The 115,343-nt window shown below is 38.7% G+C and carries 99 protein-coding genes, 4 tRNA genes and 1 pseudogene (2 of these 104 only partly in view); 38 read left to right on the plus strand and 66 right to left on the minus strand.

Annotated features, from left to right (window positions below; genetic code table 11):
* The 3 genes in view from sdhA to sdhC are tightly spaced (each overlapping or abutting the next) and all read right to left on the minus strand, a layout consistent with a single transcriptional unit that may run on beyond the window.
* On the minus strand, positions 1-483 hold the 5' portion of the coding sequence (gene sdhA / locus MTP24_RS08635) for a succinate dehydrogenase flavoprotein subunit (protein WP_243530591.1). Its footprint begins 1,290 nt before the window's first position; the window shows 483 of its 1,773 coding nt (coding positions 1-483); the start codon lies at positions 481-483; its stop codon lies off the left edge, out of view.
* A complete protein-coding gene (gene sdhD / locus MTP24_RS08640) occupies positions 484-831 on the minus strand; it encodes a succinate dehydrogenase, hydrophobic membrane anchor protein (RefSeq protein ID WP_006794724.1) in 348 nt (115 codons plus the stop codon).
* A complete protein-coding gene (gene sdhC / locus MTP24_RS08645) occupies positions 822-1,199 on the minus strand; it encodes a succinate dehydrogenase, cytochrome b556 subunit (RefSeq protein WP_074210168.1) in 378 nt (125 codons plus the stop codon). The genes sdhD and sdhC overlap by 10 nt, the downstream gene beginning before the upstream one ends.
* A 421-nt stretch (positions 1,200-1,620) precedes the next feature.
* Between sdhC and MTP24_RS08650 the strand changes: the two genes are divergently transcribed.
* From MTP24_RS08650 to MTP24_RS08660, 3 genes are all read left to right on the plus strand, one after another.
* Positions 1,621-2,907: a citrate synthase gene (locus MTP24_RS08650; protein WP_243530594.1), complete on the plus strand. Its 1,287-nt coding sequence runs from the start codon at positions 1,621-1,623 to the stop codon at positions 2,905-2,907.
* A 110-nt stretch (positions 2,908-3,017) separates the two neighbouring features.
* Positions 3,018-4,244, plus strand: a complete 1,227-nt coding sequence (locus tag MTP24_RS08655; RefSeq protein WP_243530596.1) for a SufS family cysteine desulfurase — start codon at positions 3,018-3,020, stop codon at positions 4,242-4,244.
* 33 nt (positions 4,245-4,277) lie between these two features.
* Positions 4,278-4,694: a SufE family protein gene (locus tag MTP24_RS08660; protein ID WP_010556431.1), complete on the plus strand. Its 417-nt coding sequence runs from the start codon at positions 4,278-4,280 to the stop codon at positions 4,692-4,694.
* A gap of 6 nt (positions 4,695-4,700) precedes the next feature.
* Here MTP24_RS08660 and tcdA read toward each other — a convergent pair whose 3' ends face one another.
* Genes tcdA through MTP24_RS08695 form a run of 7 tightly spaced genes read right to left on the minus strand, consistent with a single transcriptional unit; the run spans position 4,701 to position 12,161 of the window.
* A complete protein-coding gene (tcdA, locus tag MTP24_RS08665; RefSeq protein ID WP_006794729.1) occupies positions 4,701-5,498 on the minus strand; it encodes a tRNA cyclic N6-threonylcarbamoyladenosine(37) synthase TcdA in 798 nt (265 codons plus the stop codon).
* Positions 5,499-6,167 (minus strand): TIGR01621 family pseudouridine synthase, encoded by a 669-nt coding sequence (locus tag MTP24_RS08670; RefSeq protein ID WP_243530599.1) that lies wholly within the window; start codon positions 6,165-6,167, stop codon positions 5,499-5,501.
* Positions 6,168-6,174: 7 nt separating this feature from the next.
* Positions 6,175-6,936, minus strand: coding sequence for a 3-deoxy-manno-octulosonate cytidylyltransferase (kdsB, locus tag MTP24_RS08675; protein ID WP_008127352.1), 762 nt, complete (start codon positions 6,934-6,936; stop codon positions 6,175-6,177).
* Entirely contained in the window at positions 6,924-7,121 is a 198-nt protein-coding gene (locus MTP24_RS08680) for a Trm112 family protein (RefSeq protein ID WP_243530602.1), read from the minus strand. The genes kdsB and MTP24_RS08680 overlap by 13 nt, the downstream gene beginning before the upstream one ends.
* Entirely contained in the window at positions 7,111-8,091 is a 981-nt protein-coding gene (gene lpxK / locus MTP24_RS08685; protein ID WP_243530605.1) for a tetraacyldisaccharide 4'-kinase, read from the minus strand. The genes MTP24_RS08680 and lpxK overlap by 11 nt, the downstream gene beginning before the upstream one ends.
* 2 nt (positions 8,092-8,093) lie before the next feature.
* On the minus strand, positions 8,094-9,833 hold the full coding sequence (gene msbA / locus MTP24_RS08690; protein WP_243530607.1) for a lipid A export permease/ATP-binding protein MsbA: 1,740 nt from the start codon (positions 9,831-9,833) through the stop codon (positions 8,094-8,096).
* Positions 9,834-9,893: 60 nt separating this feature from the next.
* On the minus strand, positions 9,894-12,161 hold the full coding sequence (locus MTP24_RS08695; protein WP_243530611.1) for a DNA internalization-related competence protein ComEC/Rec2: 2,268 nt from the start codon (positions 12,159-12,161) through the stop codon (positions 9,894-9,896).
* Between MTP24_RS08695 and MTP24_RS08700 the strand changes: the two genes are divergently transcribed.
* Positions 12,141-12,644, plus strand: coding sequence for a DUF2062 domain-containing protein (locus tag MTP24_RS08700; RefSeq protein ID WP_006792805.1), 504 nt, complete (start codon positions 12,141-12,143; stop codon positions 12,642-12,644). The two genes, MTP24_RS08695 and MTP24_RS08700, sit on opposite strands and share 21 nt — an antisense overlap.
* A gap of 70 nt (positions 12,645-12,714) precedes the next feature.
* On the opposite strand, the gene MTP24_RS08705 is transcribed toward MTP24_RS08700, so the two are convergent.
* The 24 genes from MTP24_RS08705 to MTP24_RS08820 all read right to left on the minus strand — a co-directional run bounded on the left by MTP24_RS08705 (position 12,715) and on the right by MTP24_RS08820 (position 44,010).
* Positions 12,715-14,457: a DUF3466 family protein gene (locus tag MTP24_RS08705; protein ID WP_243530614.1), complete on the minus strand. Its 1,743-nt coding sequence runs from the start codon at positions 14,455-14,457 to the stop codon at positions 12,715-12,717.
* Between the two features lie 11 nt (positions 14,458-14,468).
* Positions 14,469-16,382 carry an ABC transporter ATP-binding protein gene (locus tag MTP24_RS08710; RefSeq protein WP_039037086.1) on the minus strand — a complete coding sequence of 638 codons (1,914 nt, stop codon included), beginning with the start codon at positions 16,380-16,382 and terminating at the stop codon, positions 14,469-14,471.
* 15 nt (positions 16,383-16,397) lie between these two features.
* Positions 16,398-16,637: a glutaredoxin family protein gene (locus MTP24_RS08715; protein WP_243530617.1), complete on the minus strand. Its 240-nt coding sequence runs from the start codon at positions 16,635-16,637 to the stop codon at positions 16,398-16,400.
* The gene (gene rlmKL, locus MTP24_RS08720; RefSeq protein ID WP_243530620.1) at positions 16,630-18,747 is read right to left on the minus strand and encodes a bifunctional 23S rRNA (guanine(2069)-N(7))-methyltransferase RlmK/23S rRNA (guanine(2445)-N(2))-methyltransferase RlmL; all 2,118 of its coding nucleotides are present in this window, start codon (positions 18,745-18,747) and stop codon (positions 16,630-16,632) included. Before rlmKL ends, MTP24_RS08715 begins: the two co-directional genes overlap by 8 nt.
* 90 nt (positions 18,748-18,837) lie before the next feature.
* Complete coding sequence (locus MTP24_RS08725) at positions 18,838-19,368, minus strand: cell division protein ZapC (protein ID WP_243530624.1); 531 nt, start codon at positions 19,366-19,368, stop codon at positions 18,838-18,840.
* 122 nt (positions 19,369-19,490) lie between these two features.
* Positions 19,491-20,501 carry a quinone-dependent dihydroorotate dehydrogenase gene (gene pyrD, locus MTP24_RS08730; RefSeq protein WP_243530626.1) on the minus strand — a complete coding sequence of 337 codons (1,011 nt, stop codon included), beginning with the start codon at positions 20,499-20,501 and terminating at the stop codon, positions 19,491-19,493.
* A 117-nt stretch (positions 20,502-20,618) separates the two neighbouring features.
* A complete protein-coding gene (locus MTP24_RS08735) occupies positions 20,619-25,460 on the minus strand; it encodes an NAD-glutamate dehydrogenase (protein ID WP_243530628.1) in 4,842 nt (1,613 codons plus the stop codon).
* A gap of 208 nt (positions 25,461-25,668) precedes the next feature.
* Complete coding sequence (locus MTP24_RS08740) at positions 25,669-27,990, minus strand: MMPL family transporter (RefSeq protein WP_039037092.1); 2,322 nt, start codon at positions 27,988-27,990, stop codon at positions 25,669-25,671.
* Positions 27,990-28,985 (minus strand): YCF48-related protein, encoded by a 996-nt coding sequence (locus tag MTP24_RS08745; RefSeq protein ID WP_058428827.1) that lies wholly within the window; start codon positions 28,983-28,985, stop codon positions 27,990-27,992. Before MTP24_RS08745 ends, MTP24_RS08740 begins: the two co-directional genes overlap by 1 nt.
* A 128-nt stretch (positions 28,986-29,113) precedes the next feature.
* Positions 29,114-30,478: a DUF1329 domain-containing protein gene (locus MTP24_RS08750; protein WP_243530631.1), complete on the minus strand. Its 1,365-nt coding sequence runs from the start codon at positions 30,476-30,478 to the stop codon at positions 29,114-29,116.
* A 13-nt stretch (positions 30,479-30,491) separates the two neighbouring features.
* Positions 30,492-32,588 (minus strand): DUF1302 domain-containing protein, encoded by a 2,097-nt coding sequence (locus tag MTP24_RS08755; protein WP_243530635.1) that lies wholly within the window; start codon positions 32,586-32,588, stop codon positions 30,492-30,494.
* Positions 32,589-32,841: 253 nt separating this feature from the next.
* Complete coding sequence (locus MTP24_RS08760; protein WP_008127316.1) at positions 32,842-33,063, minus strand: DUF2835 domain-containing protein; 222 nt, start codon at positions 33,061-33,063, stop codon at positions 32,842-32,844.
* Complete coding sequence (pepN, locus tag MTP24_RS08765; protein ID WP_243530638.1) at positions 33,064-35,658, minus strand: aminopeptidase N; 2,595 nt, start codon at positions 35,656-35,658, stop codon at positions 33,064-33,066.
* Between the two features lie 46 nt (positions 35,659-35,704).
* Positions 35,705-37,168 (minus strand): Na+/H+ antiporter NhaC, encoded by a 1,464-nt coding sequence (gene nhaC, locus MTP24_RS08770; protein ID WP_006792819.1) that lies wholly within the window; start codon positions 37,166-37,168, stop codon positions 35,705-35,707.
* A 179-nt stretch (positions 37,169-37,347) separates the two neighbouring features.
* Complete coding sequence (prc, locus tag MTP24_RS08775) at positions 37,348-39,372, minus strand: carboxy terminal-processing peptidase (RefSeq protein ID WP_243530642.1); 2,025 nt, start codon at positions 39,370-39,372, stop codon at positions 37,348-37,350.
* Positions 39,373-39,397: 25 nt separating this feature from the next.
* Complete coding sequence (gene proQ / locus MTP24_RS08780; protein ID WP_243530644.1) at positions 39,398-40,045, minus strand: RNA chaperone ProQ; 648 nt, start codon at positions 40,043-40,045, stop codon at positions 39,398-39,400.
* Positions 40,046-40,060: 15 nt separating this feature from the next.
* Positions 40,061-40,339: a hypothetical protein gene (locus MTP24_RS08785; protein WP_006792822.1), complete on the minus strand. Its 279-nt coding sequence runs from the start codon at positions 40,337-40,339 to the stop codon at positions 40,061-40,063.
* Positions 40,339-40,797, minus strand: coding sequence for a GAF domain-containing protein (locus tag MTP24_RS08790; protein ID WP_006792823.1), 459 nt, complete (start codon positions 40,795-40,797; stop codon positions 40,339-40,341). The genes MTP24_RS08785 and MTP24_RS08790 overlap by 1 nt, the downstream gene beginning before the upstream one ends.
* A 128-nt stretch (positions 40,798-40,925) precedes the next feature.
* Positions 40,926-41,306, minus strand: a complete 381-nt coding sequence (locus tag MTP24_RS08795) for a hypothetical protein (protein WP_008127308.1) — start codon at positions 41,304-41,306, stop codon at positions 40,926-40,928.
* 170 nt (positions 41,307-41,476) lie between these two features.
* Positions 41,477-41,725 (minus strand): hypothetical protein, encoded by a 249-nt coding sequence (locus MTP24_RS08800; protein ID WP_243530647.1) that lies wholly within the window; start codon positions 41,723-41,725, stop codon positions 41,477-41,479.
* A 20-nt stretch (positions 41,726-41,745) separates the two neighbouring features.
* The gene (locus MTP24_RS08805; RefSeq protein WP_243530650.1) at positions 41,746-42,549 is read right to left on the minus strand and encodes a CPBP family intramembrane glutamic endopeptidase; all 804 of its coding nucleotides are present in this window, start codon (positions 42,547-42,549) and stop codon (positions 41,746-41,748) included.
* Between the two features lie 118 nt (positions 42,550-42,667).
* The gene (locus tag MTP24_RS08810; protein ID WP_243530653.1) at positions 42,668-43,507 is read right to left on the minus strand and encodes a LytTR family DNA-binding domain-containing protein; all 840 of its coding nucleotides are present in this window, start codon (positions 43,505-43,507) and stop codon (positions 42,668-42,670) included.
* 270 nt (positions 43,508-43,777) lie between these two features.
* Positions 43,778-43,868 (minus strand) — tRNA-Ser (locus tag MTP24_RS08815).
* Between the two features lie 51 nt (positions 43,869-43,919).
* Positions 43,920-44,010, minus strand: a tRNA-Ser gene (locus MTP24_RS08820).
* Between the two features lie 249 nt (positions 44,011-44,259).
* Here MTP24_RS08820 and MTP24_RS08825 point away from each other — a divergent pair.
* Genes MTP24_RS08825 through MTP24_RS08855 form a run of 7 tightly spaced genes read left to right on the plus strand, consistent with a single transcriptional unit; the run spans position 44,260 to position 47,396 of the window.
* Positions 44,260-44,925: a Bax inhibitor-1/YccA family protein gene (locus tag MTP24_RS08825; protein ID WP_006792828.1), complete on the plus strand. Its 666-nt coding sequence runs from the start codon at positions 44,260-44,262 to the stop codon at positions 44,923-44,925.
* A gap of 55 nt (positions 44,926-44,980) precedes the next feature.
* Positions 44,981-45,334, plus strand: coding sequence for a sulfurtransferase complex subunit TusD (gene tusD, locus MTP24_RS08830; protein WP_243530656.1), 354 nt, complete (start codon positions 44,981-44,983; stop codon positions 45,332-45,334).
* Positions 45,331-45,687: a DsrE family protein gene (locus MTP24_RS08835; RefSeq protein ID WP_008127297.1), complete on the plus strand. Its 357-nt coding sequence runs from the start codon at positions 45,331-45,333 to the stop codon at positions 45,685-45,687. Before tusD ends, MTP24_RS08835 begins: the two co-directional genes overlap by 4 nt.
* On the plus strand, positions 45,684-45,950 hold the full coding sequence (locus MTP24_RS08840; protein WP_006792831.1) for a DsrH/TusB family sulfur metabolism protein: 267 nt from the start codon (positions 45,684-45,686) through the stop codon (positions 45,948-45,950). The genes MTP24_RS08835 and MTP24_RS08840 overlap by 4 nt, the downstream gene beginning before the upstream one ends.
* Positions 45,951-45,953: 3 nt before the next feature.
* Positions 45,954-46,283 carry a TusE/DsrC/DsvC family sulfur relay protein gene (locus tag MTP24_RS08845; protein WP_006792832.1) on the plus strand — a complete coding sequence of 110 codons (330 nt, stop codon included), beginning with the start codon at positions 45,954-45,956 and terminating at the stop codon, positions 46,281-46,283.
* The gene (locus MTP24_RS08850; RefSeq protein ID WP_008127295.1) at positions 46,283-46,966 is read left to right on the plus strand and encodes a pseudouridine synthase; all 684 of its coding nucleotides are present in this window, start codon (positions 46,283-46,285) and stop codon (positions 46,964-46,966) included. Before MTP24_RS08845 ends, MTP24_RS08850 begins: the two co-directional genes overlap by 1 nt.
* Complete coding sequence (locus MTP24_RS08855; RefSeq protein ID WP_243530659.1) at positions 46,959-47,396, plus strand: NUDIX domain-containing protein; 438 nt, start codon at positions 46,959-46,961, stop codon at positions 47,394-47,396. The genes MTP24_RS08850 and MTP24_RS08855 overlap by 8 nt, the downstream gene beginning before the upstream one ends.
* Positions 47,397-47,588: 192 nt before the next feature.
* Here MTP24_RS08855 and MTP24_RS08860 read toward each other — a convergent pair whose 3' ends face one another.
* Positions 47,589-48,860 carry a sensor domain-containing diguanylate cyclase gene (locus MTP24_RS08860; protein WP_243530662.1) on the minus strand — a complete coding sequence of 424 codons (1,272 nt, stop codon included), beginning with the start codon at positions 48,858-48,860 and terminating at the stop codon, positions 47,589-47,591.
* Positions 48,861-49,203: 343 nt separating this feature from the next.
* On the opposite strand from MTP24_RS08860, the gene mnmA reads away from it, so the two are divergent.
* The 5 genes from mnmA to MTP24_RS08885 all read left to right on the plus strand — a co-directional run bounded on the left by mnmA (position 49,204) and on the right by MTP24_RS08885 (position 54,028).
* Entirely contained in the window at positions 49,204-50,304 is a 1,101-nt protein-coding gene (mnmA, locus tag MTP24_RS08865) for a tRNA 2-thiouridine(34) synthase MnmA (protein WP_006792837.1), read from the plus strand.
* Positions 50,304-50,906: a high frequency lysogenization protein HflD gene (gene hflD / locus MTP24_RS08870; RefSeq protein WP_006792838.1), complete on the plus strand. Its 603-nt coding sequence runs from the start codon at positions 50,304-50,306 to the stop codon at positions 50,904-50,906. The genes mnmA and hflD overlap by 1 nt, the downstream gene beginning before the upstream one ends.
* A gap of 31 nt (positions 50,907-50,937) precedes the next feature.
* The gene (gene purB / locus MTP24_RS08875) at positions 50,938-52,308 is read left to right on the plus strand and encodes an adenylosuccinate lyase (RefSeq protein ID WP_243530664.1); all 1,371 of its coding nucleotides are present in this window, start codon (positions 50,938-50,940) and stop codon (positions 52,306-52,308) included.
* A gap of 87 nt (positions 52,309-52,395) precedes the next feature.
* The gene (locus MTP24_RS08880; protein WP_243530667.1) at positions 52,396-53,553 is read left to right on the plus strand and encodes a cupin domain-containing protein; all 1,158 of its coding nucleotides are present in this window, start codon (positions 52,396-52,398) and stop codon (positions 53,551-53,553) included.
* 16 nt (positions 53,554-53,569) lie between these two features.
* Complete coding sequence (locus tag MTP24_RS08885; RefSeq protein ID WP_243530670.1) at positions 53,570-54,028, plus strand: GNAT family N-acetyltransferase; 459 nt, start codon at positions 53,570-53,572, stop codon at positions 54,026-54,028.
* Positions 54,029-54,070: 42 nt separating this feature from the next.
* Here the strand turns inward: MTP24_RS08885 and MTP24_RS08890 are convergent, their stop codons facing one another.
* The 3 genes from MTP24_RS08890 to MTP24_RS08900 form a co-directional block, all read right to left on the minus strand.
* Positions 54,071-54,514, minus strand: a complete 444-nt coding sequence (locus MTP24_RS08890) for a DUF4826 family protein (protein ID WP_006792842.1) — start codon at positions 54,512-54,514, stop codon at positions 54,071-54,073.
* 117 nt (positions 54,515-54,631) lie between these two features.
* On the minus strand, positions 54,632-56,020 hold the full coding sequence (locus MTP24_RS08895; RefSeq protein ID WP_243530673.1) for a M28 family metallopeptidase: 1,389 nt from the start codon (positions 56,018-56,020) through the stop codon (positions 54,632-54,634).
* A 527-nt stretch (positions 56,021-56,547) separates the two neighbouring features.
* Entirely contained in the window at positions 56,548-56,961 is a 414-nt protein-coding gene (locus MTP24_RS08900; protein ID WP_138741000.1) for a hypothetical protein, read from the minus strand.
* 292 nt (positions 56,962-57,253) lie between these two features.
* On the opposite strand from MTP24_RS08900, the gene MTP24_RS08905 reads away from it, so the two are divergent.
* Complete coding sequence (locus MTP24_RS08905; RefSeq protein WP_243530675.1) at positions 57,254-58,057, plus strand: hypothetical protein; 804 nt, start codon at positions 57,254-57,256, stop codon at positions 58,055-58,057.
* On the opposite strand, the gene MTP24_RS08910 is transcribed toward MTP24_RS08905, so the two are convergent.
* Complete coding sequence (locus MTP24_RS08910; RefSeq protein ID WP_010556403.1) at positions 58,058-58,462, minus strand: GFA family protein; 405 nt, start codon at positions 58,460-58,462, stop codon at positions 58,058-58,060.
* A 285-nt stretch (positions 58,463-58,747) separates the two neighbouring features.
* Here MTP24_RS08910 and MTP24_RS08915 point away from each other — a divergent pair, with 285 nt between their 5' ends.
* Both MTP24_RS08915 and MTP24_RS08920 read left to right on the plus strand, forming a co-directional pair.
* On the plus strand, positions 58,748-59,581 hold the full coding sequence (locus tag MTP24_RS08915) for a hypothetical protein (RefSeq protein ID WP_243530678.1): 834 nt from the start codon (positions 58,748-58,750) through the stop codon (positions 59,579-59,581).
* A gap of 141 nt (positions 59,582-59,722) precedes the next feature.
* Complete coding sequence (locus MTP24_RS08920; protein WP_243530682.1) at positions 59,723-61,570, plus strand: ABC transporter ATP-binding protein; 1,848 nt, start codon at positions 59,723-59,725, stop codon at positions 61,568-61,570.
* 59 nt (positions 61,571-61,629) lie between these two features.
* Here MTP24_RS08920 and MTP24_RS08925 read toward each other — a convergent pair whose 3' ends face one another.
* Positions 61,630-62,049: an MAPEG family protein gene (locus tag MTP24_RS08925; RefSeq protein ID WP_243530687.1), complete on the minus strand. Its 420-nt coding sequence runs from the start codon at positions 62,047-62,049 to the stop codon at positions 61,630-61,632.
* A 158-nt stretch (positions 62,050-62,207) separates the two neighbouring features.
* A complete protein-coding gene (locus tag MTP24_RS08930) occupies positions 62,208-63,248 on the minus strand; it encodes an endonuclease/exonuclease/phosphatase family protein (RefSeq protein WP_243533696.1) in 1,041 nt (346 codons plus the stop codon).
* A 235-nt stretch (positions 63,249-63,483) separates the two neighbouring features.
* Here MTP24_RS08930 and MTP24_RS08935 point away from each other — a divergent pair, with 235 nt between their 5' ends.
* On the plus strand, positions 63,484-64,746 hold the full coding sequence (locus tag MTP24_RS08935) for a valine--pyruvate transaminase (RefSeq protein WP_243530690.1): 1,263 nt from the start codon (positions 63,484-63,486) through the stop codon (positions 64,744-64,746).
* Between the two features lie 282 nt (positions 64,747-65,028).
* Positions 65,029-66,228, plus strand: a complete 1,200-nt coding sequence (locus MTP24_RS08940) for an Nramp family divalent metal transporter (protein WP_243530693.1) — start codon at positions 65,029-65,031, stop codon at positions 66,226-66,228.
* 80 nt (positions 66,229-66,308) lie between these two features.
* Here the strand turns inward: MTP24_RS08940 and MTP24_RS08945 are convergent, their stop codons facing one another.
* Complete coding sequence (locus MTP24_RS08945) at positions 66,309-66,761, minus strand: hypothetical protein (protein WP_243530695.1); 453 nt, start codon at positions 66,759-66,761, stop codon at positions 66,309-66,311.
* Here MTP24_RS08945 and MTP24_RS08950 point away from each other — a divergent pair.
* Entirely contained in the window at positions 66,746-67,927 is a 1,182-nt protein-coding gene (locus MTP24_RS08950; protein WP_243530698.1) for a PQQ-dependent sugar dehydrogenase, read from the plus strand. The two genes, MTP24_RS08945 and MTP24_RS08950, sit on opposite strands and share 16 nt — an antisense overlap.
* Positions 67,928-67,994: 67 nt before the next feature.
* On the opposite strand, the gene MTP24_RS08955 is transcribed toward MTP24_RS08950, so the two are convergent.
* The 12 genes and pseudogenes from MTP24_RS08955 to lrp all read right to left on the minus strand — a co-directional run bounded on the left by MTP24_RS08955 (position 67,995) and on the right by lrp (position 82,067).
* On the minus strand, positions 67,995-68,423 hold the full coding sequence (locus tag MTP24_RS08955) for a retropepsin-like aspartic protease (RefSeq protein WP_243530701.1): 429 nt from the start codon (positions 68,421-68,423) through the stop codon (positions 67,995-67,997).
* A gap of 815 nt (positions 68,424-69,238) precedes the next feature.
* Positions 69,239-70,447 (minus strand): hypothetical protein, encoded by a 1,209-nt coding sequence (locus tag MTP24_RS08960; RefSeq protein WP_243530704.1) that lies wholly within the window; start codon positions 70,445-70,447, stop codon positions 69,239-69,241.
* Positions 70,431-71,837 carry a DUF6844 domain-containing protein gene (locus MTP24_RS08965; protein WP_243530706.1) on the minus strand — a complete coding sequence of 469 codons (1,407 nt, stop codon included), beginning with the start codon at positions 71,835-71,837 and terminating at the stop codon, positions 70,431-70,433. The genes MTP24_RS08960 and MTP24_RS08965 overlap by 17 nt, the downstream gene beginning before the upstream one ends.
* Positions 71,838-72,058: 221 nt before the next feature.
* Positions 72,059-72,679 (minus strand): penicillin-binding protein activator LpoB, encoded by a 621-nt coding sequence (gene lpoB, locus MTP24_RS08970; RefSeq protein WP_243530709.1) that lies wholly within the window; start codon positions 72,677-72,679, stop codon positions 72,059-72,061.
* 21 nt (positions 72,680-72,700) lie between these two features.
* The gene (locus MTP24_RS08975) at positions 72,701-74,143 is read right to left on the minus strand and encodes a hypothetical protein (protein WP_243530712.1); all 1,443 of its coding nucleotides are present in this window, start codon (positions 74,141-74,143) and stop codon (positions 72,701-72,703) included.
* Positions 74,144-74,448: 305 nt separating this feature from the next.
* Positions 74,449-74,721: pseudogene (locus MTP24_RS08980) on the minus strand (integrase core domain-containing protein); the annotation flags it as partial.
* A 564-nt stretch (positions 74,722-75,285) separates the two neighbouring features.
* Positions 75,286-76,590: a serine--tRNA ligase gene (serS, locus tag MTP24_RS08985; protein WP_089347797.1), complete on the minus strand. Its 1,305-nt coding sequence runs from the start codon at positions 76,588-76,590 to the stop codon at positions 75,286-75,288.
* A gap of 9 nt (positions 76,591-76,599) precedes the next feature.
* The gene (gene crcB, locus MTP24_RS08990; RefSeq protein WP_010556384.1) at positions 76,600-76,980 is read right to left on the minus strand and encodes a fluoride efflux transporter CrcB; all 381 of its coding nucleotides are present in this window, start codon (positions 76,978-76,980) and stop codon (positions 76,600-76,602) included.
* The gene (locus tag MTP24_RS08995; RefSeq protein WP_243530715.1) at positions 76,973-78,316 is read right to left on the minus strand and encodes a replication-associated recombination protein A; all 1,344 of its coding nucleotides are present in this window, start codon (positions 78,314-78,316) and stop codon (positions 76,973-76,975) included. Before MTP24_RS08995 ends, crcB begins: the two co-directional genes overlap by 8 nt.
* Entirely contained in the window at positions 78,309-78,935 is a 627-nt protein-coding gene (gene lolA / locus MTP24_RS09000; RefSeq protein WP_243530718.1) for an outer membrane lipoprotein chaperone LolA, read from the minus strand. Before lolA ends, MTP24_RS08995 begins: the two co-directional genes overlap by 8 nt.
* Entirely contained in the window at positions 78,932-81,430 is a 2,499-nt protein-coding gene (locus MTP24_RS09005; RefSeq protein WP_008127237.1) for a DNA translocase FtsK 4TM domain-containing protein, read from the minus strand. Before MTP24_RS09005 ends, lolA begins: the two co-directional genes overlap by 4 nt.
* Positions 81,431-81,587: 157 nt before the next feature.
* The gene (lrp, locus tag MTP24_RS09010) at positions 81,588-82,067 is read right to left on the minus strand and encodes a leucine-responsive transcriptional regulator Lrp (RefSeq protein ID WP_006792871.1); all 480 of its coding nucleotides are present in this window, start codon (positions 82,065-82,067) and stop codon (positions 81,588-81,590) included.
* Positions 82,068-82,209: 142 nt separating this feature from the next.
* Here lrp and ald point away from each other — a divergent pair, with 142 nt between their 5' ends.
* Positions 82,210-83,331 (plus strand): alanine dehydrogenase, encoded by a 1,122-nt coding sequence (ald, locus tag MTP24_RS09015; RefSeq protein WP_243530721.1) that lies wholly within the window; start codon positions 82,210-82,212, stop codon positions 83,329-83,331.
* Positions 83,332-83,400: 69 nt separating this feature from the next.
* On the opposite strand, the gene pssA is transcribed toward ald, so the two are convergent.
* Complete coding sequence (gene pssA, locus MTP24_RS09020) at positions 83,401-84,726, minus strand: CDP-diacylglycerol--serine O-phosphatidyltransferase (protein WP_058428805.1); 1,326 nt, start codon at positions 84,724-84,726, stop codon at positions 83,401-83,403.
* Positions 84,727-85,015: 289 nt separating this feature from the next.
* Here pssA and trxB point away from each other — a divergent pair, with 289 nt between their 5' ends.
* From trxB to infA, 4 genes are all read left to right on the plus strand, one after another.
* Positions 85,016-85,966, plus strand: a complete 951-nt coding sequence (gene trxB / locus MTP24_RS09025) for a thioredoxin-disulfide reductase (protein WP_006792874.1) — start codon at positions 85,016-85,018, stop codon at positions 85,964-85,966.
* Positions 85,967-86,064: 98 nt separating this feature from the next.
* On the plus strand, positions 86,065-86,781 hold the full coding sequence (gene aat, locus MTP24_RS09030) for a leucyl/phenylalanyl-tRNA--protein transferase (protein WP_243530725.1): 717 nt from the start codon (positions 86,065-86,067) through the stop codon (positions 86,779-86,781).
* Complete coding sequence (locus MTP24_RS09035) at positions 86,774-87,478, plus strand: arginyltransferase (protein ID WP_243533698.1); 705 nt, start codon at positions 86,774-86,776, stop codon at positions 87,476-87,478. Before aat ends, MTP24_RS09035 begins: the two co-directional genes overlap by 8 nt.
* 90 nt (positions 87,479-87,568) lie before the next feature.
* On the plus strand, positions 87,569-87,787 hold the full coding sequence (gene infA, locus MTP24_RS09040; protein ID WP_002962494.1) for a translation initiation factor IF-1: 219 nt from the start codon (positions 87,569-87,571) through the stop codon (positions 87,785-87,787).
* A 192-nt stretch (positions 87,788-87,979) separates the two neighbouring features.
* On the opposite strand, the gene clpA is transcribed toward infA, so the two are convergent.
* Complete coding sequence (clpA, locus tag MTP24_RS09045) at positions 87,980-90,241, minus strand: ATP-dependent Clp protease ATP-binding subunit ClpA (RefSeq protein WP_010556376.1); 2,262 nt, start codon at positions 90,239-90,241, stop codon at positions 87,980-87,982.
* Positions 90,242-90,309: 68 nt separating this feature from the next.
* Positions 90,310-90,618 carry an ATP-dependent Clp protease adapter ClpS gene (gene clpS / locus MTP24_RS09050; protein WP_021032429.1) on the minus strand — a complete coding sequence of 103 codons (309 nt, stop codon included), beginning with the start codon at positions 90,616-90,618 and terminating at the stop codon, positions 90,310-90,312.
* Positions 90,619-90,826: 208 nt separating this feature from the next.
* On the opposite strand from clpS, the gene cspD reads away from it, so the two are divergent.
* Both cspD and MTP24_RS09060 read left to right on the plus strand, forming a co-directional pair.
* Positions 90,827-91,045, plus strand: coding sequence for a cold shock domain-containing protein CspD (cspD, locus tag MTP24_RS09055; protein WP_006792879.1), 219 nt, complete (start codon positions 90,827-90,829; stop codon positions 91,043-91,045).
* Between the two features lie 513 nt (positions 91,046-91,558).
* Positions 91,559-93,781, plus strand: coding sequence for an NADP-dependent isocitrate dehydrogenase (locus MTP24_RS09060; RefSeq protein ID WP_006792880.1), 2,223 nt, complete (start codon positions 91,559-91,561; stop codon positions 93,779-93,781).
* A gap of 145 nt (positions 93,782-93,926) precedes the next feature.
* On the opposite strand, the gene MTP24_RS09065 is transcribed toward MTP24_RS09060, so the two are convergent.
* The 3 genes from MTP24_RS09065 to MTP24_RS09075 form a co-directional block, all read right to left on the minus strand.
* Complete coding sequence (locus tag MTP24_RS09065; RefSeq protein WP_243530728.1) at positions 93,927-95,168, minus strand: amidohydrolase family protein; 1,242 nt, start codon at positions 95,166-95,168, stop codon at positions 93,927-93,929.
* Positions 95,169-95,180: 12 nt separating this feature from the next.
* A complete protein-coding gene (locus tag MTP24_RS09070) occupies positions 95,181-96,563 on the minus strand; it encodes an amidohydrolase (RefSeq protein ID WP_010556373.1) in 1,383 nt (460 codons plus the stop codon).
* Between the two features lie 100 nt (positions 96,564-96,663).
* Positions 96,664-97,449, minus strand: coding sequence for a hypothetical protein (locus MTP24_RS09075; RefSeq protein WP_008128423.1), 786 nt, complete (start codon positions 97,447-97,449; stop codon positions 96,664-96,666).
* Positions 97,450-97,701: 252 nt separating this feature from the next.
* Between MTP24_RS09075 and MTP24_RS09080 the strand changes: the two genes are divergently transcribed.
* Positions 97,702-98,064, plus strand: a complete 363-nt coding sequence (locus MTP24_RS09080; RefSeq protein WP_243530732.1) for a DUF3718 domain-containing protein — start codon at positions 97,702-97,704, stop codon at positions 98,062-98,064.
* 68 nt (positions 98,065-98,132) lie between these two features.
* Here MTP24_RS09080 and MTP24_RS09085 read toward each other — a convergent pair whose 3' ends face one another.
* A complete protein-coding gene (locus MTP24_RS09085; protein ID WP_243530733.1) occupies positions 98,133-98,825 on the minus strand; it encodes a DUF445 domain-containing protein in 693 nt (230 codons plus the stop codon).
* A gap of 124 nt (positions 98,826-98,949) precedes the next feature.
* On the opposite strand from MTP24_RS09085, the gene MTP24_RS09090 reads away from it, so the two are divergent.
* On the plus strand, positions 98,950-99,810 hold the full coding sequence (locus MTP24_RS09090) for a fructosamine kinase family protein (protein ID WP_243530735.1): 861 nt from the start codon (positions 98,950-98,952) through the stop codon (positions 99,808-99,810).
* A 136-nt stretch (positions 99,811-99,946) separates the two neighbouring features.
* Positions 99,947-100,150 (plus strand): CPXCG motif-containing cysteine-rich protein, encoded by a 204-nt coding sequence (locus tag MTP24_RS09095; RefSeq protein WP_008128431.1) that lies wholly within the window; start codon positions 99,947-99,949, stop codon positions 100,148-100,150.
* Here the strand turns inward: MTP24_RS09095 and MTP24_RS09100 are convergent.
* Positions 100,147-100,773 carry a riboflavin synthase gene (locus MTP24_RS09100; RefSeq protein WP_039037132.1) on the minus strand — a complete coding sequence of 209 codons (627 nt, stop codon included), beginning with the start codon at positions 100,771-100,773 and terminating at the stop codon, positions 100,147-100,149. The two genes, MTP24_RS09095 and MTP24_RS09100, sit on opposite strands and share 4 nt — an antisense overlap.
* Positions 100,774-100,901: 128 nt before the next feature.
* Here MTP24_RS09100 and MTP24_RS09105 point away from each other — a divergent pair, with 128 nt between their 5' ends.
* The 4 genes from MTP24_RS09105 to MTP24_RS09120 all read left to right on the plus strand — a co-directional run bounded on the left by MTP24_RS09105 (position 100,902) and on the right by MTP24_RS09120 (position 103,872).
* Complete coding sequence (locus MTP24_RS09105; RefSeq protein ID WP_243530739.1) at positions 100,902-102,263, plus strand: MATE family efflux transporter; 1,362 nt, start codon at positions 100,902-100,904, stop codon at positions 102,261-102,263.
* On the plus strand, positions 102,235-103,296 hold the full coding sequence (locus tag MTP24_RS09110; protein WP_243530742.1) for a DUF3080 family protein: 1,062 nt from the start codon (positions 102,235-102,237) through the stop codon (positions 103,294-103,296). The genes MTP24_RS09105 and MTP24_RS09110 overlap by 29 nt, the downstream gene beginning before the upstream one ends.
* Before the next feature lie 113 nt (positions 103,297-103,409).
* Positions 103,410-103,486 (plus strand) — tRNA-Val (locus MTP24_RS09115).
* 309 nt (positions 103,487-103,795) lie between these two features.
* Positions 103,796-103,872: transfer RNA gene (locus tag MTP24_RS09120), tRNA-Val, on the plus strand.
* 377 nt (positions 103,873-104,249) lie between these two features.
* Here MTP24_RS09120 and MTP24_RS09125 read toward each other — a convergent pair.
* Positions 104,250-105,965: a glycoside hydrolase family 9 protein gene (locus MTP24_RS09125; RefSeq protein WP_243530746.1), complete on the minus strand. Its 1,716-nt coding sequence runs from the start codon at positions 105,963-105,965 to the stop codon at positions 104,250-104,252.
* Between the two features lie 77 nt (positions 105,966-106,042).
* Entirely contained in the window at positions 106,043-108,556 is a 2,514-nt protein-coding gene (locus MTP24_RS09130) for a glycoside hydrolase family 3 N-terminal domain-containing protein (RefSeq protein ID WP_243530748.1), read from the minus strand.
* 217 nt (positions 108,557-108,773) lie between these two features.
* Between MTP24_RS09130 and MTP24_RS09135 the strand changes: the two genes are divergently transcribed.
* The gene (locus tag MTP24_RS09135) at positions 108,774-109,955 is read left to right on the plus strand and encodes a helix-turn-helix domain-containing protein (RefSeq protein ID WP_243530752.1); all 1,182 of its coding nucleotides are present in this window, start codon (positions 108,774-108,776) and stop codon (positions 109,953-109,955) included.
* A 10-nt stretch (positions 109,956-109,965) separates the two neighbouring features.
* Here the strand turns inward: MTP24_RS09135 and MTP24_RS09140 are convergent, their stop codons facing one another.
* Both MTP24_RS09140 and MTP24_RS09145 read right to left on the minus strand, forming a co-directional pair.
* Entirely contained in the window at positions 109,966-111,471 is a 1,506-nt protein-coding gene (locus tag MTP24_RS09140) for a tryptophan halogenase family protein (protein ID WP_243530754.1), read from the minus strand.
* 65 nt (positions 111,472-111,536) lie between these two features.
* The gene (locus MTP24_RS09145) at positions 111,537-114,542 is read right to left on the minus strand and encodes a TonB-dependent receptor (RefSeq protein ID WP_243530758.1); all 3,006 of its coding nucleotides are present in this window, start codon (positions 114,540-114,542) and stop codon (positions 111,537-111,539) included.
* 416 nt (positions 114,543-114,958) lie between these two features.
* On the opposite strand from MTP24_RS09145, the gene MTP24_RS09150 reads away from it, so the two are divergent.
* Positions 114,959-115,343, plus strand: partial view of a glycoside hydrolase family 3 C-terminal domain-containing protein gene (locus MTP24_RS09150; RefSeq protein WP_243530762.1) — the 5' portion only. 2,228 nt of this gene lie beyond the right edge of the window; only the first 385 of its 2,613 coding nucleotides appear in the window; it begins with the start codon at positions 114,959-114,961; the stop codon falls past the right edge of the window.

Here is a 115,343-nt window from a genome sequence, read left to right on the forward strand (position 1 = left end):
GAATACATTTGTTTTATTTTTAACGTTTTGTTGATAAAGAAGATGTAATAAAGCATGGCCAGTACGGTCAGCTGCTGCTGCAGTACGTGCTGCTTGTTCGCCACCAAAGTTCTTTGATTGGCCACCAAAAGGACGCTGGTATACACGGCCATTTTCAAAACGTGAAAATGGTAAACCCATGTTTTCTAATTCAGTAATTGCTTCTGGCCCAGTTTGACACATATACTCGATAGCGTCTTGGTCACCGATAAAATCGGAACCTTTAACTGTATCGTACATATGCCATTCCCAGTTATCTTCGTGTGAATTACCAAGCGCTACTGTAATACCACCTTGAGCGGATACGGTATGTGAACGCGTTGGGAATACTTTCGATATTAGTGCACACGTTTTGCCAGATTCAGTAATAGCCAAGGCAGCGCGCATACCTGCACCACCTGCACCGATTACTACGGCGTCAAATTCACGAACAGAATATTTCACTTAAACACCCCATAATACAATTAGACCAATAGCTACGTAAGCAACGGCCATTAGGTTTAGAACAAACCCTAAAAATGCGCGTAACTTTGAGTTTTTAACATAGTCTGTTAAAACCTGCCAAAGGCCAATGCGGGTATGAACCATAATGCATACTAGGGTTACTAGCGTAAACCCTTTCATAGCTAGGTTAGAGAAGAGGCCTGTCCAGGCTTCGAAAGTGACTTCCGGCGTCGCTAAAAAATAGCCGATAATAAAAATAGCATATGCGCTAATTATTAATGCCGTGGTACGTAAAGATACGTAATCTTGTACACCATCACGTTTAAGAGTTGCTTGATTTAAGACCATATCCACACTCCCGCTAATACAGCGAATACAACGCCAAGAGCCATTGCAATTTTAGCGCTTAGGTTACCTGATTCAAGTTCTTCCCAGTGTCCCATATCCATTACCATGTGACGGATACCACCAATAAGGTGATAGCCTAGTACTGAAATAGTGCCCCAAGCTATAAATTTGGCAATGAATCCGTTAAACAGACCCTTGACGAATTCAAAACTTTCAGCTGACGAGAGAGACTCAGACCAAGCCCAAATGACAAACGTTAAAGCAAAAAATAATGCAACACCGGTGACGCGGTGAAAAATTGATGCTTTAGCCGTTGCCGGCATAGATATAGTTGTTAGATCTAGATTTACAGGTCTTTGCTTTTTCACAGTTACTTGCCCATCTTGCTCACATTGGAGCTCATCTACTTGCTTTTCTAAAAACCCACCAAATGTTTCTGGTGGAACTATCAAGATAAACGAATTTAAACATTAAAAGTTCACATTAATGTAAATTTTTTGAATGTAAAAATATCTTTACCCAAATACAATACGGTTTTAAAACCTCCGTTAGTATATATACCCATAAGGCTTTTTACAATTCTTGTTTATTTAGAGATGTTTGCGAATTAGCCAATAGTATAATACATATATGATACAGAATATTTATTATACAAATGTGCATAATGTTTATAAAAATTGACTTTAACCCCCTCTTTCACGTTAAAATGCGTAGATGTGCTTAAAACAGATTTCAGAACTTTAAAAATCTAAAAATCAGAATAGATATCTTAATAGGAGATACATAGCGATGGCAGATAAAAAAGCCACAGTTCATATTGATGGACTTGATCCAATCGAACTTCCAATTTATCAAGGCACTGCTGGCCAAGATGTAATCGACGTACGTACGTTAGGTTCACATGGCCACTTTACCTATGACCCAGGTTTCATGTCGACTGGTTCTTGTGAATCTGCAATCACCTACATTGATGGTGGTAAAGGTGTTTTACTTCACCGCGGTTACCCAATTGAGCAACTTGCTGAAGAATCAGACTATATTGAACTTTGCTACTTACTTCTTAACGGTGAGTTACCATCTAAAGATCAATACGATGCATTTGCAGAGAAAATTACTCGCAGCACAATGCTAGATCAAAAAATTGCAAATTTCTTCCAAGGTTTCCGCTTTGATGCACATCCAATGGCAATGCTTTGTGGTGTTGTGGGTGCTCTATCTTCTTTTTATCATGAAGATTTAGATATTACTGATGCTGAACAACGCAAAACAAGTGCTATTAGATTAGTTGCTAAATTACCTACAATTGCTGCAATGGCTTATAAAACAAACATTGGCCAGCCTTTTGTTTACCCACGAAATGACCTAAGCTATGCAGAAAACTTCTTACACATGATGTTCTCTGTTCCAGCCGAAGAATACAAAGTAAACCCAATTACTGCTAAAGCAATGGACAAAATATTCATGCTTCACGCAGACCACGAACAAAATGCTTCTACATCTACAGTTCGCCTTGCTGGTTCTTCAGGTGCGAACCCATATGCATGTATTTCAGCTGGTATCGCTTCTTTATGGGGCCCTGCTCACGGCGGTGCTAACGAAGCATGTTTAAACATGTTAGAAGAAATTGGCTCAGTTGATCGTATCGATGAATACGTAGCCAAAGCAAAAGATAAGTCAGACCCGTTCCGTCTAATGGGCTTTGGACACCGTGTTTACAAAAACTTCGACCCACGAGCAACAGTAATGCGTCAAACGTGTCACGAAGTATTAGAAGAGCTAAATATTCAAGATCCTCTTCTTGATATTGCAATGAAGCTTGAGCAAATTGCCCTTGAAGACCCATACTTTGTTGAGAAGAAACTATACCCTAACGTAGATTTCTACTCAGGTATTATCTTAAAAGCAATTGGTATTCCAACAAGCATGTTCACTGTAATTTTTGCAATGGCACGTACTGTTGGTTGGATCACTCACTGGGATGAAATGCTTTCTCAGCCTGGTCATAAGATCAGCCGTCCTCGTCAAATGTATACTGGTTACACTGCCCGTGACTATGTATCTGTCGACAAGCGCTAATATTATTTAGCTATAAAGGGCCGCTTTTGCGGCCTTTTTTGTGTTCAATACTTGAGAATTATTATAAACCCATTACAATTTGCGCCTCAAAATGACCATGTTGAAGAGCTATGCCTGCTTTAGAATTTAATATTAATAAAATTAGAAGTGACTTTCCTACTTTAAAGCAGCAGATAAATGCTAACCCACTTGTTTATTTAGACTCTGCAGCAACCACTCAAAAACCCCAATCAGTCATAGACGCTATAAACGAATTTTATACCAGCCAAAATGCAAATGTACATCGCGGCCGTCACACATTGAGCGAGCGTGCCACAAGCTTATACGAGCAAGCTCGTGACAAAACAGCCAAGTATTTTAATGTATCAAGTAAAGAAATTGTTTGGACTAAGGGTGCTACAGAGGCGATAAATTTAGTAAGTAATGGTTTACGAAGCCGATTTAACCAAAACGATACTATTATTATCTCAGTATTAGAACATCATGCTAACATTGTGCCTTGGCAAGTGCTTAGTGAGCAAACAGGCGCAAAATTATTAGCACTACCAGTTAATGATGATGGAACATTAAATATTAAACAATGCTGTGATTTTATTAAGCAGTCTAAACCTAGTTTGTTTGCAATTACACAAGCATCTAACATGCTTGGTAATATCACAAATTTAAAGCCCCTTATTACTGTTGCAAAAGAAGTAAATTCACTCGTTTTAATAGATGGCGCTCAAGGCGCAATGCATTTAAAGCCTGATTTACATAACTTAAACTGTGATTTTTACGTGTGCTCAAGCCACAAGATGCTTGGCCCCACAGGTTTAGGTGTACTTTATGGCAAATATCAAGAACTTAATTCTTTAGATGTGTATCAAACTGGCGGGGAAATGATAGATAAGGTGTACCTTACGCATAGTACTTATCGTCCTGCACCTGCAAAATTTGAAACAGGTACTCCTAATATTTCTGGCGTATTAGGTTTTTCTGCGGCTTTGGATTATTTAAACACCTTACAAAACGAACAATTACAAAAGTATGAGCAAAAACTATTTAATTATGCGGCTGAAAAACTGGTAACCATTAAAGGTATTACAATTTACAGCAACCTATCTGATAATATTGGCACTCTAAGTTTTAATTTTAAAGATGAGCATCCTTACGATTTGGCAACATTACTTGACGGTTATGGCGTTGCAGTCAGAGCAGGCCACCATTGTACGCAACCGCTTATGACTCATTTAGGAATAAATGGCACCTTAAGAGCCAGCTTTTGTTTTTACAATACCTATGAAGATGTTGACATATTCATCAACTCACTCAAAGAATGTATCGCCTTATTAGATTAAACGTCGCTTTTATATATTTTATTAGGATAACTCATGACAAATACGTTTAAAAAAACCACTGAGTCAATTGAAAAAGCGTCTTCTTGGCAGCAAAAGTATCGTGAAATAATGCTTTTAGGCAAAACTTTACCCGCTTTACCTGATGCTTTAAAAACAGAAGGTTCACTAGTTCCCGGCTGTGAAAGCAAGGTATGGATGTTTGTTGAATTTGATTTAAAAGAAAATACGTTAGTAGTCATTGGTGATTCAGATACACGTATCGTAAAAGGTTTGCTAGCAATTATTTTATCTTTATATAACGGACTGACACCAGAGCAAGTAGTGAAAATAGATGCGTATGAGGAGTTTGATAAGCTAGGTCTTATTAGCCACTTAAGTACATCACGTGGTAACGGAATTAAAGCCATGGTTGATAGAATCCAAACCATGGCACAGCAAAAAATAAGCTAAGTAGTGCTAAACCTGCAAACGCTGCTTTTTATCTAGGTATTTGCGAATAGCTTTGGCTGCTACAAAAAAGCCGAAACTTCCTGTAATCATCGTTACAGAGCCAAAACCGTTATTGCAATCCATATTCATGCTGCCATCTGCACTTTGCTTTGCATGGCAAACACTACCATCACTCCCTGGATAAACTAATTGCTCTGTTGAGTAAACGCAATCAACATTAAATTTTCGTTTAGGGTTATTACTAAAGTTATACTGTTTACGTAATATGTAGCGCACCTTTGCAAGTAAAGGATCTTGCGTTGTTTTAGCTACATCACCGAATGTAATTTGACTGGGGTCGGTTTGACCACCAGCACCACCAGTGGTAATAATAGGCATTTTATTTCGCTTGCAATGGGCAATGAGTGCTGCTTTTTCTTTGACCGCATCAATGCAATCGATTACATAGTCAAAGCCGTGAATGTGCTCTTTAATGTTTTCGAGTGTTATAAAGTCATCAATGACATCAATGTTGCATTCTGGATTTATAAGTTCACAACGCGCTTTCATTGCGTCGACTTTAGCATGACCAATCGTTCCAGATAAAGCATGGATTTGACGGTTTACATTGGTCGCACAAATATCATCAAGATCTATGAGCGTTATTCTACCTAAACCGGTGCGCGCTAGCGCCTCAGCTGCCCAACTCCCCACTCCCCCAATGCCAACAACACAAAAGTGAGCCTCTTGAAGCCAATCGAATTGCTGATGACCATATAAACGTTTAATGCCACCAAAGCGGATGTCAGTTATTTTTTCACTCATTTACCAGTCCAGTTCCCATGGCGAACGCCATGCTTGAAAATTATCATGTTGTAGCAAGGTTAAAAACGCATCACCGTTACTAGGTAATAGCGTAAATTGTAAGTTCTCACCCTTCCAAGTAAAGCTCAATGCATAAGCATGCAAATATGTTCTATCTGAAGCCGTACCTGAGTAAGCAATATCACCCAATATTGGGGATCCTATGCTTTTTAAGGCAACTCTTAGCTGGTGTGTTTTACCCGAGAAAGGTTTTAAAATAAACGCTCTAAAACCCGCTTTAAAACTAATTGAATAAAAACGGGTAATTGCAGGATTTAAATTAGATGCCAAAAGCTTATAGGTACCACGGCGCGACTTGGCCATGTCTCCTTTAACCCAACCTTGCTTTTTTTTAGGTTTAGAGTCTGTAATAGCAAGATAAAACTTATCAATAGAATGTTGTGCAAAAAGCTGCGTAAACGTTGCTGCAGCACTTTTATTTCTTGCTAAAATAATTAGACCCGAAGTTACTTTATCTAGTCTATGAACTGCGTAAAGTTTCTCATTAAATTGTCGCTCAGCTAGCACAACAAAGCCAGGTCCATCTTCTGAATGAAAGCTGAGTTCTGCTGGTTTTTCGACAACATAAAAATCAGCATGCTCACATACCACGTTTAATATTAAGTTCATTCAAAGGTCACGCGTTTTTATTTTGTAAAAACGCAATTACTTTTGCTAAATCTTCAGCGGTATCAACACCTGCATGCGGAGCTACTTTTGCCTGCTCTATTTTAATACTATAACCGTGATATAAAACACGCAGCTGCTCTAATGACTCTAATAACTCCAAAGGTGAAACACTAAGTGCAATATATTGATTAATAAACCCTGCTCTGTAAGCGTAAATACCCACGTGGCGTTGAAATGATGAAAGCTCTAAATCTCTTTTTTCTTCTAACATCGCATGTCGATCAAACGGAATACTTGCACGCGAAAAATACAGCGCGTTTTTATTTATATCGCTAACAACCTTGACTGCATTAGGATTAAATATGTCGTCTTTATGTTCAATGGCAACGCTTAATGTAGCCATGGGTGCTGATGATTCATTTAACAACTTAGCTACTTGTAAAACGTTATCCGGAGCTAGTAATGGTTCATCACCTTGAACATTTACAACTATGGTATTGCTATCTAAATTTAATAAAGCAACTACCTCCGCTAAGCGCTCGGTGCCTGACTGGTGATCTTCACGCGTCATCACAACATCATTAGTAAACTTACTAACCTCATCAAATACTTTTTGATGATCGGTTGCAATTATCACTTGGCTTGCACCTGATAAACATGCTTTCTCATAAACATGTTGAATCATAGGTTTACCACAAATATCTGCTAGCGGTTTTCCTGGTAATCTTGTTGAAGCATAGCGCGCAGGTATAACGACTACGAATTCCACTTTTCAACCTCTTCTAACGATAACTCTCTTGCTTCATTTTCAAGTAATACCGGAATATCATCTTTAACAGGGTATGCGAGTTTTGCAGCAGTACTAATTAGTTCACTGTTGTCTTTATCAAAACGTAATTTTCCTTTACATACAGGGCATGCAATTATGTCGAGTAATTTACTATCAAAGGCCATTTAGGATCCCTTTTTCTTTTAATATTAAAGTTAATTTATTTATTACAGCCTGTGTTGGCTTTGCATTTACTGGTAAATAATACCAATTATCTTTGGCAAACTCGCTGCATTTTACGGCGTCTTTTTCGGTCATTAGAATATTGTCGTTACCAAATCGGGTAAAATCTTCGGCTGTGTATGGATGATGATCCCTAAAGTGATTTGAAGATAATAAAGTTATCCCCTGTTTTTTTAGCGTGTTTTCAAAACGCTTAGGATTACCTATTGCGCTAACTGCATGGCCATTTGTAATCAATTCACTAACAGGAAAGGAACTTTTTACTGACCTGAGCGCTGCGGGCTCTAATGTGTAGTTATTACTATTCTGCCCACCGTTTTCAACAATCAAATCTACCGACTTCAAACGTGCAGGAGTTTCTCTTAATGGTCCTGCAGGCATTAGTAACCCATTTCCAAATTGGCGTTCACTATCGACAATACAGCATTCAATAGTCCGTGCCATTTTGTAATGCTGCATACCATCGTCAGAGATAATAATATCTAAATTATAATCACGCGCTAGTAACTCAATATTGCGTTGTCGATTTGGCCCTATAGCAATTGGGCATTTTAGACGATGAAACAGAAGTTTAGGCTCATCACCCGCCTCAGCAGCTAGCGTATTGTCTTTAACAATTAAAGGATAATTACTCGCCTTACCACCATAACCTCGGCTAATGATTCCAACTGACAACCCTTGTTTTGTTAAAAAGTTATAAAGCCATAATACAAATGGTGTTTTACCATTTCCACCCACACTAATGTTACCAACAACAATAATAGGTATGTCGCTTTTAAATTGCTTAAATATTCCAAAACGATACATCTGCTTTCTGGTAATCGAAATTAGCCAAAATAAAGCTGACAATGGCAAAAAAAGTAATGTAATAAGTCCAACTGGTTCATACCAGCTTTTTTCGATTTTATTCACGGTTACTCGCCAAACTGCATTTTACATAACGCTGAATAAGTTCCATCGTTTGAAAGTAAGCTGGTGTGATCGCCACTTTCAATAACACGGCCATTATCGATAACGTAAATTTTATCGCTATTTTCAATTGTAGATAATCGATGTGCAATGACAATTGATGTTTTATCTTTCATTAAGTCATCAAGCGCATGTTGAATCAGTTTTTCAGACTCTGTATCTAATGCAGATGTTGCCTCATCTAATATTAAAATAGGGGCATCTTTTAAAATAGCTCTGGCTATAGCAATGCGTTGACGTTGACCACCAGAGAGCATAACGCCGTTTTCACCTACCATGGTATTTAGCTTTTCAGGTAAGTCTTTTACAAACTCCCACACGTGGGCCTGCTTAGCTACCTGCAATAACTCAGCATCTGTAATATCTCGCTGAATTCCATAACATATATTGTTAGCTATAGTGTCGTTAAACAGCACAACCTGTTGCGATACTAGCGCAAATTGGCGTCGCAGATCTGTAAGCTTATAATCATTTAAAGGAATACCATCTAACAGTATTTGACTTGGTAAGTCTAAATCATAGTAACGTGGTAATAAATTAGAAATTGTTGATTTACCTGAACCCGAACGCCCAACTAACGCAATACTTTCGCCGGCTTGAATTGTAAGCGTTAAGTTATTTAATACAGGTTCATCTTTTGTGGGATATTTGAAAGTCACATTTTTGACCTCAATTAAACCTTTGGCTTTTGTTACAGATACTGTGCCTGTATCTTTTTCTATATTTTCGTCAAGTATTAAAAATATACTTTGCGCTGCAGAAATACCGCGCTGCATATCACTATTAACGTTAGCTAACTGTTTTAGCGGACGAAGTAACATCATCATCGATGAAATAAGCACAACAAAGTCGCCTGAGCTAATGCTGTCTATCATTGAGGGCATTGATACCACCCACAAAATAACGGCCATAGCACTCGCTGCAAGTATTTGAATAACTGAAACACTTAATGCCTTTGTAGCATCCATTTTTATACGTTGTTGTCGGTTATGATTGTTAATTTTAGAAAATTGATTAATTTCTCTCTCTTGACCGCCAAAACCATGAATCACTTTATGGCCACTGAGCATTTGCTCTGAGCTTCTTGTTACTTGCCCCATAGCTGATTGTATATTTTTAGAAATATGACGAAAACGCTTAGATACTATTGCAACGATCAGCGCAACTAAAGGAATAATAACTAAAAATATCAGAGATAATTGCCAGCTTGTATAGAACATTACACCAAGCAGAAACACAACAAATGCCCCTTCTCGCACTACAATCAGTAATGCTTTGGTTATTGCTTGTTGAACTTGTTCTGTATCAAACGTGATTTTAGAAATTAGGTCACCTGTTGAGTTTTTATCGTGAAATGAAACAGGTAGATGCAATATATGTTCAAATAATTCCTGTCGGAGTGAACGAACAACTTGCGAGCCTACATAGCTTAGGCAATAAGATGACATAAAATTAAAAATACCACGACCAATAACCAAAGCTATTACTACAAAAGGAGCGTATTTTAATACTTCGTTATTTCGTTGATTTAAACCTTCATCAATAAAAGGCTTCATTAATTGAATAAATAAAGCATCCATACCGGAATAGCCAATCATGCCAACAATTGCAACTATTGCCACGCTTTTGTAAGCACCTACGTAAGAAATTAAACGCTTGTAAATTTGTGTAGTACTTTGATCCATAATACTCTCTTTATTCAATTACAGACCCTATTGTATCCTTGCTAGAACTAAAACAAAACGTCAATCTTTTATAAACCAGTAGCTTTGGTAATCTCGTGCTGTAATAACAGTCACAGTCTCTTCGTAAAACTCCACCGTAATTTGCCCGTGTTGCCCAGTAACATACTGCAAGGCATTAATGTTTCTATAACGCTCAACAACCTCAGTTTTAGGAAATTGCCACTGCCCTTTGTAAGCACTTGAATGAATAACAACCTGTGGCATAACTGCATTAATAAATTTATTACTTGATGACGTACTACTACCGTGATGAGGGCTAAGTAACACTGTACTTTTTAAAGTATCGCTAGAGTTTATCAGTTGCGACTCTCTATTTTTTGAAATATCGCCTGTAAATAGAACGCTGTACTCTTTATATGAAACTTTTATTACGCACGACTCATCATTTTCATTACCATACAAGGGAGTTGGGAAACTTTTAATTATTAGCCCAGCCATGTTTACTTCGTTTGGAATACACCCCTTTGAGGGTCCATTAGGGTGAAATTCATTAAATGAAAACTTTAAACCTGCGCTGATAAAATGAGATAAACCACCGGAATGGTCATTATCAAGGTGACTAACTACAGAATGAGTCACTGCAATATTATTTATATCAATAAAAGGTAACAAAATACTTTTAGCACGGCTAAAACGATTAAAGTAACTAGGTCCAAAATCATAAATAAACCCTTTATCATCTTTTTCAATAAGCGCCATAAGACCGTGCCCAACATCGAATACATGTAATTTCCATGTAGGCTTATCAGCAAGTAAATAATCAATATAGAGTATGACTAAAGGTAAAAAAGCGAGCCGCCTATATGGCGAAAAATAAAAAATTAAAAGAGTAATATAAGCATAAATAATGACACTTAGACCAATAATTCCTATGTTTAGCCAACCAAAACCTGCCGGTAATTTATTTAAACAGGTAAAAATAAAAGCTAAACCGCTATCGATAAATATAATCACCATACTAATATCAAATACGGTACTTATAGCCGTTAATAAAAATAAACAAGGCATTAAAATCAATGAAAGAAATGGAATTGCGACTAAGTTTATGACTAAGCCAGTAATACTCACGCCATAAAAAAAGTAAAAAGACAGAGGCAGTAAACCAATAAATAGTGCAGCCTGAATAGTAATTAATGCAAAAAGTACCTTTAGAAATGAATTGGTAAAGTGAGGTACATTTTTAATAACTAAAAAAATAACCACGACTGCAAAAAATGAAAAATATAATCCAGGATTAAGGGTATTGAACGGATTAACAACGAGTACAATAACAAACGCAAACAAAATACTGCGCCATCTCATTGGCTGCCTTTGAAAGTAATATAGAAGTAAATAACAGCCAAGCATTATTAGTGCACGAGTCGCTGAAACCAAAAAGTTACTTAAATAGACATAAACAAACGCTGATACAAAACCAATCGCACTGTAAGCAATTGAAAAATTGATCGTTTGATTATTAAACAACTTAACGTGGATAAATACCCACTTTGTAATGAAGAAACCAAAACCGAAAACCAACCCAATGTGTAAGCCTGAAATAGCAAGTAAATGGCTTAAACCCAGTGATTGCATCAGCTGCTTATCACTCGGTGTCATTAACGTCTTATCCCCTGTTAATAAAGCATAGTAAAGCCAATTTAGTGTTGTATTTTCGTATGTATTTTTAATGAAGCTTTTATAACTTTGAACACTATTTTGTTCTGAAGTGCTTTTGATTTTTAATTCTTTATTAAGAACTTTTCCTTTAAAGAAAATTCGCTGCTTAAATGCATACAGTTCGTTATCAAATACATTAAAGTTCTTATTACTTCTAAATTTTTTTAAATTAACACTTGCCACAAAACGATCATTATCACGCAATGGGTGATCTAAATTAACGCTTAACATCGCGCTAGGTGCACTCAAATTAGAATAATATTTTCCATTAATACGCACTAATTTTGCTTTGACATATTGGGGAGCTTTGTTTGAGATGACTTCTTGTATTACAACTTCGACTGGATATGCGTACTTTTCATCATTAATTATGTGCTCAAAGTTATAAAAAATATGATAATGCGCTATAACGATACAAATTCCACAAATAAAGCCTAACAATAAAGACAAAAACGGCTTAAAATAAGCGCCTATTATTACAATGGACACTGTAATAATAATAAATTCGAGAGTTTCGTAATAAAACACGGTTGAAATACAGCCAATTACAAAACCAAGACTGATCCACACTGATGTAAATGGTTGCTTTAAATGGCTAAGAAAACTATCCAAAGATTTTTACCCGATCCGAATAAAATTAGACATCACAAATCGTTAAAAATTTTTGGTAAGCTTTTGCAAGATGCAAATCTTTGGCACTTAAACAGACGTTCTGCTCGAGGAGCCTTTGCAGTTGGTTTATTTTTTGCTTTCATCCCTGTTCCCTTTCAAATGGTTTTAGCCGCAGCGACTGCTATTTTATTTAGAGTTAACTTACCTATCTCAGCAACACTTGTTTGGCTTACTAATCCTTTAACCATGCCACCTATTTTTTATGGGTCTTACCTCGTTGGCACTCTTGTTTTAAATCAACCAGAACAACACTTTGCTTTTGAGCTTAACTGGGCTTGGTTTGAGCAGAGTATCGAAACCATTGGCCCTGCATTCTTAGTTGGCTCACTTGTATGTGCCTCTATAGCATCAATCATAGGCTATTTTGGCATTGATATTTTATGGCGCCGCTCTGTTGTAAAGGCAAGGGCTGCACGCAAATAATATCGATCCTTTGAATAGTATAGACGAAAAAAAACCCAGCTAGGAAGCTGGGTTTTTTATTTAAAAATAATTAAAAACGAAATACCCGTCGAATACCAATTAATGGTAATAGAAATAACGCTAACCAAGAGGTACTGGCTGAACTTCTTTCATAAATTTCAGCCTCTGGCGGTGCACAATTTTCAATTTCACCATTTTCTAATGGTGTTAGTTTAACTGCAACGGCGACGGTTTCAAATTCAATATTACCGTTAATATCGGTCACTACACCACCGAGTGTGTCACGCTTTTCTACTGTTTTAGTGGCAACACCAAACACTTCGTTATTCTCATTGATAACATTAGCTTCTACTACAGTATATGGATAATCAGTTTCACCGTCGGTTTCATAGCATGGTAATAAGTCATTGAGATTAGTTATTTTATCTTCACCAATTTTATAAATAAATGCGGCTTTATCTCGTGAACTATCCGATCCACCTACTTCCCCTTCGCCTACTATATAACCTTGGTTATTGATATCATTTGCTACAGAACTTGACCCAGTGAAATAGTCATTTGGAAAAACAGTATTTCCAGTCGCAACGTCGTGATAGAAGAATTTGTTCCTAAAACTGTTTTCAATCACTTTCGTAGCATAACCTACCACTACGTCGTTATCATTTAGAGCAGATGCAATACCATTTTCCCAACCATCTTCTTGATCAATAAAATCTACAACTTCACCATTTTTAAAATATACAGGCATAGATATTATAGAATTTTCATTCCTGTAATAGCGTGTGTTTGAGTAGCCAGCAATAGTACCTTTAGAATTAATAGCAAAGGCAGTACTCACAAAATTATCATCTTCCACTTCATCTTCATCGGGTGTTAAAGCTAAACCTAGGTTTTCAACTGAAACAACATTTAATGATTCATCTAATTCCCATTTAAATGCACTTTTATTAAACAAGCCTTGAGATGAAGTTGAATTATTTAAATTAATACAAGCTGAAACTGGTGAATCTTCATTGTCACAACTTTCGTCGATATCTTCTTGTATTTCAATCGGAATACTTATTGAAGCGTTTCCTACAACAGTGTAGCCACTATTTGTTTTAATAATATCATTTGCTCGACTTGTGCCGCCATAATCGTCAAACTCAGGCGCTAATGAAACTTTTACACCATCTGCACTAATAACAATTGCTCGCTCTATAAATTCATTTGTAAACCAAGTTTCTGCATCATCTTCACCCTCTGGTGTAAAAGAAACCTTGTCATATGGAGCACTACCCCAACCAACAGATACACCGTCTTCACTAACAGCATTGTATAAATTAAATGTTGAACGAGTTAAACCATCGTAGTCGATAGCTGCTTCATCAAATAAAGTTTGCTCAACGACACCTGACTCTGTGAATCGAACGCCTATAAATTTATTTTGCTTCTGATACTCATAATTACTTGATCTTTTACTAAGAAAAGAAACCATGAAGGAATGTGCGTCAGGGTTTGTTAGTACAGCATCATTATTTTGTATATCATCTAGTGTAAACGTAATTACTTTATCAATCTGTTCATAGTCAGACACAGTAGTGTCGTATGCACTTTTTATAAGGCTATCATCAAAGTCGATATAGCTAACATCTATAGGTAAGTTATAAAGTCCGTTAGCAAAACCAATTATGTGCCCGCTTTCACTTGCATCAGTAACGTAAGAAAATTTTGCATTATCGAGTGTGCCTAATTCACTTAATTGATATGTTGCACTAATAGCTGATGTACTCAATGTCGCTAGGATACTGGCAGCGAGTAATTTATATTTCATTTTAGTCCTTACTACTGATTCTGTAATTCTTCAAGTTCTTCCCATCGCTCAAAAGCGGCTTCAAGGTCAGACTCAAGTTGTGCTAAATGGTTCAATGCTTTGGTTGTTATGTCACTGTCTTGTTTAAAAAAGTCAGGATCGCCTACCACATTTTGCTGGGCTTCTACGTCAGCTTCAAGTTGCTCCATTTTATTAGGCAACTGCTCTAATTCAAGTTTTAATTTGTAAGAAAGCTTATTCGTTTTAGCGGCTGGCTTTGCAGCAGGGGTCGGTTGCTTTTCTACTTTTTTTGCAGCTGGTTGAACAGCTTGTTTTTCTTGTTCTGCTAAATAACTTACATAAGCTTCATAGTCACTATAACCGCCGACTATATCTGTCACTTTTCCGTTACCTTCAAATGCCCATACACTAGAGCATGTATTATCGATAAATTCACGGTCATGGCTTACAATAATCACTGTACCTTGATACTGATTAATAATGTCTTCTAACAGCTCAAGTGTTTCAATGTCTAAATCATTGGTTGGCTCATCCAATACCAGGATATTCGATGGTTTTAAAAATAGCTTAGCAAGTAATAATCGGTTTTTTTCGCCGCCAGATAAGGCCTTAACGGGTGTTCTAGCGCGCGCAGGTGGAAACAAAAAGTCTTGTAAATAACCTAATACATGACGAGAGCGCCCACCCATCATGACTTCTTGCTTACCTTCTGCAACATTGTCTTGTACTGTTGCTTCTTCGTCTAACTTTTCACGGTATTGATCAAAGTAAGCAAATTCTAGATTAACACCCTGCTTAGTTTCACCGCTGTCAGGTGCTAAGTCACCAAACATTAGTTTTAATAGTGTTGTTTTACCCACACCATTAGGACCGACTAAACCGATACGGTCGCCACGCATAACTAAAGTAGAAAAATCGCTTACAATCGTTTTCTCTTTAAAAGCATGAGATAAATGCTTAGCTTCAAAAACTAATTTACCTGAGCGGTCTGCAGTTTCAATATTGAAATCTGTTTTACCAACTTGATCAACTCGTTGCTTGCGCTCATTACGTAATTGTTTTAATTCACGAACACGGCCTTCATTACGAGTTCTCCGGGCTTTTACTCCCTGACGGATCCACGCTTCTTCTTCAGCTAATCGTTTATCAAAGAGTGCATTTTGACTTTCTTCTACTTTTAAGTCATGCGCTTTTTGTTCTAGATAAGTGGCGTAGTCACCTGGATATGAAATAAGTTTGCCGCGGTCTAAATCCAAAATACGTGTAGCAATTGCACGAATAAACGCACGATCGTGAGATATAAATACAATCCCACCTTTAAAGTCTTTTAAGAACTGCTCTAACCACATCACACTTGTCATATCTAAGTGGTTTGTTGGTTCGTCTAATAGCAACAAGTCTGGCTCACTAACTAATGCACGTGCCAGTGCAACCTTACGTAACCATCCACCTGAAAGCGATTCAAGTTTCGCATCAGGTGACAGCTCAAGCTTAGTTAATACTAATTGAATACGACTATCGAAGCGCCAGCCATCAGCGGCTTCTAGCTTATTAGATAAGCGCTCAAGTTTATTTAATAATTGATCGGTACATTCAGTTTGCAGTTCATTACTCACATGGTGATAATCGATAAGTAAATTAGCAATTTCTGGCATACCTTGGGCAACATAATCAAATACGGTACCGCTGGCCCCTTTAGGTGGATCTTGTTCAAGACGAGAGATCTTTAAACCACCGAGCTGGTTTATTTCACCATCATCCAATATTACTTGGCCGTCTAATACTTTTAACAGCGTTGATTTACCTGCGCCGTTACGCCCCACAATACAAACTCGCTCACCACTTTCAATAACAGCATCTGCGTTGTTAAGTAACGCATGTGTACCAAAGGCAAGCTGTGCTTTCGAAATTCTTATTAAATCCATAATTCTACAATGCTCTTAATCTGCCAGTGCTAAAAATATTTGCACTTGTTCTGCAGTAAAAGGCCAAAACAATTGTTGGCCATGTTCATTTTTTAAAACAGGAATACTTACCTGATATTGCGCAATAAGCTGTTTGTCAGCCATTATGTCTGTTAACAATAAACTGCCTTCGCTCATTAATAACGGTGTTATTAGTGCGTGGGCTTGTTCACATAAATGACACCCTTCCGTATGGTATAAAGTCCACTTAGCCATGGGTAATTAACCAGCTGTTATGAATTTTTTTATTACGCTTAAAGTCTGGTGAGAGTGTTTTCTCAGAAATATTAACGGCTTTTAAACCTAAACCAATCAATCCAACTTCATCCATAACAAAGCCACGTTTGTTGTTAGAAAAAATCAATGTTCCAGACGGGCTAAGAATTTTTTTAACCCAAGTAAGTAACTTAATGTGATCGCTCTGAACATCAAACGCATCTTTCATTCGCTTTGAATTTGAAAATGTTGGCGGGTCAAGAAAGATTAAATCATATTGCGCAGTCGCATGCTCTAGCCATTTAAGGCAATCTGCTTGCTCAAAACGGTAACGCGTGTTGCTAATATTATTTAAATCAAAATTATCTTGGCCCCATTTTAAATAGGTTTTGGATAAATCAACTGTGGTTATAGCCTTTGCCCCACCAATGGCTGCATGAACTGATGCACTTCCTGTGTAGGCAAATAAATTTAAAAAACGTTTGTCCTTGGCATTTTCTTGAATGTAGCGACGAACCAAACGATGATCTAAAAATAACCCCGTGTCTAGATAATCAAATAAATTAACCTTAAATTTAGCACCAAACTCTTCAACAACCATCGTTCTATTTTGCTTAGCCATAGGGGTGTATTGCTCTTCACCTTTTTGCTTTTTGCGAACTTTTACGGCTATGTTTTCAGGTGCTATGTTTAGTTGTTGCGCTGTTAAGCTAATGACGTCCTGAAGGCGCTTATCAGATACTTTTTCATCTATTTCTTTCGGTGCCGCGTACTCAAAAATTACAGCGCTGTCGTTATATACATCAACCGCTACATTATATTCTGGAATATCAGCATCATAAACGCGATACGCGTCGACTATGTTTTGCTTTAACCAATTTTTAAGGCCTTGTTTATTTTTTTTAAGACGGTTAGCAAACGACATTGAACCTTCATAATTAAGGGCTTTTTTGTCATCAGTCGTCAAGCTGACTTGCTTGTCATCTAGTTGATATAAGTTAAGCTCTACATCTAATGGACCATTTTTAAATTTATAACGTTTTAATTTAACAAGCTTTAAAAGTTTAAATAAACTCTCATCCATGCCCAATAACGCCAGTTTCCAATGGTTAAAATGCTTTTTAAAGCCAACACCTAAATTACGGTGTAAATCAACTAACTCAGCCATAGAGCCAATACGTTCACCATAAGGCAAATTTGAAATAACCACACCTGGTAATTTAGCTACTGCGGTTAACTTGGTTGCATCGCTTTGCTTAAATTTAATTATGTCATCAAGCTCTGCACGCTTTGCATTATCAATGGCTTTACTTAATACTTGAGCATCGTAGTCGTGGCCTATTAGCCAAAGTTTCGGATCGGTTATATTCGCAAGTAGTTCTTCTTTTAGCGCTTTAAATTTTGCCACTCTAAAACTAGGTAAACGTTCAAAAGCAAAACCTTCACGAAACAAACCTGGCGCTTCATTACGTGCCATACCTGCGGCTTCTATTAAAATAGTACCCGCACCACAACAAGGGTCAAACAGAGGTTGTTTAACGTTATCTAGCCATCCGCTGCGTTTAATAATTGCAGCCGCTAAATGCTCTTTTATTGGCGCTTTACCTTGTCCCTGTCTGTAGCCACGTTCAGATAGTCTTGGCCCTGAGTAGTCAATATATAAAGAAACACCGTGACGATTTAAACGTGCAACAACACGAACATTGGCATCCTGTTTATCAACATTAGGGCGTTGCTCATACAAATCATTAAAGTAGTCAACAATTGCATCTTTAATTACTAAACCAGAAAACTGTGTATTCTTTAACGAATCATTAGTACCGTTAAAATCTACAGCAAATGTTTGCGTTGGGCCAAACCATTCTTGCCAAGGTTGAAAACGAGCAAATTTATACAAGCTATCTTTATCATTAACGCCTTCTTTTTCTTCGATAAGCATAAGCACACGCGTTGCAAAACGGCTTGATAAACAAACCTTTTGCGCCAGTAATGAGTCAGCCTCAAAACGAACAGAACCAACAGTTTGCTTAGACACAGCAGCGCCAAGTTCTGTTAACTCATCAACCAATAAATTTTCGATTCCGATAGAAGTAAGTGCGATAAATTGCAAAGTAGTAACCCTTAATAGCTAATTGCGCAGGATTATACCATAGGTTGAGGGACAAACACGCCATAACACATGCTTAATAGCGTAAATTACTTAGGCAGTTTTAAATTTAAGTTGCTGAGTTAAGATAGGATGAACGCGATTATTTAAAATTTTGATAGCTTCAAATTGAGCAAGAGATAAATTTTCGTCTAATTGAAAATTCTCGCTTAAATTTAAGCAAACCGAGGCATCACTGCAGTGATCGACAATCAAAAAGTCGCCCGTTTGCGCCTTAGAGACTAATTTAACGACTGCTTCAACACTTGGTTGGCTGCCGGTATATTCATTAAAAAACCAGCTTTTTGCTAGCACGGGTTTTAAATGAAACTTAACCGCTGTAGCATTTAATGCTATTTGACATATTTGTGCACCAGACCAGATTTCAAACCCGTCCAGATAATTATAAACTTGTTCGTAAAATGCAGCATCTTCTAAGCTAAAGTTAGGGTTTTTGATAACTAAATCTGTTAACTGCCTTATTTTATAAGGAGTGCAAAGCTGCATTTCATCGTTCAAATCAAGTAATAAACGATTTTTATTAGGACAAGCAATCCACTGCCATTGCTTTGATGCTTGTAACATTTGCTCCTCCTTGTGGGCTATATTAAAAATAGTATCAGTTCAAAGTATAACTGCTTTTGACCATTTTATACATAAATGCTTAGAACATTTATCGAACGATCAAAAGCTTAGATAACTGATCCTTATAAGCCGTTTACGATCGATTTTACCAATTCAGGGCCTTTGTAAATAAAACCTGTATAAACCTGTACTAAACTAGCACCCGCATTAAGCTTCTCTTTAGCTGAATTAGCATCATCAATTCCGCCAACACCAATAATAGGTAACTCGCCTTTTGTTAATCGTCTTAATTCACTTACTACTTCTGTAGAGCGTGTTCTTACAGGGTGTCCTGATAAACCACCGGCCTCATCAGCATACTGCTGACCGATCACATCACTTCGTTCTAGTGTTGTATTAGTTGCAATTACCCCGTCAATTTTATTGTTTAGCAGTGATTCACTTACCTGTTCGATTTGAATAGGATCGAGATCCGGGGCAATTTTAACAAGCATCGGAACTTGCTTATTATGTTTTGAAATTAAATCTAGCTGCTCATTTTTAAGACTTTGCAATAAATCATCAAGTGCAGCACCGTATTGTAAATCTCTCAGGCCGGGTGTGTTTGGTGAAGAAATATTCACGGTAATATAAGAGGCATGCTCAAAAACTTTTCTCATACAGTGTATGTAATCGTCTTTACCTTGCTCATTAGGGGTATCTTTATTTTTACCTATATTAATACCTAATATGCCGTTGTACTTTGCTGCTTTTACATTACTAATTAAATTATCAACACCTTTATTATTAAAACCCATACGATTAATAATAGCGTTTGATTCTGGCAATCTAAATATACGGGGTTTATCGTTACCTGCTTGCGGGCGAGGTGTAACAGTACCAACCTCTATAAAACCAAAACCCATTTGGCTAAATGCATCTATGCACTCTGCATTTTTATCTAAACCTGCTGCTAACCCAACCGGATTTTTAAATTCAAGACCTAGAAAGTTAACGGGCTTATTTGCTACAGATTGCGACCATGCGGCACTCAAAGGCGTGTTAGCAAAACGGCTTAAATTATTAAGAGCAAATTCATGTGCCCACTCCGCATCACGGGTAAACATAAAACGGCGAGCTAAATCGTAAAACATGAATATATTCCTCTTTAAATTACAGACAAAAAAATACCTCAGTCAAGGCTGAGGTATTATATAACATTTTTATTAATTAGCTTATTACTTAGTTAATAAATAATGCGCGTAATTATTTTATTTTGCTGGTGTATCACAATTGTGACTCAATAGCATTAGTTCACGCAATGCCACTGAGAACTTGGCAAAATCATGACTTTGCGAAGTTTTAAATTCAGCCAGCATTTGCTTCCAACGAGTAAGTAATAATTCCTGCTTATCCATCCACTCATCAATTTGGTAATCAACGTCTTTTTCATCTGCTTCAAAGCTATTTAAAACAACCTGAGCCAATGTTCGTTGCTGCCAATCTAACTCTTCACGATAAGATGAACGGGCCAACGCTTGCCAATGGTTAGCAACAGGTTGGTTAGTTATTTGATCTAAGAACCAATGTAAGCCCATTCTTGCACCAAGCTTAAAGTAAGTATTAGACACCATAGCAATGCCTCTACGCGAATTATTAGCAATTTCTGCTAGGTCCATCACCGAGAACAAGCTAGATAATGAAACGATGCGCTTAGCTATATCTAATGGTACTCCACTATCTGTTAACTTAGTTGCAGCTTCATCTATGCGAGCACTTTCCTTTTCAACGATATAAGTGTTCAAGTTATCACTCAAATCACTAAATGTTGGTGAGAAGTACTCAATACCTTGCTCAATCGTTTGTGATTTATTGCGATGACGCAAGAACCAACGAGTTGCTCTGCGAACAGTTCTACGAAGCTGATAAAGCATTTCTGTTTGTACAGCCGCTGGAATTTTATTATCTAAAGCGCTGATTGATGACCACGTATCACGCATTTCAAAAATTTCACTGGCAATTGAGTAACACATTGCAATTTCAGATTCGATAGCACCTGTTTCTTCGTGCATACGAACCATGAAATTTAAGCCCATGTCATTAACAATATTATTAGCAAGTTTGGTCGCTATAATTTCTTTACGAAGTGGGTGATTATTCATGGCATCATTAAATTTCTCACGTAGTGGGCGTGGGAATGATTTAACAAGTAATTGGCGATAATACGGGTTTTCTGTAATTTCATCCGTTACAAGCGAATCTTTTAACACCATTTTAGCGTATGAAACCAATACTGATAACTCAGGACGCGTTAGATCTTTGCCTGATGCTGCTCGCTCTGCTAACTCTTCATCACTTGGAATAAACTCTATAGCACGGTCTAATTTGCCATCTTTCTCAAGGGCATGAATAAAGCGAATTTTTTCCTTAAGTGTCGATGTACCACGAGATTGCGTGATTGAAATTGTATGTGTTTGACGATAACAGTCTTTCAATACCAGCTCTGACACTTCATCAGTCATAGAATAAAGCAGTTCATCACGTTGTTTAAGTGTTAAATCACCTTCAGCAACTAAACCATTAAGTAAAATTTTAATGTTTACTTCATTATCTGAACAAGCAACGCCGCCAACGTTATCAATAAAGTCAGTATTTACGCGTCCGCCTTGTTCAGCAAATTCTATGCGTCCAAGTTGCGTAGCACCTAGGTTACCACCCTCACCTAGTACTTTAGCACCCAATTCTTTACCGTTTATACGTAGCGCGTCGTTTGCACGGTCGCCAACGTCAGCATCGGACTCTTTTGTGTGCTTGATGTATGTACCAATACCACCATTCCAGAGCAAATCAAATTCCATCATTAATGATGCTTTCATCAACTCGTTAGGTGTCATGCTTGCTTTTTTTGTACCCAGCATTTTTTTCATTTCTGGGCTAAGGGTAATCGATTTTGCAGCTCGAGAGAAAATACCACCGCCGGCTGAAATAAGGTCTTTGTTGTAGTCTTCCCACGAAGAACGAGGCATATTAAATAAACGTTCACGCTCTACATACGATTTTGAGGCATCAGGATTAGGGTCTACAAATATATGCATATGGTTAAATGCAACTTGTAAACGAATGTGCTTAGACAGCAACATGCCATTACCAAATACGTCTCCCGCCATATCGCCAATGGCAACGACTGTAAAATCAGTAGTTTGACAGTCAATATCCATCTCACGGAAGTGACGCTTAACAGACTCCCATGCACCTTTAGCGGTTATGCCCATTTTTTTATGGTCGTAACCTACAGAACCACCCGATGCAAAGGCATCACCAAGCCAAAAGTTGTACTCATTTGCAATACCGTTAGCTATATCAGAAAACGTTGCTGTTCCTTTATCGGCAGCCACTACTAAATAGGCATCATCTTCATCATGACGAACAACATTACTTGCTGGCACTATTTCACCACGTGCAATATTGTCAGTGATATCTAATAAACCTCTAATAAAGATTTTATAACACTCTTGGCCTTCTTTAATAAAAGCATCGCGCTCTGATGGTAGCTGCTTACATACAAATCCACCTTTAGAACCAACAGGTACAATTACAGTGTTTTTAACTTGTTGCGCTTTAACTAAGCCCAAAACTTCTGTTCGAAAATCTTCACGACGGTCTGACCAACGTAGTCCACCGCGAGCTACCTTACCAAAGCGTAAATGTACGCCTTCAACACGAGGCGAATAAACAAATATTTCAAAAGCAGGTAACGGTAACGGTACGTCAGGAATCAAACTAGGCTGTATTTTAAATGATACGTATGATTTAAATTGGTTCTGAGCATCTTTTTGGTAGTAGTTAGTGCGCAGCGTAGCCACAATCATATCTACGTATAAACGTATAATGCGGTCATCATCAAGATTGGCTACGTTTTCAAGCTCAAGGTAAATTTGTGCTATTAACTTGTCCAATGTTTTAGAACTCGCAGGGCTCTTCACAGAAAAACGTTTAGCGAATAAATTAACGATTTGAGACGCAATATGTGGGTAGTTAGCAAACGTACTTTCAATATATGTTTGAGAAAAAGTAACACCAATTTGGCGCATGTATTTAGCATAAGCACGCAAAATAGAGGCTTCACGACCCGTTAAGCCGCCCATTAGCACTAAACGGTTAAAACCGTCATTTTCTAAACGGTTATTCCATACATTGGTTAAAGCCGCACGAAAACGAGCAGACACCTTATCAAAATCATCCATCCCTTTACTGTCAATCAGCATAGAGAAATCCATAATCCAGTTAATTCGGCCATCACTAGTTTTAACCGAGTAAGGTGTTTCACCTATTACACGTAAACCAAAGTTTTCTAGCATTGGCATTACATCTGATAAATGAATTGGCTCATCTTTATGAAATAAGCTCAAACGAACAATATTTGTATTCGCCTCTTCTTGAGGGCGATAAAAAAGCATCTCAAGTTTATTTTCTTCACTTAATAGCTCAAGTTTTTCAATATCAACTACTGCGGCACTCGGTAACACTTCATCTTTGTATGAACGGGCGAACGCGTTACAATATTTACGATTTAAATCATTTCCACGCGCTTCACCTGCAGACTCTAAAAGCGCAGATTGTAGTTTGTCTTCCCAAGTACGGGCAGCTTCTATTAAATTATTTTCGATGTCTTTCACATTAAATTCGATATTGTTGTCAGTCACACGAACAGTGTAATGAGTACGTGCTAGTGTTGACTCGGAGAAGTAAGTGGTAAATTCGACTTTTTCGTCAGAATTAAATGCATTGCCTAAAATATCTTGAGTTTCCCTGCGCAGGGCTGTGTTGTAGCGCTCGCGAGGAACATAAACCATACAAGAGAAAAAACGACCATAAGCATCTTTTCGCACAAATAAGCGACACATATCACGCTCTTGCACTTGTAATACACCGGTTGCAACTTCAAGTAACTCATTTTCGCGTGCTTGTACTAATTCATCACGCGGGTAAGTTTCTAAAATATTTAATACCGCTTTGTAAGCGTGTGTGCCTTTTGCAAAATCACACATATCCATTATGCGAGTAATTTTGCTTTTTAAAACAGGAACATCAGCAGCACTATTATTATAAAAATTAGATGAAAATAAACCAATAAAACGGTCTTCACCAATAACATTCCCTTCATCATCAAAACGTTTTACACCAACGTAATCAATATAAGCGGGACGATGAACACGAGACTGTGAATTAGTTTTAGTTAATATCAATAAATTACTGCTGCGCGCTTCCTGACGAGCTACCTCAGGTAACTCAGAAAGCAAGCGAGTATGCTCTTCAGTAGAGTTTTTTAACAACCCTAAACTTGTATCCATTTTACCTTTAAGCTGATAATCCCCCTGAACAGGACTTAACTCGTATTCACGATAGCCCATAAGGGTGAAATTATCGCTAACTAGCCAATCTAAAAATTCAACGGTTTCTGCCACTTCACTTTTATTTTTGCCGTGGCGGCGCTTAGGTAGCTCTTTACTTACTTCAATTAGTTTTTTTCTTATTGGCTGCCAGTCTTCAACAGCAACAGACACATCAACAAGTACGGATTCTAATTCTTTTTTGAAAGACTCAATGGCAGACGAATCTGTTTGGCGGTCAATTTCTATGAAAAAAACTGTTTTTGTAGATGTAGATTCTTGCTCTGCTTTTAAATTAGATAAGCCTGAGATTTTAGCGTTGTCATCGCGTTGAATTTTAAGTGGGCTATGAAGTAATAAGTGAGAGGCTATATTTTCACGAGTCATGGCCATACGAACAGAATCAACTAAAAACGGCATATCTTTAGCAATAATTTCTACTATGGTATGTGATGACTGCCAGCCATCTTTTGCCACTTCGGGGTTGAAAACGCGAATAACGGCGTCGTCAGTAGTATTTTTTTCTAGCGAATTCCAAAGGCTGAGTGCAGCACCGTATAAGTCACTGTCGTTTCGATTTGCCAAATCCTCTTTAGACATATTGCTGTACAAGGCTTTGGCGAATTTCTCAACGAGTAACACATTATCAGCGTGAACTTTTTTCTGGATAAGCTTACAGACATTATCTAGGATAACCGAGGCTTGGCCTTCATTTCGTGTCATTGTATGTTCCTTAATCTATTACTGCTCAAGAGCAGGAATTTGTACAGCCATTTATTAGTGTGGAGTCAGATAAATTCTAACCCTTTTACAGCTAATAAACAGCTTTTTCGATGAAAACATTTCAAGCTTTTCAGCTATTTGGTCATCTATTCACAAATTATAGATATAAATGGCCAATAGTGGCCATTTAGGAGCAATATTATTCACATTATTTTTTCTGGTCGGTCCACAGAAGACTTCCAATTGCAGGTAATAACAGCACTGCACCTAACATATTCACTAAAAACATGAAGGTAAGAAGTATTCCCATATCAACTTGGAATTTCAAATCAGAAAAAATCCATGTGCTTACACCAATGGCGAGAGTAATACCGGTAAATAGTACCGCACTACCGCGTTCAATGAGTGCATTACGATAAGCAATCGACAATGGTACATTTTGTTTAAGCTGCCCCATCATCGACGAAAGTATATAAATACCGTAATCCACACCAATACCTACACCTAGGGCAATAACTGGTAAGGTTGATACTGTTAGGCCAATTTCTAGCTGTACCATTAACGCTTGTGCAAGCGTTGATACTATATAAAGCGGTAACACCACTGCAATAGTCGCTTTTACGCTTCTAAAACTCAGTAAGCATAATGCAATAACAGCACCGTATACATATAGCATCATTGGTATTTGAGCCTCAGACACCGACTCGTTTGTAGCGGCCATTACGCCGACAGGACCAGACGCTAATTTAAAGGCAAGCTTTTCTGTCCCTTCTTCATTTGCGAACTGTTTAACGCTTGCAATAACGCGGTCGATAGTCTGCGCTTTGTGATCATCTAAAAAGATAATAACAGGCATCACAGAACAATCACCGTTCAGTAAACCCGTGCTTGTTTCAACACGTGCAGTTGACTGCACTAATGAAGCCGAATTACGCGGCAAGCTCTGCCATTTTAAATTACCTTCGTTGTAACCCGCATTAACAGACTGAGCAACCGAACTTAAACTAACTGCAGATTGAACACCTGCAACATTTTCAACTTTGTATTGAAAACGGCTAATGCGCTCCATTACATCATATTCTGTACATGCTGCTGGGTAAGCTTCAACTATCACTTTTAAAATATCTGATGAAATAGTGTACCTGTCCGATATTAAAAAAGTATCCTGATTATAGCGAGCATCTTGATGAAGTGACGGAGCACCTGCATGCAAATCACCTATCCGCATTTTATCAGCTTGCCAGTAACCCAAAGCAAATAAAACAAGCGTAAAGCCAATAATGATTTTAGCTGCTTTAGGATCGGTTGCTTTTACCAATAAATCCCTAATTTTATCAAGCATATTTGGCTTGTTAGCGTCACCTGATTGAATATGAATGCTATTTTCAAATTGCATGTATGAAGCCCAAACAGGCAATAAAATTAAGTTAGTGAATATAATAACCGCAACACCTAAGCTAGCAGTAATTGCAAGCTCACGGATAATACCTATATCAATCGTCAACAAAGTTAAAAAGCCAACAGTGTCTGATAAAAGAGCAATACCACCTGGAATTAAAAGCGCTCTAAAACTTGATTGACAGCAAACTCGCGTACTTTTCCCTTCGCTTACTTTTTTACCTATCGCGTTTATCATTTGTACGCCATGGCTCACACCAATAGCAAATACTAAAAATGGAACTAATATCGACATTGGATCAAGTCCAAAGCCAAGGCTTGAAAGCAACCCTAACTGCCATGCAACCGCAATGATCGAGCATGCAATGGGTAAGATTGTAAGCTTTAAGCTTCCACAGAACAGCCAAACCATAATAAATGTGAAGGCTATGGCAATTGCAAAAAATAACACAACGCCTTTAGCCCCTTCTGCAATATCACCAGCCATCTTTGCAAAACCGATAATATGAATACTTACTTTATCGGTACTCAGAGGCTCTCTTAACTCTGATTCGAGCTTTTCTGCAAAGGCTAACGTGTCTAACTTTTCTTGCGTTTGTGGGTCAGTTTCTAATAATTGCGCTGTTACCATTGCACACGAATAGTCGCTTGCAATCATACGACCAACAACTTTTGCTTTTTCTATATTTTCTTTAACAACGGCTAAGCCACGTTCGTTTGCCTTAAAGTTTGCAGGAATAATTGGGCCACCGGCAAAACCATCCTCAACCACTTCGACAAATCGGGCGCTAGGAGCAAATATAGAGTTTACGAGCGGTCTGTTTACACCGGGTATAAAATAAAGCTGATCATGAACAGCTTTTAACTGAGTAAAAAATTCTGGATTGAATATGTTACCACTGTCATCACACACTGAAATTAAAATACTATTCGCACCACCAAACTGCTTTTCATGCTTGGTATACACTTTCATGTATTCGTGATTTAAAGGGATATTTTTATTAAATGAAGCATCTAGTTGAATGTGCGTGGCTTTAAAAATAAGCAAACAAGTAATAATTGCAAAACTTATAAGCACAACTAAGCGATGTCTAAAAATCGCTTTTTCTATAAAATCTAAAATAGTATGCATTAAGGGGTCAACTCCTTCACTTTAATGCCATCTTCAGTAGCCATTACCAATTTATTATTTTTAATCACACCATCAAGTATCGCTTTACCATCGGCAAGTTGCTCATGAGTTAATAAACCATCCTGTAAGTGAAAAATCACCCCGCTATTTGCTAGCATTAACCACTGTTTGTTATTGTAATTAATAATGCTGTTTACAGTAGCAGCTTTAGTACTTTCAAGGTGAAGCCACTCTTCTTCATCACGCTGCTTGCTGAATACATTACCTCTAAGCCCTGCGACTACTTCTTGAGAATTATCTGAATTAAAAGCGAAGAAAGAACCTGGGTATATTTCTTCAAGACGCAGCCAAGTTTTACCGTTATCTGTGCTTCTCGCTAGTAAGCCCATCTCACCAACAAGCATTAAGCCTTCAGAAGTTTGTTCAATTCGATTAAAATGTGGCAGGATTGATGCTGTTTCGGCCTCGTATCCTTCAGGATCATTGTTTTTTAAGTCGTTTAAATAATCTCTGTCTTCACTGAACAATAGAGAATCTAAAAATCGTTTTTCCCACTGTTTACCACCATCGGTGGTATGGTAAAACATGCCATACGCACCCACGGCAAAGCCTTCTAATTTATCTTTAAATAAAATATCTAAACACGGCTTATCTAAAGAAGGCTTAGCCTGTTGTAATTGCCAATTATTACCACCATCAACAGTGTTAATAATTGTGGCATCGTGCCCACATGCCCAACCGTTGTTTTCATCACTAAAATCAACAGCGGTTAATAACACTTGCGTAGGCACTAATTCTGCTTGTTGCCACATTTCACCATTTGTACTTTTTATAACTGTGCCATGTTTACCTACAGCAACTAATTCATTACCTGTATTGATAATGTCAGTTAATAGTGTTTTTTGTGCATTAGGCGCACTAATTGCGTTTTTTGGTGTATCTTGAGCAAAACTCGCACCGCTTATAATCAGGCTGGCACATACCAAATACTTCATAAATTTTAATCGCCTTGAACTGAAAGGAGTGTTTGTCTTTGTAAACGAGGAAAGTTTTTGCGTTGAAAGACAAACGCGATGAGAAAGGAAAAAAGCACCTAACTTAAAATTAGGTGCCTAGTTTTAATTTATCTACCTGCGCGACGTAATGCGCTAGATGTAAATTCATTATCATTAAATGATTTTGAAAAATCGTACATTTTTTCTTGGTTATCTAAACCAATTGCTAAATAACGACGTGAATTCAAATCATGATAAACTTCTAATGTACTCCACTGAGTAGGTACTTCGTAGTAGTTAAGCCCGTAAGCCATTGCTACACGATAAAGCTGATCACGGTTATCGTAAATGTCTGTTACCGTTACCTGCCAGCTATCTTCATCTATATAAAACACACGTTTTTTATAAATGTGACGCGTATCATCTTTAAGGTTAGCCTCTACTACCCACACACGGTGCTTTTCATAACGAGTATGCTCAGGATTGATGTGGCCAGGCTTTAAAATGTCATCATACTCTAGCTTGTCACTATGAAGCTTGTAACTATTGTACGGAACATAAAGCTCTTGCTTACCTTTAAGCGTCCAGTTGTAACGGTTTGGTGAGCCATTGAACATATCAAAGTCATCAGTAGTACGTAAGCTATCTGCTGCAGTACCCGGTGCGTCATAAGCAACATTTGGTGCACGGCGAACACGACGCTGACCAGAATTATATGTCCATGCTTGGCGTGGCGTTAATATTTGGTCCATAGTTTCATGCACTAGTAACGCAGTACCCGCAAGACGTGCCGGTTGAGTAACACTCTGTTTAAACTTAAATAATATGTTTGAGTCTTGCAGCTCGGCAGGTGTAGCACTTGGATCAGAATATTTAACAAGTAGCTGTTCATCAAAACCAACATAGTTGTAAGAACCTGATGCTGTAGGTGCAGCTTGTCCACCAAAACGTTCGATTGACTCACCTCTAAAACGTAATAAATGGTTCCAAATTGCTTCTAAACCTGTTTTAGGGATGGGAAATGGAATACCAATAGCCGTATTTTTAATTCCGTTTCCGCCTTCAATCAATTCGGCAGTAGGCGCAAACTCTTTAGTTGCATCATAAACAAACTGAGGATATGAGGCCGAACGGCGTGTCTCATACACTGGCATTTTGAATGTGTCTGGATACGCTTCAAACAAAGCAATTTGGCCTGGGCTCAAGTTAGCTTTATATTTATCGATGTTTGATTTATCAATAGTGAAAAGCACTTTATCACTTGAAAAAGGGTCTAGGTGATGCATGCCAACTTCGTACCCTGCAGGAGCTGCAGTAATACCATTGTTCCATGCTGGAATTGAGCCGTCAGCGTTACCTCCTTTTTCGGCGCCCATTGGCGTTAAATCTTGACCTAAACGCGCTACTTCTTCAGCTGATAGTTTTGCTAAAGTAGCATTACTTGCAAACAAGCTAGCAAAAGCTGCTGCAATGAGGGTAGGTTTTTTAAGCATAATAATGTTACCCCTAAATAGAATATTTTAAATTGAAAGAAACGTAATCGCGGTCTGAGAAGGTGTTTACACCACCACCGCCCCAAAATGAGTTGTAGCTCACGTCAAGTGACCACGCATTTTGGTAGTTAAAGTTCATAGTAGCACCTAATGACTTACGATCTTCAATGAACAAGAACATCGGATCAGGTGTGTTACCATTTACGTCATGTGAAAATACAAAGCGAGGTGAAAAGTTGATACCGTTGTAAAGGTTAAAATAGTCACCCTTAGCAATTAGTCGGTAACCCCACGATGAACCCGTTGCAAACGACTTTTCTTCAGGACCATTTGAAAGACCTAAATGCAACGTTGAGTAATCTGTTGTACCTGGGCCAGTGATAACACCACTTCGACCAGTACCTGACACATTTAAACGCATTTCATCGTAATCTGGCATATCGTGAATTTTAACGGCGCCCACTTCACCTACCACAGCCCAACTGTCAGCTCCTAATGACGGGCCAAATAAATGCGTTGCAGTAAACTGAATTTGTGAGGTATCACGTTCAATATAACCTTTTGCAACTTCACCTGGACCTACAGAACTGATTGCATCACCAATACTCATTTGCGAAATACCGGCAAAATCAGGACGAATACCAGCAACAGCTAGCTGTTCAGGCATTGCTGTGTAAAGTAATTCTACATCATCAATTTGCAGAGGCTCGTCTTGTCTAAAAGCAAATTCACCGGCAAACGCAGTCTCGCCAATAGTCGTATTAAAGCTCACACCATAAAGTTTTATATCTTCAGGGTATTCATTCTCAGCTTTAGAAAATGCAACTAAGTCAGCAACATTATCATCAGTGATTTCTGTTGTAGAAATCATTGCTAAATCTTGTGCAATGGCAGCTTGAGAAAAATTAGATACACGCCCTGAAATAAGAGGACGACGGCTGTGGTAATTTACGTGGTAAAGCGCAATTTCAGTGTCATTCCACTCGGGTAAAAATATGCCTAATCGTAAACCATATTGACCACCATCATCTGGTTCAGTTTTACCGTTACTACCTTTACCTTTAAGTGCAACCTTGGTTGGGTGCGCTAGGTACATATTAGCTAGTAGAGCTTGGCCTTCTGCACTTGTAGGATCAATCCCCTGAGCCGCAGCTACTTGAGCATAGGTTGCAGTTAAGTTATTTAAACTTTCAGTTAAAAATGCAACATCTATATCAGGGTTAGACGTAAAGCCTAGCTGAACGTTTTGTTGGTAACCATTTTCTGCTGCAAAGTCATTGGTAGAAAAATAAGTACCTGCAGCTGGCAAGCGAGTCTCATGCCATTGGTACTGATAAAAACCTTCTAGGGTGATGTTATCAGTAATACCCAATGATGCCCAAAGCATACCAACAGGAATAAATGCTTCTTTAAGCTCTGCGCCTGGCGCTTTCAATCTATCGATATCTACAGGGTTAACATTTATACCATGAGATATAAGCGTGCTTTCTCCCCAGTTAACAACTTGTTGACCAAGACGAACTGAAAGTGGGTTTTTGCCGTCGTTTAAATCAAAGTCAGCCCACACAAACGCATCTAATAAGCGAATATCTGCACAGCTTTGTTCTTTTGTATCTTCATCATCACAAGGATCTACGCTTTGACCTGATGTAGGGTTTGCATAGGCAAAGTCACCATCCATCAAAGCAAAGTCATAAAAGTACATAAAACGAGTAAATAGACCGTAGTTATCTTTGTTTATTGAAAGGTCATGTGTTCCCTTTAACAGTTTGGAAAATGAATCACCGCTGTCAAAGTTAAGATTACCTGCGTCACCATTATTTGAATACGATCCAGGCTGTGCCCAAACATCTTGTGAAGAATAAATAGTATTTAAGGCTGGGTTGTAACCAGTCCAATCAAAAGCAGGGTTATTACTTTTACCTATTAAGCTAAAGTCTCTATCTTCTACACGAATACTTTGGCCGTAAGAAAAAGTTGAATCGAAGGTTATATCAAACCCTCCGGCGTCAAATGTTACAGCCTGTGAACTTGCTGTAGTTAAAGCTAAACTAGCGGCTGCTAAACCTATAGCGATTTTGTTTTTAACAAAAAGCGATCTTCTTATCATTGTGGTTCCCCCCTGTCGCGGGTCATATTGTGTGATCAAGTTATTGTTTTTAGTGTAATCGTAACGATAGAAGCGAATTGTATAAATTACAAATAGTCGCATTCAATCTGTCATATATATAGTGTGTCAGCTGACGTTTACGTATTGGTAAGACGTCATACCAGATAATTTATACACGTTATTTAACAATAGAACAAATTGAAATTAACAAAAAGACAATATTTTTATGGTTTTATAACATAAAAATAGCGCTCTAAGCCACTCGTTCAATACGAATAAATTTATTTTCAGGGGTGAGTAACATTCTAAAACGCCCTCTGACACCTAAACTTGTAACAAACGGTCTTAAATGATCGGCAGAAAACCGAATTGACTTCCCACCCTCTTCAACCACTTGCACAGAACTATATCGACCGTGGTAGTAATCCATACAGTCGTTATAGCTCAATCTTAAATTAAAGTAATATTCAAGCATTTAATTAAGCGCTTTTTCAACCTTCTCGAATAAGTCGTCACTTAGTCCATCTAAATTAGATAAACGTTCTAATTGCGTTTTCATAAGTGCTGAACGTGTTTTATCATAACGTTTCCAAGACATAAACGGTGTTAGCATTCTTGACGCATTTTGTGGATTTATTGCATTCAGCTTAACAAGTAAATCACCAAGCAATTCATATCCTTGCCCGTCAGCACGGTGAAATTGCTGAGTGTTAAAGTAGCTAAAACTCCCCACTAAAGCACGGACTCTATTGGGGTTAGAAAAATCAAAACTTGGGTGCTCATATAATGACTTAATATTAAAAATAGCATCTTCACCTGTTTGCATTGCTTGAAGCGCAAACCACTTATCCATAACAAGTACATCATGTCGCCATTGACTATCAAAGTGCGACAATAAATCATCACAAAGTGGATGAGAGGCTTTTACCACAGCGCTAAGTGCACCCAATACATTGGTCATATTTGACGAGCTAGCAGCTAGCTTAATAAATTTATCTGTTTGTTTGCTCGGCACCTTTGCAAGATAATGCAGGCAAATTTGCTGTAGTGAGCGCACAGCAACCGCTTCGGCGCTTATGCTGCCATCGTCATGTAATGAAGCAAAACATGCGATAAGCTCATCATTAAGGCTTGTGGCAATTTGTATTTCGAACTGTGCTAGAACACGAATAATTTCATCAACAGGAATAATTTCAAATTCTGCGGCTAAAGTGTCAAAGCTAGGTAATTTTAATAACTCTGCAATTAACGCTAAATCGCCTTGTTTTGAAACAATTAAAACACGCAAGGCTTCAATTATCTCGTCACTTAATTGAAATTGTGTATCTGAGTTAACTGCTGCTTTTACTGCTTTTATGAACAATTGTTGCTGCGCATCCCAACGTGAAAAATCACTTCGTGCAAAACGCATAATATGCAAAAGCTCTAGCTCAGTTGTTTGTTGAGTTAGAATACACGGAGCAGAAAAGTCTTCTAACAACACAGCAACGGGTTTACAAGTCACATTCTCAAAAGTATAACTCTGCTTTTTATCGGTAACATTAAGCACATTACTAACTTTTAAACCTTTGTACTGTAACTCGATACTATTGCCAGATTCGTCCAACAACTCAATAGCAAACGGGATGTGCAACGGTTTGTTATCGGGCTGATTAATCGGTGCTTTTTGCTCTATGGTTAGTGTGTAGGTGTTTGAGGCACTGTCGTAATGCTCTATAGCATTCAAACGAGGTGTGCCCGCCTGACTATACCAACGCTTAAACTGCCCTAGATTAACACCCGATGCGTCACTCATAGCACTGACAAAGTCGTCACACGTAACTGCTTGGCCGTCATGACGTTTAAAGTAAAGCGCCATCCCTTTTTGAAAGTTAACCTCACCAAGCAAGGTGTGCATCATTCTTATTACTTCAGCACCCTTGTCGTATACTGTTACGGTATAAAAGTTATTCATTTCAATAACTTTTTCGGGTCGAATAGGATGCGCCATAGGCCCTGCGTCTTCACTGAACTGATGCGTACGCATCACCTTAACAGCATCAATGCGGTTGAGTGCACGCGATCCAAGATCACTACTAAACTCTTGGTCTCTAAATACAGTTAGCCCCTCTTTAAGTGATAACTGAAACCAATCTCTGCACGTAACACGATTACCAGTCCAATTGTGAAAGTATTCATGACCTACTATAGACTCAATAGTATGGTAATCTTTATCCGTTGCTGTTTCTTGATTGGCCAAAACACATTTACTGTTAAATATATTTAAGCCTTTGTTTTCCATTGCACCCATATTAAAGAAATCTACGGCTACAATCATGTATATATCAAGGTCATATTCTAAATTAAAACGCTCCTCATCCCATTGCATAGATTTTTTAAGTGATTGCATCGCATGCGGTGTTTTAGGCAAATTACCCTTATCTACAAATAATGCTAAATCAATTTTTCGGCCACTTTTAGTTGTATAGGTATCGTTTAATACATCAAAATCACCAGCAATTAATGCAAATAAATAGCTTGGTTTTTTAAATGGGTCTTGCCATTTAGAAAAATGACGGCCGTCAGGTGTCTCACCTTTGTCAATTTGGTTACCATTAGACAATAAATGCGTGTATCTTGAATCAGCAATAATAGTCACATCAAACGTAGACAACACATCAGGACGATCCATGTAATATGTTATCTTTCTGAAGCCCTGTGCCTCACACTGTGTACAATAGGCTCCACCAGATAAGTAAAGACCTTCTAAAGATGTATTTGTCTCAGGAGATATCTCGGTCACAATACGTAATTTACAACGTTCTGGTAAGTTATTAATAATTAGCTGTTCATCAACAACGCTATAATCTGTTATCTCAATCGCATCTATCGATAAGGACGTTAAACGTAAATCTATGCCATCTAGTATTAGAGGTGATTGATTATCACCAACACGCGTTAACGTCAGTACGCTTGTTACCGTTGTATTTGTAGGCTGAAGATCAAACGTTAAGTCTGTGTGGTCTATTAAAAAATTTGGTGCTTTATAGTCTTTGAGATATTGAGCTTGAGGTTTTTTTGAGTCGGTCATAATTACTCCAAAAAAAGCGCCTCTATATGAAGAGGCGCTACTAAATTTAGGCAGATTGTTTCGGCTTAATACGTAAAATCTTAATACCGAGATACGCATATATAACAGCTAAAACGGGATTAATTAAATTAAAGAAAGCGTAAAGTGCGTAATCGAAAGGGTTTATTAAAAGTACACTTTGCATGTAAGCACCACATGTATTCCAAGGAATAAGTGGACTGGTAATCGTACCTCCATCTTCTAAGGTGCGAGATAAATTAACCGGCTTTAAACCGCGCTTTTTATATTCATCTTTAAACATACGTCCAGGAACCACAATAGCAATATATTGATCGGCTGCAATGAGATTAGTACCAATACACGTTGCAATGGTAGAGGCAATTAAAGAGCCTGTACTTTTCGCTATTTTTAAAATACTTTTTACGAAAATGTCTAACAAGCCTGTTTTTTCCATAATAGCGCCAAACATAAGCGCAGTCATAATTAACCACGTCGTTGTTAACATTCCCGCCATACCACCACCGCTAAGTAGTGAGTCCATTTTGTCATCACCGGTATCGATGCTAAAACCGTCAAAAAATGTCGTCCATACTAATTTGAAATACCCAACCACTTCGCCTTGAGAAGTATCAATTTGAGAACCAATTAAGTCAGACTGAAATAGCATAGCCCAAACAGCACCAACCACAGCACCAATAGAAATAGCAGGAAAAGCAGGCATTTTTTTAATTGCTAGCACTAAAAGCACAATTAAAGGAATGAGCATCTCAAAACCAATATTGAAGTTTTGCTCCAAAATTAGCGTAATTTCGTCTAAACGCCCAGCCTCATTAGAAGCCGTTGCGTTAAAGCCCATAAATATAAATATAATAAGCGCAATCACAAAGCTAGGAACTGTTGTCCATAGCATATGCTGAATATGTTCAAATAAGTCAGAGCCAACCACTGCGGGCGCTAAGTTAGTTGTTTCAGAGAGTGGGCTTAGTTTGTCACCAAAATACGCACCAGATATAACAGCACCAGCTGTAACTGTCTGATCTAAACCAAGACCCGTAGCAACACCTAATAAAGCAACACCAATTGTAGCTGCAGTGGTCCACGAGCTACCAATGCTCATAGCCACAATGCCACAAATTAAACAACTTGCTGCATAAAACCAACTAGGGTTAATTACTTGCAGGCCATAATATATTAGCGTTGGTACTGTGCCCGATAACAACCAAGTACCTATCAAAGCACCTACCATTAATAAGATGAGTATAGCGCCAAGAGAAAGTGTTATCCCCTCTATCATAGCTTGCTCAAGCTTTTTCCACGTATAGCCGTTTTTTAGGCCAATTAGAGCAGCTGCGAAGGTTGCAAATAAAAGTGCAATTTGGTTTGGTCCAGATGACGAGTTGTCACCAAATAAGTAAACCGCAGCCCCTAACAAGCAAATTAAAACTGAAATAGGAATTAATGCATCAAGAAATGAGGCAGGTTTTACTGGTTTATCATCCAATGGGTTCAAAGTTGAGACTCCTACACACATACAGCGTGTTTAATTATTATTTTTAGCACTTAGTGCGTATTAACTGAGCATTTCTAAGCCGGCTCAATTTTTAATAGTTAGAGATTATAACAATTTAGGCTGTGATAGGTAGCAAAAAAGGCGCACGAGCGCCTTATTTGTAGTGGTAAAACCAGTTTTTACTTTTTGGCGATGCGACCAAAGTTAATGTAGTCCTGAGTAATTAAGGCCGCTTCTTCAAGGAACGGGTCAAGCTCATCAATTACATCTGGTACATCATCTAGGTTTTCAACCGGATCTTTACCTAATCGTTTCAAGCGCTCATTTGTACGAACTAATGCACGCGCTTCACCTTCTTCTTTTTCTTTAATACGCGTGGCTTCAACTAAAGAAATCGTTTTACGATCTTTTTCTTCGTTGTACAACGCTATATCATCAAACACGTAGCCGAACTCAGGTTCAGATTTAATACGATCTTTATGCTGCTTTTCTAGGTAAGGAATAACTGAAGTTAAATTTCCTAACTTTTTATATTTTGCTTTAACAATGCTATCCCAAGGAAGTGCATTATCTTGTTTACTTTCACCCCACTCGGCAGGATCTATAGCCGATGGAAATGAAATGTCAGGAATAACACCTTTGTGCTGAGTACTGCCGCCATTAATACGGTAAAATTTAGCTATGGTGTATTGCACGCTACCTAATGGGTTATCGTAAAGATCATACGCTCTTGCAAGACCTTTATGTTGCTGCACAGTGCCTTTACCAAATGTTTGTTCGCCAATAATAACAGCGCGACCATAATCTTGCATTGCAGCGGCAAAAATCTCAGATGCAGACGCACTGTAACGATCAACTAAAACCGTTAATGGCCCGTCGTAATAAGTAACTCCGTCACGATCTCTTTGCTCTTCAATTCGGTTATTTAGAGTATGTATTTGTACAACAGGACCTTGATCGAAAAATAAGCCAGAAAGCTGGGTCGCTTCGTATAACGAACCACCACCATTTTGACGTAAGTCGATAATAATACCGTCTACTTTAGCCTCTTTTAATTTAGCTAACTCAACTTTTACGTCTTTAGACAAATTATTGTAAAAACCTGGGATTTCAATAACCCCAATCTTGCTTGATAAATCAGAATATTTAGCTTCAAACACTTCTGACTTTGCAGCTCTGTCTTCAAGACGGATTTTGTCACGAGTAATTTCGACCACTTTAGGTGTGCCATGAGCATCTGCACCTTTCAAATATTGCAAACGTACTTTCGTACCTTTAGGGCCTTTTATTAAATCTACAACATCGTCTAAACGCCAGCCAATCACATCGGTAAAATCTTCACCGTCTTGTGCTACGCCAATAATACGGTCATCTGCTTTAATTTGTTCGGTTTTGTCTGCGGGACCGCCTGGTACAAGACTACGAATTACGGTGTAATCTTCGTCAGGAGTTAGTACAGCACCAATGCCTTCAAGTTCTAAGTCCATATCCATTTTAAATTGTTCAGCACGTCTTGGTGATAAGTAAGACGTATGCGCCTCTATCGTGCGAGCTAAAGAATTTAAAACAATTTGAAATGCATCTTCTGAGTTAGATTGAACTAGACGCTTTTCAGCGTTTTTGTATCGCTTGGTAAGAACCTCTTTGATTCCCTCCCAATCTTTACCAGTCATTTTCAATCGCAGTGCATCGTACTTAACACGCTCTCGCCAAATCTCGTCTAGCTCTGCTTGCGATGTTGGCCACGTTGCATCTTCACGATCAAAAAAGTATTCATCTTGTTTTTCGAACGTCATTTCATTTTCTAATAAAGAAAGTGAATATTCGTAACGTTCAAAACGGCGCTTTAGGCTTAAATTAAAAATATCAAACGTAAAGCCTAGCTTGCCGGTAGTTAAAGCGTTGTCAAAGCTATCGCGATATTGCTCAAAGGATGCAATATCACTGGCTAAAAAAACGCTTTTATTAAAATCAAGGGATTCGATGTAACGATCGTACACTTTACTAGAAAGTTCATCGTTAAATCGAACCGGGATATAGTGTGAACGAGTAAATAAGCTTGCCACGCGCTTACTGGCAGTGCCATGTTGACTTTCTTGCTTGAGTAGAGGTAAATCATCAATGGTGACAGGCTCTACAGCAGCAAATAATGAACCTGAAAACAGGGCTGCAACTACCGGAATGAGCGTAAACTTTTTACTCATACAAACTCCTTAATTTATGTACAACTTAAACAGTGTATAAGCTGTCTGCTTTGGTTTTAACTTGCATACCAGTCACTAATTCAACATGAACGTCGTCTTTATTTACTTCAGTGATTACTGCATTTACAAGTGCTTGGCCTAGTTTAACTTTAACCTTGTTGTTAACCTTGACCTCTGTTGCTGGTAAAGGTTCAATTTTACCTGAACGTTTAGCGGGTGCAGATTTAGTTGCTTTGCTAGCTGACGCATTTTTATCAGCGCCCTTGTTTGCATGTGCAGGCTTTTTCTTAAAGTTTTTAGAATCTGAGTCTTGACGTGGACGCTGTTGTTTTTTTCGCTTCGCCATTTTTGCACGGCTTTCTTCTAGTGCTTTTTGAGCATGATCAATGTGCTCTTGCTCAACTTTTTCACCTTCATTGCCATCAAGGTCAATACGAAACTCCGATTTTGCCACAGCTTCTAAATAACGCCAGTTAGACGTGTATTTTCTTAGTGCTTGACGAACTTGAGTCTTGCTTACTTTTTCAGACCCTTCAATACGCTCAGCAATATCTTTAAAAATACCGACTTTAAGCGGTTTGATACCGTCTTTTTGTTTAAAACATTGTGGAAATTCTTGGTACAAGAACTCCAATACTTCATTAATATCTTTTAGCTTGTTTGTGGTTTCCATTTTAGAACCTATTTTTCACATCTTTTCATCAAGGGACGAATCAACATAGTGTATTACCCAGTCGACCAATTCTTCGAAATCGGCTTCAAGTACAGCCATATCACCTCGAAGGTGTTCCCAAATACCATTTATTATTTCATCGATTGATTCACAATCTAAATCATCTGGGAGTTTGTCCCAAGCAATGTGAATCAAATCATTGAGCGTTTCCGCTACATGTTCTTCTTCGCCTTCCCAATCGCCTACATCTTGTATAGCAAACAGGTAGTCCTGAACATTTAGCAAATCTTTCATTACAAGCTAGCCTCAAAGCATTTAACCAATGCTTCTAATCCCGCTTTGTCATCAGTGTCAAATCTAGAAATACTAGGACTATCAATATCTAGCACTGCAAATATTTTACCATGTTTCATGATAGGTACAACAATCTCAGAGTTCGATGCTGCATCACAGGCAATATGCCCATCGAAGGCATGAACATCTTCAATTAGTTGTGTTTGCAACGTAGCTGCAGCCGTTCCACATACACCCTTTCCAACTGGAATACGGATACACGCTGGGTTACCCTGAAATGGGCCTAGCACTAATTCTGACGGCGAATCAATAAAGTAAAAGCCCGCCCAATTTACATCCTCTAAAGAGGTAAATAACAGCGCGCTTATATTTGCCATATTAGCAATTACATTCGACTCACCGGCAATCAGCGATTCAGTTTGTTTAACTAATGACTGGTAAAAATCGTGCTTTTGCATACCAAACTACTTCTTATTAAACATACAGTAGCTAAAGGTACTCTTTGTGATGAAAAATTGGAACCTTTTGCAGGTAAAAAAAAGGAATTTCCGTAGTTTAAAAGCGTCCTTGGTTAATAAAGACGCGATTATGATTTTGAAGTTTTACGAAGACCAAATAAAAACAGCCCTGCCGCTATTGCTGACATAACACTATTTATTAAAAATATTTCGCCTGTGGAGGCACTTAAAAGAAAGCTAAAAATAGCACCACCAAGTAAACCAAGCGTTAAAACACCGGAATAGTTTACTTTTGAATATTTAAACATTAATAAATAGCCTGGGACAACAAATGCAGCCATTGTTAAGCCAACAATATGCGCATTAGATATGGCTGTCATCAATAATGAAAAAAATATAGAGACAAATTCACCTTGTAGCGTTATTGAATAATAAATACCTAATAGGCTACCCACAATCACAGGAGAAAGTAATGAAAGCGCAACGCTTTTTGCTAATTGGTGTTTCATTTAATAGTCCTTAACAACACACTTAAACTCTATTTATAAGCATGCACCAAGAACCCAAAGTTAGAAACAGAGACTATGGTCGTAAATTACGAATAAAAATAAACCACATTACGCCATCAACTCATCACTTTTTATAAGCGTAAAGTTTTAAGCTCAAAACAGCTCAGTTGTCATAACTGAGCTATTTGGCTTGAGAGTTCAAAACGACGAGAAGTTACAATTTCTTCTAGCACCGCCAACCTTTCGTTTAAGACTTTTGATTGTTTTTCTAATGCTACGATCTTTGAAGCATCAATAGCACTTTGCAATTTTGCTTGTGTCTCAACCTTTGAGGTTTTATAACTGAAGTAGCGCTTAAGGGCTGCCAATAACAGAACGGGTGAGCTAAATACAATAATAACTATAAATAATTCGAACATAATAACTCCTGCATTTAATATTAATTTACTGCACACGCAGCTGAATGAGCTCGGGTTTGAAGCAATTTACATAAAACTACTTCGCGTGGTTTACCTTTTCGAATTAGCATCTCTACATACACAATACTTAATACAATTGCTGTTGCCTTAAATAGATTACCTTGTAAATCCCCTGCTGCCCCACCTGACATCCCAAAGATCCCGTAAGCCGCATTCATAAAAATATGCATCCACATTGGGAACCAAATACGGTATCCACATTCGCAATACAGCCACGCAAACCAAGTCCCTGCAATCGTTGTTACCGTAACTGCCATCACTGCAGATAAAGGGTCATTGCCTTGATAAATGTGCCCCATACCAAATATCACAGAACTAACTAACGCTGCAGGTATAAAGCCCCAACGGCAGTATTTAAATAGCACACCAAATAATGCAGCTCTAAAGATAACCTCTTCAAAAAAACCGGCATAAACCGAACCCGTAATGATCGCTGATATCGAAAGATGAAGTTCACTACTTAAAAATGCATACCCTAGAGTCATAGGAATACAACAGAGCAACGCTGCAAGTGTATAATTAATGAATCCATCAGAGCTAAGTCCTATTGACTCAAACAACCTCTCTTGTTTAAACAAAACAATGGCAGCAGCAACTAACGGACCATATAAAAAGGTAAATTTAGCGGGAATGAATAAAATATCAGTTTGGTTATCAATATTAGATAACCAGCTAGACCAACCATCTCCCCAAAAATGCCTCATCACGTAGTGACAAAATATAAATATAGTAATTATTAGAAACGCATGCATAGCGTGTTTCATACCTCTTTTCCTCGTTAAGTTGTTAAATTCAACTTAATCCTGGCAATAGCATAAGCACAAAGCGACTCATTAGGGCTTAGCTGCAATTTAAGGTATAAAACTCACTGTTTTGGGGTGGTTAACATGTTTTTGGGGCTAACAACAAAGCGTCTTTTATTGTTTTAACGTAGGTGCGAGACACTGGTATTGTAACATTTGATTCATTAAGTGATAACTGTAACCCACCTGCGTTACCACTATAATGCTTAACGCTTTGTAAGTTGATCGCATAAGAACGGTGGCATTTTATAACAGATGTATTGTGAGGTAGTTGTCTTAACAATCCTGTAAGTGATGTTCGTAATAAACTCTGAACTATTTTATCACCATCAAAAATGGTGATTTCACAGTAATTATCAGCAGATTTAATAAATAAGATGTGATGGTGAGCAACTTTAACCTCATCATTTTTATTTTCGCCTTTAAGTGAGATTGCCTCTAACGCAGCTTCTTCTAACCGCGTTTGATTTTCGTCAGCTGCGCTTGAGGGTATTAAATTTTTTACGTGCCGGTTTACCAGAAGTAAAAATATAAGGGGAAATACACCAATACAAAATATATATCCCACGAAGAGTAATTGATTTTGCCAGTGCCAAGACCCCAGCACTGCAACCACAAAATACCCGTGATTAAATAATGCTGTTATCAGTAAATATATAAAAGGAATAATAGTTAAATGTTTTAACTTATCATTAAAGTTTATTTTGAGTAATGTGATTTCAATTGCACCCGATAGAAGCAAAGCACAAAAGGTGACTAACCCATATCCAGATAGCCGGAGTAACTTATAGGGTTCGCTATCGTTTGAAGTACCAAACGGTTGAAAAATAAAAAGTACAAAAAGTGTTATAAACGAGAACATAACAGCACGATATATAACTAACTTCCTTGATTCTAAGTCATCTTTTAGCCACAACATCCTATTTTATATACCTTTAGTTTTGAGATATTTAAAAGTAACACACATTAATATGCGCTTTCTATTGCATTTAAACTCTTTTTATAGTGATTTTTAATCGGCAAGAAAGTCAAACATGAAGCTAAATAAACATTGTTTCGTGATGTAAAATATACATATTAGCGTTCAATGAACTTTAGATATGACTCGTGGATAAAAAGCGGGTCATAATTAAGTGAGGAATTTTGTTTCCAATACAAAAAGCCCGCTGTTTAGCGGGCTTTAATATAATGGTGGAGAGATAGGGATTTGAACCCTAGATAGGCTACAAACCTATGCCGGTTTTCAAGACCGGTGCATTCGACCACTCTGCCATCTCTCCTAAAGTGCTATAAACTACAAGTAAGAGTGTACTCATAGTTATTGTAATAAGTGGTGGAGAGATAGGGATTTGAACCCTAGATAGGCTACAAACCTATGCCGGTTTTCAAGACCGGTGCATTCGACCACTCTGCCATCTCTCCGCACGGCCTGCATAATAGGGAAACCCGTTGGCTTTGTGAAGCTTTTTTTTAAAAAAATTGCTTAAGTGCTTAAAAAACAATTAATTTGTTCAAAGATAAAACAAAAACTTTCTTTTTGGTGGTTAAATGAACTTTAATTAAAAAATTAATGTCTATTGATCCACAAAGGTTTGCCCAAACATATAAGAGTTGGTAATCTAATTTTAGTTAAATTATCGAAACACACGTTTCACTTAAAGGAGCTCTACAATGGCGTTTAATCAATCGTACAATACCGCTAAACCGGTAATGTCTACCATTGAAACAAACAAGGTACTTAAAAACACCTACTTTTTACTTGCGATGACACTTGCATTTAGTGCAGTGACTGCCGGTATCTCAATGGCACTACAATTACCTTACTTTATGGGAATTGTGTTCACACTGGTTTCGTTTGGTTTATTATTTGTTGTAAACAAAAAAGCTGACACCGCATCTGGTGTATTTTGGGTATTTGCTTTCACAGGTTTAATGGGGGCTGGTTTAGGTCCAATGTTAAACCATTACGCTGCCATGCCTAATGGCCCAATGCTTATAATGCAAGCTCTTGGTTCAACAGCACTTATTTTCTTTGGTCTATCTGCATATGCGCTCAACACCAAAAAAGACTTCTCTTTTATGGGCGGCTTTTTAACGGTTGGCCTAATTGTGGTTATTGTTGCAAGCATTGTTAACATATTCATCGGTAGTTCTTTAATGTTTATGGTGCTTAACGCTGCGGTTGTATTAATCATGTCTGGCTTAATTTTATTTGATACAAGCCGCATTATTAACGGCGGAGAAACAAACTACATTCGCGCTACAGTATCTTTATACCTAAATGTGTACAATCTATTTACTTCACTACTGCACCTACTTGGCGCAAGTGATGACTAATTAAATAGTTCTGTTAAAATAGCCCCTTTATTGGGGCTTTTTTATTGGAATTGTTTTGGCACGATTTGTTCTTTCATTACACACAACACCATCAGATCACGACACCAGTCAACGCATAATTAAGTTTGCTAATGCGTGTTTATCTCAAGGGCACACCATAGACGCAATATTTTTGTATCAGCAAGGCGTTTATCATGCATCAACACATTTTGACTTAGCCTCTGACGAACTTCAAATTAGCGCATTATGGCAAGCGCTATCAAGTCAAAATATTAATCTTATGCTGTGTGTAACCGCGGCAGAAAAAAGAGGCTTAGATACGTCAAACACAGGCGTATTTTCTGTTGCAGGTTTAGCTGAATTCGCAATGCTTGTAAGCGACGCTGATAAATGGGTGCAATTTAAATGATTAATGTATTAGTAATGAGTCAAAGTAGCCCATTTGATGATCTTAACCTGCGCGATGCCCTCGATATGACGTTAATTTTTGCAGCTGTCGATCAAAACATAAGCTGGTTATTTAGTGGCCCCGCTGTTTTAGCATTAAAAAAGAATCAAACCCCTTCCACCATAGGTATTAAAGATTTTTTTAAAAACATAAAAACGCTAGAAGTTTATGACGTAGAAAACATCTATGTATGTGAAAAATCGCTCCTTGATTATGGCCTAAGTAAAACTGATTTACTCATAGACGCGCACGCGGTTACATTTGGTGAACAACAAACACTTATCAAAAAGCAACATCACGTGGTGACCTTATGAGCACACTACATATTTTTTCAAAACCATTAAATTACTATTCTGCTAACCAGCTAGAAAACTTAATTTGTGCTGATGACCGTATATTGCTTTTAGGTGACGCATGCTTTGCTAATAAACAATTTAAACAATTTTCAGATACCCTCTTAGTACTTGAAGAGGACGCACTCGTTCGTGCAATTAAGCTATCAAATAACGACACTGCCATTAGCTATGACGAGTTTGTGTCTCTTACTTTAACCTCTACGCAATTAATTACTTGGTAACCCATGCTTGAATTTAACCAACAAACAATAGACACAGATAAACAAGGTTATTTACTCGACCATACACAATGGTCAAAGCAACTAGCCCCTATTATTGCAGAGCAAGAAAACATTTCGCTTAGCGAACAACACTGGGAAGTGATTAACTTCGTCCGCGAATTTTATCTTGAATACAACACAAGCCCAGCCATCCGCATGCTAGTAAAAGCCATGGCAAAAGCACTCGGAGAAGATAAAGGTAATAGTATTTACCTTTATAAATTGTTTCCAAAAGGCCCTGCTAAACAAGCCACCAAAATTGCTGGATTACCAAAACCAGCTAGGTGTATTTAATGAGAAGTAAATCGAGTAACAAGCAAACACCCGTTTCATCAAATAAACGCAATACGGGTCGCACGTATTCTAGAAGTGCAATTAAAAAGCCTACAAACAAAAGAGAAATAAAGCCTCAAATAGACGCTAAAGACAAAAAAATTGTACTTTTTAACAAGCCATTTGATGTGCTTTGCCAATTTACAGACGATGCAGACAGAAAGACGCTAGCTGAATTTATTCCTATCAAGGATGTATATGCTGCAGGACGATTAGACCGCGATAGCGAAGGTTTATTGCTGCTCACAAACTGCGGTAAACTACAAAATACATTAACAGCACCTAATAAAAAAACCAATAAAACGTATTGGGTTCAAGTAGAAGGTGAGCCTTCGACTGAGTCAATACAAGCTTTATGTAAAGGCGTTGAGCTTAAAGATGGGCTCACACTGCCTGCTAATGTAAAAATGATAGAAGAGCCTAACATTTGGCAACGAACTCCCCCTGTACGTGAACGAAAGTCTATACCTACCTCATGGCTCAGTATTACCATTAATGAAGGTAAAAATAGACAAGTTCGCCGAATGACAGCTCACATTGGCCACCCTACTCTTAGGCTAATTCGTTACAGCATAGGTAATTACACTTTAGACGACATTAATACTGGTGAATATAAAATCATTAAAGGTAGCATTAATGCATAAACCAAATGTAACAGTAGCCGCAATAGTTAAAAACCATAACGAATACTTATTAGTAAAAGAACGCGATAAATTTACTGGGCAAATTTGCTATAATCAACCGGCTGGCCATTTAGAAAAGAATGAAACACTAGCTCAAGCAGCAAGCCGCGAATTATATGAAGAAACAGGTTTATCGCTCACCCCTACAGGCTTTTTAGGTGTTTATAACTTGTACGCTGACAACGGCGTTCATTACATAAGGTTTTGTTTTTTATTTGATGCTAGTGGCACCAACCAACAACTTAACCCTATTGATGATGATATTATAAGTGCCCATTGGTTCAACCTAGAGAAAGTTAAATCTTTACCACTGCGAAGCCCGCTCGTTCAAAAGTGCATTGATGACGCGGTGACGCGTCCGCTATTAAGCCTAGATACTATTTACAACTAATAAAAATTTAAGGCATATTAATGGTGTGTTTTAAAGTTTACTCTGCCTAGAGGGATTACTTAGTGACGTGGGGTGTGTAATTGCTCCAGCCTATTCTTCTGACTTGCATCCATGTAAGGATAAGTAAAAATAGAGCAAAACTTTCACGCCATCGCTACCCCCTCACCTAAACCTTTGTAATAAAAATTTAATCTAACTTTCAGAGTGTAATGCAATACAGTTTCGGCCTTGGTCTTTTGCATAATACAGTGCGTTGTCGGCTCCTTTAACAAAGCTTACCTTATCGTCTTGGGAACTAGCCGTTGAGTTAACGCCCATGCTCACTGACAAAAAGCCACTGTAGGTATCTTCATGCACAATTGCTAAAGCTTCAACGGCCTTTTGTATTTGCTCAGCAATAAATAATGCACCTTCCTTATCAGTATCAGGGAGCAATACAACAAACTCTTCACCACCATATCTGGCAACAAAGTCTTCAGGACGATTTACTGTCGATGCAATAGTTTGAGCCACTTCATATAAGCAAGAATCCCCAGCCAAATGTCCGTAACGGTCGTTAAACTGTTTAAAAAAATCAACATCAATAATTATTAACGATATTGCCCCTTCACACTCCTTCGCTTTATCAAATTCATGAGCAAGTTTTTCATCAAATCGACGCCTGTTGGCAATTTTGGTTAATGAGTCCAAAAACGCCATATCCCTTAAAATATCCTCAGCCTCTATTCGCTCGGTAGCATCTTTAAATACGGCTAAAAATTCTTCGCCTATCTTTATGCCCGATACCTCCATAACCACTTGAGTGCCATCACTACGTGCAACTGTGTAGTTATTGGCAGGTATATCGTCATTACTACTTTTCGCTTTTTTCAAAGCTTCAGACCATAAATTTTGAGCTTGCACTCTGTAGTGCGGATCTGGGTAGGCCTTTTTCCACCATGCATGTAGGTTAGGCACATCCTCAACAGTATAACCAAACACATCTACAAACCGTTGGTTTACCCTAATAATATCACCGGTTTTGCTACACACATTACACACTGGCATAGGGAGCACTGAAAATAATTTAGCATAGTGACTTATCTCATGTTTTCGCATTGGGTTTAAGGTACTGCGTGATAAAAAGCTCATCGGCATTTCTTTGCTTTCAGCGCTCAATTGTTCATGCATTTGTAAAGCAAAATACCATTCTAGCCACCAGTGTTCTAATTTATCTAAAAGCTTCATTTCGAGGCTAAGCACTTCTGTAGTGTTTTTAATTAAATTAAACAAATCACTGATTTGGTGATGGGATTGCGCTTGCTGAGCATGCTTGAGTTTTATTAGTTCATAAAAAAGATGGTAGGCTGACTTTTTTAATTCTTGCAGGTTTATGATTAAAAGCTTATTTGAGATGAGATTTACTTGGTGTTTGTTTTGTTCTACAAACGATCTAATTTTATTAATTTTGTATGCGTGATTCATATATTCATTCCATTGATTATATTTTACAGCTTATTGAATAGGCTAACCCATCAAACTTTATTACTAATGAGTGTATATATACTCTAATCACTTTTAAAGAACTTATTATTAATTTTTAACATATGGCTCGTATTTTGTTCTGTATGTTAAGCGTAGAATTAGAATCAACTTTTATCAAAAAAATATTATGTAAGCGCCTTAGGTATCTTAGCTATTTATTATATTAATAAATTACTCACTAATTGTAAGGTTTGCCTTGTTAGTCTCTTTAAGCGCAAACAAAATACATGCTATAATCGCGGCCTTTCCAAGTTAACAGTAATCTGTATAAGCGAAATTATTCATGAGCGAAAATAGTCACATTAAAGTCATCGTTGGTATGTCCGGCGGTGTTGATTCTTCAGTATCTGCATATTTGTTACAACAACAAGGCTACCAAGTAGAAGGCCTGTTTATGAAGAACTGGGAAGAAGACGACAATGACGAATATTGTGCCGCTGCAGAAGACCTAAAAGATGCGCAAGCCGTGTGTGACAAGTTAGGTATCGAACTTCATACTGTTAACTTTGCAGCTGAATATTGGGATAACGTATTTGAATACTTTTTAGAAGAGTACAAAGCAGGCCGCACGCCTAACCCCGATATTATGTGTAATAAGGAAATCAAATTTAAAGCCTTCCTAGAATTTGCTGCACAAGCACTCGGAGCTGACTTTATTGCGACAGGCCATTATGTGCGTCGTGAGCTTCGGGACGACAAATATGTAATGTGCCGTGGTTTAGATAACAACAAAGACCAGAGTTACTTTTTATACACGTTAAGTCATGAACACATTGCTCAAACGCTATTCCCTGTAGGTGATATCGCCAAGCCAGAAGTGCGCCGTATTGCTGAAGAGCAAGATTTAATCACACATGATAAAAAAGACAGCACTGGTATTTGTTTTATTGGTGAACGTAAGTTTAAAGACTTTTTACAAAAATTTTTACCTGCCCAACCAGGTGTTATTGAAGACACTGAAGGTAATAACGTTGGCGAGCACGAAGGCTTGATGTACCACACACTTGGCCAACGAAAAGGCTTATTAATTGGCGGTATGAAAGAAGGCTCAGGCGAACCTTGGTACGTTGTAGACAAAGATGTCGAGCGTAACGTACTTATTGTTGGCCAGGGTAAAGACCACCCTCGCCTATATAGTAATGGTTTAAATGCTAACCAACTTCACTGGGTAGACCGTGTAGGTCCAAAAGGAACAACGCGTTGCACAGTTAAAACACGTTACCGTCAAGAAGATATAAACTGTACTTTGCTTGTTGGTGATGACGGTATGGCCCGTGTGTTATTTGATGAACCTCAAAAAGCGGTTACACCAGGTCAGTCTGCAGTATTTTATGCGCAAGAAGTTTGCTTAGGTGGCGGTATTATTGACTCGGTGATCAAGTAATGAATGAACACCAAGTTATGGCGCTTGCCGCTATGTGCCAAGCCGCTAAACAAGTACAAAAAATAGCGCAATACGGCAGTAATAATGAACACGATTTAGACATATTACTTTCTAGTATTGTACAAACATCGCCAGCATCACCAGAAGATGTATATCAAGGCACTCACAATTTACGAGATGGCTACAAAACGTTGATGGAACAGCTATCAGCGGGCGCTCAGAAAGACGTTGAGATTGTAAAATACGTGGGTGGCTTAATGCAGCTTGAGCGAGCACTTAGCGCAAACGACAAAAGCTTAAACGAATTAGGTAAACGTATTGATGATATTCATCGTCGTTTAGACCATTTTGCTATAACCGATGACACCGTTGTTGCCGGTTTGGCAGATATATACTCGTCGGTGCTAAGCCCCCTTGGGCACCGAATACAGGTTTATGGTAAACCCGAGTTATTAAAACAGCAACTCACTCAAAATAAAATCCGCGCATTACTACTTGCCGGCATCAGAAGTGCAGTATTGTGGCGACAAATGGGCGGTAAACGCCGTCATTTTTTCTTTGCAAAAAGAAAAATAATCGCCATTGCTAAAGCAAAAATTTAATTATCGTTCAAACAAAAATTTAGGAGTTATTATGGAGCTTTCAGCGTTAACGGCTATCTCGCCAGTTGATGGTCGCTACGGCAGCAAAACCACTGAACTACGCAGTATTTTCAGCGAATTTGGATTAATTAAATACCGTGTAATTGTTGAAGTGCGTTGGTTGCAAGCGTTAGCTGCAGCAAGCGACATTAAAGAAGTGCCCGCATTTAGCGACCAAGCAAATGCACTTTTAAACGCTATTGTTGATAACTTCAGTGAAGCCGACGCGCAGCGCGTTAAGGATATTGAACGAACAACTAACCACGACGTTAAAGCCGTTGAATACCTTTTAAAAGAAAAAGTAGCTGATAACGCAGAGCTACATGCTATTAACGAATTTATTCACTTTGCATGTACCTCAGAAGACATTAACAATCTATCACATGGTTTAATGTTAACTGAAGCACGTGACAGCGTATTATTGCCATACTGTGACCAATTACTTAACGCCATCAAAGAAAAAGCCATTGAGTATAAAGCAGTGCCAATGATGACTCGTACGCACGGACAACCTGCTACACCATCAACTATGGGTAAAGAGTTTGCAAACGTATACATGCGTTTAAAGCGTCAACGCGATCAAATTGCGCAAGTAGATATGCTTGGTAAAGTAAATGGCGCTGTTGGTAACTATAATGCTCACCTTAGCGCTTATCCAGATTACGACTGGCATACTCATGCAGATAAGTTTGTATCGAGCCTAGGTTTAACATTGAACCCGTTTACCACACAAATTGAACCACATGATTACATTGCAGAATTATTTGATGCAATTGCACGTTTTAATACTATTTTGCTTGATTTTGACCGTGATGTTTGGGGTTACATTGCCCTTAACCACTTTAAGCAAAAAACCATTGCTGGCGAAATTGGCTCATCAACTATGCCACACAAAGTTAACCCTATTGATTTTGAAAACTCAGAAGGTAACTTAGGTTTAGCAAATGCAATTTTTGCACACCTTGCACAAAAACTGCCTGTATCTCGCTGGCAGCGTGATCTTACCGATTCGACAGTGCTACGTAACCTTGGTGTGGGTATGGGTTATGCGCTTATTGCATATCAATCAACGCTTAAAGGTGTTAGCAAGCTTGAAGTTAACGAACCACGTTTACTTGAAGAGCTAGACCAAAACTGGGAGTTACTCGCTGAGCCTATTCAAACAGTTATGCGTAAATACGGCATTGAAAAGCCATACGAAAAACTTAAAGATTTAACCCGTGGAAAGCGCGTAAATCAAGAAATAATGGCTGACTTCATCGATGGTTTAGATCTTCCTGAAGTTGCTAAAGTAGAAATGAAAAAACTAACGCCGGCTAATTACATTGGCCGTGCGGTTGAATTTATTGATGATTTAGTTTAATTATTAATCACCACTATCAAAAAGCGAAAGGGTTATCCTTTCGCTTTTTTTGTATAAAAAGCAAAGCAAATACCGGCAGGCAAACGTATGTATCAATTAAAAATAAACGATTTATCTGAACAAGAATTTTTAACCCACTTTTGGCAAAAAAAACCTCTTTTGATCAAACAAGGGTTTAGTCACTTTGAAGATCCACTTGATGCAAACGAACTTGCTGGCTTAGCAATGGAAGATTCTATTGAATCGCGTATTGTTACAAATGACAATAACGACTGGCAAACCCATCAAGGGCCATTCGAGGACTTTGATTTACTCAAAGAGGAAAATTCAACGTTATTAGTGCAAGCAGTCGACCACTGGCATCCAGAGGCAGCCCAGCTGCTAGAACCGTTCAGATTTATCCCTAACTGGCGCATTGATGATTTAATGATCAGCTTTTCCACCCCTAATGGGGGTGTTGGCCCACATTTAGATCAATACGATGTTTTCATTATTCAAGGTGAAGGAAAGCGTCATTGGCGAGTTGGCCTACCCGACCCAACCCTTAAGCAATTTGCTCAAAATAAAAAATTATTGCAAGTTGAAGCCTTTGAAGCAGTCATAGACTGCATTTTAGAGCCCGGTGATATTTTATATATTCCACCAGGCTGCCCTCATGAAGGCTACGCGGTTGAAAATGCACTTAATTACTCTGTTGGATTTAGAGCACCAAATCAGCAAGATTTACTATCAAGCTTTGCCGATCATGTTATTGATACTGAAAGCGGTCAAAAACGCTACACAGACCACAACTTAGTTACAAGAGCCTCAAAAGGTGAGCTTACAAATAATGAAGCTGGAAAGGTTAAGCATCTTATCGCCTCAATGCTAGAAGATGATGGTCTATTCAAGCAATGGCTTGGCAAAACCTTAAGCCAACCCAAACATGAAATGGACTTGGCACCAGTAGAACCTGCTTTTACCCAAGATCAAATAGCAAACGAATTGGCAGAGCCAGATACTATTTTTGAACGTGTAGGTGGAACACGAGCAATTTATCAGCAGTGTGAAAATGAGCTTTTAGTAAGTATTAATGGTGATAATTTCACTCTTCCTATCGGGGACATAGCAGCAGTAAAATTACTAACGGACGAAACCGAGTTTAATACTAATGAATTAGCTAACGCTCAAAATAGTCTAGTTTTTGTTCAAATGTTTACTATACTTGTTAATGAAGGCATTTGGTTTAACGCAAACCAAGGGTAACAAGTAGGAGGCAATTGTGGGTTATCGTATAAACAAAGTTGAATGGGATCGACAAAAAAATGAGTTACAACAAATAAGGGAGCGTGTATTTGTTTACGAATTACATATCCCTAAACGCGTTGAATTCGATAACCTCGATAAATTAGCTTTGCATGTGCTTGTTACAGACGACAGCTTTTGTCCCGTCGCAACAGCCCGCCTGTGTAATGACGGCTTAATTGGACGCTTAGCTGTATTGCCTGATCACAGAAACCGAGATGTTTACTGCTCGTTGCTTAATTATATTTTTGACATAGCAGTAGAACAAGGTATTGAATCAATTAGCGTTAATTGTGTTCTACACGAAGTTGAACGATTTAAACGTAACGGCTTTATAAAACAGGGTAATGTGTTTATGGAGGCAGGTATACCTAGGCAAAGAATGAAATGCCCGGTTAGGTGTGCTGATACAACACCTTTCACACTAGTTCATTAATTAAGTTGTAAGGGTAATCAAAGTTTGATTACCCTTTTTTAATTATTTTGGTTCGTGAGCCCACAGTTTATCGTTATCGTATAACTCGTAAAGGCCATGAGCTCTTTTCACTAATAGGTTAGCAAAGTCTGCCTGTGTTTTATCTCGTGCGCCCGCACTCATTATCTGGTCTGCTTTTAACTGCCATTGCAATGAAAAATAACGCATAGCATCACGCGCATCTGACGCTGCACCCACTTCAGCATGGTCTGTTGGTAATTGCCCTGTAACAACCCAATACGTTTTTCCGTTTTGCGCTTTAAATTTCCACATGGCGCAAATAGGGGCTAAAAATCTGCTGTCTTGCTCAACTACTGATTTAGGCATAATGCCTTTTTCTGCTAAATACTTTTGTGCTGTTTGAAAACATCCACGCTGCCATGCAACACGTTGTTGCTCGGCTAATGCTTGCTCTTCAGGTGTTAATTGTTTTTGTTGTTGTTCCATTGTAATGACCTTATTACTTCTTTTTAAACACTGTAAGGTCTTAGTAAATAAGGTGCAAGCATAAAACAGGCTGCTTGCACTTTAAAAACTCTGACTGCTTTGTTTTTATACAAATTGCTATTTTATATTATGGTCAAACGAACCAACATCCCCAGGGAACACAACGGGCGACTCAAAACCATCATGACTAACGGATGAAATACCAAAGAAATAATTGTCTATTACTACATTCTCAAGTGTGAAATCAGAAACATTACCAACGTATTTACTAAACTGCCATTGCGGCTCGCTTGTGTAACGCCAATATATTTTATAACCGGCAATTGTGTCATCATTACTTTTTTGCCACGAAAACGAAGTACTAGCCTTTACTGCGCCAGTAATTTTAACGTCTTTAGGTGGGGCTGGAGCCCAAGCCATAGATGCCATAGTTACCGCATTGAGTGACGTTAGTTTAGCTACATAATCAAAATCAACCCCGTCAATCGTATCGCCATATGTAATGCCATTTTCTGTTCGTAGGTCTTGGTGTTGACGATCATAATGCTCGTTTGTTTCCATTATGCGCACTGCTGCAAACCCAGCATCGTTAAATGGACGATGGTGCCCGCCTCGTGCAAACCTATCTAGCCTGTAAACAAGCATTGTATCAAGGTTGGGGATGTACCTATCTGCAACAGTGTCAATATAACGGGCTAAATTTCTACTTGCAGAATCAACCTCACCACCCGTAAATCGACGAGTACGAGCCTGTGCTTTTGTTTCAACAACACGTGTACCTTCTGAAAAAATACGTGCGGTTGTATTGTCAGTCACTCCATTTATACCGGTAATATTGCCAATCATGTCATTATTTAAAACACCATGTACTTGCCAGTTATTCTTTTGAGCGTGCGCGGTTAAAATTTTACCACCAAATAACCCCTGCTCTTCCCCTGATAACGCAGCGTAAACGACAGAGCCATTAAATTTATATTTACTCAGTACGCGTGCCGCTTCAATAACACCAGCAACACCCGATGCATTATCATTAGCGCCAGGAGAGTCACTAGTAAAATCCATTACATCGCTTACACGTGAGTCTATATCACCCGACATCATCACCATTCTATTTGGTTCAGTACTGCCGCGCTGAATAGCAACAATATTTACCACCTCAACAGGATCAGGTATGCGTTTTTCGCCTGAAATAGTGTCTGATACCTCAATAACCTCTAAGCAACCACCACATTGTGCGGATATTTTTTCAAACTCAGCTTTAATCCAACGTCGAGCAGCACCAATACCTCGAGTGTCAGATTTAGTCTCTGAAAGTGTATGACGTGTACCAAAGTCCACCAGCGTTTGAATATCGCTGCCAATTCGCTCTGCTGACACACTTCCCGCAATATCATGCAGATTTTGTTGATCTTTATATTGCATATCAGCCGCAATAACGCCACTTGATGCTGAGCAAGCAAACGCAAGCATGCTTAGCTTTAATAATTTAATTGATGGTTTAAGCATTTATGTAGCTCCTTATTTTTATTGGTTTACAATTACCTATGTATTTGAATATCGCAATTAATTTGAGGTAGATACGAAAATAAGCACGCTAAAGCGCAGAAAAGAATAGTACTAATTCGAGTTCAATATAAAAATAGTTACCAAAGCTATAAAGTAAGGTAGCAGACCAAATATCCAAAGTTTTAACCCAAGCGTGTAATGCCTAAGCACTGTTGTATTCAACCTTGCACGAACTCTACTTTTATAATCCACAGCGTTACCCAACGCTAAATGCATACCCCCTAAAATTAACGCTAAATAAAGTGTACTGAACACGATTAAATTATTTCTAACGGAATCAGTAAGTAATTTTACATAATCAAAACAAAAGAAAAGAGCTAATAAACCAATATAAATAGATAGCACCATACCGATTAGGACACTCGCCTTGTGCCCCGTGCACGTATTATTTGGGTCAACTTTTTTCAACCATTGAGCACACACAAAATGTAAAGCGCAAATAAACGATCTCATCTTCTACCCTAGAATTAATGAGTAAGTTGGATATTGTTATAACCTATAAAATGGTCATGTAACCCCACACTTAGTAACACCCCAGCAGAAAACATAAATATAAGTATAAACACCACACAATTAACGGCTGTGCTTGTTTGCATACTAGTAGAAAAAAAATGTAAACATAAAGCCAAAACAACAGTGAATATTGCAAACTTGTTGAATACAAAATAGCTGGGTATTTCAAATGCCCACAATGACGTTTCATTTATAAATTGCCTGTAACCATAAAATACAAAGGCAATAGCACCAACTAAAGCAACGGTGAAAGTAATTAGCGTGATGTCTAAAGCCATATTTTTATAAATAAGCAAATAACCGAGTCGAATTGAGTAAATAAAAATAGCGAGCCAAATTAACAGCACAGGGCCTAAAATTAATCCCATTTTTCTCTCCTTGAGTGTTTTAAATGATTTAATTTAAACCAAAATACTACACGGTAAAGCAAATCAATAAACTTATAACCAAATAACTTAAGTAAACTTTTTATTTTCGTGCCAAACTAAGAAACTTAGATTCTGGATAATAGAGCGATCCCAAGCACCTATTGCCGGTAAATTCGCCTTGTTTTTATTAAAAATCCCAGACTAGTAAAATTTAATTATCATCATGACTTAACACGTTAGTAAATCACTTAATCAGAGTTCCGATTAAGTAGTCAATTTAAAAAGTAAGAGTATGCGCCAGTTAAAAAATGAAACGTTAAAATGTAACCTTGTACAATTTAAGCAAACCACGCTTGGTCCTATCTATGTTTATGAAAACGCGCAATACCGTTGGTTAACACTAGACGAAAAACGTGAACAAGATGCTGTTATTCAGGGCGTAATGAGTAAAAGCAAATCAGAGCAAGTTTTGGTACCTGTAAATCAGAGCATGCTCCTGTTTTTATTAAAACCAGTAACCAACCTTAAAATGTTAAATTTAGGGTTGGGAACCGCGGGCGTTGAGCGAGTTATCTATTATCTATTCAATAAAACAAAATTTTTAAATACTCTACACACCTTTAACACCGTTGAAATTAACCCAGATGTGGTTGAAATTGCACAAACACATTTTTATTTGCCAAAACCACACTCTGTATTTTTAGAGTCAGCAGAGCAATTTATCCAGCAATGTAAAATTAAATACGATGTGATCACCATCGACATATTCAGTGGAGAGTACCACCAACCATTTTTAAACAGCGCTCTTTTTTGGCAAAATATGACGCGCTGTTGCAATTCAAGCAGTCAAATAACACTCAACTTAAACCCTAAAACAGGTCAAGAGTTACAGCTGTTGTTGGCCTTGTTAAGAAAGTATTTTAAAGCAATCGCACTTGTTGAATTTAATGAGTACAAAAACATTGTTATTGTTTTAAGCCCTAGCTCACTAAAACACATTACCGTCGACAATATTCAAGATTCTGACGCTTTTAAACATCTTGCTCCCAATTTATATCAAGATATTAATCATATTTACCACATTGAATCTTTTTAATTAGCGACCGGGTTCATGCTTCTCATGGCAAGGCAAACTGGTTTCTAACTGTTCCCAATTCGCTTTTGATGTAACAAAATTATGAGATATAGGTTTTTCTGCAATATCTGAATCCAGTAAACCTAATCGAATACGAAAACGGCTTTTATCACTGGTATTTTCGCTATAAATAGGCGAACCACAGCAGGCACAAAAATACCGTGTTCTACCGGGTTTAAACGCGTATCCACTTAATGAGTCTTGCCCTTGAGTGATTAAAAACTCATCAGCGTTTACAAAACCATTTGTAGCAAACGCTGTTCCGCTATTTTTTCTACACAAAGAACAGTGACAGTGAATAATACTGGTAATATTGCCTGTAATTTTCACATTTACTTTTCCACACAAACAAGAGCCTAAATACATAACACTTCCTTATTAATTTCAAAAATAAGCACAGGCGTATGTTAACTATAAAGTTATTTGATATGAATAAGTTTTAGTTATTTACTGAGCGCGACTACAAAATTTATATAGCTTTTGCTTAAACTTAAGCGCGTTAAATTTTTTTGGTTTACAATAAATCAGTTATTGGTTATAAATAAACCGTAATTTGGTAATGTAAAACTTAAGTCATTCAACAAAAAATTATTACCAATAACCATTTTTTCCTGTTTATGCTATCAATAACAATTAAATAAAGAGCAAACAATGCGCCATAAAAACGTTCTTCTGCCAATGTGGTTAATCACATTAGTAGCATGCAGCCAAAATCACCAACACCCTTCCACAAATCAATGGCTGTTAATCGATAATTTTGAAACGCAAACGCTAACATGGCAAAAAGCTGATACTGACAATCAAACCAATCCATACATAGCCAACCCACAAGTGACAAAAATTTCACGAGAGGCTGAATCCTCAAATCATTACTTATTAAAAAAACCAGCCGCCGAAGGCATTATTGGTAATCGAAAAGCACTCAGTTTTACTAAGCTACCAAAAGTAGTTGAAGTGGGAGAAACTTATACATTTTTTACGCGCATAAATGTAGAAGCGTTTCCTAACAATCACGCTTTTGGCTTAAGTAACTTACAACCTAATGAAATTAAAAAGCATGGTTACAATGCGTTTGAACCTACCTTACGTGTAACAGACAAAGCCGAGTCGAATGGATTTAAAAATGATGGCGCTTTAATGGTCAAAACAGATAAAGGTTACAGCAACATTCAAAACTACAATGCCGCCCAATCAGCAAAGCCCCTTAACACTAATCAATGGTACAGCATCTGGTATGTAGTGAATAACGCGCCTACAAAAATGCAAGGCCAACAATACAATGTGTATGTTCTAGGCGGTGAGTTTACAACGCAAACACTCGTGTATAAAAATGCAAAATTTAGAATGAAGCGTGAACAACCACTTATTTACTTTTTGGCAAACGCAAATACTGGTCCGGCTAAAAAGCCCTATGGTAACGGCGGTTTAAAATACGACGACTTATATATGAGCCGAGGCATCAATCTTTCAAACCCTGTTAGATAAAAAGCCTGTATAAGTAATAACTAACCTGAATTTTAGATATAGAATCTCTCAACTAAAGCTCATGTTAGTTAATACAAAACTGCATTTAAAAATACTTAAATGGTATGATACTTCACATTATTTGCTATTTAAGTTTTTAAAATGTATCGACTCTTTGAAAGAATGACCAACGCATTTCCTGAGGAAAAACCCACTCAGCCGCCTTCTACTTTATTTGCGTTTTGCCGACATTACACCAAGGGCATGGAACTCTCGTTAGTGCTTATGTCGATAAGTGCTGCGCTGTTAGCTATTTTAGAAGTATCGTTATTTAGTTATATGGGCCAATTGGTTGATTGGCTAAGTACCCATACTCCACAAACCCTATTTGTAGAGCAAAAAACTGAGCTGATCAAAATGGCTGTTATGCTGTTAGTCGTTTTGCCTATTGTGGTGTTTTTTCACGCCGCTATTTTGCATCAAGCCTTATTGGGTAATTACCCTATGTCGATTCGCTGGTCAGCGCATCGGTATTTACTACGCCAAAGTGTAAGTTTTTACCAAAATGAATTTGCAGGACGTATTGCTACCAAAGTAATGCAAACGTCTTTAGCTGTTCGCGAGGCGGTAATGAAACTGCTTGATGTACTTATGTACATAGTGGTTTATTTTGGCGCTATGGTGTTTTTAGTGGCTGAAGCTGACTGGCGCTTGATGATCCCTTTGCTTGTATGGCTTGCCTTGTATGCTTCAATACAGGTTTACTTTGTGCCTAAACTTAAAAAAATCGCCAGCTCACAAGCCGATGCGCGATCAGAAATGACGGGCCGAATTGTTGATAGCTACACTAACATTTCAACTATTAAACTTTTTTCGTACACACAACGCGAAGAGCAGTACGCCAAGCAAAGCATGGATGTATTTTTACAACCCGTATATAAACAAATGCGCTTAGTGACCAGCCTTAACTTTGCTATTAATACGCTTAACTATTTGTTGGTATTTAGTGTTGCCGCATTATCGCTTTATTTATGGTCTATGAGTGCAATTAGTGCTGGCGCTATAGCCGTTGCAGTTAGTTTATCGCTTAGGTTAAACGGTATGGCGCAGTGGATCATGTGGGAAATAAGCAGCCTGTTTGAAAATATTGGCACCGCCACCGATGGTATGAAAACATTATCAAACCCAATAAAAGTAGACGATAAACCAAACGCAAACACCCTTGAAGTAACCCAAGGCAGTATTGAGTTTAAAGATATACATTTTAATTATGGCAAAGCCGCCAACGAAACTAACCGTGGCCCGGTAATGAATGGGTTAAATCTTAATATTAAACCCGGTGAAAAAATAGGTTTAGTTGGCCGCTCTGGCGCGGGTAAATCAACGCTTGTTAACCTACTGCTGCGCTTTTACGATACCGACTCTGGCGCAATTAAGATTGACGGGCAAAATATTACTGACGTAAGCCAAGAAAGTCTTCGCCGCTATATTGCTATGGTAACGCAAGACACTTCCCTGCTTCACCGCTCTGTTAAAGATAATATTTTATACGGTCGCCCCGACGCGACCGAAGCTGAAATGTTAAACGCCGCAAAACAAGCTAAAGCGCTCGATTTTATTAGCGATTTAGAAGACTCAAAAGGCAACAAAGGGTTTGATGCACAAGTTGGCGAACGTGGTGTAACTTTATCGGGCGGTCAACGCCAACGTATTGCCATTGCACGAGTGTTACTTAAAAATGCCCCTATTCTTATTTTAGACGAAGCGACCAGCGCACTTGATTCAGAAGTTGAAGCGGCTATTCAAGCAAGCCTTGATGATTTAATGACAGGAAAAACGGTTATCGCTATAGCGCATAGGCTGTCTACCATTGCACAAATGGATAGACTCATCGTGTTAGATAATGGTGGCGTCGTTGAGCAAGGCTCACACGATGAACTCATTTCACAAGGGGGCATATATGCAGGCCTTTGGGCTCATCAAACAGGTGGATTTATTGGGGTAGAATAACACTTAATACAAAAAACCGACGTAGTAGTACTAACACTAAAACGTCGGTTTTTTATTTATTAAGCTACTAAACGAAAACCTATTAGTACCAACATCACAATGTTGGCAATAAAGCTAATTAAAAAGAAATACGTACGCGGGCTTGGGTTTTTCTCTGTTGCAATCACATAGTATAAAATCATGTGAATTAAACGGGCAACTACATACACCCACACACACATTGCAAAAATTGCGCTTTGGTAATTAATTACAAATGCAAATAACACCGTGCCTATAAATAATGCGCTATTTTCTAATGTATTTTGAAACGTACGGTGCGCTCTAAATATAAAGCTATCGTGCGATAAATCGTCGCTAATTTTACCCGGCACTGCACCGGGCTCCTTGGCCTTGCTAAAGGTCGCAACACCCCACTGCACCACCAGCATAATTAAGTAAAAATAAAATCCCAAATAAGCAGATAAAGACACGTCATTCATTGTTAAATCCTTTATTTTAAAACTAAGTAATTAAAGCTGCATTACTTGTGCAAATTAAATACCAAATAAAAACTCTATCTATTCAGTAGCTTGCAATATGTTGGAAATTACTTTTGTAATAACTACATATTACCAAGTGCCATTTTACAACGGGCTTTTTAAGTTCTGAGGTTTAGAGTAATACACACAACGCCATGGTCAGTGGTTAAGTCGTCTCGCTCATATTCGGGGTTAATTAAATGCCTGTCGTACGTATTATGGTTACTTACTTCAAAAAAACTATCATCGTAGCTTGGGTCAAACTCGCACGACAGTAAAATATAATCAAGCACTGAGCTGCTTGTACCAAAGTAGTGAGTTGCTTTACGCGTTAGTGGTGCTGTTTGAGCAGTGTTTTCACCATCACTGTTACTTGCTTGCTGAGCATCATCAGCGGTAATTACTAGTTTTTCAAATAATGCCCACGAGTCATACAAACAGTACTTAGCTAGGTAGGCTTTGGCATCCATTGCGGGCGCAAACCTTAATGTATTGGTTAGCAGGTGGTTAAGTACACCATCAGCAAGGTCGTTGTTAAAATCGCCCATTAATACCATGGGGTTTTGAGTCGCCTCTCGTCGGGTGATCATTTGTATCATGAGTAAAGTCGCTTCGCTGCCACGTTGAATTGTTGAGCCCCAACTCCCTGCTACATTTGCTTTTAAAATATCAACAATGTTTTGCTCGGCTGTTACCGCTTTATTGTGTTCGTCTACCTCAAGCATGCCCCGCTTAGATTTAAAGTGTACTACATAGCAATCTGTATCTCCTAAGTGAGGTAACGTAACTGTGGCCCTGAGTACTTTACGACTAAATGAAAACGCCTGTGTTAAACCAAGTGAGCATGCTAGTTCCTTATCATGCTCTACCGCTATTACATCAGCAATCGGGTATTTAGAGGCAATACCAACAACAGGGTGCTTAAAAATAAAATCATCTATAACATGGGGTTTATCAACTACAGCAAAATGGTTATAACCTTGATTTAGCATTAATTCTTTAAGTGACTCAATACTAAATATTTCCTGAAAACCAATTACATCGGGCTGCTGCTCGTTTATGTATTCGGTGATCCAGCGCTGTTTTCTTGCCCATTGCTCAGCGGTGTATATACGTTCAAATTCGTAATAGGCGTTAGGTGGTTCAAGGTAGTTAAACAAATTAAAGGTGGCTATTTTAAGCTCGGTATTATTAATTACAGGCTCGATGGGCAAGTTGACTGGGTCGTCGTTTATTTTATTTGGGTTATTGATAACTAAACACCTACATTTAATACTGAAATAATTATAACGCAGGAAGGCCGTATGTATAAGTCGTGAATTATTCTCATCTATAAATTTACTCCGTTTTTTTACGTTATACTCTTTGCCTAATTTATTAAATGTATTAGGTTTTATGAACTATTCACACTTTGGCAGCAAATTTACTCAACCCAATGGCATTACACAGCTAATGGAAGATCTTGGTAATGCTAAAAACAGTAATAACCCTAATTTAGTGATGCTTGGCGGAGGCAACCCCGCCTCTGTGCCACAAGTAAACACAGCGTTCATTAACGAGCTAAATCATTTAGTAAAAAATAATAAAATAGCGCAAATAATGGGCCTTTACGATGGCCCAACGGGTAACGATGAGTTTAGAGCAGCCCTTGCCAATCAGTTAACACAAGAATATGCGTGGAATTTAACAGCGAGCAATATTGCATTAGGAAATGGTAGCCAAGCTAACTTTTTTATTTTATTTAACCTATTTGCAGGCAAAATGGCTGATGGCAGCCATAAAAAAGTACTTTTTCCACTTGCGCCAGAATACGTAGGCTATGCCGACCAAGGTTTAACTGACGATATGTTTGTGGCCATTAAACCTGAAATAGAAATACTAAATACACCAAACGGCTCTAAACAGTTTAAATATGTAATTAATTTTGATGCGGTTAAGGCTGTACTTGCCAACGACAACAGCATAAGCGCATTATGTGTGTCGCGCCCTACCAACCCAACGGGTAACGTAATCACCGACGATGAAGTTCATCAACTAGACTTACTCGCAAAGCAATACAATATCCCCCTTATTATTGATAACGCCTATGGCGACCCATTCCCTGGCTGTATTTATACCGATGCAAACCTAACCTGGAACTCAAACATTATATTGTGTATGTCGCTTTCAAAACTGGGCTTGCCAGGCCTGCGTACCGGTATAGTGGTTGCCAATAACGAGATTATTAAAGCAATTAGCCGCGTTAATGGCGCTATGGTGTTATCACCTAATAGTTTTGGGCCAAGCTTAGTCACCCGCTTAATCAAAGACAATAAACTACTGCCTCTGTGTAAAAATACCATTTTGCCTTTTTATAAAAATAAAGCACAGGTCGCTGTTAGCCTATTTGATGAAATTTTTGATGACTTACCGGTTTATTTACATAAGGTAGAAGGCGCATTTTTTATGTGGCTTTGGTTTAAAGATTCAAAAATAACCAGCGAACAGCTTTACCAAAAACTTAAAAAACAAGATGTGTATATAATTCCTGGCCACAACTTTTTTATAGGTATTGAAGATAGCTGGGAGCACAAACATCAATGCGTGCGTATTAATTACGCCACCGATGAAGCAACGCTCAAAAAAGGCCTAGAAGCAATTAAAACACTCATAATGTAAATACACATACAGTGTCATTATAAGTTTAATTGATGGCCTCATACTCGTTTAAAGTTTATCCAAACGCGTTCTATCCCCTTTAAATTTATATATAAATTGGTATCCTACCCGCCCTTTTTTAGCATATGCTTACATAAAAGCACTCGCAAATAAGCAGCTATAGCTGCACCGTACTTATTTTAAGTGGCGGCAATACACAACAGGCATCGCGTATAATTATTGGTTTTAAACGTTAGGTGTAACTTTAAATAGCAACATGCAATAACACTATTAAGGTAAATTATGCGATTAGGTCCAGGATTACTCGTCACTGCTGCCTTCATTGGGCCAGGTACAATCACCACAGCCAGTGTGGCAGGCGCAAACTTTGGTTTTGCACTTATTTGGACATTACTATTTTCAGTTATTGCCACTATATTACTGCAATCAATGGCGGCACGCCTTGGCGTTGCAACAGGCCAAGACTTAGCGCAAGCACTTAGGGCAAATATTCAAACCCCGCTATTTAAATCGTTAGCCATATTTTTAGTGATCAGCGCCATAGGTGTTGGTAGTGCAGCATACGAAGCGGGTAATTTAAGTGGTGCGAGTATGGGATTAATTGGCATATTTCCAAACGTTAATCCACAGATATGGACCCCTCTAATTGCTTTTTTAAGTGCTGGTTTACTTTATAGCGGCAAACATAAAGTGGTAGAAAACTCACTTATAGTATTAGTGATTTTAATGAGCTTGGTGTTTATATCTACATTGATCATGGCTTCACCATCACTGGGTGATATATTGTCAGGCTTTACGCCAAGCTTGCCTGAAGGCTCAATAACAACTGTTTTAGCGTTGGTTGGTACAACCATAGTGCCATACAACCTATTTTTGCACTCTGGTGTTTTAGCAGCTAAGCACGACAGCAAAAGTGACTTACAAAAAGTAATTAAGCAAACCAATGTTGATACTGGCCTTTCAATTACTTTGGGCGGTGTAATCACATTAGCTATTTTATCTACCGCGTCGGTCGCTTTCTATGGCACAAATGCAGGGCAAATTAGCGCAGCAAACATGGCAGTACAACTAGAGCCCTTGCTCGGTGATGCAGCCCATTACTTTTTTGCTATAGGGTTGTTTGCCGCAGGGCTAACTAGCGCAATAACCGCGCCGCTTGCTGGGGCCTATGCCGTATGTGGTATGTTAGGTTGGTCAAATGATATGGCAAGCACTCGCTTTAAAAGCGTTGCTATTATCATCTTATTATTTGGTGCTGCGGTAGCGTCTCTTGGGTTAGACCCTGTCGCGGTTATAATATTTGCCCAAGCGGCTAATGGTTTATTACTTCCTGTTATCACTATTTACTTAGTGTGGTTAGTAAATCAAAAATCGGTCATGGGGAAATTTACCAACTCGTTTATTTTAAACCTAGTTACTCTACCTGTGTTAATGCTTATTTTTGGCTTAAGTAGTTACAAACTCATTGGTTTAATTTTTTAATAAAGTATAAAAAGGGTTTTAAAAAGCCGTGGTTTTCATTAAACAGCGGCTTTAGCTAAGGAACTAGCCTTAAAAAACACTTAGTTTAACTTTGTGTTTTCAACTACTTTAATTAGTTTTGCAAACGCGTAACCGCCAATAGCGCCTGCAACCAACTGTAAATAAAAACCCCACCCTCTTGCGCCAGCAATAATGGTTATATTCATAATAGACTCAATCGCAATGAGCGCCGTCGCAAAAGCGGCTATACCCGCTATAACAAACAGCCCAGTACTATGTGCTTTTAATTTTTTATTAATAAACCAAGTCACTAAAAAAGCAATAGTGAGTGCAAGGGCAATAATAGCGCCATACGTAGGAAGTAAACCTAACCAATCGTCGAGTGTTAAATTAACACGGTCAGCAAACTCTACCACTACACCTACATTAACTAATTGATTGACAACGTATTGGCTATGAAACAAGCTAGCAAGCGTAAACGTTAGTAACCAAGCAACTAAAAATGAAGGGAGTATGCGTGTTAAAAACAACATGGTTATCTCAATTTAAACTAAATAATTTTTTATACAGTAGCAAAGGCTTGCGCGGTAAACAATGCATCTCGCTTTTTATACTATTCGCACTCTTCTCATTTAACGTCAATGCAAACAATGCATTACCTAAAAAACAATATACAATCCAAACACTCGCTACACAGCTAAACTCGCCTTGGAGTATGGTGCAACTGCCCGATGGTACATGGTTAATAACCGAACGCGACGGCCACGTAGTGGTTATTAAAAATAACGAGCAAAGTAGAATAAAATTACCACTTGAAGGTTTATACGTTGCAGGTCAAGGTGGTTTACTTGATATAGTACTCACGCCTAATTTTGCTAAGTCCAAAGAAGTTTTTTTTACCTACGCCCAAGGCGATCTTGATGCAAACAGGCTCGTAATAGCTAAAGCTACCTTCAACGGTACACGTTTTACAACGCCAACAATCATTTACAACGTAGCCACAGATAAAGACACACCACAACATTACTCTGGTCGCGCCCTTATTCTCCCTGATAACACTTTACTGTTTTCAAGTGGCGATGGTTTTGACTACCGAGAGCAAGCACAAGTAGTAACCAGCCAGCTTGGCAAAACACTGCGCATTACAGCAAATGGCAAAACACCCAAAAATAACCCTTTTATTGACCACAAAAACTCAACAGCTCATGCGGTGTATTCATATGGGCACCGTAACCTTCAAGGTTTAGTGTACGACTATGACACGCAACAAATTGTAAGCCACGAACATGGCCCCGCAGGTGGCGACGAGTTAAACTATTTAACGGCTGGAAATAATTACGGTTGGCCAGTCATTACAAACGGTGACGATTACTCGCAAGCGCGCATATCTCCATTTAGAGACTACCCGGGCATGCAAAAACCAAGCGTAGATTGGACGCCATCAATCGCCCCATCGGGTATGGCGTATTATGGCTCTAAACACGCCGCATTCCCTTCGCTTCAAAAACATGTGCTCATTACCACGCTTGTAGATAAAAAACTCTACAGCGTTAATTTAGCGAATGGTAAATTCACCCAGTCGCATGTATTTCCAGAAGCAACAGGACGATTAAGAGATGTATTTGTAACTTCGCAAGGTAATGTAGCCATATTAACCGATGGGAAAAATGCTGAGCTGATGTTGTTTAAAGCCAATTAATTTATAGAGAAATGTTAGAGGCGCTTCGCTTTAGAATTAAGGAGTGCCTTTAAGTAAGCCGCTGTTATCAATCAAAATCAGACAATGGCTCTCTAATTGTCAGTGTATTAGTACCAAAATCTAATATGGCTTGGTATTTTCTAAAAAATGGCGAGCCTAATAATCCATGTATTGAATTGCCACCACCAGCGGCCTGAACATGGTCTAGGTCTAGTGATACAAACTGTGTACTTTCATACAACTGCCCTGCCAATTCAAATTTTACAACGTCTATTAATCCCATTTCGTGTTCGGCTGTACCTAAACCTGCGGCATTTTCTTCGCTTAGTGCCTCTTGTATTCCAAGCTTTTTAATACATGCTCTATCTAAAACAGATGCACCCGCCGCTGTATCTAAAATTAAATTTACTTTATGCCCGTTTATTTCAGCTTGTATAATTTGATGCCCTGTTTCTGTTACTTCAAATTTTATGCTTGTGGTTTTAGCTAGTCCCATGAATGTTCCTTATTTAGGTTAATTTACAAACACTCTACTACAGTTGCCTTCTAAAACAACCTTAAAAATATGCAAGCAAGTGACTTTTCACTTACATCCCTTTTGTATTTCAAATATGGCAGTAATTTCTCAAACTAAAGATACAAAAACTAATTATATTAAAGAAAATTAATGCACAAAGAGAGTCAGAGGCGCTTCGCTTTTAGCGGGATAACAGCCAGATAATTTCCGCTTCTAATGTTTATAAGCAAGAATTACCTATTTATATTTTCGGAATCAGATCACTGTTATAAATGAGAATTTAACCACTGTTTCGCCAAATTTAAATGACAGAGATGGTGCATAGTGACAAAAGTAGCCAATACGGTAAAACAGGGTAATACCCCATTTCTAATGGAGGCGAACTGTAGAATTTCCGTTATTTGACTTTTCAAGCATTTGTTGTACTCAGAACCCTTTGCCACTTTTATGTCACTGCCTCTTGAAAAGCCTCAAAATTTAGACGCTCGTTAATATATATTTTCTTTCAACGACGATTTTCAACTTCAAGCTCTTTTATGCGTGTCATTAAAGGCGCATTCATACCGCCGTATTTAGCGCGCCATTTATTAAATTTTGCTCTTCACTAAAAAGTACTTAACTAAAGCCAATTTTATAAAAAATTTTACAACTTGAAAACATGGAGTTAACGTATGATTATTGTTTGACCTGATAATCTCGTAAAAACGTTGTATTGTGAGTTACAAAATGTGTTGTGCGAGCTAGAAGTCGTATCAGTACGTCAACTTAGGGTTTACACCTACTTGATATTCACCTTAATTGTCAATAACAACACCGCCATTTGGCGAAGGCTTCAGTTCTTTTTTTTGCATAGCGGGAATTAAAATCCCGCCTGCCGCCGACGCTTCTACTGTCGATTTCGGTTCTAAATTCCCCGGGTTGTTTAAATACTCAACGAGTGAAGGTCTGACTATAGCGCCTTGTCGCATTGTTTCAAGATTACCTTCGATAACCGTTGCATACGATACTTTACTTGTAACTTTGTCAATTAGCACTTTGCCAGCATAAATTTCTTCTCGCCCTAGTGACTCTTTTGTATAAGGATCAATAAGCTTTTTCCCTAAGTCAAAAACATCATAAAGCTCTCCAACCTTCACGCTTGTTCCTCCTTGGTTAAGCGTGATGGAGCCGTTTTGATTAGAGACTATCCTCATCGGATAGATAGCACTGGCAATCCCTCTAGATATCATTTGCGCGGTAATTGGGTCTAATATATTTTCGTTGATTGCCACAGAATCTTGCCATTTTATTTGTCTTGTAGCGAGGTTTATGACTTTATAGTCTATTTTAGACACTACGTTTTCGACATATGACGTTTCGCCGGTGAAAGCGTTTTCTGACTGATGAGAATTGTCTTGAAACGATGCAGTCCCAACAACAAGATAATCTAAGCCTAACACTTGTCCAAGTCGCATTTTTTCTTTCAGTGGCGAATCGCTGCTAAGTAGAAGGCGCTTTTCTGCTTCGTAATCGCTATTGTGTTGACGGTCTAAAATTGCGAATCGGCGTGTCTGTACTAACGCACTTTGCAGGTTGTTTGAAAACGCATAGCCATCACTGCCAGCGAATGGTGCAACCACAAGCTTGCGCCGTTTGTTTACATTCAGACCGGGGCTCTTGTAAACAGGCACAACGACATTTAGCAAGACTTCACATTCTTCATCGCACAACGAATCTATAACTTCATAGCTAGTGATCTGACCCTTTGTCTTCATGGCGGTAATATTCGACATCGCAACACTAGAGTTGGACTTTCCATTTGTCCTAATTTGATTTGCTATTCGTATGGTTTCACTATTGATACTAGTGCCATTCACTTGCGCAACGGCTTGAATCAAGCCAGCCTCAATAGCCAAGTCCTTCGTAGCGCCAACGGCAGAAACTTCAACTATTCGCTCGTCTGCCAATGCTGTTGTTGATACCCCAAGCAGTAAGAAAATTAATGGTTTAAAAATCTTCATCATCAACCTCTATACTTTCGCCAGATTTTGCTTTGAAATTGACTTTGCCCGCGGCGGATTTCTTTTTTAAACCCTTGTTCGCTTTAAATGCTCTTGTCGCTTGTTCAGCAAGTGGGTGCCATATAAGTACAACACCATTCACTTCACGGTTCGTCACAGGGTGTTTTGCGCTCCATCTTGTTGCTTCTTGAACGCCGGTCAATCCTTTCACACTCGACGCCATTCTGGAGCTTTGTGACGTTTCCTTGATAATTTTGGCTACGGTTTCCTCTTGCGTTTCAGTAGTGTTGCCGTCAGTTAATGAGGCTGTCGCGGTTCTGGATTTATCACTTGTTGTTGAACTTGAAGCGTTAACTTCACCAACTAAATTATACGCTTCTGCTATGTGTGCCCATGCATTAAGCTCTGCGTCTAGGTAGCTAAACTCTCGATTATCTGCACATTCTTCATAATCAGAAACATTACAATCGTTTCCTGACATTCCATAAGAAAGAATAACGGGATAACCATTTTCATCCCAATGAAGTTTCGTTCCGATTTGATACATAAAATTAGAGCGATATTTTTCTAAATAGTCCTGAACAGACATACTGGCTTTTTCTGGACTAGGTTCGATATTGCCTTTACTCTTGCGAAGAGAGGCCAAGAAATTTTTCTTTTTGTTTGAAGTCGCAACGATCACCGACACAGCAGTATTTCCATTTTCGTCAGTTTTCTCGAAGGACTTCATTATTTGAGACCCCGTAATATCACCTCTTGATGAGCTTGAAACGGACTGGGTTATCGCCTTCTGCATCATGACTTTTCTTTTATTAGGAGGAGCTGCGTTATATTCGCTAGGGTTAACACCAAGCTCTTCTAACTGTGAGTCGACTGTGGCATCGGCTAAAGCGACTACTTTATTTAAAAGCGCTTCAAACCGACTTTGACTTTGAATTTCCTCTTGAGTGAACTCTGGAAGTTTGTTCGTCTTAAATGACTTTCTTACCGTTTCTGAAGCAACACTCGTATATAGCTGTTTAAGTAATTTTTCTCTCGCTTTTTGTTGAGCTTCTGTATACGCCAATACACGGGCATCTGCCCAACCAGCTTCCGTAGGTTTGAGCCTAATGAGTGCAGTACCAGAGTGAATAAAAACTTGTTTCCCTTGTGAAGTAAATTTGCGCCTCTTCTCAGTTATATATTCTCGCGCTTTTTCTTCAACGTATGCATAGGCATCTTCTGGTTGCTCATTATGCGCTTCGACTGTCGCCTCAGCGCTTGAAGCTGGTTGCTGTGCTTGTTTATCTTCTATAATTAGGTCGACCTCTTCTGATACCTGTTCCTGTGCAACAGCACTAATTGAGGAAAGGAGAAAAAATAGGCTTGTTAGTCGTATTAATGAACTTTTCATATATTTTCCTTGTTCTTTTGCACTATCATAAAATGGAATAAGTTAGGTGTGCACATCTCGCAAAAGAAGAATTGAATAAAATAACTGTTTAGATTGATATAGCTGAATTTGCGTTAACACATAAAAGCATAATAAAGGCTGCAAGCTTAATTATTAAAGGCTTTCTGACTTCTGATTAATTGATAAAAAAGTCTTCCTCAATTATTAAACTTGCAGATTTTTTACCACGTCACTGAATCATTACTCCCGGTTTTTGCAATTGGGTATTCACCTTCCCAATACGCAAGTCCAGTCTCCAGTTGTGTAAGAGTGAGTTGAAAATAATATTCGACGAGTTGCTCTGAGCGATTAACCCTATTTGTTCGTTGTATTATTTTACCGCTCAAACTAAAATCGGGCGAAATTACTGTACCATTTTTCTTTACTGTGTTTTTATTAATTAATGCGGAATCGTTCAGCTCTCGTACCTTCGTGCTACTAGTATCTTCAGGGCCTGAGCCAGTAAAATTAACGGCTGTTGTCGTAAGGAACTTACCACTTTGCAATAAACCTACACGAATCTTCTTAACTAATTGATCAGTATCGATGCGCTGGGAGGTGTCGTTGATAATGTTATATATAGATAAAATATATCGGCCTCCTTTATCAGCCTCAGGATGCACAAGCAAAGGGCTTGCGATGATATCGTTTAATGCTTGATTAGCGGCTTGGTCAAAATCTCTTTGAGAAAGCCCAAGCACTGCGATACTTTCATTTCCACTGTCAACATATTTAGTGGTAGATTGACAGCCACTAACCAAAATAACGGCTGGCAGAACGGTTGCTAATATTATCTTCTTCACTGTGATACTTCCTTACAAGTGTTAAATAGAGATTACTTCTACAGAGGGTGCCAGAGTCGAGTTTATGGCTTTTACATAAATGATATTTTTCTTTGCCGGGTCAACGCTTACTGATAATGCTTGGCTAAATCCAGGTGAGTTAATGGTTACTTGACCCGAACCATCATTCTCTAACATAAGTGCTTGGAAGTTCTTTGGAAGGACGCTCCAAGTTCTTGTGTCAGCTTGCGTTGTAACGGCTTGAAGAACGCCTGTTGCCATACCAAGCCAAATATTTTTGTCATTTACTTGCTTTTGAACAACGGTTTTTACGACAGAGCGCGTGATTTCACGGGCCAATATAAGCGGCCACTCTTCCTTGAATTCAGCTTTAATGATTCTATCCATATCAGCTATAACTTCACTCATTTGACCGTTAACCGATACATAACTAAATTGATCCATTTGCTCTTGAATCTTTGGAAGCGCAACACCTGCGTAATTCACATTCTCAGATACTATAAAAACGGGAAGGTCTATTCTGAATTCCTCTTTTTTCGCCATTTCACCATTTTCGAATATCACCCAAATGTTAGTTACAGAATCAAGAGAAGTATTACCACTGCTAATGTTTTGGGCAAGGGCAAGCGTGTCAGTAGCGACATTCGTGTCTATCATATTCGACACACGTTTAAAGCTGTCTACGGCTTTATTTACATCTGAAGAGTCTTGTGCATTTAACATGAAAAATAAACCGTGCATGAACGTAGAAAATGGATTTACGTAACCGTCATATGCTGTCCACTGTGACATATCAATGTTTTGTTCTGCTAACAACTCATCGGCTTTTGACAAGCTTTCATTAACCTCAGCATCGCTAGCAACTTCTTTTTCCTCTAATTCTTTTTTTGCTTCTTCTTCTTGCTTTTCGCGTTTCTCGTTAATGCGTCCAGCAAAGTAATCTGCAGCTCTGCGCTGCCTATCATCTGAACGGTTCCATTCTACACGCGCATTTTGAAGGTCCCCCATTGCAGTGAAGTTAAGCGCTTTATAGGTGTTCACCATAATTGAATCGTAAACGCTTTGCTCGTAGTCTAGGAACGTGTCATTCGTCAATGAGCTTGTCAGCGTTTCAGAAACATTAGTCACCATGCCCTCGGTATCTTCGAGATACATAACATCTTCGATTAGGTCAAAGTACTTATTGCTTGCTTCATAATTTTTTTCAAACCGATATATACTTGCAGTCTGCATGCCCCAAAACTGATCATCCAAAGCATTATCTTCTTCGTCATAATCAGCTTGATCAAGCGCTATTTCCTTCGCTTCAACTAAGTTTCCGCTAGCCAGAACGACGTCAAATTTACTAATTTTAGAGTCTGGTGTGAGGGAGTTGGTTAAGCTTGACAGCGGGCTCTGTCCGTCAGTTGTAGCACAACCTGAGAGTAAAAGTGTGGTGAGTGATGCAATTGCAATTTTTTTCATTAACATTCCATATATAGTATATCTGTAGGCTGCTAAGAATATGGAACGTATTAGAACGATACCAGTCCTTGGTAAAAGCCTTTATTTTTGATTTTTTTAATTTACATTTTACATCATAAGCCACAAACCGTCATTGTCAACTTTTAAAACAAGCCGAATCATAGAAATTATTTTGCTCAATTTTCTAGGACTTACTAATTCAGTCTGCTTTCTTGGCTTTACAATTTATAAAACTTAGATTAAGTCAGTTTCTTAATTACGCGGATTCAAATCTGAAGTGCATAACGTTTAGGCGGCTTTAGCCGCTAAGTGTTTAGTCGTAAACTAATTTTGGCCAAGGATTTGTATTCTAACCAGTATCTTTTCTCTGACTCATTTTGTATTGGTCCACCGTTATAGCTATGAGGCCTAACCTGGTTGTAATATCCAATAATATATTTAATGACTGCATTTTCCGCTTCAATAAATAAGCGGTAACCCGTTGTTGGTACCCATTCTGTTTTTAAACTTCTAAAGAATCGCCCCATCGGGTTATTGTCCCAACAATTACCACTACACTTGGATAGTTCTGATTTTAAAAACTGCACTTTATTCGGCTTCGTCCATTCATCACCCAAACGATGCATACCATAATTACAACTAGTAACTATATAAGACAACATCTCCGTCTCTTTTTAAGCTTGGGGCCTGTTATCGACCACCTTTAAACTTGAATTTAACGGAGCTACTTCCAGCACGGTCGGCTTAAAACTGACACAACCTGATAAGGCAATAATCAATATAATTACATACAAGATTTTCTCAAAACTAACACTCCCTCTTTGTGGCTAACAATTTTGTATCCGACATTTGTCGCTTTATAAACCGACAAATGTCCAAATATTACCAATATTTCTAATTTAACCGGCGAATAAGCTCATGTAAACAATTAGTTAGCTCTCATCTATATTTAATGAATGCAGAAAAACACCAAAATAATGGAGATCAGTAATATTGAACAAAAGAGTAATGCAATAATAAATATAAAACATAGACTTTTTCGTCTGACCTTTAACCTTTTCCCTAAAACAAAAAAGCCGCTATTCGTTTAAAACAGCGGCTTTTCTACTTAAAGCTTATAACTAAAAACTAATAGCTAAACCCTAAGCTTTACCAATCACTTCAAGTCCACCCATGTATGGGCGTAATACTTCTGGCACGACTACTGAACCATCGGCTTGTTGGTAGTTTTCTAGTATGGCAACTAGTGTACGGCCAACGGCTAAACCTGAGCCATTTAGTGTATGTAGTAACTCTGGCTTTTTAGCACCTTCACGGCGAAAACGTGCTTGCATACGGCGCGCTTGGAAATCGACCATGTTTGAACAAGACGAAATTTCGCGGTAGGTATCTTGCGCCGGTAACCATACTTCTAAGTCGTATGTTTTAGCTGCGCCAAAGCCCATGTCGCCCATACATAAAATTACTTTACGGTATGGTAGTTCTAATGCTTGTAAAATTTGCTCTGCGTGGCCTGTTAGCTCTTCAAGCGCTTGCATTGAATCTTCTGGTTTTACTAGTTGTACTAGTTCAACTTTATCAAACTGATGCTGGCGAATTAAGCCGCGTGTATCGCGACCGTAGCTGCCCGCTTCACTTCTAAAACATGGCGTGTGCGCAGTTAAGCGAATGGGTAAATCGCTTTCTTCGTAAATCTCGTCGCGTGCGCTGTTAGTAAGCGGTACTTCTGCTGTAGGGATTAAGCTAAAGCCAGCTTGTTGCTCGCCGTCGTCGTTTACTAGGCCTAATGTATGGAATAAGTCGCCTGCAAACTTAGGTAATTGGCTTGTGCCGTATAGGCTTGCGCTATTTACTAAGTACGGTACATACATTTCAGTATAGCCGTTTGTGTCTGTGTGGGTATCTAGCATGTATTGCGTAAGTGCACGGTGCATACGCGCTACTTGGCCGCGCATTACTGTAAAACGTGCGCCACTAATTTTAACGCCCATTTCAAAATCTAGGCCGTTTAGGTCTTGGCCTACGTCCACGTGATCTTTTACTTCAAAGTCGTACTTTTTAGGCGTGCCCCAGGTAAGTATTTCAACGTTGTCGTCTTCATCAGCGCCTTCTGGTACTGATTCGTCTGGTAAATTTGGAATTGCTAAAGCAATGTCGTTAATGGCGTTGAGTACTTCGTCTTGTGCTTTTTTAGTTGCGTCTAATTCGCTGCCTAAGTTTGCCACTGCGTCTAATAGCGGCTGTGCGTCTTCGCCTTTCGCTTTTGCTTGGCCAATGGCTTTAGCACTGGCGTTACGTTGACTTTGAAGCTCTTGCGTTTTTACTTGTAATGTTTTGCGTTGCTCTTCAAGTTCTGTCACTTTTGCAACATCAAGCTCGTAGCCACGAGCCGCTAAGCGTGCTGCAGTTTGCTCAACGTCTTGTCGTAAATATTTAGAATCTAACATGTTAGTTTTTTAACCTTTTTGCATTACCAGCTGAAGGCCCAGCCAAGCCATAAAAATACAGACCATCACATTTAAGATGATATTGAGGGCCATTTTAATAAAGTGACCTTGTTGTAACAACAACAACGAGTCCATTGAGAATGTTGAAAAGGTGGTTAATGCACCTAAAAAGCCAATACCGATAAGGGTTTTAGCGGGGCTTACAGTGATAATTTGTTTATCTATCAAACCGTATAAAACGCCCATTAACAATGAACCCAGAATATTAACCGCCAACGTACCAAAAGGGAATCCCCTACCAAGGAGTTTTAGCATGGTTTCGCTAATAAAAAACCGTAAACAAGCACCTGAAGCCCCGCCAAGGGCGATCATCATATAAAGTTTAATCATTTTCGTATCGTTTATGTGGGCTTTGCGCATCGCGCTCTTTTAGGTAATCGAGTTTTTGCTTAATTTTTTGCTCTAGGCCGCGATCGGTTGGTAGGTAATATTCCTTGCCGTCCATTTCTGGTGGTAAGTATTTTTCACCGGCGGCAAAGGCGCCCTCTTCGTTATGCGCATAGCGGTATTCAGCACCATAGCCTAAGTCTTTCATTAAGTTGGTTGGTGCATTGCGTAAATGCTCAGGCACTGGGTAACTTGGCTCGTTTTTGGCATCAGCTTTTGCTTGATTAAACGCCATATAAACCGCATTACTTTTGGGTGCGCTGGCCAAATATAAGGTGGCTTGTGCAATGGCGCGTTCGCCCTCACTTGGGCCTACACGCTGAAATATATCCCATGCGTTTAATGCCACTTCCATAGCCCGTGGGTCTGCGTTACCTATGTCTTCAGTGGCAATGGCAAGTAAACGTCTTGCTACATAAAGTGGGTCGCCGCCACCGGCTAAAATACGGCAATACCAATACAACGCACCATCGGGTGAACTGCCTCGTACCGATTTATGAAAAGCCGAGATTAAATCGTAAAACTCATCGCCGCCTTTATCGTATTTAGCCAAATGGGTAGGCAGTACTTGGCTTAATACGTGCTCATCTACGTTGTATGTGCCATTTTGCTCGGTGGTTAAATCAACCGCTTGCTCAAGCAGGTTTAACACTTTGCGGGCATCACCGCCGCTTGCTTGGCACAGTGCCTGTTTGGCGTTAGTAGCAATAACTATGTTTTTTTGGTTTAGTTGCTCATCTTGCTCAAGTGCGCGCTCTATTACTGTGTATAAGTCGCTATCGGCGAGCGACTTTAAAACATACACGCGGGCACGCGATAAAATCGCATTATTAAGTGCAAATGAAGGATTTTCGGTTGTCGCGCCTACAAATATAAACGTGCCGTCTTCTATGTGAGGTAAAAATGCATCTTGCTGCGATTTGTTAAAGCGGTGTACTTCATCCACAAACATTAAAGTGCGTTGCCCGCGGCTTTGTAGGTTATCGTGCGCTTGCGTTACGCTGTCGCGAATATCTTTTACGCCTGCGGTCACAGCCGACATTTGTATAAGCTCGGCATCGGCGTGGTTTGCTATAATTTGCGCCAAGGTTGTTTTACCCACCCCTGGCGGCCCCCACAAAATTAAGCTATGGCAGCGCCCTGCAACAATAGCTTGATGCAAAGGTTTGTCGCTACTCAGTAAATGCTGCTGACCTATGTATTCATCAAGCGTTGTTGGGCGCATTCGCGCCGCAAGTGGGCGTACATCGGGTCCAAAGTTAAAGCCTAAATTACTCACCGTGGCTTTGATCGTCTATTTCAACACCTTCTGGCGGTGTAAATTCAAATACTGTGGCGTCAAGCTCGGTGTTTACTTTAGCATCGTTAAAAGTAAACGATGAAAGTTGGCCCGAGTTATCTGTCACTACTAATGTTGCAAGGCCTGCTTGGTTATCCACAAACGTAATATCTAACTGCTCTACTTGGCTTTCTACGCCTTTATTTGGCGTAACACTATAGCCTGAGTCTGTTGCTTGAACACTGTATTTTTCCCATTGTGCAGGGTCTTTTGAGGTAAGTAATACAAACGGCGTTGAGTCTATTAAGCTGTGAGTATTCATTATGGTTACTTGCTCAGCAAAACTGTCGAAGTAATAGGTTTTATCACCATTAGATACAAATAAAGTATCGCCTGGGTTGGTTTGTTCCCAGCGTATCATCATAGGTTGTTTAAGGGCGATTGTACCCTCGCCTTGCATTACGGCTTGGCCTTCTTTGTCTGTTACTTTTTGTGCAAACTGCGCTTTAAAGCTTTTAAGTGTTGCCAGTTTGTCTTGCAGTGCTTGGCTGTCGTCTGCAAAACTCGGTGCGGCAATTAAGCCACTTAATACTAATAATAAACTGTTTAATTTTTTCATTGGTTTGCTCCATTAGGTACTAATACATCGCGAGCACCATTATGACCTGGTGAACTTACGATACCTGATGTTTCCATTTGTTCTACTAAGCGTGCTGCACGGTTATAGCCTACGCGTAACTTACGTTGTACTGATGAAACCGATACCTTGCCTGTCTCAATTACAAATGCGACCGCCTCGTCGTAAAGTGGGTCTGACTCTTCATCTGCACTTTCACTTGCTTCACCGGGTAGTAAAATATCTTCAGTGGCATCGCCATTAAGAATTTCATCTATGTAATTAGGTTTAGCACGCGCTTTCCAATCGTTAACGACTGCGTGTACTTCGTGGTCATCTACAAATGCGCCATGCACACGCTCTGGCACGCTTGTGCCTGGCGGTAAATAAAGCATGTCACCCATACCGAGTAAGTTTTCGGCTCCTTGCTGGTCAAGTATGGTGCGCGAATCTATTTTACTTGATACCTGAAACGCCATACGCGTTGGTATATTGGCTTTAATTAAGCCTGTAATTACATCAACCGATGGACGCTGAGTGGCAAGTACTAAGTGAATCCCTGCTGCACGTGCTTTTTGCGCTATACGTGCAATAAGTTCTTCTACTTTTTTACCAACAATCATCATCATGTCGGCAAACTCATCAATTACCACAACAATGCTTGGTAGTTTTTCAAGCTCGTCGGGGCCGTCCTTCATACCGTCTGTGTCTTTAAAAAGTGGGTCCATAATGGGGTAGCCCGCTTCTTTGGCATCAAGTACTTTTTGGTTGTAACCTTTTAAATTACGCACACCCAACGCTGACATCAATTTATAACGACGTTCCATTTCACCTACACACCAACGCAGCGCGTTAGCCGCTTCTTTCATGTCGGTAACCACTTCACATAATAAATGCGGTATACCCTCGTAAACCGAAAGTTCAAGCATTTTAGGGTCAATCATGATCATACGTACATCATCTGGGCCAGATTTATACAGTAAGCTTAATATCATTACATTAACGCCCACTGACTTACCCGAGCCCGTTGTACCAGCTACCAATAAATGTGGCATTTTACCTAAATCGGCACACACAGGTTGCCCTGCAATGTCTTTACCTAACACCATGGTAAGCGGTGATGGATTTTGCTCAAATTTAGGCGCATTTATTACTTCAGACAAGCGAACTATTTCACGGTGTTTGTTAGGCAGCTCTATGCCTATGTAAGTTTTACCCGGTATAACTTCAACAACACGTACACTAATAGCTGAAAGCGAGCGGGCTAAATCTTTTGATAAACCGGTAATTTTAGACACCTTTATACCCGGTGCTAAATCAAGCTCAAATCGCGTTACAACAGGCCCAGGATATACACCAACTACTGTAGCTTGTACGTTAAAGTCGAGAAGTTTTGTCTCTACAAGGCGAGATACAACATCGAGCTCTTCTTGCGAAATTGGGTTTTTAGCTTTATCGGGTCTGTCGAGTAAATCAAGCGACGGTAATGGGCCTGGTGGCGGCTCTTGGTCAAGCAGTTGTTCAAACTTTTCTTTTGCTGTTGGTGGTGGCTGATACGCAGGCTTTGCTTTTGGCATAGGCCTTGCTGGCGATACCACGGTTGTTACTGGTTTTTCAGGTTCTACAACTTGGCTTTGATCAAGCGCGTTTAATGCCGCTGCCGTATCCATTGGTTCATCATCTATTGCACTAAAGCCAATTTCTTGATCGAGTATATCGTCAAGCTCATCAAATGGGCTGTAGTCGTCGCTGATATGTGGCTCTGTAAAAGGCGTTTGCGGTTTATTAATGGCTTTTTGAGGTGCGTCGTTTTTTGCCTCTACTGGCGCTTCAAGCTGCTCTGTGAGGTCGTCGTTAAACTGAGCATCTGCATTGTCACTGTTTGTGTTTGCAGCAATTCGTTCTCTGTTTATCCAACCTTTTATGTACGAAGTAATAAAGCGATACAACCTAACCATTAAATCGCCTAGGTAATCTACAAAATCAACCCACGACACGCCTGTTAAAAGGGTTAATCCTGCAAAAAAGAAACACAATAGCAAAATTGATGTGCCGGTAAAATTAAACGCCGGCATCATGGCAGTCGCAATGACATCTCCCACTACCCCGCCTGATGAAAAATTATAAATATCGTCGAAGTTAATACTGCTAATTGCCGTAGCTGAGGTCACAAACAGGGCTAAGCCTATAATGCGAAGGGCTAATGTTGTGTAATCAAGCTGTAAAATACGGTGCGGCTGTTTAAACAATAAATAGCCGAATAACTGAATCGCCGCCGGAACTAAATACGCAAGCCACCCAAAAGTAAGCAGCAGTATATCGGCAACCCAAGCACCGGCGGTGCCTGTAATATTTTTTACGTTTCTAAATTCGCCGGTTTGTGACCACGAAGGATCTGCCGGGTCAAAACTGATTAAGGCACATAAAATAAATATTGCAGCAAAGGTACTGATAATCAGCCCTGTTTCTAATAGTCTTTGCACACCGTTTAGGCGCATAACTTCCTATCCCTCTTATTATTCTATTTATTACACTTCAACAGCAGTCAAATACCTTAGCAGGAAATGCAATTTGATGCACTTTATCTTAATGTGTATGGCCTGATTATGAACACGTTTTTATAAATTAGAGCCTGTTTACCTTTAACAGTTAAACTTATGCGATGTAAGGGCGAATAATTACGCCGTCTTCACCTTTAACTTCTTCCATAACTACATAGGTGCGACTTTCACTCACGTTTGGCAACTTTAAAAGAATGTCTCCTAATACACCACGGTATTCTGACATATCATTAACACGCGTTTTAAGTAAGAAATCAAAATTACCCGACACTAGGTGACATTCTATTATTTCTTCGTGCTTTTTCACGGCTGCACTAAACTCGTCAAATACGTCTGGCGAGGTTTTGGTAATCGTAACTTCTACATACACCGATAACCCCTGCCCTAACTTAGCCGGATCGACCACCGCTTTGTATCCGAGTATGTAACCTTCTCGCTCAAGCTTTTTTACGCGCTCTAGGCAGGGCGTGGCACTCAGGCCAACTCGTCGGGCCAGTTCAACATTTGAAAGACGCCCATCATGTTGTAATTCCATCAAAATTTTACGGTCTATTCTGTCTAATAACTGATGCATAAGGCTCACTAGTTTTTTATTCTGTTTATTTTTATTATTTAGATAATAACACTAGCTTGGTATTTAAAAAAGGTGAGACACACTGGCTTGTCATGAATATAATAGTGAAAAATTTCAATCCGTTCTTAATAAGGCAAATGTTATGATTATTGGTGTACCTAAAGAAATCAAAAACCATGAATACCGCGTAGGTATGGTTCCTGCTAGTGTTCGTGAATTAGTTAATCACGGCCACCAAGTGATTGTAGAAACAAATGCAGGTATGGGCATTGGTTTTACAGATGAAGATTACACCCAAGCAGGTGCAGACATTTTAGCAACTGCGGCTGACGTTTTTGCAAACGCAGACATGATTGTAAAAGTAAAAGAACCACAAGCAGTTGAACGTGCAATGCTTCGTGAAGACCAAATTCTTTTCACTTACCTTCACCTTGCACCGGATCTTCCACAAACTGAAGACCTTGTTAAGAGCAAAGCGATTTGTATTGCTTATGAAACAGTAACTGACTCTCGTGGTGGTTTACCACTTTTAGCGCCAATGAGTGAAGTAGCTGGCCGTATGTCTATCCAAGCCGGTGCACAAGCCCTTGAAAAATCTAACCACGGTCGTGGTATGTTACTAGGCGGTGTACCTGGTGTTGAGCCAGCTAAAGTTGTTGTTATCGGCGGCGGCATGGTTGGTCGTAGCGCTGCACAAATGGCTGTAGGCCTAGGTGCTGATGTTGTAGTACTTGATCGTAATATCGATGTACTACGTGCACTTGACGCACAGTTTGGTAATAAAGTTAAAGCTATTTACTCAACAGCTGATGCACTTGAAAAACACGTACTAGAAGCAGACCTAGTAATTGGTGGCGTACTAATCCCTGGCGCTGCTGCTCCTAAGCTTGTAACAGCAGAGCACATCAAAGCAATGAAGCCTGGCGCTGCTATTGTTGACGTTGCAATCGACCAAGGTGGTTGTATCGCAACTTCTAAAGCAACCACACACGCTGATCCTACTTTCATCGTTGATGAAGTTGTTCACTACTGTGTTGCTAACATGCCGGGTGCTGTTCCTCGTACGTCTACATTTGCACTTAACAATGCAACATTGCCGTTTATCATTAACCTTGCAAACAAAGGTTACAAAAAGGCATTGCTAGACGACGCTAACTTCCTAAAAGGCTTAAATGTAATTAAAGGCCAAGTAACGTACAAAGAAGTTGCTGAAGCATTTAACATGGATTACGTTGACCCACGTACAGCGGTTGAAAACGCTTAATTAAGCGTTTGTACCAATAAAAAAAGCAGCTATAAAGCTGCTTTTTTTATGTCTAATTTAAAATTAAACCTAAATAAACCGTTTAATAATAAAGTCTACTTTTACCCGTTTTGCTTGGCCAAGTAACTTTTTAACTGGCTGAGGGTAATCTTCCATGGTTTCTAAATCGTCTGGCCCTGTTAGTCGGCGACAGTGCTTAAGAATTTCATGCTTTTCGTTATCAATTGCTTGCATAATAGTTTGCTCAGGATCTTCAATTAATATCCCGTTTTCTATGTCTAAGCCCCATGCTCGTGGGTTTAGGTTATGCCCACTCAATAAATGCTTTGATCTATCGGCACATATTCCTTTTAAATGGAAAGAGTTATTGTCGTGTTTCCAAAGGTATACATTTAAGTTACCGTTATCTATATGGCGTTTTTGTGTTTTAACAAATTTATGCAAAATAGTTTCGTATAAATAAGGCAACGCACCAATTTTACTAAACGGCTCACTAGGTGGCATATAAAAATCATTAGCGGTTTTATCACCCACAACAATTGTAATATGTTTGCCTTGTTTCAAAAGCCTGCGTAACGAACGCATAAGCGGCGCAGGAAAATTGAAGTACGGTGTATAAAGTACTAACTCACGCTCTGTTGTATCAAAAAGCGCTTTAATCATACGATTAAGTTCGTTATGACGACGCCCAAGCCCTAAAAACAAGCGAATATTTAACGCATTATTGCTTGCTTGCTCAGCCGACTTATAACTTGCTGCTTTTAGATCACGCATTAATTGCTTTTGTTCAAGTTTAAAGTCAATTAATCGCTTGAGCGGACGCGTGTCGATACGAGGCACTGCCACTGAACTCAATAGCTTTGATTCAATAAAGTCTATTACAGAGTCACACAGGCCTTTTTGCGTAATTAAAAAGTAACGGTCAAGCCTGTAGCGGTCACTGTGCTGTAAATACACATTATTTAAGCTAGCACCGCTGTAAAGCAACGTGTCGTCTATTACAAAACCTTTTAGGTGTAATACACCAAACAGCTCTTTCGCTTTTACCGGTACACCAAATACTTGTACATTTGATTTAAATTTTTCTAGATAGTCACAGTATAAACTTGCGTTCCCGTCTGATTTCTCAGCACCAATAAGCCCACGCTGGGCACGATGAAAATCGACCAGTACTTTTACTTCAAGTGCAGGGTTGGCTAAAGACGCATTGTGTAATGCCTCTAAAACTTCGCGGCCTGCTTCATCATCTTGCAAATAAAGCGCAGTAATATAAATGCGCTTTTTTGCGTTAGCGATTAAATTAAGTAATTGTGTGCGGTAATCTTGCGCATTGGTTAAGACGTTAACGTCTTTTGAAGTCAACCCAAATGCGGGTTTTTCCTGCCAAAATAACATAGTTGCCTATTCATTTAGGTCACATAATCTATCAGTGACAAATCAAAATTAGGTAAAACATAACAAAAAAAATCAAAGTGGTCATGAATTAACGACGTTTTGTTGCTTGTTAGTCTATTTATTGAGCTAGTTTACCCTGCAAGGCGGAAAAGTATGTTTGTTTAGTACATAAAAATGAACAGGTTTTCGATTTACTAAAAAAAATAATCTCAGATTTTGTTTACTTCTGCCTTGTTTTTCTTAGAATCGAGCGCATTAATGACCGTATAGAATCGTTTAGGAAAATATCATGACTGAAGCAAAACATAGTAAGCTACTAATTTTAGGCTCTGGCCCAGCTGGTTACACAGCTGCAGTGTATGCAGCCCGTGCAAATTTAAACCCTGTTTTAATTACAGGTATGCAACAAGGTGGTCAATTGACTACTACCACTGAAGTTGAAAACTGGCCGGGTGATGCACACGGTTTAACAGGCCCTGCACTTATGGACCGCATGAAAGAGCATGCTGAACGCTTTGAAACCGAAATTGTGTTTGACCACATAAATAAAGTTGATGTTTCTAAACGCCCTTTCACACTAACTGGCGATCAAGGTACATACACATGCGATGCACTTATTATTGCTACAGGCGCATCTGCAAAATACTTAGGTTTAGAGTCTGAAACAAACTTCCAAGGTCGTGGTGTATCGGCGTGTGCAACATGTGATGGCTTTTTCTATAAAGGTCAAAAAGTAGCAGTAGTTGGTGGTGGTAATACCGCTGTTGAAGAAGCACTATACTTATCTAACATTGCTGATGAAGTCCATGTAATTCACCGTCGCGATAGTTTCCGTAGTGAAAAAATTCTTGCTGATCGTCTTACTGAAAAAGCGGCAAACGGCAACGTGGTAATGCACTACAACCGTACACTAGACGAAGTTTTGGGCGACCAAATGGGTGTAACAGGCATTCGCATTAAAGATGTAGCATCTGATGCTACTGAAGATTTAGATTTGGCGGGTGTATTTATAGCAATTGGCCACAAACCAAACACAGATATGTTTGAAGGCCAGCTAGAAATGAAAGACGGCTACCTAGTTGTTGAGTCAGGTCTTAACGGTAACGCAACGCAAACAAGCGTACCAGGTGTTTTTGCTGCAGGTGACGTGTCTGACCATATTTACCGTCAAGCGATTACATCTGCTGGAACAGGCTGTATGGCAGCCCTTGATGCAGAGCGCTATTTAGACAACCTATAACGTTTATTTTTTATAAAAGGGGCTGAACAATCAGCCCCTTTTTTTACGCCTAAAATATAGTTACACTTTTAAAACAAATTATAAAAAGTAAACACGTTATGACTAACCAGCTATACCAACTAAGTGATACAGATATAGCATTTCCCAATCCAGAATATGCATTAGTTTCTCCAGACGGCCTACTAGCTGTGGGTGGTGACTTGAGCCTAGCTCGCCTTTGCAATGCTTATAGTAATGGTATATTTCCTTGGTTTAGCGATAACGAACCTATTATGTGGTGGTCACCAAGTGAACGTGGCATTGTGGAGTTAAATGAGTTTCATGTTAGTAAAAGTTTACGTAAGCACCTAAAAAAATACCCCGTAACAGTGACAGTTAATAACGCCTTTGTTGAAGTTATTGAAGCATGCCGTGACCAACGCATTGATACCGACGGTACTTGGATCACTACTGATATGCTTAGTGCTTACATAAATGCTCATCATGCAGGCGTAGCGCATAGCTTAGAGGTGTGGCGCAACGGAGAGCTTGCAGGTGGACTGTATGGAATTATGCAAAATGGTGTGTTTTGTGGCGAATCGATGTTTCATCATCAAACTAATTGTTCTAAATTAGCTATGTGGGCGCTTGTGAATTGGTTAGAAAACCATGACGCTCATTTTATTGATTGCCAACTCGAAAACCCATATTTGATGAGTTTGGGAGCAAAAGTTATTCCTCGAACTGATTTTTTAGCTAAACTTAACACTGCACTTACCTATAAAGTTAATCCTACTATGTGGGAACCACAGGAACTTATTGCAATCTATGAATGAAAACCTAACAGCCCGTGTTGGTTTAAGCCAAGAATTTGCGTGTAGTTATCTGCCCAACAGGCGCGAGCAACTATTAGTCATATTAGATCCCACTTATTATTGCTCAGAAAAGTTCGAATCTTTGTTAGCAGTCGGCTTTAGGCGCAGTGGTAACCAAATATACCGCCCTCACTGCCCCGTTTGCAGTGCATGTAACTCTGTTCGTGTTTTAGCGCAAGAATTTATGCCATCAAAATCACAAAAACGTAAACTAAACAAAGCAAAAACACAGTTTACGGTCACTTACTCTACTCGCGAACGAGCAGAGTATTATCCGCTGTACAGTAAATATATAACTATGCGCCATCAAGACGGCAGCATGTACCCACCACAGCCTGAACAATTTCAAAGCTTTTTATTTTGCAGTTGGCTTGAAATCACATTTATCGAACTTTGGCATCAAGACACTTTAGTAGGTGTAGCTGTAACCGATTGTATGGACAACGCTATTTCTGCTATTTACACGTTTTTTGACCCTGACTTTGAGCACTATAGCCTAGGATCAATTATGATATTAGAGCAGCTAAAATTTGCTAAAGCGCAAAATAAACAATTTGTGTATTTGGGCTATCAAATTGATGAGTGCACCAAAATGAAGTATAAAACTCAGTTTTTACCCGCACAAAAACAGCTTAATGATGAGTGGGTGGCTATTTAATTTGCAAATATAGCCCCTGTGCCTTTACTTATTGGTGTATTTTGGGCAAAATCTGCAGCGTTTAACTATTAAAGAGGTGTTACGCTAAACATGGCGAAAGAAGACGTAATCGAAATGCAAGGGACTGTCCTTGATACTTTACCAAATACAATGTTCCGAGTTGAGCTAGAAAATGGTCACGTAGTTGTGGCTCATATTTCAGGTAAAATGCGCAAAAACTATATCCGTATTTTAACCGGCGATAAAGTAACGGTAGAAATGACTCCTTACGATTTATCGAAAGGTCGTATCGTATTCCGTGCTCGCTAAGTAAGTGCGTAAACGAGATTTAGTTTTTGGCTAGTGCATAACTAGCTTTAAGCGTTTATTAAATGTAATTGATGGACTTTGACTAGCAATTACATTTAATAAACAAAAAACCCAGCTTTTGCTGGGTTTTTTGTTGCCTAAAATAAAAAATGGCCCGGTATTACAAGCGAGCCATTTAGAGTCTTATGCCGTTTATGCTGGTGTTAAACTACTTTCGTAATCAAAACGGATTTTCTTGTCTTTTACCGACACCTTCACTGTGCCGCCATCAGCCAACTTACCAAACAGTATTTCGTTTGCGAGTGGCTTTTTGAGCTCTTCTTGAATAACACGCGCCATTGGGCGTGCACCCATCGCTTTATCGTAGCCTTTTTCAGCTAACCATTCACGTGCCTTAGAGGTCAATTCAAAATTAACCGACTTCTTATCAAGCTGTGCCTGCAGTTCAACAATAAATTTATCAACCACCAACAAAATAACTTCACGTTCAAGATGGTTAAACCAAATAATGTTATCTAAGCGGTTTCTAAACTCTGGTGAAAATGTTTTGTTAATTTCACCCATTGCATCGTGTGTATGATCCTGCTCACTGAAGCCAATTGACTTGCGAGTTGTTTCTTGCACGCCGGCATTAGTGGTCATTACCAGCACAACATTTCTAAAGTCAGCTTTACGGCCATTGTTGTCGGTTAATGTACCGTGATCCATTACCTGCAATAAAATGTTGTAAATATCTGGATGCGCTTTTTCAATCTCATCGAGTAAAACCACCGCATGAGGGTTCTTAATAACAGCCTCGGTTAGCAAACCGCCCTGCTCAAAACCAACATAACCTGGCGGTGCACCAATTAAGCGGCTAATTGCATGACGCTCAACATATTCCGACATATCAAAACGAATAAACTCAACACCCATGCACTTTGCAAGCTGCTTAGTTACCTCTGTTTTACCAACACCGGTTGGACCAGCGAATAAGAAAGAACCCACTGGTTTTTCTTCACTTGTTAGCCCTGAACGTGACAAACGGATTGCCGATGTAAGTGCATCAATTGACTGATCTTGACCAAACACCAACATTTTAAGATTACGGTCAATATTTTTAAGCGTTTCTTTGTCCGATGACGATACATTTTGTGGTGGAATGCGCGCCATTTTGGATATGATCATTTCAATGTCTGATACACCAATGGTTTTTTTACGTTTAGAGCTTGGCTGCAAACGCTGGTTTGCACCGGCTTCATCAATTACATCAATGGCTTTATCAGGTAAGTGACGCTCGTTAATGTATTTAGCACTCAGCTCCGCCGCGGCTTTTAACGCTTTTTGTGTGTAACGAATACCATGGTGTTCTTCATAACGATCTTTCAGGCCATTTAGAATTTTAGTGGTATCGGCAACACTTGGCTCAAGTACATCAATTTTTTGAAAACGACGAACTAATGCACGGTCTTTTTCAAAAATATTTTTATACTCATTGTAAGTAGTTGACCCCATACAACGGAGCTTACCACTTGAAAGTAATGGCTTAAGTAAGTTAGAGGCATCCATAACGCCACCTGACGCAGCGCCTGCCCCAATGATGGTGTGAATTTCATCAATAAATAAAATAGAGCCTGGTTTTGCTTGTAGCTCTTTTAATAAACTTTTAAAACGTTTTTCAAAATCGCCACGGTATTTTGTACCAGCAAGCAATGCGCCCATGTCTAACGAGTAAACCACTGCATCTGCAATCACTTCAGGAACTTGCTCGTTAACAATACGATAAGCTAACCCTTCAGCAATTGCTGTTTTACCCACTCCCGCTTCACCTACAAGCAATGGGTTATTCTTTTTACGACGACACAACACTTGTACCGCACGTTCAACTTCACTGTCACGGCCAATCAATGGATCAATATTACCATCGCGTGCTTGCGCATTTAAGTTAGTAGTGAAGCTGTCTAGCTTGCTGACCTCTTCATTTTGAACTTCTTGCACTTCTTCGTTTATGTCGTCCGTATCGTCGCCTAAATCATCATCGGTTTTTGAAATCCCATGAGAAATAAAGTTAACAATGTCTAAGCGCGAAACATCATTTTTCTTAAGCAGATAAACGGCTTGGCTTTCTTGCTCAGAAAAAATAGCAACCAACACATTTACGCCGGTAACTTCGTTTTTACCTGATGATTGAACATGAAACACCGCACGCTGTAATACTCGTTGAAAACCAAGCGTGGGTTGTGTTTCACGCTCTTCTTCTAAATCGGGGATAACCGGTGTTGTTTCATCAATAAATTCAAGCAATTCGTATTTTAAGCCTGAAATGTTAACACCACACGCATTTAGCGCTTCTGAAGCAGAAGGGTTATCTAATAGCGCAAGTAAAAGGTGCTCGACAGTCATAAACTCATGACGGCGAGTGCGCGCTTCACGAAACGCGGCATTTAATGTAAGTTCTAAGTCTTTGTTTAGCATTGGCAACCCCTTACTGAGATAATAATGTATACCACAACAAACAGGTGTGTGATCACCCTAGTTGGTATTTATTCCTGCTCACAACTACAAAGCAGCGGATGCTCGTTATCACGCGAGTAGCGGTTAACTTGTTCAACTTTGGTATAAGCTACATCAGCGCTGTAAACGCCACAAATGCCTTTACCTTTTTCGTGAACTTGAAGCATCACGTCGGTTGCTCTATCGCTATCCATATTAAAAAACGTCGTTAAAACTTCTATTACAAAGTCCATCGGCGTGTAATCGTCATTATTTAAAACAACTTTGTATTTTCGCGGCGGCTGTAGCTTTTGCTTTTCACTGTCGCGAACTGTATCGATAACACCTGAATCTTTCATACCACTCATAATTAAATATAGTCTTGTCTTAGGAACTCAAGCAAACTTGAATAAAAAATAAATAAAATGTTAAAAAATAGCTCAAAAAGCTTGACTGATTGATTAAATAAACTACAGTCAAACATAGATTGATTAATCCTTAATCAGTCTAGCAAATAATATGGTTTAGAATAACTAAATTAGTCAACTTATTGAAGGATGTAGAAGTATGGCTTGTGGTAAAGTTAAATGGTTTAACAATGCTAAAGGTTTTGGTTTCATCGTTGAAGACGGCTGCGAGAATGATATTTTCGCCCATTACTCTACAATTGTAATGGACGGTTATAAAACGCTTAAAGCTGGACAAGATGTAACATTCGAATTAGAACAAGGCCCTAAGGGCTTGCACGCTAAAAATATTGCCTTAGACGGCGACATTTTAGAGTGACGGTTGTTTTATTCGACTAAAGCGAGCGACCTATTAGGCTCCTCGCTTAATTCCTCACACTTCTATTTACCCTTCATCGATATAAATTGTTTCTTTTTCTTTATTTTCAACCCTCATCCTTGATTTTATTTCATATACCCCAATATTCTAAGAGTTGACCGTTTAACTGCTTGTGAGCAGGCTCAAACTCTAGCCCTTTGTATTCAAGCTTGTTACACTCTTGGTGCTAAAAATTAGGCAAAACATAGCAACTAGCTCAACTTGCTGAGCACATAAAATATACTAGTCTAAAGGCTAATTTATTTTTATTATATTTTTAGCTATAAATATGACCACAGTTCGTCAGGTGTGACTATTCTGCTTTAACTGTAAAGCTTCACGAGTACCAACACCTAACAAACTATTCATTATCTGAACGTATGTATTAAAACACTATGATATGTACTCTTTCAGCTTTAATGATTTCTTTGCATTGTTGAATAAGGCCAAATGGCCGACTATCTAGGAATGATGATGACATCAAAAATTATCTATACAAAAACGGACGAAGCTCCGGCACTAGCAACTTACTCGTTGCTACCGATCATCCAAGCATATACAAATGCAGCAGGTGTTGAAGTTGAAACTCGCGATATCTCATTAGCAGGTCGTGTAATTGCTAGCTTCCCTGATTATTTAACAGAAGAACAACGTATTGGTGATGCACTTGCTGAACTAGGTGAGCTTGCAAAAACACCTGAAGCTAATATCATCAAACTTCCAAACATTAGTGCTTCAGTTCCACAGTTACGCGCTGTAATAAAAGAGCTTCAAGCAAAAGGCTATGCCCTTCCAGATTACCCTGTAGAGCCTAAAAACGACGAAGAAAAAGCAATCCAAGCTGCATACGACAAAGTTAAAGGTAGTGCGGTAAACCCTGTATTACGTGAAGGTAACTCTGACCGACGTGCACCTGGTTCTGTAAAAGAATACGCACGCAATAACCCACATTCAATGGGCGCGTGGAGCAAAGACTCTGCCTCTTACGTTGCAAGCATGAGCGAAGGCGATTTCTTTGGTTCAGAGCAATCAACAACTATCGAAGAAGCAACTGACGTGCGCATCGAGCATGTTGCTACAAACGGTGATACAACTGTTCTTAAACAAAGCACACCACTACTAGCTGGTGAAGTAATTGATGCTTCTCGCATAAGTGCTGCTAAGCTACAGGCTTTTTTAGCTGCTGAAATTGATGCTGCTAAAGAAAAAGGCGTTTTATTCTCGCTTCACATGAAAGCGACAATGATGAAAGTGTCTGACCCAATTATATTTGGTCACGCTGTTAAAGTATTCTATAAAGACGTATTTGCAAAACACGGTGAGCTTTTTGAAGAGCTAGGTGTTGATGTTAATAACGGTTTAGGCGATGTTTACTCTAAAATTCAAACATTAGACGATGCTAAACGCGCTGAAATTGAAGCCGATATTCAAGCTGTATATGCTGAGCGCCCTGCTATTGCTATGGTTGATTCTGACCGTGGTATCACAAACTTACACGTGCCAAGTGATGTGATCATCGATGCATCTATGCCTGCTGCAATTCGTTCAAGCGGTCAAATGTGGAACAATGACGGTAAATTACAAGACACAAGTTTTGTAATTCCTGATCGTTGTTACTCTGGCGTTTATCAAGCAACTATTGATTTTTGTAAAGAACACGGTGCGTTTGATCCAACGACAATGGGTAGCGTTCCAAACGTTGGCCTTATGGCTCAAAAAGCAGAAGAATACGGTTCACACGACAAGACGTTCGAAGCAAAAGCAGCGGGTACTATTCGTGTAGTTGATACAGCAGGTAATACGCTACTTGAGCACAGTGTTGAGCAAGGCGATATCTGGCGTATGTGCCAGGTTAAAGATGCACCAATCCAAGATTGGGTTAAACTTGCTGTTAACCGTGCACGTGCTACTGGCGTTCCTGCTATTTTTTGGTTAGACGAAAATCGTGCACACGATGCTCAGCTAATCAAAAAAGTAAATAAATACCTACCAGATCACGACACAGCTGGCCTAGATATTCAAATTTTAGCTCCACTTGAAGCCACTTTATTCTCTTTAGGTCGCATTAAAGAAGGTAAAGATACTATTTCTGTAACAGGTAACGTACTACGTGATTACCTAACAGATTTGTTCCCAATTTTAGAGCTGGGCACAAGTGCTAAAATGCTTTCAATTGTTCCACTTATGAACGGTGGTGGCTTATTTGAAACTGGCGCAGGTGGTTCTGCACCTAAGCACGTTCAGCAGTTTGAAAAAGAAAACCACTTACGATGGGATTCTTTAGGTGAGTTTTTAGCACTTGCAGCATCACTAGAGCATTTAAGTGTAACTACAGGTAACAACAAGGCTCAAGTACTTGCAGATACGCTTGATAAAGCGACGGGTACTTTCCTTGCTGAAAACAAATCGCCTTCACGTAAAGTTAAAGAAATTGATAACCGTGGTTCTCATTTCTTCTTATCTTTATTTTGGGCTCAAGAGCTTGCTAAGCAAAATGATGATAGCGAACTTAAAGCACAGTTCACTCAAATTGCGAGCGATTTAGAGGCAAATAAAGACGCGATCGTAAACGAATTAAACGATGCTCAAGGCCCAGCAGTTGAACTAGGTGGTTACTTCCAGCCTAACGACGCAGCCGCTTTTGAAGCAATGCGTCCAAGCACTACATTTAACGATATCCTTGCTAAATTAGTGTAATAAATAGTAAAAATAAAACCGCTTACTTTTAAAAGTAAGCGGTTTTTTTATGCCTATGAAAAAGGCCGCTTAATGCGACCTTTTAAAGTTAATATCAACTCGCTTAATGAAATCCCAATTGTCGGGTTGATATAACGCTTACTATTTACTTAGTGTAAGCTCTTGGCATGTTTGAATCAGTAGTGTAACGGTCACGTAATTTATCTTGGCGAGACTGTGTAGACACCTCAGTCCCATTAATAAACATACGACTTACGTTACTGCTTATTTCAAACGGATCATTAGTCCACATCACTACATCAGCGGCTTTACCCACCTCAATACTGCCCGCATTAATACCGAATACGTCAGCAACATTTGATGTAACAGCTTTCAGTGCACCTTGTTGGCTCATGCCATAAGATACAGCGTTACCTGCGTCATAGCGAAGCTGATAAATATTGTGACTTGCATCTCCACCAACCGTTAAAAGTACTTTAACACCGGCTTTTTCAAGTAAACCTGCATTATTTAAGTTAGCGTGTAAAGAATCGAAGCTTCCTGGTAAGTTGTCCATAGCGCTAATAATTACTGGGATATTAGCTTTAGCAATATGCTCTTTAACAACAACAGCATCCTGTGCTCCACTTAGTACTAAGTTAACACCAAATTGCTCTTTCACTTTAATAAGCTCAATAATATCAGCAGCACGCGATACGCTTATAACCAATGGCATGTCGCCAGAAAGTACTTTAGCCATTACTTTGTCTTCAGTACTTGGTTTATCGTCGTCTTTTTTATCTTTTTTGCTCAATTTAGTTTGATGAGCATCTAGCTTATTAATTAATGTTTGCAGTGTAAAAGCGCGCGAGCCTTTTCTTCGCTCACCTAAATGCACAACTAACGCTGCTTGTTTTTGAACGTCACTTTCAAGGCTGCCACTTAAATCAACCACACTAGCCAAACCTGCAAAAATACTATCGCCGCCATAAGGGGTAATTACATCTCGTGTAACGCCGCCTTTACGTGCATAAGGTATTAAGCTTGAATGTGCGTTATATGCAAGGCTCACATCAAAATCTATACCTGCTTTGTCGTCACCCGCATCGCGAGAGCCTGCAACCGCACCCACTTCAACTAAACCAAGTTGGTTATTGCTTGCAATAAAACCAGGAGTAACAATTTTACCATTGGCATCAATAATTTCATCAGCACTTACTTCTGCCGGGTTAATAGCTGTAATTTTCCCGTTATCCATAACAATGCTTGCGCCTTTTAATACGCCTTGCTCTGTTGATGTATGGATAGTTGCATTAATAATAGCCAATGACTGTGCGTTTACAGCACCAGAGGCTAGTAATCCGGCAGCAACCAGAGATAACGAAAACGAACGTGATAAATTTTTCATTCTGGGTGCTCCTTATTTTTGACCTAACATAAAATCACTGGTTGCCTGATAAGTGCTATCGTTTCTATCGTAAACTTTTGCACCATCAACAAATACTTGCTCAGCTTTTGCGTAAACGCTAAACGGACTCTGGTTCCAAATAACCACATCGCCTTGTTTACCTGCCTCTAGCGAGCCTGTCTTATCGTCAATACCTAATGATTTTGCTGCGTTAGTGGTGATCCACTTAATTGCATGCTCTTCTGAAATATCAAAGCCATTTTCATTAGCACGATACATTACTTTAGCCGCTTCTTGGTTTAAGCGTTGAATGGTTGTGTCTGAATCTGAGTGAACAACGGCACACGAGTTTTTAACCGCATCAACAATAGCAACGTTTTCTTGAACCATGTCGTAAGCTTCCATTTTAAAGCCCCACCAGTCTGGCCACAATGCAGCACACGAGCCATTATCGGCTAATAAATCTGCAATTTTGTATGCTTCAATACCGTGATGGAACGTACCCGCGTGGTAATTAAATTCTTTAGAAAGATCAATCATCATCGCCATTTCTTCGGCTTTGTAACAGTGATTGTGGATCATCACTTCGCCTTCAAGAACGCCACGTAATGTATCGTACTTTATATCGCGATTTGGGGCTTCAGGGTTTTTACCTTCTGCGTATTCTGCATCGTACTTATCCCATGCTCGCTTATATTCTTGCGCGCCAATCCACGCAGTGCGGTAACCAGCCATATTACCCATACGTGTTGAAGGTAATACACCTTTACGACCATATACGCGTTTTGGGTTTTCACCACACGCCATTTTTAATCCATACGGTGCATCAGGAAATTTCATCCCTTGCATTGTATGCGCAGGCACGTTTTTAAGTGTTACACCACGTCCGCCAAATAAATTAGCAGAGCCTGGTAAAATTTGAAGAGACGTAATACCGCCTTCGCGCGCACGGTTAAATCCTGGATCTTGCGGCCAAACAGAGTGCTCTACCCACACTTCGGCCGTATTTGGGCTGGTCATTTCGTTACCATCTTGATGTGATTCTACCGATGGGTTTGGATAGGCACCCAAATGTGAATGAACATCAATAATACCTGGTGTTACCCATTTACCTTGTGCATCAATCGTTGTGTCTGCTTTTACAGCTAAGTCTTTACCTACTTGCTGTACTTTACCATCGACCAATAGTACATCAGCGTCATCTAGGCGTTCGCCAGTCCCTGTAAGAACAGTCGCGTTTGTGATGAGTGTGCTTGTTGTAGAGATTGGCGTGTAAGTACTTGGGTATGGGTTTTTGTTAATAGTAATCTTATCATCTTGCGGGCCATTTTCTTGGCAACCTACAAGTGCAGCGGCTAAGCCAACTGCTAATAAAGAGGGAGCAAATTTATTCATGTTGTTTGGTTCTCCTGTTTTTTTAATACTTTAGCGAAAGCTTGGGCATAAAGCTAAAAAAACAGGTGAAAACGCGGTAAATTAAGATGAATTTACGTGATTATTTTTTTATATAATTGTTATATAGCTTTTCTAGTGCGCCCTCTGTGGTGAGTGACGGATCTTTGCTGATAAAATGTTTGACCGTGCGAGTTACAAAATCTGAATTTTGCTTATGTAATTTAGAAAAATCTTTAATAAGAGTATTACCATCTTTAGCCGCTGTTACCTTGTCGTGGCGGTGACGGTATTGACTAAGGGCTTTGTTAAAATCGCCGTTGTAGTCTTCAACTAAAATTTTATAAAAGTCACTTTTTTGCACATTTAAAGAGGTAATGCAGTAATTCAGTGCGTCTTTAAAATCGGTAAAAACGTTACCTTCTACATCAAACTCTTTGGTTTTTTCGCGTACTGTGACACGTGCCTCTTCGGTGGCGTAACTAAAACCAGTAAATGCCAATCGCTCTGCGGCTTCTTTTCCTAATTTCATACCGGCCTGAATACTATGAGCAAACTCATCACTCATGTCACTTAATTCGTTTTCTTCCCACATATTGTAGACACGCAGTGCTTTGGCGTATTTATTAGACAGCTTTTTTTTAATTTTGGTAAAGCGCTCGTCAATAGTCATTAGTCGTTCGTTATGTAATAGCGCATAACATTCATAACAAGCAGGAATTGAAATAAAGTCGGCATCCTCGCCTAAATCAATAATACTTTGCAGCATATGAAGAGGCGGACAATGATCGCGTTCAGTTGCTTCGCAGCCACAATAAAAACACTGATTAAAATGTTGTTGTTCGCAGGCATAGGCTTGTTGGTAATAACTGGCTAACGCTTTACTCACTGTTTATCCTAAAAATCTACACATCAATTTATGTGGCGATAATACCAGCCTAAAAAAATATGTCAGTATCAATAAATTATTTTTATGAAAGTGTGTCAAAAAACACACTTAAAAATATGCTTTTTCATGAGCCTATAAGTAAGTGTGTACATTAAACATACTTGCTTACAGCTTGTTGCGTTTGGTTAACAGCTTTTTTAATTAATTAGTTTAATAATTAGCTTGCAACCACAAACAACGAGGAAAAGTAAAATGAATACATTTAAAACAGCATTATGTACAACACTTGTAATTGGTAGTGCAGCATTAGCAGCACCTGTATCAGCAACACAATTTGTAGCAGCCGACTCAACGCCAGGCACACAAATTTGTATGGCTGTTGCGTCTAATAAAGCATATGTACTTCGCAAAACTCAGCAGTCATTGAACGTTAAAAAAAGCATTATTAGCAATAAACTAATGTGTAATAACTTACCTATGGGTGATTTTGTAGCGCGTTATAATTTAGATAAAAGTGCTAATTACTTAAATATTGAAAGCAGTACTCGCACTTCAATTAAAGATTTAGCAAAGGTGTCGTCAACTGAAATCATTGTGATTTCGTCTCCGCAATAACATGCTTAAACGTTATAGCTAAGCAGGCATAACTATAACCTGCTTAGTTTTATTTTTAACTTTATTGCTTAAAGAACACCCGCAATTAAACCAAATAAACCGCCAAATACTCCACCCCAAACAACTAACCAACCTAAGTGCTCGCGTATCATTGTTTGAATAATTTCTTTCACCATTTTAGGGGTTAATTCATCAAGGCGTTCATCAACAAGTTTAAGAACTGTGCTGTGCAACCCTTGAGCACTATTTCCTTGTGAAAGCGTTTGCGTTACTAACGCTTTAAAGTCTTCTGTTTGAGAAATTTGTGCCAACGAAAGTTGCATTTTTTCAATAAATTTTTCACGCATTGGCTCTATTGCAGCAGTGCCTCCAAACATACCCAGCATGCTACCAAATTGCGATTGCTCTATAACCACGAGTAAATTATCGAAAGCTGGATTTAAATCAACATTACTAATGATCGGTTCAAAGTCGATATTAGGCTGCGCCTTGTTGAGTAAATTATTAATTTTTTGTTCGGAGAAAAACTCAGTGAGTATTAGGTTTCGTATAGCAACTTTAAAGCTCTCAAACTTGAGCGCAATAACACCAGACCCATATAAAAACGGCACCTTTTCAAATAGCATATGAATAGCCAATAAATTGGTCACTGCGCCAGAAAGTGCAAATAACCCCACCGACAAAACTACTGGCTGATCAAATATCAATCCTGCAGCTACACAAATACTTGCTAGTAAATTGGTTATAAAACTTTTGTTCATTTTTACTCCATTACAGTTAGCGTCACTTTGTGCGACACATTCGCTAATTTTACAACGTTTAGTTTGTTAAATTAATCCCTTTTTGCCATAGTTTAAGTGTCTGTATAAAATACGAGCAACTATTATGTGGAAAGCAATTAACGAGCACATTAGCCAAGCTACAAATACTGACTTTAAACACACACAAAAGCGACAACTGCAAAGCACAACAACCGATAAATATTTTCATATAAGCAATGGCACACAAAGCTACTTTGTTAAAATTGCGCTCAAAAGCGAACTTGAGCGATTAGAAAGTGAATCTAGGGGCTTACAGATGCTTGCTAATAATAGTTATTTTAATGTTCCAACCTGCATTACATCAGGTGCTAACATTGAATTTTCATTTATCGTACTTACGTGGTTAGATCTTGATGAGCAGCCCTATTGCCAATGGCAAAAAATGGGCACTCAACTAGCGCAAATGCACCAAAAGCATGACCAGGCAATGTTTGGCTTTGATATAGATAATCACTTAGCTACCACAGTTCAACCAAATCGTTGGCACAAAAAGTGGGATGTATTCTTCGGCGAAGAACGCATAGGGTGGCAATTACAACTATTAGCCGAAAAAGGCATTAAATTTGCCAATCCCGAGCACATAATTAATGAAGTTAAAGCACAACTACATCGTCATGTTGTGAGCCCATCTTTGTTACATGGTGATTTTTGGCGAGGCAACTTGGGCTTTTTAAAAGAAGTACCGACCGTATTCAATCCAGCTTGTTATTATGGTGATCGGGAAGTGGATATCGCAATGAGCGAGCTATTTGCGCCACTACCCGATGAATTTTATGTTGCCTATAATAAGCAATACCCTCTTCTACCAAGCTATCAAAAACGTAAACATATTTACCAACTATACCCTATTTTAAATCATGCAAATATTTTTGCTGGGCACTATCTTACTGAAGCTAAACAACATATAGATAAGCTTATGCAATAAGTGTAAATAAACTGTCATAACACGCTAAACAGACTATATTTAAAGGGTTCTAATGAGTTCAGTTTTACGTCATTAAGCCGTGGTTAGAATAAAAACATTCCAAGCTCTGCTTAAGTTATTTGTATTTGGAGTGATTATGAAAGACTTTTTATCGCAACGTATTAGCTGCCCGTTTTGCGGACACCACATTCATTTGGATTTAGATGCCAGCATGGGCGATCAGGACTATATTGAAGACTGCACTGCCTGTTGCAACCCAATCCATTTAAATATGCACATAGACCATGCAAACAATAAATTAGAGCTACACGTAGACAGTGACGACGAACAAATTTTTTAATTTTGATGACGCAGGTAGTTTTCTACGGTGTTAACAATAGTGTAAGTTTGCTGATCGACCTCTATATTTAGCTCATCACCTACTTGCGCTTTACCTAAGTTTGTAATTGCTAAAGTTTCTGGAATTAAATGCAACCAAAAACCCTGCTCGTCAATCTCGCCTACTGTTAAACTAGCACCATTAATGGCAACAAAACCTTTATACAATACATATTTTTGCCACTTTAACGGTAAGCTTACCTGAATTTTGCAGTTGCTTTGGGTATTAATTATTTGATTTATTTTAGCCGCACAGTGAATGTGTCCCGATACAATATGCCCACCCAGTTCTGTGCCAAAAGTAACAGAGCGCTCGTAATTTACTAAACTGCCCAGCTCAAGAAGCCCTAGATTAGTTAATTGAAGTGTTTCGTCAATCACGTCAAAGTGAACTTGCGCGACTACATCTTGGTTACTTAGCTCAACTTTTACTACTGTTAAACAACACCCATTAATCGCAATACTGGCTCCTAAATCTAGGTGTTTTACGTAGTCATCGCTCACCGACACCACTAAACGTAACACACCCTCATTATGGGTTTTAGACACCACAGTAGCTTGAGTTTGTACTATACCTGTAAACATAAAATCTCGTTAAGTTATGACAAATTAATAGTTTAACGTATCGAATTATAAAATCATTCACTCCTTAGATTTTTATTTCAAAGACAATAGATTACAATTACAGCCTTACTCATTAAATAGCTGTTTTTATGACCTTTTGTAATTGGGAAGCTAAGCGTTTACTTTCTCTCGCGCTGCCTGTTTTGTTAGCACAAGTTACCCTTATATTAATGTCGGTGGTCGACACTATAATGGCAGGTCAGGTCAGCCCTACCGACCTAGCTGCGCTATCTATTGCTACTGGTATTTGGAACCCACTACTTTTAGCGTTGCAAGGTATTTTGTTAGCACTAACTGGCATAATTGCACAATTTGCCGGCGCCAATGACAAAAAAGGCATAAGCCACTATTTTCAACAAGCTTTATATTTAACCGTTTTACTGTGTATTACAGGCTTTAGTATTGCCTACTTGGCAAACATTATAATATTACAGCTAGATACAAGCCCGGCTATTGCGAGCCTCGCTTTCGACTATATTCAATTTGTTAAATGGGGGGTGTTTGGATTTTTATTTTTTACAACCTACCGAAACATGACCGAAGGCATGGGCATGACAAAACCGGCCTTTTATATTAGCTTACTCGGATTAGCCGTTAATATTCCTGCTAACTACATTTTCATAAATGGTTTATTTGGCCTTCCCGCCTATGGCGGAGCTGGCTGTGGTATAGCAACAGCTATTGTTTTAACAGTGATGGCATTAGCACAGGTCACTTATTGCCAAATGAGTAAAAAGATAGATGCCAAAGGGCTGCTCACACCGTTTGAAAAACCAAATATAACGACCATCGCCACTATTACAAAATTAGGTATTCCTATCTCTTTGGCTACTTTTTTTGAAGTAACACTTTTTGCATGTATTCCACTCTTTATTGCCCACTTAGGAGCGGTTGCTGTATCAGGGCATCAAATTGCAGCAAGTGTTACCGCGTTACTGTTTATGATGCCGCTAAGCCTCTCTATTGCCATTAGCATTCGAATTGGTAACTTGTATGGTCAGAACAAGTTTGAACAGTTAAAAATAGCCGTATCGACAAGTTATCTACTGGCTATATTAATCGCACTGTTCTTAGCGTTTATAACATTTATAGGTCGTGATGTGATAAGCCAGCTATACACAGACAGCCCTGCGGTTATTGCCCTTGCGACCTCAATTATGATTTTAGCCTGTATTTATCAACTACCCGATGCCTTGCAAGTTGCAGCAAATGGCATTTTAAGAGGATTAAAACACACAGCCCCTATTTCTTACATCACGTTTATTTCGTATTGGTTAATCGGCTTTAGCTTAGGCTACGTATTGGCAAGAACAGATATAATTGTGCCGGCAATGGGGCCGCACGGATTTTGGATTGGTATAATTGTCGGGCTCACCGTTGCAGCCATTTTGTTAATGATAACCGTTAGTAAGCGCTTTAAACATGAACCATTTATTAGCCAACAAGCTTAATTTAAATAACATAAAGCAGTTAGTATTAGTATGCGTGTTACTAATACTAACCGTTACTATGCTAAGTGCTTGCACAGAGGCCCCCAGTAATACAAACAACACCTATATAAAACGCCTTGAAAATATAACCGATAACAAATCAGAAGACCTCCCAGCGCTTAACTCACTCAAATTAAAGCCGTTAACCGAACTCAACAACAGTAAAATAACACTGGGTATAGTTGAGCTTGCCGGGATCAGCAGCTGCAATTTAAATGTGGTAATAAGTGAGCACAACAACCAACTGGGTAAAACAGCAACCGCTGCAGGGCGTTTGAAATATCAAATAGACTTTATTCAACACGCCAACAGCTGCTTAGCCTCCCTCGATGAATCCTCAGTAACGTATAAAAAAATTAGTGAAGCAAAAAATCAAAAACAAGCTGATTTACTATATTACTTTAATGCAGCCCTTATTGAGGAACCAGAGCTCAACCGCACGTGGTCACTAACCGCTTCAGAATTAAGTAAAGAACCAGCAGGCTTTAGCGACACGATTGAGGCTATGCGTAAACTTACTGCTATTAAAGCGCAATTAGCTCAGGCTCAATTTGACAAAATAAACACAGATGCAATATACCAAGCACTCGAAACGCTTAATAAATATAGGTTTAATCAATCATTAATTAAATCTGTCAGGCAACAAATAAGGCTAAATAAAATCGCCACGGGGTTGGTGCATAACATCAATTTAAGCACCCTATGCCCAGTGGGTAAAAACAAAGATAAAGCTAAAATAATGAATAATATATTTCAAAAGTTCTATCTTTCACAAATTCAACCTTACCAAGCACAACTCATTGGTTTTCTTGAAGTGCTTCAGCCTTTATTAAATCAACTGTGGTACCAAGAACGTGTAACAAATAATGAAATTAATCAGCTGATTAAAGCAAACTCAAATACCAATTTATTAAATCAATTGAAAAGCTCAGCTAAACAGCATGTTATTTGGTGGCAAGAGTTTTATAAAACGTGTGAAATCAGCCCAATATGAATAAAAAAACGGCAAATAAACCTAAAAACACGAAACGTGCTTGATTCGACCTGCCCCACGCTATATATTAGCGGCCGTTGTTAAGCAATTAACACTTACTTAAATATAGTAATACGACTGTAGCTCAGTTGGTTAGAGCACTACCTTGACATGGTAGGGGTCGGTGGTTCGAATCCACTCAGTCGTACCAATATTAATCAGATGTATAATTGAAGGAAAGAGCACTACCTACTCTTGACCACCCGGTCCAAGGGTCAGTGACTCAAATCCACTCAGTCGTACCAATATTAATCAGATGTATAATTGAAGGAAAGAGCACTACCTACTCTTGACCACCCGGTCCAAAGGTCAGTGACTCAAATCCACTCAGTCGTACCAATATTAATGAAATGTATAATTGAAGGAAAGAGCACTACCTACTCTTGACCACCCGGTCCAAGGGTCAGTGACTCAAATCCACTCAGTCGTACCAATATTTAAGTAAAACCTCAAAAATTGTACGACTGTAGCTCAGTTGGTTAGAGCACTACCTTGACATGGTAGGGGTCGGTGGTTCGAATCCACTCAGTCGTACCAATTCAAAAAATATAAACTCAAGAAAAAGCACTACCCACTCTTAATAACCCGGTCCAAGGGTCAGTAACTCAAATCAACTCAGTCGTACCAATTCAAAAATATAAACTCAAAAAAAAGCACTACCTACTCTTGACCACCCGGCCCAAGGGTCAGTAACTCAAATCCACTCAGTCGTACCAATTCAATAAATATAAACTCAAGAAAAAGCTCTACCTATCCTTAATAACCCGGTCCAAGGGTCTGTAAATCAAATTCAGGCAGTCGTACCAATTCAAAAAATATAAACTCAAGAAAATCTTCTCCCTACTTTTATAGCGCTTTCCTTGGGTCAATAAATAGAATCAACTGAGTTGTGCAAATTAAAACTTATAAAGTTGCTAGTCAGAGAGCGCACCAAGTACATACACAAGTGGCGCATTCCAATTAATCGCAACCTCGTTAGTTGAAAAGCTACACCAATCGTCAACGTATGATTTTGCTGGCTCATTGAATAGGTAGTTACAATTATCTTGTTGTCCTGAATGAGGGCCACCTACAAGCATTCCTGGTACAGGTGCAACAACATTATCACTGTGTGAAATTCGATGATGTGGATACAAAGGTGTTTTAGTGCCAAACCCAGTAACAAAAGAGTACCCCGTAGGGTTTCGCCCTAATACATAATCGACAAGTCCATGAGCTGCATTTTTATAATCGTTATTTTTATTTATCTGAGCGGCTTGTAGCAAAACCATCGCTTTATTTAACGCGGCTGAGTTACTCCCCCATACAAAGTCTGATTTTTGCATAGCAACATTGTATGGACTGCTTTTATGTTGGTTCAAATATATATCAGCTAAGTCATTTTGCTTTATTTTAAGGGCTTCGTATTCTTGTTTAGATAATAAGTCCTTTGCTTTAAACAGCAAACTACTCAAAGAAAGGTACGATACATTTCGCCACGCTGGAGCCACGTAATCAATATTTATCTCTTTATAAATAGTGTAAAAGTTTTTATTTTTAGTGGTTATAAATAACTCTGCAGCGGCCCAAGCAAATTCATCCTTTAAATAATGATCTCCATATTCACCGCTTTTAATATCACTTGGTTGCTCATAATATTGTGTTTGGTTTAAAAGCGCCCAACGCCATGCTTTTATGGCTGCATTTGAATATTGCTTACTCTTATTGGGGTAGTAAGGTTCAATTACCCGGCTAGCCATGGAAAGCGTAGCTGCAAAATTAAGGCTTGCTGCTGTTGATTTCCCTATCATTAAGCGTAGGCGTTGATCTTCATGTGGCATTTCATTCCCTGGCCATTCACGAGTTGTTAGCTTATGATATACACCCCCATCATCGCTTTGCATAGTGATTAGCCATTCAAGATTCCATAGGGCTTCGTTTATAATATCAGGAACGTTATCTTCAGATTCAGGTATGTTTAGGGTTTGTTTTTTATAAACATCAGGGTAATGTTCAAACGCTGCAAGCAGTGTATAAGTGCTAATACCTGAGTTAACAACATACTTGCCATAGTCGCCTGCATCATACCATCCTTTTTGTGAGTCTATTCGTTTGCCTTTGTACCTTAGCTCAGCAGAGGGATGATAGCCAATAATGTCATCTTTATGACCCATTGGTCTTGCATAAATTCCCGCGAACTTCTCTTCTATAGGAGTACTAGAGCGGTTCAAATAATAATATCTTAAAGCGGCTTTACTAAGTGAATCATAAACATCATCACTAATTCGAAATAATGAAGAATCTGCAACACCCTTTACACGCAAAAAATAGTGACCCGAAGTGACAACTTCAGAAAAATCGGCAAGCTTGTGACTATCATTGCCAGAAAGAGTCCATATTTTAGCTGCGCTCAACTGAGCGGTATAAACCACTTTGTTCGTTTTCGCATTAATTACATCAAATTGCGAAGCTGTTACGTTCGGTATTGCAGCAATTTTTTCACTTTTATTTAAGTAGCCTAATTGATTAATTGCAATTTGCTGAGTTGAGGATAACTTACTTAATTTACTAGGATTATTTTTTACTAATACCGAGCAAGAGGTCAGAGCAAGCACATTCAGTAGCAGTAACGATAAAATAATATGTTTCATATGACCCTTTCGTATAAATAATGTCGAAGCAAAAAATAGAGCGCTTACTATTGAGATATAATAAGTGCTCTTGTTTATTATTCACTGCACTTTAAAGTGGCCATTTTTTGCGCATCGGGTTCAAATTGAACATTAGCAATTCGTATTTTAGCTGCGCCTTCGCTTGTTAACACAAAGGGGGCACTCGAGCGTTCAAACTCCACTCCACTTTTAGCAAAGCATAATAAATCTATAGAAACGGTATTCCAGGTGTTCAATTTAAACTCTTTTAGCATGGGCGAAATATTCAGCTCTGCGCATTTACCTTTTGTGCATCCCATTTGAACATAAAGTTCATTTCTAGGAGGGGTTTCGACTCTCACATCAAACGTTAGCGCGCTTTTATTGTTCAAATATTGAGATAGATCTTCTCGGTACCAGGATGAGCTAATCAGTACAGAAGCATTATTAGCACCACTCCACGTAAATTCTTTTGCATCACCTTGAATATTTTTATCGGCTTCAATCATCGTTAAGCCTTTAATATTTCCTGATGGCGTGTGGATGTCTTTTGTTTGTCCACCCGACTGCAATTGATAATTCCAGTCCCCTTTCGCTCTTCCTTGCATTATTTGATAAGGGGTGTTGACAGGTGTTTCAAAAATAAAGTCATTCTTTGTACTTAATTTATTAAGCATCACATTATCTTTATAGGTTAACCCAAATCCATACGCAAAAAGTGGATCATAGTTTTCATCGTAACGATTTAATACAACTTGTGATGCATATTTAGGCCATGAAAAGGAAAGCTTACCTTTAAAGTCAAATTGAATATTGCCCTCATTATCTTTAAACAAAACATCAGCTACACCAACACCTTCACTACCAGGTAGCCAAGCTGCTACAAACGAATCTGATGCATTTATTTCTCTGTTTACCCATAAAGGTCTGCCCGATAAAAACACCGATACAACTTTTATACCTTGTGATTTTAATGACTCGATTAATTTGGCGTCACGGTGAGAATGAGCCTGATAAGCAATTGATTTTAGATCGCCAATCCACTCTGCATACGGATTTTCACCAAACACAACAATGGCAACATCTGGTTTTACATCAAAACTACCATCAGGGCTTAGTACCGCATTGCCGCCCGCTTTGTTTACCGCTTGCTTTATACCATCAAAAATTGACGTTCCCCCTGGAAAATCAGATTTAACATTACCTTCGCCTGTCCAGTTAATTGTCCAACCACCCGTTTGCTTACTCATATTTTCAGCACCATCACCCGCAATTAATACCTCACTATTTGGGTTAAGTGGTAAAAGGTTATTATTATTTTTCAACAACACTAACGATTCTCTAACTGCTTGCCTAGCAATTGCTTTGTGCTCAGGAGCACCTAATAATTGTTTTTGGTTAGCATATTTACGTGTTGATGGGAGCCCTTTATCGAATAGCCCCGAACGTATTTTAACGCGTAAAATACGCCTAACTGCATCGTCTATACGTTCAACAGGGATAATTCCATCTTTAACCTGGTCTACTGTATTACCTATAAAAGCCTTCCAATCTTCTACAACCATAAACATGTCTAGTCCGGCATTAACAGCCTGCGGACAGCTATCATTGCTACATCCGGGTATTTTACTGTGCGAATTCCAATCACCCACTATAAAACCATCAAAACCAAGTCGCGTTTTCAAAACATCGGTAAGGAGATATTTGCTGCCGTGTAAGCGCAAGCCATTCCACATATTATGAGAGGCCATTATACTTTGCACACTGGCTTTAAGAGCTGGCAAATATGCCGCCGCATGATTTTTAATTAAATCAATTTCACTTTCTTGGTTGTCACCTTGGTCAATGCCCTGATAAGTACCTCCGTCACCGACCCAATGCTTTGCGGTAGAGTAAATATGATCGTCATCTAAAAAGTTAGCTGTGTTTACTTTCCCCTGAAGGCCTTCAATCATCTCTTTAGCATAGCTGGCAACTATTTCAGGGTCTTCAGAATAACTTTCGTAGGTCCTCCCCCATCGATCATCCCTTGCAACGGCAAGTGTTGGGGCAAATGTCCAGTCTATACCTGCAAGTAAAACTTCTTTCGCTGTGGCTTCTCCAATTTTATAAATTAAATCTGGGTTACGTGTTGCACCTAATCCAATGTTATGTGGATATAAAGTAGCACCAATAAATTTGTTATTGCCGTGTACTGCATCAATGCCATATGTAACGGGAATAGCTAAACCGCCTTGTGATGTATCCATTGAGGCTAAATAAAGCTCGTCCATAAAAGACACCCAATCAGATACACTCGCATTACGGTTATTGTGTAAAAATGTTCCACCACCATTCAAAACCGATCCTAAATGATATTTTTTTACATCTTGAGGCGTTACCCAGGTTATTTCTGCTTGTACCATTTGACCCACTTTTTGTTCTAGTGACATTTGGCTTATTAAATGGGTAATACGTGTTTCCAACTCTGCATTTTTTTTTATTGCTGGTTCAAGAGTTGGCCAAAGTGTTATATCGTTTTTAGCAACTGTGTTAACAGACGCAAAGCTCATAAAAGAGCCAAGTAAAAATGAAGAATAAGTTAATTTCATTAATCTAATAACCTGATACTTTGTTAGTGTGGCAAACAGTTTTATAACAAATGCGGCATAATGTCGTTCAAATAGAGGTTTTAAGCGTATAAATGCACGCAATTTACTCTATTTGAACGCCCGGCTATTTTAAATATTAGAGATTATTAGATAACATACAACGACAATGAGAACACACGTGTACCAAACAAAAATTTTAATAAAGGTGTATTAAATTGTGAAAGAAGTACTTTTTAACACTCACGATCTCGCTTTAATTTTTACCATTTTTATATGCTTATCATTTAGTGTATTTTTAGTAACATTAAAAAAGGGTAATAAACTTAGTAACTATTTACTTGCTTGCTTTTTATTAACTCAAGCTGCAATTCCTACGGATAACCTTATTAACTTTGGTGAGGCATTTCGGGCGTTTGCGTTGAGTTTATCTCCAAATCTATTTTACACATTTGGATTAGCTTTTTGGTTGGAAGTCCCTTTGCTTCTGCTTTATATCAAATCGTTAGTTAACAAAAACTATCAGCTAAAAAAACGCGATTCGCTATTATTCATACCGTTCATTTTTTATGCCGCTTATTTCACTGTTGATTGGCTTATGATAGAAAATAGCATCAAATTAGATGTACTTAAAAATGACACAATTGAAACCACAGCATTTATTGACCGAGCTATTTATTTTTTTCGGGAGTGCTTTCGATTTTCAATTAGCGTTTTATGTTTTTTAGAGTTACAAAAATACCAAAAAAACATTAAAAATGAGTTTGCAGAGCTTGAGAGTGTCGACCTAACTTGGCTTAAATTCCTTGTGATTGGTTTTTTAGTAGTACACCTAAATTCAATATTTGTCTCTTTGGGTATTATTATGTCTTACGAGATAGGTATTCTAGTTGACCATGAATTACTTGGGCTTACAGCTAATTATGCAATTCTTTTATTAATCACAAGCTTAATCTACTTTAGTGCTGGTAATTCAAGAATATTTCAGGGTATTGACGATGAACTAACAGCTGAACAACATAAAGCTCCAGATTCGTTTGAACCCGAAAAAATACAAAAAATCGAAAGCTATTTGCTACAAAATAAGCCTTATTTAAACCATTTACTCACACTTGATAACCTAGCAAGTCAGTTAAGTATGGGAGCAAGAAACTTGTCATCTATAATTAATAGACACTTTGGTAAAAACTTTTTTGAGTTTATAAATTATTACAGAGTTGAAGAAAGTAAACGGCTGTTACTTTTAGAAGAAAATAAAACAGTGACCATGTTAGACATTATGGATAAAGCAGGATTTAACAGCAAAGCAACTTTCAATACATTTTTTAAAAAACTTGTGGGCGTAACACCCACTCAATTTAGAAAAGAATATTGGGAAAGCCAAAGCAAAAATTCGAGTTAAACCCCTAAAGCTAGCGCGTGTAGTTTTTTAAAATATACGCCTCATGATCAGGCATAACATCAGCAGAGCGGCTAATAACCGACTCTATATTTTTAAGCCTACGCTTTATTTCATCTCGGGATAGCCTATCAACCAATGGATGATAGCTTTTAGGTTTAATCCCTTGACCGTGCATAACTGCAAGCCAAGATGTTTCGTTAAATAGCTCGTTATCATGTCTAAAAATACGACCATTTTCACTAAACATCTCTATTTTTTGCTTCAACGAATCAGGCATTTCTATGTTTTTGCAATAACGCCAAAACTCACTGTCATCTCTATTTGTTAGTTTATAATGTAAAATAATAAAATCACGTATACGATGATATTCCGTCTCAGTTTGCTGATTAAATAAATCAATATCACACTGTGTAAAATCTTTACTAGGGAATAATGTCATTAATTTTGCTATCGCCGATTGAATCAAATGCAGACCGGTTGATTCTAACGGTTCTACAAAACCTGCTGATAAACCAATAGCGATACAGTTTTTATTCCAACTCTTTTTGCGCATACCCGTTACCCATTGCAGCTGGTTAATATCTGCTAAAGCTTCAGATTCAATTGTATTTAAAAGTAAAGCGTATGCTTTATCATCGCTCATAAATTCACTTGAATATACATACCCATTACCTACTCGGTTTTGCAGTGGTATTCGCCACGTCCAACCTGCACTTTGTGCTGTAGACTGAGTATAAGGGTTAAGTGCCTTTTTTGATAAACACGGCGTTGCAATCGCTTTATTACACGGTAATAAATGAGTCCAATCCTCGTATCCAGTTTTCAGAGCCTGCTCAATTAATAAGCCCTTGAAACCAGAGCAATCGATAAATAAATCACCATCTAATACCGTATTATCATTAAGAACTAACGATTCAATTTCCCCTGAAACTGGGTTTAGGTTTACCTCGTCAACTTTACCCTCAATACGACACACTCCTCTGCTTGTGGCATAATTTCTTAAAAATTTAGCATAAAGTGTTGCGTCAAAATGATAAGCATAATTAATACCTGCTAACGCGCTGTTTTGCTGAGTTGGCGGATGCATAAATTTATTTGCATACGCACCAACCGATGCAAGTGAGTAGCTAGATAAGTCGGAAAATTCAGGATCATTTTGCATTTTCAACCAAAAGTGATGAAAAGGCAGTGCCTCCATATTAGTGCCATAATTTCCAAATGGGTGAAAATAACGGTGTCCTTTTTCCTTCCAATCTATAAATTCTATACCTAATTTAAACGTCGCATTAGTAAAACGTATAAACTCAGTTTCATCTATATCAAGTATGGTATTAAATAATTGAATTTGTGGGATTGTAGCTTCGCCTACAGATACAGTACCTATTTCTGCAGACTCCACTAAAGTGATTTGACAATTATCGCAGCCAATTACCTTAGCTAATGCAGAGGCGGTCATCCAACCTGCTGAACCACCACCTACAATAACAATCGATCTTATATTATTTGCATCATTCATAATATTTACCTAAAAAAAATAAAGCACGCGAAATAAAAAAATAACGCGTGCTTTTATTAAGAGGGTTAAAAATTACCTTTCAAAATAATGCTAAACCTACGCTCATTGGCAAACCAAGAGCGAGACACTCGATTGTTATCATTGTCTATTTGCATTGAAGTTCTGGCAACCTCGTTAGTTAGGTTAGTGGCTTGCAGACCTAATTGAAACGATTCAGTGATATTATAAAAGACAGACCCATCAAGTTGGCCTCCTGCCTCATTATAAATGGGAAGCTGCGTTATAACGTCTTTACTTGTTAATAAATATTCAGAACGCCAATTGTATGCCAAACGCGCATTAACACCGTACTTTTCATACATAGCGACTAAATTGATATTATCCTTAGAAAGCCCTTCAAGAGGTAATCCTTCAAATGCCACATTATCGCCTTCTGTTGAGTCAGGTTTATCTGGCGATAGCCCTGCATTTGGCGATCCTTCTTCCTCGATATAGGTATAGTTAAATTGCATACCAATGCCACTAAAGGCACCAGGTAAAAAGTCGTAAAACTGCTGGTAAGCCAGTTCAAACCCTTGCACAGAACCTTCATCACCATTGGTAGCACCGTTTACTTGTACCACCTGTGTTGCGCCATTATTAGTAAATTCTCTATCCACTGAACCATTAATAAAGTAGTTACTCATGTCTTTATAGAAAAATGATGTTGTAAGTGACCCCACTCCCTCAGAAAAATACCATTCAAGCGCTAAATCGTAGTTATACGACTCCATTGGTTTTAAGAATGGATTGCCTGAATTTGCCGTATAACGAGAATAACGAGCATCAGTAATTTGTCGATCATCAGAGCTTTCATCATAAGTAATCACCAAATCTTCCGGTGTTATGCTTACAAAGTTTCTTAAGTTTCCTAAATCAGGTAATGCAATGGCTTCTGAAAAACCAAATCGCAAAATTAAATCGTCTTTTAAATTAAGTTTAACGTTTAAGCTTGGCAAAATATTCGTATATTCACTGCTTGCTGTTTGCTCAGTAAATCCAGCATTACCAAAGGCGGCTTGTTCAGATGGTAAAAAGTTATCGGGATCCGAAGGGTCATTAACGTCACCCACTGTATCTGGAAATGTTAAAAAACCATCAGTTTCATTTTTAATTTTTACATAACGAAGGCCCACATTACCGCTGTAAAACATGCTGCCTAATTCACCCTCAAAATTACCCTTGATGTAAAAAGCATTATTAACTTCAGAGGTTTCATTAATCTCGTTATTTAAAAAGTTACCTATTGTGTCACCGCGGCTTGATAAACGCTGCCAATTTGGCGACAAAGATGCAAACGCTGATTCAGCATTAGCGTAATCTTTAACTAAAGATTCGCTAGGAAACAAAAAGGCACCTTCAGATGCTACGTTTAGCACACCACCTCTTGCAAAATTATCAAATGTAATTTGCTCATAGCTATTGTTTAAGCTTGCACCAAGTTCATCACCTTCGGCATCAAACCATGCATTACCATTACCTGCCCATGCTTCTGATAACCACCCCCAATTATAAGTAGACTGGCGTGTTGTTTGGTCGCGTTTAGCATAACGAGCGCCTACTTTAACACTGGTAAAAAAACCGCTATCAAATGTATATTGTGTGTCAGCTGCAAAAGCGACTTCGTCACCTTCATTATCAGAGATATGATCCATAGCACTGCGCCAAAAATAATTATTTGGGTCAGTAAAAAAACCAGCGTCGTCATTATTAGCCGGATCTAGCAATGTGATATCTGGTAAATTATTACCATTTTGTTCTATGCCTACTACAGCTCTTGTTGCTCCCATGATTGAAAAGTCAAAAATTTCAGAAGTGGATTCAACATATTGGGCATCAAAATTAAACGACCATGTATCGTTTGGTCGATATTTGAGATTAAAGCCATAATCGTCAACTAAATTATCTTGATCTCTAAAGCGGGTAACCATGGCATGCTGAGCACCAAACTCGCCAGATGGTTGACGCTCTGCATCATTTCCGCGCCAACCTGCGTTAGATGTGATAAAACCTGACTCAAACAAACCTTGTTCTGTTACTTCAAATTCGGTTCCTTCAAGAGCAACTAAATCGTTGATTACAGCATCATCTGCCATTTCAATCGCATGCTCAGTCCATGCTAATGACGAATCAGAACGTATAAATTGAGCTGTTGCTAGTAACGTTCTGCTTTCGTTTTCAAACTGGAGCGCACCGGCAAAACCTTCCCTTTTTCTATCATCTTCTTTTCTGGTTAAACGTGTTGTTCGCGGAACAAACACTGCCTGCCCATTAACCAGTTCATTTTGTGGCTCGTAACGGCCTATTTGTGCACCGTCTGATTGAGCTTTTAACTCTGAGTTCGAGTAATTGACAAGTACGCCGAGCCTGCCAGAGTCTAAATCAAATATATCGCTGTATAAGCCAGAAAATGACGGCGTTGTTTCGTCTGCAAATTCGCTGTAACTGGCATCTAGTGTAAAAGCAACTACACGCCCTTCTGCATCAAAAGGTTTTCGCGTCACTAGATTCACAGTGCCTGCAATGCCGCCCTCTATCATATCTGCCGACTGATTTTTAAACAGCTCAACAGAACCCATTAATTCAGGTGGAACATCCTGGAAACTTAACCCTCGCCCTGAATCGGCAGTAAACGTATCACGACCGTTAAACTCGCTTCGTGTGTGCGTTAATCCCCTAACAACAACACCGCTTCCCTCAACGCCGTAGTGATCAGGATCGTTTGCAGCAGCAAATCGTTCAATAGAAACACCCGGTAAACGGGTTATTGCCTCAAGGACGCTTCTATCCGGTAGAGACCCAATATCTTTTGCAGATATAGCATCAAGAACGGTTTCAGCTTCACGTTTCATATTCTGTGCATTGATTAAATTTGAACGTGTTCCTTGAACTATTACTACTTCAATATCTTCGTCTTGTTGTTTTTTTTTGTCATCTTCTTGAGCTGCATATAGGTTGCCGGATAAAGACGTTGCAATAATCGCAGATGCAATTACGGACAGCTTAAATGTACTGTTCGGTTTTTTTATCATTCTAATTTCCCTCATTGAAGTTCAAAAAGTACTGATCGTATTTTTTAAATTTCAACCCTTTTAGTGTGTGTGGTTATCATGCAAAGCTAGAATCAGATAAATAGCGGCTAAAATCGCCTAACTAACCACAAATACATCTATTTGAACGCCAAAATTAGTTTTTATTTGAACATGACGCTGAGTTTAAATACTGTCATCTTGATATATTAACCATGAAAATCAATAGCTTATAAAAGAAAGCTTAAAATAAACAATATATTAACAAAATTAACTGTTTTTATCTTTAAGAGATGTATAAATTTACGTTAATACGTGTATCTATACGTTCAAATTCATATTTAACTTACACTTAGACGACGTTAATAATTTCCTTTGTTAATTTATTTTTATCACACACAAATAAAGAGTTGATAACAATGGTTAATAAAAATATAAAAAGTCTTTTTGTACTTACTGCATTTGCTGTATTAGTAGGTTGCGATAACGATGAACAATCGATGCAGCCCCCTCCACTGTATTTAAACGAATCAGCCTCTATTGATGAGCGCGTAAACGATTTAGTAACAAGGCTTACATTAGAGGAGAAAGTTGCTCAACTATTTGATAAATCCCCAGCAATTGAGCGCTTAAACATACCAGAATACAATTGGTGGAACGAGGCGCTGCATGGTGTTGCAAGAGCGGGGAAAGCAACAGTTTTCCCGCAAGCAATTGGTCTTGCTGCTACATTTGATGAAGACTTGATGTTAAGAGTTGGTACCGCAATTTCTGATGAAGGCAGAGCGAAACATCATGCTTTTT

Source organism: Pseudoalteromonas sp. APM04 (assembly GCF_022809815.1).
Classification (GTDB): domain Bacteria; phylum Pseudomonadota; class Gammaproteobacteria; order Enterobacterales; family Alteromonadaceae; genus Pseudoalteromonas; species Pseudoalteromonas marina.

What these genes read in the sequence shown, in the direction of transcription:
- sdhD (WP_006794724.1), bottom strand. Translation starts at nt 831, where the DNA reads ATGGTCTTAAATCAAGCAACTCTTAAACGTGATGGTGTACAAGATTAC.
- MTP24_RS08650 (WP_243530594.1), top strand. Translation starts at nt 1,621, where the DNA reads ATGGCAGATAAAAAAGCCACAGTTCATATTGATGGACTTGATCCAATC.
- MTP24_RS08655 (WP_243530596.1), top strand. Translation starts at nt 3,018, where the DNA reads ATGCCTGCTTTAGAATTTAATATTAATAAAATTAGAAGTGACTTTCCT.
- MTP24_RS08660 (WP_010556431.1), top strand. Translation starts at nt 4,278, where the DNA reads ATGACAAATACGTTTAAAAAAACCACTGAGTCAATTGAAAAAGCGTCT.
- tcdA (WP_006794729.1), bottom strand. Translation starts at nt 5,498, where the DNA reads ATGAGTGAAAAAATAACTGACATCCGCTTTGGTGGCATTAAACGTTTA.
- MTP24_RS08670 (WP_243530599.1), bottom strand. Translation starts at nt 6,167, where the DNA reads ATGAACTTAATATTAAACGTGGTATGTGAGCATGCTGATTTTTATGTT.
- MTP24_RS08680 (WP_243530602.1), bottom strand. Translation starts at nt 7,121, where the DNA reads ATGGCCTTTGATAGTAAATTACTCGACATAATTGCATGCCCTGTATGT.
- msbA (WP_243530607.1), bottom strand. Translation starts at nt 9,833, where the DNA reads ATGGATCAAAGTACTACACAAATTTACAAGCGTTTAATTTCTTACGTA.
- MTP24_RS08700 (WP_006792805.1), top strand. Translation starts at nt 12,141, where the DNA reads ATGGCTAAGAAAACTATCCAAAGATTTTTACCCGATCCGAATAAAATT.
- MTP24_RS08705 (WP_243530614.1), bottom strand. Translation starts at nt 14,457, where the DNA reads ATGAAATATAAATTACTCGCTGCCAGTATCCTAGCGACATTGAGTACA.
- MTP24_RS08710 (WP_039037086.1), bottom strand. Translation starts at nt 16,382, where the DNA reads ATGGATTTAATAAGAATTTCGAAAGCACAGCTTGCCTTTGGTACACAT.
- MTP24_RS08715 (WP_243530617.1), bottom strand. Translation starts at nt 16,637, where the DNA reads ATGGCTAAGTGGACTTTATACCATACGGAAGGGTGTCATTTATGTGAA.
- MTP24_RS08725 (WP_243530624.1), bottom strand. Translation starts at nt 19,368, where the DNA reads ATGTTACAAGCATCAAAGCAATGGCAGTGGATTGCTTGTCCTAATAAA.
- pyrD (WP_243530626.1), bottom strand. Translation starts at nt 20,501, where the DNA reads ATGTTTTACGATTTAGCTCGCCGTTTTATGTTTACCCGTGATGCGGAG.
- MTP24_RS08735 (WP_243530628.1), bottom strand. Translation starts at nt 25,460, where the DNA reads ATGACACGAAATGAAGGCCAAGCCTCGGTTATCCTAGATAATGTCTGT.
- MTP24_RS08740 (WP_039037092.1), bottom strand. Translation starts at nt 27,990, where the DNA reads ATGCATACTATTTTAGATTTTATAGAAAAAGCGATTTTTAGACATCGC.
- MTP24_RS08745 (WP_058428827.1), bottom strand. Translation starts at nt 28,985, where the DNA reads ATGAAGTATTTGGTATGTGCCAGCCTGATTATAAGCGGTGCGAGTTTT.
- MTP24_RS08750 (WP_243530631.1), bottom strand. Translation starts at nt 30,478, where the DNA reads ATGCTTAAAAAACCTACCCTCATTGCAGCAGCTTTTGCTAGCTTGTTT.
- MTP24_RS08755 (WP_243530635.1), bottom strand. Translation starts at nt 32,588, where the DNA reads ATGATAAGAAGATCGCTTTTTGTTAAAAACAAAATCGCTATAGGTTTA.
- MTP24_RS08760 (WP_008127316.1), bottom strand. Translation starts at nt 33,063, where the DNA reads ATGCTTGAATATTACTTTAATTTAAGATTGAGCTATAACGACTGTATG.
- pepN (WP_243530638.1), bottom strand. Translation starts at nt 35,658, where the DNA reads ATGACCGACTCAAAAAAACCTCAAGCTCAATATCTCAAAGACTATAAA.
- prc (WP_243530642.1), bottom strand. Translation starts at nt 39,372, where the DNA reads ATGAGTAAAAAGTTTACGCTCATTCCGGTAGTTGCAGCCCTGTTTTCA.
- proQ (WP_243530644.1), bottom strand. Translation starts at nt 40,045, where the DNA reads ATGGAAACCACAAACAAGCTAAAAGATATTAATGAAGTATTGGAGTTC.
- MTP24_RS08785 (WP_006792822.1), bottom strand. Translation starts at nt 40,339, where the DNA reads ATGAAAGATTTGCTAAATGTTCAGGACTACCTGTTTGCTATACAAGAT.
- MTP24_RS08790 (WP_006792823.1), bottom strand. Translation starts at nt 40,797, where the DNA reads ATGCAAAAGCACGATTTTTACCAGTCATTAGTTAAACAAACTGAATCG.
- MTP24_RS08795 (WP_008127308.1), bottom strand. Translation starts at nt 41,306, where the DNA reads ATGAAACACCAATTAGCAAAAAGCGTTGCGCTTTCATTACTTTCTCCT.
- MTP24_RS08800 (WP_243530647.1), bottom strand. Translation starts at nt 41,725, where the DNA reads ATGTTCGAATTATTTATAGTTATTATTGTATTTAGCTCACCCGTTCTG.
- MTP24_RS08805 (WP_243530650.1), bottom strand. Translation starts at nt 42,549, where the DNA reads ATGAAACACGCTATGCATGCGTTTCTAATAATTACTATATTTATATTT.
- MTP24_RS08810 (WP_243530653.1), bottom strand. Translation starts at nt 43,507, where the DNA reads ATGTTGTGGCTAAAAGATGACTTAGAATCAAGGAAGTTAGTTATATAT.
- MTP24_RS08825 (WP_006792828.1), top strand. Translation starts at nt 44,260, where the DNA reads ATGGCGTTTAATCAATCGTACAATACCGCTAAACCGGTAATGTCTACC.
- MTP24_RS08835 (WP_008127297.1), top strand. Translation starts at nt 45,331, where the DNA reads ATGATTAATGTATTAGTAATGAGTCAAAGTAGCCCATTTGATGATCTT.
- MTP24_RS08840 (WP_006792831.1), top strand. Translation starts at nt 45,684, where the DNA reads ATGAGCACACTACATATTTTTTCAAAACCATTAAATTACTATTCTGCT.
- MTP24_RS08845 (WP_006792832.1), top strand. Translation starts at nt 45,954, where the DNA reads ATGCTTGAATTTAACCAACAAACAATAGACACAGATAAACAAGGTTAT.
- MTP24_RS08850 (WP_008127295.1), top strand. Translation starts at nt 46,283, where the DNA reads ATGAGAAGTAAATCGAGTAACAAGCAAACACCCGTTTCATCAAATAAA.
- MTP24_RS08855 (WP_243530659.1), top strand. Translation starts at nt 46,959, where the DNA reads ATGCATAAACCAAATGTAACAGTAGCCGCAATAGTTAAAAACCATAAC.
- MTP24_RS08860 (WP_243530662.1), bottom strand. Translation starts at nt 48,860, where the DNA reads ATGAATCACGCATACAAAATTAATAAAATTAGATCGTTTGTAGAACAA.
- mnmA (WP_006792837.1), top strand. Translation starts at nt 49,204, where the DNA reads ATGAGCGAAAATAGTCACATTAAAGTCATCGTTGGTATGTCCGGCGGT.
- hflD (WP_006792838.1), top strand. Translation starts at nt 50,304, where the DNA reads ATGAATGAACACCAAGTTATGGCGCTTGCCGCTATGTGCCAAGCCGCT.
- purB (WP_243530664.1), top strand. Translation starts at nt 50,938, where the DNA reads ATGGAGCTTTCAGCGTTAACGGCTATCTCGCCAGTTGATGGTCGCTAC.
- MTP24_RS08880 (WP_243530667.1), top strand. Translation starts at nt 52,396, where the DNA reads ATGTATCAATTAAAAATAAACGATTTATCTGAACAAGAATTTTTAACC.
- MTP24_RS08890 (WP_006792842.1), bottom strand. Translation starts at nt 54,514, where the DNA reads ATGGAACAACAACAAAAACAATTAACACCTGAAGAGCAAGCATTAGCC.
- MTP24_RS08895 (WP_243530673.1), bottom strand. Translation starts at nt 56,020, where the DNA reads ATGCTTAAACCATCAATTAAATTATTAAAGCTAAGCATGCTTGCGTTT.
- MTP24_RS08900 (WP_138741000.1), bottom strand. Translation starts at nt 56,961, where the DNA reads ATGGGATTAATTTTAGGCCCTGTGCTGTTAATTTGGCTCGCTATTTTT.
- MTP24_RS08905 (WP_243530675.1), top strand. Translation starts at nt 57,254, where the DNA reads ATGCGCCAGTTAAAAAATGAAACGTTAAAATGTAACCTTGTACAATTT.
- MTP24_RS08910 (WP_010556403.1), bottom strand. Translation starts at nt 58,462, where the DNA reads ATGTATTTAGGCTCTTGTTTGTGTGGAAAAGTAAATGTGAAAATTACA.
- MTP24_RS08915 (WP_243530678.1), top strand. Translation starts at nt 58,748, where the DNA reads ATGCGCCATAAAAACGTTCTTCTGCCAATGTGGTTAATCACATTAGTA.
- MTP24_RS08920 (WP_243530682.1), top strand. Translation starts at nt 59,723, where the DNA reads ATGTATCGACTCTTTGAAAGAATGACCAACGCATTTCCTGAGGAAAAA.
- MTP24_RS08925 (WP_243530687.1), bottom strand. Translation starts at nt 62,049, where the DNA reads ATGAATGACGTGTCTTTATCTGCTTATTTGGGATTTTATTTTTACTTA.
- MTP24_RS08935 (WP_243530690.1), top strand. Translation starts at nt 63,484, where the DNA reads ATGAACTATTCACACTTTGGCAGCAAATTTACTCAACCCAATGGCATT.
- MTP24_RS08940 (WP_243530693.1), top strand. Translation starts at nt 65,029, where the DNA reads ATGCGATTAGGTCCAGGATTACTCGTCACTGCTGCCTTCATTGGGCCA.
- MTP24_RS08945 (WP_243530695.1), bottom strand. Translation starts at nt 66,761, where the DNA reads ATGTTGTTTTTAACACGCATACTCCCTTCATTTTTAGTTGCTTGGTTA.
- MTP24_RS08955 (WP_243530701.1), bottom strand. Translation starts at nt 68,423, where the DNA reads ATGGGACTAGCTAAAACCACAAGCATAAAATTTGAAGTAACAGAAACA.
- MTP24_RS08960 (WP_243530704.1), bottom strand. Translation starts at nt 70,447, where the DNA reads ATGATGAAGATTTTTAAACCATTAATTTTCTTACTGCTTGGGGTATCA.
- MTP24_RS08965 (WP_243530706.1), bottom strand. Translation starts at nt 71,837, where the DNA reads ATGAAAAGTTCATTAATACGACTAACAAGCCTATTTTTTCTCCTTTCC.
- MTP24_RS08975 (WP_243530712.1), bottom strand. Translation starts at nt 74,143, where the DNA reads ATGAAAAAAATTGCAATTGCATCACTCACCACACTTTTACTCTCAGGT.
- serS (WP_089347797.1), bottom strand. Translation starts at nt 76,590, where the DNA reads ATGTTAGATTCTAAATATTTACGACAAGACGTTGAGCAAACTGCAGCA.
- crcB (WP_010556384.1), bottom strand. Translation starts at nt 76,980, where the DNA reads ATGATTAAACTTTATATGATGATCGCCCTTGGCGGGGCTTCAGGTGCT.
- lolA (WP_243530718.1), bottom strand. Translation starts at nt 78,935, where the DNA reads ATGAAAAAATTAAACAGTTTATTATTAGTATTAAGTGGCTTAATTGCC.
- MTP24_RS09005 (WP_008127237.1), bottom strand. Translation starts at nt 81,430, where the DNA reads ATGCGCCTAAACGGTGTGCAAAGACTATTAGAAACAGGGCTGATTATC.
- lrp (WP_006792871.1), bottom strand. Translation starts at nt 82,067, where the DNA reads ATGCATCAGTTATTAGACAGAATAGACCGTAAAATTTTGATGGAATTA.
- ald (WP_243530721.1), top strand. Translation starts at nt 82,210, where the DNA reads ATGATTATTGGTGTACCTAAAGAAATCAAAAACCATGAATACCGCGTA.
- pssA (WP_058428805.1), bottom strand. Translation starts at nt 84,726, where the DNA reads ATGTTATTTTGGCAGGAAAAACCCGCATTTGGGTTGACTTCAAAAGAC.
- trxB (WP_006792874.1), top strand. Translation starts at nt 85,016, where the DNA reads ATGACTGAAGCAAAACATAGTAAGCTACTAATTTTAGGCTCTGGCCCA.
- aat (WP_243530725.1), top strand. Translation starts at nt 86,065, where the DNA reads ATGACTAACCAGCTATACCAACTAAGTGATACAGATATAGCATTTCCC.
- MTP24_RS09035 (WP_243533698.1), top strand. Translation starts at nt 86,774, where the DNA reads ATGAATGAAAACCTAACAGCCCGTGTTGGTTTAAGCCAAGAATTTGCG.
- infA (WP_002962494.1), top strand. Translation starts at nt 87,569, where the DNA reads ATGGCGAAAGAAGACGTAATCGAAATGCAAGGGACTGTCCTTGATACT.
- clpA (WP_010556376.1), bottom strand. Translation starts at nt 90,241, where the DNA reads ATGCTAAACAAAGACTTAGAACTTACATTAAATGCCGCGTTTCGTGAA.
- clpS (WP_021032429.1), bottom strand. Translation starts at nt 90,618, where the DNA reads ATGAAAGATTCAGGTGTTATCGATACAGTTCGCGACAGTGAAAAGCAA.
- cspD (WP_006792879.1), top strand. Translation starts at nt 90,827, where the DNA reads ATGGCTTGTGGTAAAGTTAAATGGTTTAACAATGCTAAAGGTTTTGGT.
- MTP24_RS09060 (WP_006792880.1), top strand. Translation starts at nt 91,559, where the DNA reads ATGACATCAAAAATTATCTATACAAAAACGGACGAAGCTCCGGCACTA.
- MTP24_RS09065 (WP_243530728.1), bottom strand. Translation starts at nt 95,168, where the DNA reads ATGAAAAATTTATCACGTTCGTTTTCGTTATCTCTGGTTGCTGCCGGA.
- MTP24_RS09070 (WP_010556373.1), bottom strand. Translation starts at nt 96,563, where the DNA reads ATGAATAAATTTGCTCCCTCTTTATTAGCAGTTGGCTTAGCCGCTGCA.
- MTP24_RS09080 (WP_243530732.1), top strand. Translation starts at nt 97,702, where the DNA reads ATGAATACATTTAAAACAGCATTATGTACAACACTTGTAATTGGTAGT.
- MTP24_RS09085 (WP_243530733.1), bottom strand. Translation starts at nt 98,825, where the DNA reads ATGAACAAAAGTTTTATAACCAATTTACTAGCAAGTATTTGTGTAGCT.
- MTP24_RS09090 (WP_243530735.1), top strand. Translation starts at nt 98,950, where the DNA reads ATGTGGAAAGCAATTAACGAGCACATTAGCCAAGCTACAAATACTGAC.
- MTP24_RS09095 (WP_008128431.1), top strand. Translation starts at nt 99,947, where the DNA reads ATGAAAGACTTTTTATCGCAACGTATTAGCTGCCCGTTTTGCGGACAC.
- MTP24_RS09100 (WP_039037132.1), bottom strand. Translation starts at nt 100,773, where the DNA reads ATGTTTACAGGTATAGTACAAACTCAAGCTACTGTGGTGTCTAAAACC.
- MTP24_RS09105 (WP_243530739.1), top strand. Translation starts at nt 100,902, where the DNA reads ATGACCTTTTGTAATTGGGAAGCTAAGCGTTTACTTTCTCTCGCGCTG.
- MTP24_RS09110 (WP_243530742.1), top strand. Translation starts at nt 102,235, where the DNA reads ATGAACCATTTATTAGCCAACAAGCTTAATTTAAATAACATAAAGCAG.
- MTP24_RS09125 (WP_243530746.1), bottom strand. Translation starts at nt 105,965, where the DNA reads ATGAAACATATTATTTTATCGTTACTGCTACTGAATGTGCTTGCTCTG.
- MTP24_RS09130 (WP_243530748.1), bottom strand. Translation starts at nt 108,556, where the DNA reads ATGAAATTAACTTATTCTTCATTTTTACTTGGCTCTTTTATGAGCTTT.
- MTP24_RS09140 (WP_243530754.1), bottom strand. Translation starts at nt 111,471, where the DNA reads ATGAATGATGCAAATAATATAAGATCGATTGTTATTGTAGGTGGTGGT.
- MTP24_RS09145 (WP_243530758.1), bottom strand. Translation starts at nt 114,542, where the DNA reads ATGATAAAAAAACCGAACAGTACATTTAAGCTGTCCGTAATTGCATCT.